The organism is Mucilaginibacter sp. GW821-FHT07H05 (genome assembly GCF_059418485.1).
Map to the genome: position 1 here is coordinate 173,015 of NZ_JBWKPY010000006.1, position 115,343 is coordinate 288,357.

Annotated in this window: 100 protein-coding genes and 1 pseudogene (2 of these 101 running past the window's edge); 47 read left to right on the forward strand and 54 right to left on the reverse strand. The window is 45.1% G+C overall.

All coding sequences use genetic code 11. From position 1 onward, the window contains the following. Nucleotides 1-1,926, reverse strand: partial view of a T9SS type B sorting domain-containing protein gene (locus AC07M6_RS17210; RefSeq protein WP_494891526.1) — the 5' portion only. 1,566 nt of this gene lie to the left of the window's left edge; only the first 1,926 of its 3,492 coding nucleotides appear in the window; its start codon is at nt 1,924-1,926; the stop codon falls past the left edge of the window. A 133-nt stretch (nt 1,927-2,059) separates the two neighbouring features. Between AC07M6_RS17210 and gcvP the strand changes: the two genes are divergently transcribed. From gcvP to AC07M6_RS17235, 5 genes are all read left to right on the forward strand, one after another. Next, nucleotides 2,060-4,969, forward strand: a complete 2,910-nt coding sequence (gene gcvP, locus AC07M6_RS17215) for an aminomethyl-transferring glycine dehydrogenase (RefSeq protein ID WP_494891528.1) — start codon at nt 2,060-2,062, stop codon at nt 4,967-4,969. A gap of 273 nt (nt 4,970-5,242) precedes the next feature. Then, the gene (locus AC07M6_RS17220) at nt 5,243-5,749 is read left to right on the forward strand and encodes a hypothetical protein (RefSeq protein ID WP_494891530.1); all 507 of its coding nucleotides are present in this window, start codon (nt 5,243-5,245) and stop codon (nt 5,747-5,749) included. Nucleotides 5,750-5,997: 248 nt separating this feature from the next. Next, entirely contained in the window at nt 5,998-6,315 is a 318-nt protein-coding gene (locus AC07M6_RS17225) for a hypothetical protein (protein ID WP_494891532.1), read from the forward strand. Nucleotides 6,316-6,388: 73 nt separating this feature from the next. Next, nucleotides 6,389-8,716, forward strand: coding sequence for a TonB-dependent receptor (locus AC07M6_RS17230; protein ID WP_494891533.1), 2,328 nt, complete (start codon nt 6,389-6,391; stop codon nt 8,714-8,716). Nucleotides 8,717-8,835: 119 nt separating this feature from the next. Then, nucleotides 8,836-9,555: a 2-phosphosulfolactate phosphatase gene (locus AC07M6_RS17235; RefSeq protein WP_494891534.1), complete on the forward strand. Its 720-nt coding sequence runs from the start codon at nt 8,836-8,838 to the stop codon at nt 9,553-9,555. A 354-nt stretch (nt 9,556-9,909) separates the two neighbouring features. On the opposite strand, the gene AC07M6_RS17240 is transcribed toward AC07M6_RS17235, so the two are convergent. From AC07M6_RS17240 to hpt, 5 genes are all read right to left on the reverse strand, one after another. Next, nucleotides 9,910-11,706, reverse strand: coding sequence for a tetratricopeptide repeat protein (locus tag AC07M6_RS17240; protein ID WP_494891535.1), 1,797 nt, complete (start codon nt 11,704-11,706; stop codon nt 9,910-9,912). A gap of 128 nt (nt 11,707-11,834) precedes the next feature. Beyond that, nucleotides 11,835-12,446 carry an HAD family hydrolase gene (locus AC07M6_RS17245; protein WP_494891537.1) on the reverse strand — a complete coding sequence of 204 codons (612 nt, stop codon included), beginning with the start codon at nt 12,444-12,446 and terminating at the stop codon, nt 11,835-11,837. 5 nt (nt 12,447-12,451) lie between these two features. Then, nucleotides 12,452-12,814 carry a cupin domain-containing protein gene (locus AC07M6_RS17250; RefSeq protein WP_494891538.1) on the reverse strand — a complete coding sequence of 121 codons (363 nt, stop codon included), beginning with the start codon at nt 12,812-12,814 and terminating at the stop codon, nt 12,452-12,454. 231 nt (nt 12,815-13,045) lie between these two features. Next, nucleotides 13,046-13,804 (reverse strand): slipin family protein, encoded by a 759-nt coding sequence (locus AC07M6_RS17255; RefSeq protein WP_494891539.1) that lies wholly within the window; start codon nt 13,802-13,804, stop codon nt 13,046-13,048. A gap of 361 nt (nt 13,805-14,165) precedes the next feature. Continuing rightward, the gene (hpt, locus tag AC07M6_RS17260; protein ID WP_494891540.1) at nt 14,166-14,702 is read right to left on the reverse strand and encodes a hypoxanthine phosphoribosyltransferase; all 537 of its coding nucleotides are present in this window, start codon (nt 14,700-14,702) and stop codon (nt 14,166-14,168) included. Nucleotides 14,703-14,777: 75 nt separating this feature from the next. Between hpt and AC07M6_RS17265 the strand changes: the two genes are divergently transcribed. Then, nucleotides 14,778-16,007: a M16 family metallopeptidase gene (locus tag AC07M6_RS17265; protein ID WP_494891971.1), complete on the forward strand. Its 1,230-nt coding sequence runs from the start codon at nt 14,778-14,780 to the stop codon at nt 16,005-16,007. Between the two features lie 125 nt (nt 16,008-16,132). Continuing rightward, on the forward strand, nt 16,133-16,705 hold the full coding sequence (gene def, locus AC07M6_RS17270) for a peptide deformylase (RefSeq protein WP_494891542.1): 573 nt from the start codon (nt 16,133-16,135) through the stop codon (nt 16,703-16,705). 111 nt (nt 16,706-16,816) lie between these two features. Here the strand turns inward: def and AC07M6_RS17275 are convergent, their stop codons facing one another. From AC07M6_RS17275 to AC07M6_RS17285, 3 genes are all read right to left on the reverse strand, one after another. Beyond that, nucleotides 16,817-17,455 (reverse strand): peptidase associated/transthyretin-like domain-containing protein, encoded by a 639-nt coding sequence (locus AC07M6_RS17275; protein ID WP_494891544.1) that lies wholly within the window; start codon nt 17,453-17,455, stop codon nt 16,817-16,819. 97 nt (nt 17,456-17,552) lie between these two features. Continuing rightward, on the reverse strand, nt 17,553-17,831 hold the full coding sequence (locus tag AC07M6_RS17280; protein ID WP_494891546.1) for a NifU family protein: 279 nt from the start codon (nt 17,829-17,831) through the stop codon (nt 17,553-17,555). A 181-nt stretch (nt 17,832-18,012) separates the two neighbouring features. Continuing rightward, nucleotides 18,013-19,098, reverse strand: coding sequence for an Mrp/NBP35 family ATP-binding protein (locus AC07M6_RS17285; protein WP_494891548.1), 1,086 nt, complete (start codon nt 19,096-19,098; stop codon nt 18,013-18,015). Between the two features lie 124 nt (nt 19,099-19,222). Here AC07M6_RS17285 and AC07M6_RS17290 point away from each other — a divergent pair, with 124 nt between their 5' ends. Continuing rightward, entirely contained in the window at nt 19,223-21,409 is a 2,187-nt protein-coding gene (locus AC07M6_RS17290; RefSeq protein WP_494891550.1) for a transglycosylase domain-containing protein, read from the forward strand. A gap of 328 nt (nt 21,410-21,737) precedes the next feature. On the opposite strand, the gene AC07M6_RS17295 is transcribed toward AC07M6_RS17290, so the two are convergent. From AC07M6_RS17295 to AC07M6_RS17325, 7 genes are all read right to left on the reverse strand, one after another. Beyond that, complete coding sequence (locus AC07M6_RS17295) at nt 21,738-22,466, reverse strand: acyl-CoA desaturase (RefSeq protein ID WP_494891552.1); 729 nt, start codon at nt 22,464-22,466, stop codon at nt 21,738-21,740. 395 nt (nt 22,467-22,861) lie between these two features. Further along, nucleotides 22,862-23,278 (reverse strand): HIT family protein, encoded by a 417-nt coding sequence (locus tag AC07M6_RS17300; protein WP_494891554.1) that lies wholly within the window; start codon nt 23,276-23,278, stop codon nt 22,862-22,864. Between the two features lie 106 nt (nt 23,279-23,384). Beyond that, the gene (gene greA, locus AC07M6_RS17305; protein ID WP_494891555.1) at nt 23,385-23,858 is read right to left on the reverse strand and encodes a transcription elongation factor GreA; all 474 of its coding nucleotides are present in this window, start codon (nt 23,856-23,858) and stop codon (nt 23,385-23,387) included. A 210-nt stretch (nt 23,859-24,068) separates the two neighbouring features. Further along, nucleotides 24,069-24,665 carry a hypothetical protein gene (locus tag AC07M6_RS17310; protein WP_494891557.1) on the reverse strand — a complete coding sequence of 199 codons (597 nt, stop codon included), beginning with the start codon at nt 24,663-24,665 and terminating at the stop codon, nt 24,069-24,071. A gap of 10 nt (nt 24,666-24,675) precedes the next feature. Next, the gene (locus AC07M6_RS17315; RefSeq protein WP_494891559.1) at nt 24,676-25,602 is read right to left on the reverse strand and encodes a 2-hydroxyacid dehydrogenase; all 927 of its coding nucleotides are present in this window, start codon (nt 25,600-25,602) and stop codon (nt 24,676-24,678) included. A gap of 5 nt (nt 25,603-25,607) precedes the next feature. After that, complete coding sequence (locus AC07M6_RS17320) at nt 25,608-25,901, reverse strand: type II toxin-antitoxin system RelE/ParE family toxin (RefSeq protein ID WP_494891561.1); 294 nt, start codon at nt 25,899-25,901, stop codon at nt 25,608-25,610. Then, nucleotides 25,885-26,124, reverse strand: coding sequence for a hypothetical protein (locus tag AC07M6_RS17325; RefSeq protein WP_494891563.1), 240 nt, complete (start codon nt 26,122-26,124; stop codon nt 25,885-25,887). Before AC07M6_RS17325 ends, AC07M6_RS17320 begins: the two co-directional genes overlap by 17 nt. A 106-nt stretch (nt 26,125-26,230) precedes the next feature. Between AC07M6_RS17325 and AC07M6_RS17330 the strand changes: the two genes are divergently transcribed. After that, complete coding sequence (locus AC07M6_RS17330; protein ID WP_494891565.1) at nt 26,231-26,788, forward strand: hypothetical protein; 558 nt, start codon at nt 26,231-26,233, stop codon at nt 26,786-26,788. Nucleotides 26,789-26,791: 3 nt separating this feature from the next. Here AC07M6_RS17330 and rsmA read toward each other — a convergent pair whose 3' ends face one another. Next, nucleotides 26,792-27,571 carry a 16S rRNA (adenine(1518)-N(6)/adenine(1519)-N(6))-dimethyltransferase RsmA gene (rsmA, locus tag AC07M6_RS17335; RefSeq protein ID WP_494891567.1) on the reverse strand — a complete coding sequence of 260 codons (780 nt, stop codon included), beginning with the start codon at nt 27,569-27,571 and terminating at the stop codon, nt 26,792-26,794. 601 nt (nt 27,572-28,172) lie between these two features. On the opposite strand from rsmA, the gene pdxA reads away from it, so the two are divergent. From pdxA to AC07M6_RS17365, 6 genes are all read left to right on the forward strand, one after another. Further along, nucleotides 28,173-29,225, forward strand: a complete 1,053-nt coding sequence (gene pdxA / locus AC07M6_RS17340) for a 4-hydroxythreonine-4-phosphate dehydrogenase PdxA (protein WP_494891569.1) — start codon at nt 28,173-28,175, stop codon at nt 29,223-29,225. A 295-nt stretch (nt 29,226-29,520) separates the two neighbouring features. Next, on the forward strand, nt 29,521-31,269 hold the full coding sequence (locus AC07M6_RS17345; RefSeq protein ID WP_494891571.1) for a M14 family zinc carboxypeptidase: 1,749 nt from the start codon (nt 29,521-29,523) through the stop codon (nt 31,267-31,269). Between the two features lie 3 nt (nt 31,270-31,272). Continuing rightward, the gene (locus AC07M6_RS17350; RefSeq protein WP_494891573.1) at nt 31,273-31,884 is read left to right on the forward strand and encodes a rhomboid family intramembrane serine protease; all 612 of its coding nucleotides are present in this window, start codon (nt 31,273-31,275) and stop codon (nt 31,882-31,884) included. A 76-nt stretch (nt 31,885-31,960) separates the two neighbouring features. Then, entirely contained in the window at nt 31,961-32,314 is a 354-nt protein-coding gene (locus tag AC07M6_RS17355) for a VOC family protein (protein ID WP_494891574.1), read from the forward strand. A 143-nt stretch (nt 32,315-32,457) separates the two neighbouring features. Then, on the forward strand, nt 32,458-33,966 hold the full coding sequence (locus tag AC07M6_RS17360; RefSeq protein WP_494891575.1) for a DUF2271 domain-containing protein: 1,509 nt from the start codon (nt 32,458-32,460) through the stop codon (nt 33,964-33,966). Continuing rightward, nucleotides 33,966-34,625 (forward strand): PepSY-associated TM helix domain-containing protein, encoded by a 660-nt coding sequence (locus tag AC07M6_RS17365; RefSeq protein ID WP_494891576.1) that lies wholly within the window; start codon nt 33,966-33,968, stop codon nt 34,623-34,625. Before AC07M6_RS17360 ends, AC07M6_RS17365 begins: the two co-directional genes overlap by 1 nt. Before the next feature lie 201 nt (nt 34,626-34,826). Here AC07M6_RS17365 and AC07M6_RS17370 read toward each other — a convergent pair whose 3' ends face one another. The 4 genes from AC07M6_RS17370 to AC07M6_RS17385 all read right to left on the reverse strand — a co-directional run bounded on the left by AC07M6_RS17370 (nt 34,827) and on the right by AC07M6_RS17385 (nt 41,187). Beyond that, nucleotides 34,827-35,498, reverse strand: a complete 672-nt coding sequence (locus AC07M6_RS17370; protein WP_494891578.1) for an NAD-dependent epimerase/dehydratase family protein — start codon at nt 35,496-35,498, stop codon at nt 34,827-34,829. Between the two features lie 124 nt (nt 35,499-35,622). After that, nucleotides 35,623-37,713, reverse strand: a complete 2,091-nt coding sequence (locus AC07M6_RS17375; RefSeq protein WP_494891579.1) for an OmpA family protein — start codon at nt 37,711-37,713, stop codon at nt 35,623-35,625. Nucleotides 37,714-37,726: 13 nt separating this feature from the next. Then, nucleotides 37,727-38,707: a PorP/SprF family type IX secretion system membrane protein gene (locus AC07M6_RS17380; RefSeq protein WP_494891580.1), complete on the reverse strand. Its 981-nt coding sequence runs from the start codon at nt 38,705-38,707 to the stop codon at nt 37,727-37,729. Between the two features lie 5 nt (nt 38,708-38,712). Next, nucleotides 38,713-41,187, reverse strand: a complete 2,475-nt coding sequence (locus AC07M6_RS17385) for a T9SS type B sorting domain-containing protein (protein WP_494891581.1) — start codon at nt 41,185-41,187, stop codon at nt 38,713-38,715. 360 nt (nt 41,188-41,547) lie between these two features. On the opposite strand from AC07M6_RS17385, the gene AC07M6_RS17390 reads away from it, so the two are divergent. From AC07M6_RS17390 to AC07M6_RS17400, 3 genes are read left to right on the forward strand one after another with little or no spacing between them, the layout of a single operon-like run. Then, nucleotides 41,548-42,453 (forward strand): helix-turn-helix domain-containing protein, encoded by a 906-nt coding sequence (locus AC07M6_RS17390; RefSeq protein ID WP_494891582.1) that lies wholly within the window; start codon nt 41,548-41,550, stop codon nt 42,451-42,453. Further along, the gene (locus AC07M6_RS17395) at nt 42,431-42,877 is read left to right on the forward strand and encodes a DUF983 domain-containing protein (RefSeq protein ID WP_494891584.1); all 447 of its coding nucleotides are present in this window, start codon (nt 42,431-42,433) and stop codon (nt 42,875-42,877) included. Before AC07M6_RS17390 ends, AC07M6_RS17395 begins: the two co-directional genes overlap by 23 nt. A 56-nt stretch (nt 42,878-42,933) precedes the next feature. Continuing rightward, nucleotides 42,934-43,305 (forward strand): response regulator, encoded by a 372-nt coding sequence (locus AC07M6_RS17400; protein WP_494891586.1) that lies wholly within the window; start codon nt 42,934-42,936, stop codon nt 43,303-43,305. A gap of 131 nt (nt 43,306-43,436) precedes the next feature. Here the strand turns inward: AC07M6_RS17400 and AC07M6_RS17405 are convergent, their stop codons facing one another. Further along, a complete protein-coding gene (locus tag AC07M6_RS17405) occupies nt 43,437-46,406 on the reverse strand; it encodes an outer membrane beta-barrel protein (RefSeq protein WP_494891588.1) in 2,970 nt (989 codons plus the stop codon). Between the two features lie 385 nt (nt 46,407-46,791). On the opposite strand from AC07M6_RS17405, the gene AC07M6_RS17410 reads away from it, so the two are divergent. After that, on the forward strand, nt 46,792-47,064 hold the full coding sequence (locus tag AC07M6_RS17410; protein ID WP_494891590.1) for a hypothetical protein: 273 nt from the start codon (nt 46,792-46,794) through the stop codon (nt 47,062-47,064). A 36-nt stretch (nt 47,065-47,100) separates the two neighbouring features. On the opposite strand, the gene AC07M6_RS17415 is transcribed toward AC07M6_RS17410, so the two are convergent. Next, the gene (locus tag AC07M6_RS17415) at nt 47,101-48,348 is read right to left on the reverse strand and encodes a retropepsin-like aspartic protease (protein ID WP_494891592.1); all 1,248 of its coding nucleotides are present in this window, start codon (nt 48,346-48,348) and stop codon (nt 47,101-47,103) included. Between the two features lie 145 nt (nt 48,349-48,493). Between AC07M6_RS17415 and AC07M6_RS17420 the strand changes: the two genes are divergently transcribed. The 3 genes from AC07M6_RS17420 to AC07M6_RS17430 all read left to right on the forward strand — a co-directional run bounded on the left by AC07M6_RS17420 (nt 48,494) and on the right by AC07M6_RS17430 (nt 50,849). Beyond that, a complete protein-coding gene (locus AC07M6_RS17420) occupies nt 48,494-49,726 on the forward strand; it encodes a D-alanyl-D-alanine carboxypeptidase/D-alanyl-D-alanine-endopeptidase (protein WP_494891594.1) in 1,233 nt (410 codons plus the stop codon). A 185-nt stretch (nt 49,727-49,911) separates the two neighbouring features. Further along, a complete protein-coding gene (locus AC07M6_RS17425; protein WP_494891596.1) occupies nt 49,912-50,469 on the forward strand; it encodes a pyridoxamine 5'-phosphate oxidase family protein in 558 nt (185 codons plus the stop codon). Between the two features lie 8 nt (nt 50,470-50,477). Further along, complete coding sequence (locus AC07M6_RS17430; protein ID WP_494891598.1) at nt 50,478-50,849, forward strand: TfoX/Sxy family protein; 372 nt, start codon at nt 50,478-50,480, stop codon at nt 50,847-50,849. A gap of 88 nt (nt 50,850-50,937) precedes the next feature. Here AC07M6_RS17430 and AC07M6_RS17435 read toward each other — a convergent pair whose 3' ends face one another. Then, a complete protein-coding gene (locus AC07M6_RS17435; RefSeq protein ID WP_494891600.1) occupies nt 50,938-51,522 on the reverse strand; it encodes a carboxymuconolactone decarboxylase family protein in 585 nt (194 codons plus the stop codon). A 212-nt stretch (nt 51,523-51,734) separates the two neighbouring features. Next, the gene (locus AC07M6_RS17440) at nt 51,735-52,280 is read right to left on the reverse strand and encodes a peroxiredoxin (protein ID WP_494891602.1); all 546 of its coding nucleotides are present in this window, start codon (nt 52,278-52,280) and stop codon (nt 51,735-51,737) included. 256 nt (nt 52,281-52,536) lie between these two features. On the opposite strand from AC07M6_RS17440, the gene AC07M6_RS17445 reads away from it, so the two are divergent. Further along, nucleotides 52,537-53,061, forward strand: a complete 525-nt coding sequence (locus AC07M6_RS17445; protein WP_494891604.1) for an HdeD family acid-resistance protein — start codon at nt 52,537-52,539, stop codon at nt 53,059-53,061. 109 nt (nt 53,062-53,170) lie between these two features. Here the strand turns inward: AC07M6_RS17445 and AC07M6_RS17450 are convergent, their stop codons facing one another. Next, nucleotides 53,171-55,669: a S9 family peptidase gene (locus tag AC07M6_RS17450; protein WP_494891605.1), complete on the reverse strand. Its 2,499-nt coding sequence runs from the start codon at nt 55,667-55,669 to the stop codon at nt 53,171-53,173. A 175-nt stretch (nt 55,670-55,844) separates the two neighbouring features. On the opposite strand from AC07M6_RS17450, the gene AC07M6_RS17455 reads away from it, so the two are divergent. Both AC07M6_RS17455 and AC07M6_RS17460 read left to right on the forward strand, forming a co-directional pair. Then, on the forward strand, nt 55,845-56,129 hold the full coding sequence (locus AC07M6_RS17455; protein ID WP_494891606.1) for a GNAT family N-acetyltransferase: 285 nt from the start codon (nt 55,845-55,847) through the stop codon (nt 56,127-56,129). Next, complete coding sequence (locus AC07M6_RS17460) at nt 56,129-56,377, forward strand: GNAT family N-acetyltransferase (RefSeq protein ID WP_494891607.1); 249 nt, start codon at nt 56,129-56,131, stop codon at nt 56,375-56,377. The genes AC07M6_RS17455 and AC07M6_RS17460 overlap by 1 nt, the downstream gene beginning before the upstream one ends. Before the next feature lie 127 nt (nt 56,378-56,504). Here AC07M6_RS17460 and AC07M6_RS17465 read toward each other — a convergent pair whose 3' ends face one another. Both AC07M6_RS17465 and AC07M6_RS17470 read right to left on the reverse strand, forming a co-directional pair. Beyond that, nucleotides 56,505-57,032, reverse strand: a complete 528-nt coding sequence (locus AC07M6_RS17465; protein WP_494891609.1) for a YfiT family bacillithiol transferase — start codon at nt 57,030-57,032, stop codon at nt 56,505-56,507. 1 nt (nt 57,033) lies between these two features. After that, nucleotides 57,034-58,710 (reverse strand): amidase, encoded by a 1,677-nt coding sequence (locus AC07M6_RS17470; protein WP_494891610.1) that lies wholly within the window; start codon nt 58,708-58,710, stop codon nt 57,034-57,036. 53 nt (nt 58,711-58,763) lie between these two features. On the opposite strand from AC07M6_RS17470, the gene AC07M6_RS17475 reads away from it, so the two are divergent. Further along, entirely contained in the window at nt 58,764-60,602 is a 1,839-nt protein-coding gene (locus AC07M6_RS17475) for an FAD-dependent oxidoreductase (RefSeq protein ID WP_494891611.1), read from the forward strand. Nucleotides 60,603-60,960: 358 nt separating this feature from the next. Here AC07M6_RS17475 and AC07M6_RS17480 read toward each other — a convergent pair whose 3' ends face one another. Together AC07M6_RS17480 and AC07M6_RS17485 are read right to left on the reverse strand one after the other, a co-directional pair. Continuing rightward, nucleotides 60,961-62,667 (reverse strand): sodium:solute symporter family transporter, encoded by a 1,707-nt coding sequence (locus tag AC07M6_RS17480; RefSeq protein ID WP_494891612.1) that lies wholly within the window; start codon nt 62,665-62,667, stop codon nt 60,961-60,963. Between the two features lie 246 nt (nt 62,668-62,913). Then, on the reverse strand, nt 62,914-64,539 hold the full coding sequence (locus tag AC07M6_RS17485; RefSeq protein ID WP_494891614.1) for an NADP-dependent glyceraldehyde-3-phosphate dehydrogenase: 1,626 nt from the start codon (nt 64,537-64,539) through the stop codon (nt 62,914-62,916). Between the two features lie 208 nt (nt 64,540-64,747). Here AC07M6_RS17485 and AC07M6_RS17490 point away from each other — a divergent pair, with 208 nt between their 5' ends. From AC07M6_RS17490 to hemN, 8 genes are all read left to right on the forward strand, one after another. Then, nucleotides 64,748-65,467 carry a DUF6515 family protein gene (locus tag AC07M6_RS17490; RefSeq protein WP_494891617.1) on the forward strand — a complete coding sequence of 240 codons (720 nt, stop codon included), beginning with the start codon at nt 64,748-64,750 and terminating at the stop codon, nt 65,465-65,467. Between the two features lie 304 nt (nt 65,468-65,771). Next, nucleotides 65,772-66,536, forward strand: a complete 765-nt coding sequence (locus AC07M6_RS17495) for an SDR family NAD(P)-dependent oxidoreductase (protein ID WP_494891619.1) — start codon at nt 65,772-65,774, stop codon at nt 66,534-66,536. A gap of 1 nt (nt 66,537) precedes the next feature. Then, a complete protein-coding gene (locus AC07M6_RS17500) occupies nt 66,538-67,830 on the forward strand; it encodes an alpha-L-fucosidase (protein ID WP_494891621.1) in 1,293 nt (430 codons plus the stop codon). Between the two features lie 5 nt (nt 67,831-67,835). Continuing rightward, on the forward strand, nt 67,836-68,693 hold the full coding sequence (locus tag AC07M6_RS17505; protein WP_494891623.1) for a fumarylacetoacetate hydrolase family protein: 858 nt from the start codon (nt 67,836-67,838) through the stop codon (nt 68,691-68,693). Then, on the forward strand, nt 68,680-69,510 hold the full coding sequence (locus AC07M6_RS17510) for an amidohydrolase family protein (RefSeq protein ID WP_494891625.1): 831 nt from the start codon (nt 68,680-68,682) through the stop codon (nt 69,508-69,510). Before AC07M6_RS17505 ends, AC07M6_RS17510 begins: the two co-directional genes overlap by 14 nt. A gap of 2 nt (nt 69,511-69,512) precedes the next feature. Further along, nucleotides 69,513-70,301, forward strand: a complete 789-nt coding sequence (locus tag AC07M6_RS17515) for an L-fucose dehydrogenase (RefSeq protein WP_494891627.1) — start codon at nt 69,513-69,515, stop codon at nt 70,299-70,301. Nucleotides 70,302-70,413: 112 nt separating this feature from the next. Beyond that, nucleotides 70,414-70,842, forward strand: a complete 429-nt coding sequence (locus tag AC07M6_RS17520) for a lactate dehydrogenase (protein WP_494891629.1) — start codon at nt 70,414-70,416, stop codon at nt 70,840-70,842. A gap of 6 nt (nt 70,843-70,848) precedes the next feature. Then, a complete protein-coding gene (gene hemN, locus AC07M6_RS17525; protein WP_494891631.1) occupies nt 70,849-72,210 on the forward strand; it encodes an oxygen-independent coproporphyrinogen III oxidase in 1,362 nt (453 codons plus the stop codon). A 635-nt stretch (nt 72,211-72,845) separates the two neighbouring features. Here the strand turns inward: hemN and AC07M6_RS17530 are convergent. From AC07M6_RS17530 to AC07M6_RS17575, 10 genes and pseudogenes are all read right to left on the reverse strand, one after another. Next, nucleotides 72,846-73,190 carry a hypothetical protein gene (locus AC07M6_RS17530; RefSeq protein WP_494891633.1) on the reverse strand — a complete coding sequence of 115 codons (345 nt, stop codon included), beginning with the start codon at nt 73,188-73,190 and terminating at the stop codon, nt 72,846-72,848. 95 nt (nt 73,191-73,285) lie between these two features. Continuing rightward, nucleotides 73,286-74,020, reverse strand: coding sequence for a YoaK family protein (locus tag AC07M6_RS17535; protein ID WP_494891635.1), 735 nt, complete (start codon nt 74,018-74,020; stop codon nt 73,286-73,288). Between the two features lie 17 nt (nt 74,021-74,037). Continuing rightward, a complete protein-coding gene (locus tag AC07M6_RS17540) occupies nt 74,038-74,727 on the reverse strand; it encodes a sulfite exporter TauE/SafE family protein (protein WP_494891637.1) in 690 nt (229 codons plus the stop codon). Continuing rightward, nucleotides 74,724-75,146, reverse strand: a complete 423-nt coding sequence (locus AC07M6_RS17545; protein ID WP_494891639.1) for a FixH family protein — start codon at nt 75,144-75,146, stop codon at nt 74,724-74,726. Before AC07M6_RS17545 ends, AC07M6_RS17540 begins: the two co-directional genes overlap by 4 nt. Before the next feature lie 4 nt (nt 75,147-75,150). Then, complete coding sequence (gene ccoG / locus AC07M6_RS17550) at nt 75,151-76,524, reverse strand: cytochrome c oxidase accessory protein CcoG (RefSeq protein WP_494891641.1); 1,374 nt, start codon at nt 76,522-76,524, stop codon at nt 75,151-75,153. An 8-nt stretch (nt 76,525-76,532) separates the two neighbouring features. Next, nucleotides 76,533-77,426, reverse strand: coding sequence for a cbb3-type cytochrome c oxidase N-terminal domain-containing protein (locus tag AC07M6_RS17555; protein WP_494891643.1), 894 nt, complete (start codon nt 77,424-77,426; stop codon nt 76,533-76,535). A gap of 2 nt (nt 77,427-77,428) precedes the next feature. Then, nucleotides 77,429-77,620 (reverse strand): hypothetical protein, encoded by a 192-nt coding sequence (locus tag AC07M6_RS17560; RefSeq protein ID WP_494891645.1) that lies wholly within the window; start codon nt 77,618-77,620, stop codon nt 77,429-77,431. 8 nt (nt 77,621-77,628) lie between these two features. Further along, nucleotides 77,629-79,756 (reverse strand): annotated as a pseudogene (ccoN, locus tag AC07M6_RS17565) (cytochrome-c oxidase, cbb3-type subunit I). A gap of 87 nt (nt 79,757-79,843) precedes the next feature. Then, nucleotides 79,844-80,005, reverse strand: coding sequence for a cbb3-type cytochrome oxidase assembly protein CcoS (ccoS, locus tag AC07M6_RS17570; protein ID WP_494891647.1), 162 nt, complete (start codon nt 80,003-80,005; stop codon nt 79,844-79,846). Continuing rightward, nucleotides 80,002-82,422: a heavy metal translocating P-type ATPase gene (locus AC07M6_RS17575; RefSeq protein WP_494891649.1), complete on the reverse strand. Its 2,421-nt coding sequence runs from the start codon at nt 82,420-82,422 to the stop codon at nt 80,002-80,004. Before AC07M6_RS17575 ends, ccoS begins: the two co-directional genes overlap by 4 nt. 110 nt (nt 82,423-82,532) lie before the next feature. On the opposite strand from AC07M6_RS17575, the gene AC07M6_RS17580 reads away from it, so the two are divergent. The 5 genes from AC07M6_RS17580 to AC07M6_RS17600 all read left to right on the forward strand — a co-directional run bounded on the left by AC07M6_RS17580 (nt 82,533) and on the right by AC07M6_RS17600 (nt 91,112). Beyond that, nucleotides 82,533-84,320: a hypothetical protein gene (locus AC07M6_RS17580; protein ID WP_494891650.1), complete on the forward strand. Its 1,788-nt coding sequence runs from the start codon at nt 82,533-82,535 to the stop codon at nt 84,318-84,320. Between the two features lie 639 nt (nt 84,321-84,959). Further along, the gene (locus AC07M6_RS17585; protein ID WP_494891651.1) at nt 84,960-88,079 is read left to right on the forward strand and encodes a SusC/RagA family TonB-linked outer membrane protein; all 3,120 of its coding nucleotides are present in this window, start codon (nt 84,960-84,962) and stop codon (nt 88,077-88,079) included. Between the two features lie 34 nt (nt 88,080-88,113). After that, the gene (locus tag AC07M6_RS17590; RefSeq protein ID WP_494891652.1) at nt 88,114-89,742 is read left to right on the forward strand and encodes a SusD/RagB family nutrient-binding outer membrane lipoprotein; all 1,629 of its coding nucleotides are present in this window, start codon (nt 88,114-88,116) and stop codon (nt 89,740-89,742) included. Between the two features lie 42 nt (nt 89,743-89,784). Further along, the gene (locus tag AC07M6_RS17595) at nt 89,785-90,303 is read left to right on the forward strand and encodes a DUF1735 domain-containing protein (protein ID WP_494891654.1); all 519 of its coding nucleotides are present in this window, start codon (nt 89,785-89,787) and stop codon (nt 90,301-90,303) included. Nucleotides 90,304-90,386: 83 nt separating this feature from the next. Further along, nucleotides 90,387-91,112, forward strand: a complete 726-nt coding sequence (locus AC07M6_RS17600; protein WP_494891655.1) for a hypothetical protein — start codon at nt 90,387-90,389, stop codon at nt 91,110-91,112. Nucleotides 91,113-91,257: 145 nt separating this feature from the next. On the opposite strand, the gene AC07M6_RS17605 is transcribed toward AC07M6_RS17600, so the two are convergent. The 3 genes from AC07M6_RS17605 to AC07M6_RS17615 form a co-directional block, all read right to left on the reverse strand. Then, complete coding sequence (locus tag AC07M6_RS17605; protein WP_494891656.1) at nt 91,258-92,301, reverse strand: adenylate/guanylate cyclase domain-containing protein; 1,044 nt, start codon at nt 92,299-92,301, stop codon at nt 91,258-91,260. Further along, the gene (locus AC07M6_RS17610; protein ID WP_494891657.1) at nt 92,301-92,678 is read right to left on the reverse strand and encodes a response regulator; all 378 of its coding nucleotides are present in this window, start codon (nt 92,676-92,678) and stop codon (nt 92,301-92,303) included. Before AC07M6_RS17610 ends, AC07M6_RS17605 begins: the two co-directional genes overlap by 1 nt. Before the next feature lie 82 nt (nt 92,679-92,760). Then, nucleotides 92,761-94,080 carry a sensor histidine kinase gene (locus AC07M6_RS17615; RefSeq protein ID WP_494891659.1) on the reverse strand — a complete coding sequence of 440 codons (1,320 nt, stop codon included), beginning with the start codon at nt 94,078-94,080 and terminating at the stop codon, nt 92,761-92,763. A gap of 134 nt (nt 94,081-94,214) precedes the next feature. Here AC07M6_RS17615 and AC07M6_RS17620 point away from each other — a divergent pair, with 134 nt between their 5' ends. Then, entirely contained in the window at nt 94,215-95,675 is a 1,461-nt protein-coding gene (locus AC07M6_RS17620; protein ID WP_494891661.1) for a YitT family protein, read from the forward strand. Here AC07M6_RS17620 and AC07M6_RS17625 read toward each other — a convergent pair. Next, entirely contained in the window at nt 95,672-96,886 is a 1,215-nt protein-coding gene (locus AC07M6_RS17625) for a glycosyltransferase (RefSeq protein ID WP_494891663.1), read from the reverse strand. The two genes, AC07M6_RS17620 and AC07M6_RS17625, sit on opposite strands and share 4 nt — an antisense overlap. A gap of 127 nt (nt 96,887-97,013) precedes the next feature. Between AC07M6_RS17625 and AC07M6_RS17630 the strand changes: the two genes are divergently transcribed. Continuing rightward, the gene (locus AC07M6_RS17630) at nt 97,014-97,658 is read left to right on the forward strand and encodes a class I SAM-dependent methyltransferase (protein WP_494891665.1); all 645 of its coding nucleotides are present in this window, start codon (nt 97,014-97,016) and stop codon (nt 97,656-97,658) included. Between the two features lie 79 nt (nt 97,659-97,737). Here AC07M6_RS17630 and AC07M6_RS17635 read toward each other — a convergent pair whose 3' ends face one another. The 4 genes from AC07M6_RS17635 to rsgA form a co-directional block, all read right to left on the reverse strand. Beyond that, the gene (locus tag AC07M6_RS17635; RefSeq protein WP_494891667.1) at nt 97,738-98,646 is read right to left on the reverse strand and encodes a DUF4349 domain-containing protein; all 909 of its coding nucleotides are present in this window, start codon (nt 98,644-98,646) and stop codon (nt 97,738-97,740) included. Nucleotide 98,647: 1 nt separating this feature from the next. Further along, nucleotides 98,648-98,980 (reverse strand): nucleotide pyrophosphohydrolase, encoded by a 333-nt coding sequence (locus AC07M6_RS17640; protein ID WP_494891669.1) that lies wholly within the window; start codon nt 98,978-98,980, stop codon nt 98,648-98,650. 107 nt (nt 98,981-99,087) lie between these two features. After that, nucleotides 99,088-99,546: a D-aminoacyl-tRNA deacylase gene (gene dtd / locus AC07M6_RS17645; RefSeq protein ID WP_494891671.1), complete on the reverse strand. Its 459-nt coding sequence runs from the start codon at nt 99,544-99,546 to the stop codon at nt 99,088-99,090. A 51-nt stretch (nt 99,547-99,597) separates the two neighbouring features. Then, nucleotides 99,598-100,518: a ribosome small subunit-dependent GTPase A gene (gene rsgA / locus AC07M6_RS17650; RefSeq protein ID WP_494891673.1), complete on the reverse strand. Its 921-nt coding sequence runs from the start codon at nt 100,516-100,518 to the stop codon at nt 99,598-99,600. 134 nt (nt 100,519-100,652) lie between these two features. Here rsgA and AC07M6_RS17655 point away from each other — a divergent pair, with 134 nt between their 5' ends. After that, entirely contained in the window at nt 100,653-101,033 is a 381-nt protein-coding gene (locus tag AC07M6_RS17655; protein ID WP_494891675.1) for a hypothetical protein, read from the forward strand. 81 nt (nt 101,034-101,114) lie between these two features. Continuing rightward, complete coding sequence (locus tag AC07M6_RS17660; RefSeq protein ID WP_494891677.1) at nt 101,115-102,239, forward strand: thioredoxin-like domain-containing protein; 1,125 nt, start codon at nt 101,115-101,117, stop codon at nt 102,237-102,239. Between the two features lie 3 nt (nt 102,240-102,242). Here the strand turns inward: AC07M6_RS17660 and AC07M6_RS17665 are convergent, their stop codons facing one another. Continuing rightward, nucleotides 102,243-103,595: an energy transducer TonB gene (locus tag AC07M6_RS17665; protein ID WP_494891679.1), complete on the reverse strand. Its 1,353-nt coding sequence runs from the start codon at nt 103,593-103,595 to the stop codon at nt 102,243-102,245. Continuing rightward, complete coding sequence (locus AC07M6_RS17670; RefSeq protein WP_494891681.1) at nt 103,585-104,157, reverse strand: RNA polymerase sigma factor; 573 nt, start codon at nt 104,155-104,157, stop codon at nt 103,585-103,587. Before AC07M6_RS17670 ends, AC07M6_RS17665 begins: the two co-directional genes overlap by 11 nt. A 256-nt stretch (nt 104,158-104,413) precedes the next feature. On the opposite strand from AC07M6_RS17670, the gene AC07M6_RS17675 reads away from it, so the two are divergent. Then, nucleotides 104,414-106,582, forward strand: coding sequence for a YfbK domain-containing protein (locus AC07M6_RS17675; RefSeq protein WP_494891683.1), 2,169 nt, complete (start codon nt 104,414-104,416; stop codon nt 106,580-106,582). Between the two features lie 381 nt (nt 106,583-106,963). On the opposite strand, the gene AC07M6_RS17680 is transcribed toward AC07M6_RS17675, so the two are convergent. Next, entirely contained in the window at nt 106,964-107,464 is a 501-nt protein-coding gene (locus tag AC07M6_RS17680; RefSeq protein ID WP_494891685.1) for a DinB family protein, read from the reverse strand. A gap of 329 nt (nt 107,465-107,793) precedes the next feature. Then, nucleotides 107,794-108,441: a YceH family protein gene (locus AC07M6_RS17685; RefSeq protein WP_494891687.1), complete on the reverse strand. Its 648-nt coding sequence runs from the start codon at nt 108,439-108,441 to the stop codon at nt 107,794-107,796. Between the two features lie 708 nt (nt 108,442-109,149). Here AC07M6_RS17685 and AC07M6_RS17690 point away from each other — a divergent pair. Further along, nucleotides 109,150-111,699: a glycosyl hydrolase gene (locus AC07M6_RS17690; protein WP_494891689.1), complete on the forward strand. Its 2,550-nt coding sequence runs from the start codon at nt 109,150-109,152 to the stop codon at nt 111,697-111,699. A gap of 457 nt (nt 111,700-112,156) precedes the next feature. Here the strand turns inward: AC07M6_RS17690 and AC07M6_RS17695 are convergent, their stop codons facing one another. After that, entirely contained in the window at nt 112,157-113,797 is a 1,641-nt protein-coding gene (locus tag AC07M6_RS17695) for a M28 family metallopeptidase (RefSeq protein WP_494891691.1), read from the reverse strand. 156 nt (nt 113,798-113,953) lie between these two features. On the opposite strand from AC07M6_RS17695, the gene AC07M6_RS17700 reads away from it, so the two are divergent. Beyond that, a complete protein-coding gene (locus tag AC07M6_RS17700; protein ID WP_494891693.1) occupies nt 113,954-114,643 on the forward strand; it encodes an SIMPL domain-containing protein in 690 nt (229 codons plus the stop codon). Between the two features lie 146 nt (nt 114,644-114,789). Next, nucleotides 114,790-115,206, forward strand: a complete 417-nt coding sequence (locus AC07M6_RS17705) for a hypothetical protein (protein ID WP_494891695.1) — start codon at nt 114,790-114,792, stop codon at nt 115,204-115,206. Nucleotides 115,207-115,232: 26 nt separating this feature from the next. Here the strand turns inward: AC07M6_RS17705 and AC07M6_RS17710 are convergent, their stop codons facing one another. After that, nucleotides 115,233-115,343 carry the 3' portion of an outer membrane beta-barrel protein gene (locus tag AC07M6_RS17710; RefSeq protein ID WP_494891697.1) on the reverse strand. It continues 2,718 nt past the right edge of the window, so only the last 111 of its 2,829 coding nucleotides appear in the window; the start codon falls outside the window, past its right edge; it ends in the stop codon at nt 115,233-115,235.

Genomic DNA, 115,343 nt, shown 5'->3' on the forward strand with positions numbered 1-115,343 from the left:
TTTGTAGGTAATTTCAAGTTTATAGATGCCTGCATCGGCATTGGTGAGGTCAATTGAGGTGCTTTTAATGCTACCGTCTGCACTTTTCCATGCATAGGTATAAGCATTATAATCGCCTCTTGAATTTGCATCGCTTATCACGTCATTATTCTCTAAGTACAACCCGGTAATGCCCCCTTTTGAAGTGCAAGACGGGGGTGTTATATGTTTATTTTGATCATTGATTTTTGGGGTGGCATCAAAAATTTTAAATGTACGATCGGTTGAGCAGGATCCATTAAGCGCTGATAGCGTGTATGTACCGGGTTGTAGATTCTTAATCTCCGATTCAGTGCCAACAATATTTCCGTTTTGATTTTTCCATTGATAGCCACCGGTATTATGAAAAATTGTTCCGGTAATTGAACCCCCGGTTGTACAAGAAGAATGTAGAAGTGTTCCTCCCTGATAATCTGCGGCAGTAGTAAATAATGAGGTAAACCCGTTTAAAGTTGACGAAGCGATCACTCCTTTTTGTATGGCCCCATTGTATTGCCAGTTACCGGCCGCATCGGCATTAACCGTAGCAATATAAGTTAATGGCTGGCAGTATTGGCAGTCGTCATCCCAAAACAATTCTACCTTTGATAACGGCGTGGCAGTTCCGGATACGCTTGTCAGATTAATTTTTTTAATTTCAATCACAGGTAAATTTAATGGAGCTCCCAAATAAGGAATGCCGGGTATCCATGTTCGGGTGTCGTTAGTACAATAAATACTATTTCGTTGGATCAAAATAGATTTGCGGGAGAACAGATTTACAATGGCCCCATAAATGGTATTAGGCTCCCCTGCGTTTTCACCTCCCACAAGTATACGGTCTTCGGAGTTAAAGCCGAGCCACCCGGTAACAGCTTTTTGTTTATTTGGATACGCTTCATTATTTATTTGATTTCCATGAAAAATAATCTCACCTTTTATATCTATTGTAACAACACCGGGGTCTTGTATTTTATTGCCTATAATATTTATGGTATAAGGCATGATATAATTTTGCAAATAAGGGCCGGCACCAACGATATTTATTGTTCTTAAATTATTCGTATTTATTGCTGTTAATGGTGCATATTGTCCGTCAATATCATAGTTAAAGTAATTGTTGGTAATATTAATAACCGCAGCATGGCTATTATTTTGTATGGTGCCTTGGCATTCTATAGATGAGAGCATATTCCCAAAAATATTTCTTTGAGCGTTTGTGCCGCCAATGATTACAGTACCTGCACATCCGCTAAGGTCAATTCCGCCATTTAATACCGGCGGGTTTCCCCTATACGATTTACCATCCGGTTCAAACCCGAAAAAGTTAGAATAAATAGTCAAGTTTTCAACGCTGTTGGCAATTAAGTTGTTATTTTGATAATTGCCGAATGTGGATGAAATGGGATGAGTGTTATTTGCGAATACATTTCCTTTTCCCGGTGCTCCTATTTGTACATTTTTACAAGCATTCACATATATGGCCGATGATCCCTGAAATGGCAAATCGCCAATAAAATCTCTTATGTACAATCCGTACATTTCAAAGCCATTAACACTAAAAAGCATAAATGGAGAATAAACACTACGAGAGTTTGATGGTTGAATGGTGATTCTGGCATCGCTACGGCCTAAGCTACCACCCGGTTGTGTAGTCCCATCAATTATTAAATTTGATGAAACATAAGGCAACTGGCTTTGTAATGTTATCGTCCGCCCCGCCTCGCTCTGGTCGGCAATATTAAAGATAATCCTGTCCTGCGTCGCGCTCCCATTTGCAGCCGCGTCAATCAAAGCCTGCCGCAAAGTCCCCGGCCCGGCATCGGCATTACTGGTTACGGTAAAGTCGGTCGCCAGTGCGTGGTAGCTGATAAATTGAAGTAAAAACAGGAGTAAAATCTTTCTCACAAACGTCTTTCAGGTTTAGCGCCTCCAAAATAGTAATTTCCGCGGTAATTCCTTTGTCACTATTTGTTTACTGATTGTTAGTGATTTGTTAAAATAGTACCTTTGCGCCAACAAACAAGGGGACAATACTTTCATGACACTGAACACCGCTTACCAGGAAAAATTTCAATCGAGACATATCGCGCCAAACGAAGCTGACACGGCACAAATGCTGAAAACTGTTGGCGTAAATTCGCTTGACGAACTGATAGACCAAACTGTACCTGCCGGCATCAGGCTAAAAAAACCGCTTAACCTGCCACCGGCACTTAGCGAGTTTGATTACCTGAACAACCTGAAGCAAACCGCATCAAAAAACAAGGTATTTAAAAGCTATATAGGCCAGGGTTATCATGATGTAATTGTGCCGGGCGTAATCCAGCGCAATATTTTAGAGAACCCCGGATGGTATACCCAGTATACACCATACCAGGCCGAAATTGCACAAGGCCGTTTACAGGCCCTGCTGAATTTCCAAACCATGGTGATAGACCTTACCGGGATGGAAATAGCCAACGCGTCGTTATTAGACGAAGGTACCGCCGCCGCCGAGGCCATGTTTATGCAATACAGCCTGCGCAAAAACCAGCAGGCCAGTGTATTCTTTGTATCCGAAGAAGTATTGCCTCAAACCATCGATATTTTAAAAACCCGGTCCGAGCCTTACGGCATTACCCTGCAAATAGGCGACCACCGCACCGTTGAGCTGAACGAGAATATGTTTGGCGCCATTGTGCAATACCCGGCCGGCAATGGCACGGTTTATAACTATACCGATTTTGCTACCGCCGCCCATGCCAAAGGTATTAAGCTAACCGTAGTTGCCGATATCATGAGCCTGGTACTGCTTACCCCTCCGGGCGAGTGGGGTGCCGATATTGTGGTAGGTACATCGCAGCGCTTTGGCGTACCGATGGGCTTTGGAGGCCCGCACGCGGCATTTTTTGCCACTAAAGATGAATACAAACGCTCCATGCCGGGCCGGATTATTGGTGTAACCATTGATAGCGCGGGTAACTACGCCTTGCGTATGGCCTTGCAAACGCGCGAGCAGCACATCCGCCGCGATAAGGCTACCAGTAATATTTGTACCGCGCAGGCCCTGCTGGCTATTATGGCCGGTATGTATGCCGCTTATCATGGTCCGCAAGGTTTAAAACTGATTGCCGAGCGCATCCACGGGTTGGCTATTTTATTGAGCGAATCATTAGGTCAGCTGGGTTACGAACAGATCAACGATACTTATTTTGATACCGTACGTTTCGATTTGGGTACATTGATAGAGCCTATCCACGCCGAGGCTATTAATAACGAAGTTAACTTCCACTATAAAGGATCGGAAGTAAGCATCGCCATAGATGAAACTACATCGCCCGAGGATATCAAAACCATTGTGAAATTCTTTGCCCGTGTGAAAGGCAAAAGCATTAACGATGTGGATTTTGACGGCTTGCAAGCCAAATTACAAACCGTTATCCCGGCCGGACTGCAACGTACTTCGGCTTATTTGACCCACCCGGTATTTAACAGCCACCACAGCGAGCACGAAATGCTGCGCTATATTAAATCGCTGGAAACTAAGGACCTTTCGCTTTGCCACAGTATGATCGCTTTAGGATCATGTACCATGAAGCTGAACGCCACGACCGAAATGATACCCGTTACCTGGGCCGAGTTTAGCAAAATGCATCCTTTTGCGCCTGCCGACCAAACCGGCGGCTACATGCAATTATTTGACGAACTGAATAACTGGCTGAGCGAAATTACCGGCTTTGCCGCCATGAGCTTACAGCCAAACGCCGGCGCGCAAGGCGAATATGCCGGCCTGATGGTAATCCGCGCTTACCATCATGATAGGGGCGATCATCACCGTAATATCGCGCTGATCCCATCATCTGCACACGGTACCAACCCTGCTTCGGCAGCTATGGCGGGTATGAAGATAGTTGTGGTAAAATGCGATGAGAACGGTAACATCGACGTGGCCGATATGCGCGCCAAAGCCGAGCAATATAAAAACGAATTATCATGCCTGATGGTGACCTATCCGTCAACCCACGGCGTGTTTGAGGAATCGATCATCGAGATTTGCGAGATCATCCACCAAAACGGCGGACAGGTTTATATGGACGGCGCCAACATGAACGCACAGGTTGGTCTGACCAGTCCGGCCAATATTGGCGCCGATGTTTGCCACCTGAACCTGCATAAAACCTTCTGTATCCCGCACGGTGGTGGCGGCCCTGGTATGGGTCCAATTGGTGTGGCTAAGCACCTGGTGCCTTACCTGCCCGGCCACGCGGTAGTTAATATCGATCAGGGCAAATCTATCCCGGCTGTTTCGGCAGCGCCATGGGGCTCGGCTTCGATATTGATCATCTCGCACGCTTATATCGCTATGATGGGCGGCGAAGGCTTAACCGATGCTACCCGTTACGCCATCCTGAATGCCAACTATATTAAAACCCGCCTGCAGCATCATTACCCGGTATTATACACCGGCGCTAACGACCGCTGCGCGCACGAAATGATACTGGATTGCCGCGCCTTTAAAAACTTCGGCATAGAGGTGACGGACATTGCCAAGCGCTTAATGGATTATGGCTTCCATGCCCCAACGGTATCCTTCCCGGTTGCCGGTACTGTGATGGTTGAACCAACCGAATCGGAACCTAAGCACGAATTGGACCGTTTTTGCGATGCCATGATCGCCATCCGTCATGAAATTGACGATGTGGAGAAAGGCCTGTCGGATAAAATCAATAACCCGCTGAAAAACGCCCCGCATACCGTATCGGTAGTAACCGGTAACGATTGGGACCATCCCTACACCCGCCAAAAAGCAGCCTTCCCGCTGCCTTATGTAGCGGCCTACAAATTCTGGCCGTCGGTAGGCAGGGTTAACGATACCTACGGCGATAGGACATTGATCTGCTCGTGCCCGCCATTAAGCGATTACGAGTTTGAAGAAAGTGAAGTGACTACGCCTGAGTTTGGGACGTGATTTTTTGAGGTAAAAGGTTAAAGGCGAAAGCTGAAAGGTTTTTACCATGATATAGAAAGCCGGCTCATTTAAATGAGTCGGCTTTCCTTTTTTCTACATGCTGGCGCGAGTTTAAGGACTGGCTGGTGTGATGGATTAACTCGTGCCTAAGCATCGCGGAAGTTTAAAACTTCCGCGAATTACACTCACAGGTTACGCTGCGCTAAACCTGCGGGAGCATAAGCCTAAGGGCAACATACTTTGTCCTTTTAAGCAAAACTATTATTTTAGTACATGCTTTACCTCAAACCTTTACAATTAATTGCGCTCGGTATCGCGCTGATATGCTGTACCAAAGCCAATGGTCAATCCCGCGATTCGTTACATCGCCCTATCACTCAAAAATATTTATGCCTTATAGTTGGCGTTGCACATAACGAGGGTTGGGGCGGAGAGATAGGAGTATCTAAAATGTCTGTTGGTGCTGTCGGCCCGCATCCGTTTAGTTCAGGCTTGGCCGTTAGCAGCGAGTTTTACTTCGGGCCAAAACCTTTAGTGGTACCAAAGCTATCTGCCTGGTCGGCAGGCGGAATGGGTGGTTTAGCAATGGGTTTAAACCTTGCCGATTACACCGACTTCAGCCAGTCGAGCCTTGTCTTCAGGCCTGAGATTGGTTTTGGAATGGACTTTTTTAAGCTAACTTATGGCTATAATATCAAAATTACCAATACGGCTTTCGACAGGGTAAAACATGATGTGCTCAGTGTGAGCGTTAATTTTAAATTGCACAAGCGCAAGTAAATTACGTCCCCTGCTCCCGCGAGTTTAGCGTAACGTAACTCGTGGTTAAATTCGCTGAAGTCTCAGACTTCAGGTATCCCGGGCACATTTAATCCATCACACATTCCCGGCCCTTAAACTTGCGCCAGTGTTGGGGAGGGGAGTATTACCTATCCATAAGGCAGCCAGATCGCTATTAACGATATTGTTACGAACCGCATACGTTAAATTATTAACTTTGTAAGGCAGGACATTATAGGCTTGTTGGTGTGAAAAAAACTAAAAGAAATATCATTTACTCATGGCTGCTGCTGCTACTTTTTGCGGCGGGGCAGTATATGGTTTTCGCACACACCCATTATAAGCATGGCAGTATTGCTGTAACCGCAAAATGCAGCCTGCCGGTTGTAAAAGAGAAGTGCGATATCTGCGATATCATGCACCATACCCACATGCTGTTAAATCAGCATGTTTATTTTACCCCGGCGGTTGCTGTAAAATGCCATTACCAGTTCAGGCAATCAAATGTCGTACTTATCCAGCTTGTCCTTGCATCGGGCAGGGCGCCTCCTGTGGCTGTTTCATAATACCATACCCTTTTATTTTATTGTTTTTATGCTGCTGCTTTTGCACCGGCTTGTTTTAATTTAACTCATAATTATGAAATTGAAATTATTCGGCTTTGCGCTGATCCAACTGATATATATTACCGCCCATGCCGCCATAGGCATAACGGGCAAGGTGGTTGATGCCACTAATAAAATGACACTCCCGGGCGCAACCATTTCTATCCCCGACCTGAAGATCACTGCCGCTACCGATGCTAACGGTAACTTCGCCTTTAAATCGTTACCGGCTAAAGGCAAGCTGATGATGCAGGTGCAGTATGTAGGTTATAAAACCCTTACCCAGGTGGTTGATATGTCGTCCACAGCGCCCATTGTTTTTGAATTACAGCCTACCAGTATCGAAACCAAAGAAGTGGTAATTACCGGGACGCCCACCAGTGCAAACAATAAGCGCAACAGTACATCGGTATCTACGCTTAACCGCGATGAACTGCTAAGGCCGTCAACCAATTTAATTGACGCGATAGCCAAACAGGTGCCGGGTTTCTCGCAAATCACTACCGGGCCATCTATCTCCAAACCGGTTATTCGCGGCTTAAGTTATAACCGCGTGGTTACACTGGATGACGGTGTGAAACAACAAGGCCAGCAATTTGGCGACGAGCACGGGGTGGAGATAGACCAGTTTAAGATTGACCGTGTAGAAGTACTGAAAGGCGCGGCGTCGCTGATGTATGGATCGGACGCGTTGGGCGGTGTGCTTAACTTGCTGGAACCGCTTACCCCACCGGATGGCGAAGTGCGGGGCGAACTGGTATCCAACTATTCAACCAACAACGGTTTAAGCAGCAACTCGCTGATGCTGACCGGTAACCAGGACGGCTTTGTTTGGCGCGGGCGCGGATCGTACAAAAACGCTTACTCCTTTAATACACCAACCGGCTATTTCCCTAATTCGGGCTTTAACGAAACCGATTTAAACGGTATGCTGGGCGTTAATAAAAGCTGGGGTTACTCGCACTTAAACCTGTCGTACTTTAAAAACAATATTGGCTTTTATGATCCATTGTTTAACTCGGCCGGGCAATACGTGAACGACGATGGAGTAGCTTTTACCGATAAGGATTACCATAGCCGTACGCTGAATTTCCCGCGACAGGATATCCGTCACTATAAAATATCGCTTGATAATAACTTTGTTTTAAACTCGGGCTCGCTAAAAGTAAACCTGGGTTATCAGAAAAACCAGCGCCGCGAACTGGACAGTCCTACTCCGGCACTGTTTTTTGATTTAAACACCTACTCGGGCGATGTAAAGTATTATGTAAATGGCAGCAATGGCTGGGAGCCTGTATTTGGCATCAGCGCCGATGCTGGCCATAGCGTAAACAAAGGGACCGAATTTTTGATCCCCGCTTACGATACTTACGGCGGCGGCGCTTTTGGCTATGTTAAAAAGAACTGGGATAAAAGCACCTTCAACTTCGGGTTGCGGTATGATTATCGGGAGAATAAAGGAAAGGGGTTAACCGAAGGGAGCACCGTAAGGTTTGCGCCTTTTACCAATACTTCATCAAACCTGAGTACAGCCCTAGGCTTTACACATGAGTTTACTGATCAGTTAAGCTTTAAGGCTAATGCCGGTACCGCTTTCAGGGCGCCTAATACGGCCGAATTGGGATCAAACGGTGTGCATGAGGGTACTTTCCGTTACGAAGTAGGCAACCCGGATTTAAAGCCCGAGCGCAGTTATCAGTCGGACGCGGCTTTGCAGTTTGATAACCACACCATATCGGCCAGTTTAGGGATCTATAACAATTACATCCACAACTTTATTTATGCCGCTAATACCAAAGGCGATAATATAACGGTGACAGATGATAATGGCGACCCGCAGGTTTACCCGGTATACCGCTATACCCAGGTGAATGCCAACCTTTATGGTGTAGAAGCCAGTTTAACACTGCACCCTGTTAGTTATATCCATATAGATAATACCTTTGGTTATACCCACGCGCAAAACACTACATTGGATAGGCCGCTATCATTTATCCCGGCAGGCAACATGCACAACACTATCCGGCTGGAGCCAACCATTGGTAAGCTGAAAGAAAGCTATCTCTCTTTTGGACTGGATAATTATTTTGCTCAAAACAGGTTTGACCCTGCCTTTGAAACACCCACCGGCGCTTATACGCTCATTAACGCATCGGTTGGTACCACCGTTGTTGTTGGCAAGCAAAAGATAAAAGTTTATGTATCGGGCAATAACTTAGCCGATAAAAAGTATTACGATGCGCTAAGTCGCCTTAAACCCGGCCGCCTTGATCAAACCGACCCGACACTGGGTGTTTACAACCCTGGCCGTAATATTACTTTTGGCTTAAGCATACCTTTTGTGCTGGCTAAAATGAATTAATATATATTGCTAAGGAACATTTAGACCCGGGGTTTTTCGAAACTTCGGGTCTTTTTTATAAAACAATATTTGGATCTGCTTTATTCCCTTATTTTTGCCGCCGATAACACTTACGCGTTTTGGATAAAAAATTAAAGGTTTGCCTTACCCCGGCTTTGATACATTTATACGATGTGGAAAATTACATAGTAGTAATTGTTGATATTTTCAGGGCCACATCATCTATTTGCTATGGTATTGAAAACGGTGCCGAAGCTATTATCCCGGTAGCGGAAGTAGAGGAGTGCCTGGCTTATAAAGAACATAACCCCGGTTATTTATTAGCCGCCGAGCGTAACGGCGAAGTGGTACAGGGTTTTGATTTTGGCAATTCGCCCTTCTCCTACACAGCCGAAAAGGTATCAGGTAAAACCGTAGTGTTAACCACTACAAACGGCACCCAGGCTTTATATTTATCGCGTAAAGCTAAACAAATTGTTATCGGCTCGTTTTTAAATCTTACAGCTTTATGCAGCTGGTTAAAAACTACTAATCAAAGTATTTTGCTGGTATGTGCCGGCTGGAAATACAACTTCAATTTAGAGGATACCTTATTTGCGGGGGCCGTAATTGAGCAATTAAAAACAGACGGCTATCAGCTGGATGATCCGGCTATCGCCGCTAATGACCTGTACCAGTTAGGCAAGGATGATATTTCGGTTTACCTGAAAAAAACATCGCATAGCGAAAGGCTGAAACAATTGGGTATTGAAGAAGATATTGCGTTTTGTTTAAATACCGATACCACCAAAGCTATCCCGGTATTGCAGGGCAATAAGCTGGTTAAGCTTGTTGTTTAGTTTTAGTTATCAGATTTTATAACCTCTAACTTATTGTCGTTGTTACTTTCGGTTTTGGGTGAACCGTAAACGTAAGTTTTTTTGTTGCAGTATCCACATTTGTACCTCCGTATGGGTAGCCAAAACAAAAAAGTTTTTACCAAAAATGCCCTGGGCGTTCGGTACTCCAGGTTCCCCTTGTCGCATTTGGGGCATTTTCTTTTAGTGACAGACGCTTCCATTTTTTTATCTTTTAGTATATTCCTAATAGTTGTATTATCCAATAGTTTAAATATACTATCAAATGCATGTATTTACCAGGGCCGCCCGTGGACAAATCGGGGACTTATTTTACAAAAAGGTGCTATATGGCAATTATAAACAGGCAATAGCCTGCTCAATGTCGGTTTCAGGCGATAGTTGCATCTTTTTGCGCAACCGCTGTTTTGATTTTTTAATGCCCTCAATGGTAATACCAAGCATATTGGACATTTCGCGGTTGTTAAGCCCCAGCTTTATGAGAGATAACAACCGCATATCGGTATCGGTTAAGTAGGGGAAACTACTGCGTAGCTTGCTGAAAAACCCACCATGCACTTTGGTGAAAAGCTTTTTAAACTCGTTCCAGCTATCATCCGTCATAATGTGGGCCTGCATCAGTTTCTCCAGGTGTTCGGCACCGTTACGATCTGTTGATTGTGCTTTAAAGAGTTCTATTTCGGCTTTAAATTTTTCAATCAAGGCATTGTTTTGCTTTAGGTTTTCGGTGTATAATTGTAATGACTCGGCTGCATTTTTCAATTTCTCATCTACGCGTTTTTTCCGGATCATCAGCATTTCCTGGTCTCTTTTCGCGTCCAGACGGAAACGGTTAAATACCAGGATAAAAATAATAATGAGCAGGAAAAGTATAAAAATAACGGTATTGCGCTTAAACGCTTCCACATCCGCGCGGGTTTTAAGCTGCCCGATCTGGCTACTGTACTTTTCGGCTTCCCATTTTAATTTAACACGTTCAAGCTCGCCTATATTATCTCGTTTAGCTAAACTATCGCGGCTTGCCATGTATTTTGTGTGAAATACAAAGGCATCCTTATAGTTCCCGGTTTTTTCGGCCAATGCGCTGCGCTGTTTGTAAATTTCGGTCATCGCGCTCAAAATGTCCTCTTTTGAACCGGTGATCATCATCTCGGCCGAATCTATACGGGCCGAAGCCTGCGCAAGCTGGTTATAATAAAGATTAATGTGACTAAGCCGCAGCAGCGATTTGGCGGCATTAACAAACTGGGTATATTGTATACAGGCCTGGTAATCAAACAACAGGTTGGGTATAGCTTTGGCGTAATCGCCTTTCATAAAATATACCGAACCAATATTACCGGTACTTATCGCTATCCAGGCTGTATCCTTATGGGCTTTGGCTATGTTTAAGGCTTTGTTAAAATAGTTTATAGCTTGCTGATAGTTGTGGTAATTGCGGTAAATAAGCCCAATGGTGGTGGTTAAGTTTATGCGGATACGTATTTGGTTGATAGGGTATTTTAAGGCCTCCTGCAACAGTGGCTTCGATGCTTCATAATCGCGCAGGGCATAATAAAACTGTGCCTGCTCGGCCAGGTAACGTGAGGCATCGGGCACATGGCCGAAACCTATTTGCCTGAATTTATCCATAGCCTGTAAAAAGTATTGGCAGGCCTGGCTGTTATGATTAAACGTAAAAAAATACAGTCCTTTTTTATGCAGGTATATGGCAGTTTCCAAAGGCATCTCATGCGCTATGGCATAGTCGATAGCTTTTTGATGATACGATATGCTTAATTGGTTATAACCACGGTTTACCGAATAATAATCGGCCCGCATCAGGTAAACACTGCCCTCCAATGCCTGGTCATTTAGTTGCCGGGCCATTAATTGCAGGCTATCCAGCACAGCCATAGTTTCAGGTTCGGCTAAATTGCGATAATGATCTTTATAAAGATTAGTAGCCTTTTCTGCCCTTTGTGTTTCGGGTACAGTACGGAGTGGTTTAAAAATGGAAAATAGCGTTGAGCGATGATCGGGGGTTGAAAAACAAAACGCGTAATTACTTACAAACGCCAAAAAAAACACGCATAGCCATTGCGTAAGCAACCTGCGGAGCTTGTTATCCAAAAAATGATCAATCAGGGGCATATCATATATGGCTATACAAATATGATGAAGTATTATCTTCTTTTATAACCAATTGTAATATTTTTTACTAATAAGAAAGAATAGGAGATAGGGCCCTGTAATATTACTTAAAAATTTGTAATAATAGCTTAAACTTTATCTATTCTTATCCAGGGCATTCCTGCGGCTTTAGCCGATGCAACACCGGGATTGCCATCCTCAAAAACCAGGCATTCGGCAGGTTGTACGCCTAATTTTTGGGCAGCTAACAAAAACGGATCGGGGAAGGGTTTGCCATTGGGGGTATCGCCGGCACAAACCAGCACCTCAACCAGATCGGCTATGCCCAGCACCTGCAGGGTTTTGGTAATGGCCTCGCGGCTGCCGCCGGATACAACGCCTATTTTAACTTTACCGGCATGGGCAATCAGGTGGTCGGTTACGTATTCAATGGGTTTTATGCGCTCAATATACTCGTCGTAAAATAGTTTGTATTTAGCGGCGGCAAATTCGTCGGGGTCAAAATTGCCGTTATACCGTTTATTGATCTCTTTTACCACCTCGGGGATAGGCCAGCCGGCCAGCTCATCAATCATTGCGCCATCAATATGGATACCGCCATTAGCTGCAATGCGCACATAGGTATCGGTATGGGCGGGCATATTATCGGCCAGGGTACCATCGCAATCATACAAAAAGGCTTTATAATCGCCGCGACTTAGTTCCAGTAGTTTTTTAAATTTCGCGTTATCAGCAGCCATTATAATTAAATATGATCGGGTGTAAAATTAATAGTCTTGCTCGGGTCAAATAATACATAAGCCCGTTTCCAGGGCTCATCGCTCAGCATTTGCCATTTGTGGCCGCTGCCTGTGGTATCCAGGGCAATTAAAACCTCGCCGGGATGCAATGTAAATTCCTCGCCGGTAAATGTGGTAAATTTAAGCGTCCCGGTCAGGCAAATTACATATTGGTTTGCAGGGGCGGTATGCCAATCAAAAAAGGTATGCGGTGCTGTTTCCTGAAAACGGATGCTTGCCCCATCGGTAAATACGCCTTCGGTTAAATGCCCGCTTTGCACATGCGAGTGCCCGTCGGCTCCGGTGCTTAACAAATAGGCTTTTATCATTGCCGCAAAAATAGGGAATTGCGGGTAAAAGCAATGTCAATTTCGGATAATGGTATGGTGGTAATTTAACCACAAAGTTCACAAAGATTTTTTCACAAAGGGCACAAAGCTTTTGTATCCAGTATTTATTAAAGAAATCTTTGTGCTCTTTGTGTTAATCAACGCGTGCTATTTCTTAGTGCCCTTTGTGGTTAAATCGCCACCTTACAAATAGGAATTAATAAAAAAGGCTTAATTCTGCTTGGTCATCATTTCGGTAAAGCTGCGGGCAGCGTTCGTAAATTCAGACGGGATCAGCATAATGGTAGTGGTATTGTTATCGATACCAATTTCCGATAGCATCTGCATCCGCCTTAACTCCAGCGCTATCGGGCTGCCTTCCATTTGTTTGGCACCCTGGGTAAGTTTAATGGAAGCTTCCAGCTCGGCTTCGGCTTTAATAATACGTGCGCGCTTTTCGCGGATGGCTTCGGCTTCGCGGGCCATGGCGCGCTGCATGCTTTCGGGGATCTCCACATCCTTCATTTCCACCATCTCAATTTTAATCCCCCACGATTCGGTTGCCGCGTCCACAATTTTTTGCAGGGTGGCGTTAATAGTTTCGCGCTCGCGCAGCACCTCATCCAGCAGGTGCTGACCAATAATATTACGCAATGCCGTAACCGAAAACTGGTAAACCGCCTGGTTATAGTTGGCTACCTTAATAATGGCATCTTCGGGGTTGGTTACCTTAAACCAAAGCACCGCGTTCACCTTAATGGTTACACTGTCTTTAGTAATGGTTTCCTGCTGCTCCAAATCAACGGTGCGCGTACGGATATCCACTTTCATCTGGGTATCGATAAAGGGGATGATAAAATACAGTCCGGGCCCCTTGGTAGCATGGTAGCGCCCTAAACGGAAAACAATGGCACGTTGATACTCCTGGGCAATACGCACGCCCATAGCCAATAAAACGATCGCAATAAATGCAATAACAGATAAGATCATGATTTTTATGTTTTAAGTGATTTTTTTAATCGCCTGCCTGTTGATTCCGGGAGGATTTAGACGTCGGGGAAAGGTTCACCGGTACGCGATTGTTGAGTAAATGTAGATACGGGCAGCATACGGTGCAAATTTATTTTCGTAATCAGCACAGTTGCAGCACAGTTGGAGGGGGGCGTGAAGTGGAGGAGGCTTGCGCTCGTCTGTGACGAGTGCTTCATACTGTATAGCGATTGTATCGCGAAAGGGCGTCACAGACGCCAAGCAAATTTAAGCACTCGTCACAGACGAGCGCAAGTAGTTAAATGTCCACCTTGCAAGTGGGGTGCTGAAACAAGTTCAGCATGACAAGGCAGCATGGGCATTACACCTTCCTGTAAATATCCAGCAGGTTCCGGCCCTGCTCTTTATAATCAAGGCCGTAGCCAACTACAAATTCGTTTTTAATGTGGAAGCCTACATATTCCAGTTCCTCTACCGAAACTTCCATAGCCTCGGGCTTTAACAACAGCGAGCATACGCGGATAGATGCCGGTTTGCGCAGGTATAGCTTTTCAACCAGGTAGTTCAGGGTGTTGCCGGTATCTACAATATCTTCAATAATAATGATGTTGCGGTCTTTGATATCAACCACCAGGTCAATATCCTCACGGATCTTACCGCTGGTAGCGGTACCGCCATAGTAGGAGGCTAACTTAGTAAAGGTAACTTCGCAGGGGATGGTAATTTGTTTAACCAGGTCGGCTATGAACAGGAAACTCCCATTTAATATGCCAATAAATATGGGGTTGCGGCCGGCATAATCTTCATTTAAATGTACGGCTATTTCGGTAATACGCTTTTGGATCGTATTTTGGTCTATCAGCTTTTCAAATTCCAGATCGGCAACCTTCGTTTTCATCCGACTAATTTAAAAATTAATCGCAGAACACGAAAAATATTATCATACAGATAACATTATATTTACAGCCACATGATAGACTACCAGGTATATACCCTGCCCAACGGGATCCGGCTTTTATTTAAGCATTCGGCATCCACCATCACTCACTGCTGTTTTATGGTTAACGCCGGCGCGCGCGATGAGGCCCAGGGCAAAGATGGCCTGGCGCATTTTATTGAGCACCTGTTGTTTAAGGAAACCGAACGCCGTAGTACCACCCAAATACTAAACCGCCTGGAACTGGTGGGCGCCGACCTGAATGCCTATACCACCAAGGAATATACCTGCCTGCACGCTTCGTTACTTAAACAGCACCTGGAACGCGCTATGGACCTGTTTGAAGACCTGATCTTTCACTCCACCTTCCCCGAAGATGAGATGCAGAAGGAGCGCGGGGTGATACTGGATGAAATAGCCAGTTATCTTGACCAGCCCGAGGAAGCGATACAGGATGATTTTGAGGGGCTGCTGTTTAAAGGCCACCCTATTGGCAACAATATTTTAGGCAGCCCCGAATCGGTAAACGCGCTAAATAAAACCGATATTGACGATTTTATCAGCAGCAATTATAATACTGCCCAAATGGTATTCGGCGTGTTTGGCGATTACGATTTTAACAAGCTGATCAAAATGTTCAGCAAGTATTTTGAGCGGATAAAAGTAAACGATAGCCCCAAAAACCGGATAGAACCATTGGCGGTACGGGGCGAAACACTGTTGGTTAAAAAGCCCATTTCGCAAACGCATTGTATGATTGGCAGCCGGGCCTACCCCTCCAATCATAAAAATAAATACGGGTTGTTACTACTGAATAACCTGCTGGGCGGCATGGGCATGAGCAGCCGCTTGAATTTAGAGATACGCGAAAAGCACGGCATAGCTTATACGATAGAATCGGGTTATACCTCTTTTACCGATACCGGCATTTTTAATATTTATTTTGGTACCGATGTTGAGAAGGCCGACAAAGCATTAAGGCTAACCCATAAAGAGTTAAAAAAACTGCGCGATAACCAATTAGGCACCCTGCAACTGCACCAGGCCAAGCAAAAGTTTATCGGTCAGATTGCTTTGGCCGAAGAGAACCGGATGAGCCTGATATTATCGATGGCCAAAAGCCTGATGGATTTTAACCGGATAGATTCGCTGGAAGAAATATTTGCAAGGATAAATGCCGTAACGGCCGAAGAATTGCTGGCTATCAGTAATGAAATATTTGATTTAACCGCGTTGAACACCTTGATTTTTGAGCCGGGGGAATAGTTTCTAATATGATTTCCCGTCACGCCATCACAAAACCAGCCCCGGTTTGTTTGAAATGACATTTGGTGGATTAATCTATCGGGCGTCCAATTTGTTCGGACCACAAAAACCCGTATTTTTGTAAAATGAAATTACCTATCATCGCATACGGCGACCCGGTTTTACGCCGAAAGGCTACTAATATCAGCCCCGAGGAGTACCCGCATATTAAACAGTTTGCCGAGGATATGTTTGAAACCATGTATAATGCGCGTGGTGTTGGCCTGGCTGCACCACAGGTTGGCCATTCTATGCGTTTGTTTGTGGTTGATGCTACCCCATTTGCAGATGATGAGCCCGAACTGGCTAATTTTAAAAAGGTATTTATAAACGCCTGTATTGAAGATGAGACCGGCGAGGAATGGGCCTTTAACGAAGGCTGCCTGAGTATTCCCGATATTCGCGAGGATGTGTACCGCAAACCGGTGGTGCGCCTGTCATACTACGACGAGAACTGGAAGCACCACGAAGAAACCTTTAAAGGTTTGGCCGCTCGCGTGATCCAGCACGAATATGACCACATTGAAGGTAAGCTGTTTACCGATAAGCTAAGCCCGTTGCGCAAGCGTTTGATAGAAAAAAAGCTAAACGAAATATCGCGCGGGATAGTGGATGTGGATTACAAAATGAAATTCCCGGCGGTTAAGAAAGGCAGGTAGTTTGGATGTGCAGATATGCAAATGTGCGTATGTGCAAATGATAAGCAATGAATTGATGCATGGAATTTCATCATCTGCACATTTGCATATCCACGCATCTGCACATTCTCCTCAATTCCCCCCGCTCCGGCTTTTATCGCCGTCGGCTATTTGCTTAATGAGTGTGCCCCAGGCAATAGGGTTAAGCAGCGGGTTAGGCGTTAACGAGTGCTGGTTCAGGATGTTCAGGTGCTCGCCCTGTGCATAGCCCGATTGTATTTCGTGCGCATCGCGCGGAAGGGTACGTGCCAGTTCGGCAATAGAGCCTTTGCTTAAATTTTTACGGGCAATCTCCAAATCGTCATCCGCTACTTTCATAGATATAAAATCCTTACGGAATTCATCTGTTGTAGCCCAGGGGAAAACATGGAAAGTAGGCAGGTTAATAGCCTGAGATTTTAGCGAAACCTTTATGATATAGCTTTTATTGGCATTGGCAGGGATAACAATGGTAACAGGTGCAAAACCTACGCAGGTAAAGCGCAGCGAATCGCTTACGTGCGCTACAAACGAGAAATACCCCTTGTAGTTGGCAATATTAACCTGCTTATTGTAGCTTAAATTGGTAATGGTAACGTAGGGGATCACTACACTGCTGCTATCCGAATTGTGTACCACCCCCGAAAATTGCACCAAAGCTTTCTCCTGCTGCTGGGCAAAAGCGCCCGCCGAGCAAAAAAACAAAATTAATGATGCTAATAAATACCTCATGGTTTGGGTATACCCCTATACTGTTACTGGTTATATAACTGCCTGCAAAGATAAATTATTGCAACAAAGCCAATGCCAATTTAACAATTCTTAACAACTACCTCAAGTTTTCGGGTAAAACGGCGTTAGGGTCGTCAATATCGGTCAGGTTAAGGGCTTCTACTGCTGTAATTTGGGGTACAGCTTTCATAATAGCCTGTTCTATCCCGGCTTTAAGCGTCATGATACTCATCGGGCACGACCCGCATGATCCCAGCAGCTTTAATTTTACCACATTATCCGGAGTGATCTCTTCCACCGACACATTCCCGCCGTCCGCCTCTAAATAGGGACGGATAGAATCCAATGCCAACTCCACCTGTGCTAATAAACTCATTGCTATTAAATTAATATATAAAGGTATTAAAAATATTCATAATTAATATCATCACGTATAACCCCCATGTCATTTCGAACGAACTAGGGCTGACTGTGTAACGGGGTGAGGAGAAATCTTATACGTGTAGACAGTCTGCGCGTATAAGATTTCTCCCTTTGGTCGAAATGACATGTTGGTATTACGCTGCCGGCGCGCTACCCTTCCCATTCGCCTTTGCATTAGCAATGGCCACCTGCTGGGCCACACGTTCGGCAATGGTAATAAAGGCATGGCTCATAATCCCATCCTCTAATACAACCGGCCGGCCGGCATCGCCGCTTTCGCTGATGCTTTTTACCAGCGGTATCTCACCTAAAAACGGCGCCGCAATTTGCTCGGCCAGTTTTTTACCACCATCCTGCCCAAAAATATAATACCGGTTATCGGGCAATTCGGCTGGGGTAAAATAGGCCATATTTTCTATCACACCTAAAATGGGCACATTAATAGCATCCATCATAAACATACCGATTCCTTTTTTTGCATCGGCCAAAGCCACATTTTGCGGGGTGGTTACAATTACCGCGCCCGTCACCGGGAAGGTTTGCGTTACCGTAATGTGGATATCGCCGGTACCCGGCGGCAAATCAACTATCAGGTAATCAAGCTCGCCCCAATCGGCATCGTTAAACAATTGTTTTACCGCGGTTGATACCATTGGCCCGCGCCAGGGCACCGGTTGGTTAGGATCGGTAAAAAAGCCGATGGACAGCAGCTTAATGCCATACTTTTCTATCGGCTCAATCCGGGTTTTGCCATCCACCTGCGCGGCATGGGGGCGTGCGCCCTCTAAGCCAAACATAATGGGTATGGATGGGCCGTAAATGTCGGCATCTATCAGGCCTACTTTGGCGCCGCTTTTAGCCAGGCCTAAAGCCAGGTTAACCGCTACGGTAGATTTACCCACCCCGCCTTTGCCCGATGCTACCGCGATGATGTTTTTCACGCCCGGTACGCCGGTGTTTTTTTGCGTGGTAACACGCGATGTCATATTCACGGTCACTTTAATATCCTTGCTGATAAAATGGCTGATGGCGTTGCGGCAGGCATTTTCTATCATGGCCTTTAAAGGGCATGCGGGTGTGGTCAGTATTACCGAAAAGGCGAGCTGATCGCCATCTATATGGATATCCTGTATCATGTTAAGGGTAACCAGGTCTTTCTTCAAATCCGGTTCCTCTACATGGCCTAAGGCATGTAAAACTTGTTCTTTTGTAAATGTCATGTTTTTAAATCAGTGCAATTTATAAAAACAGGCGGGCATTGCTTTTGTTATCCTGAAAATAATTGCCCGATAAATAGCGTTTTGTATCGGTACATAATTCATTAGTTTTGACAAAATTTACCTGATGCATCGCCTCAACCCTAAATACGTCCGCATTGCCCTCATCACCACCGCCTCATTTGTAGTACTTTTGATTATTGGTGGGTTTATCATTTATGCTAAACGCGAGGTGCTGCTTCAAAACGCCATCAGCAAAGCTAAGGCTAAAGCAAAAAGGGATTATAATTTAGATGTAAAAATAGAAGGCCCGCATTTTACCGGCTTATCTACCATCGCATTCACCTCCATTACCGTAGTACCGCAGGATAGAGACAGCCTGATCAGCATTAACCATTTTGAAGTTGGGGTAAAGCTGTTTCCGCTGATATTTGGCAAGGTAAAGCTGGCCGAAGTAAACATGCAGGAGGGATTGTTGAACCTGACCAACATCAAAGGGGTCAGGAACTTTGATTTCCTGTTTCACAAAAAACGGGATTCAACCGCCACCCGTAAAAAGGTAGACCTATCGGATATTGCCGATAACCTGGTTAACCAGATCCTGTACAAGATTCCCGATAACCTGGATATGAAAAGCTTCCGGATTAACTATACCGACGACTCCAGCCGGGTTACCCTGGCAACATCAGCTATCATCCGCGATGGTAAGCTCACCTCAAATATTAAGGTAAACAACAGCGATACTACCTGGCACCTGGCCGGGACAATGCATCCGTCTGACAAAAATATCGCCATCAGCCTGTTTGCCGACAAGGGGAAAATAGTAGTTCCGTTTATAGAAAAACGCTACCACGCCAGTGTTAGTTTTGATACCGTTACCACCCGCTTAAACAAGGTAGAGAATGGCGGCGGCGAAACCCGCATTTTCAGCTCGCTCTCGGCCCGTAACCTGGTGGTTAATCACAAGGGCCTGTCGGCCAATAATATTGTGGTGCCCCACGGGGCTATTGATGCCAATATATTTGTTGGCCCCAATTATGTTTCGGTAGATAGTTCATCGGTGATCTATCTTAAAAACTTAACGGCCCACCCTTATATCAAATACACGCTTAACCCGGTTAAAATATACGAAGTGAAGGTAAATACCGGCTGGGTGAACGCGCAGGACCTGTTTACTTGTTTCCCCGGCGGTACATTCGAATCGATGGAAGGGATACAGGTGGCCGGCAAACTGAACTACAAGCTTAACTTTTACCTCAATACCGCCAACCCTAAGGACCTGGTCTTTGACTCGCGCCTGGATAAGGACGGATTTAAAATAGTAAAATATGGCAAAACGGACTTCAGCCGGCTGAATAGCCCTTTTGTTTATACGCCTTATGAAAAAGGCAAGCCTATGCCGGCACGCGTAATAGGCCCGGCTAACCCGGATTATACCCCGCTGGAAGAAATTGCCCCCGATTTACGCAATGCCGTAATGACCGCCGAAGACCCCACCTTTTACCGTAACAACGGTTTTGTGGAAGAAGCGTTCCGTAAATCGCTGGTGACGGATTATATGGAGAAGAAGTTTAAACGGGGCGGCAGTACCATATCTATGCAATTGGTTAAAAACGCTTTCCTCAGCCGCGGCAAAACCATATCGCGCAAAATGGAGGAGATCCTGATTGTTTGGATGATTGAAAACAACCGCATTATGACCAAAAACCGGATGCTGGAAGTTTACTTCAACATTATTGAATGGGGCCGTAATATTTATGGTATTAGCGAAGCATCGCATTACTACTTCGGCAAATCGCCATCCGAACTGACACTGGGCGAAAGTATTTACCTGGCCAGTATTGTGCCCAAGCCCAAATCGGGATTGTATGCCTTTTTACCCGATGGCAGCCTGAACCCGCGGCTAAGCTATTACTTTAACATTATTGGCAACCTGATGGAAGGGCATGGTTTAACGGTACACCGCGATAGCAGTAATTATGGATTATACACAGTTAGGTTACGGGAAAGCCTGCGCCGCCAGATCAATCCCGCAGATACGGCAGGATTTACACGGCTGATGAAACCCGGCGAGGACGATGAAAATGATAGCCCGATCACCGTAGTTATTCAACCCAGCACACCTCCCGAGCCCGAGAAGAAACCCAATTTTTTTCAGCGCCTGTTTGGGGGTAAAAAGGATACCGCTAAAAAAGAGGAGCCTAAAATAGATACTGCCGGTAAAACCAAAAAACAGATCCGCCAGGAAAAACGCGAATTAAAGAAACTGCAAAAACAAAGGGAGCAAGAACTGAAGGAGCGGGGCGTGTTGTAGGGATTCTCGGCTTATATGTGGAAACGTAAAGATGCATAATTGACAGGTTCATTGCCGTCCCATTTATGGGACGGATAAACAGGCATTAACTATCGGCTTTAGCCAAACTAAACACTACTGCGTAAAGGATAGAAGTTTGGCTAAAGCCAGAGGCTACCCGATTGGTATCCGTTGGCTGAAGCCAACGGCAATGAATGAGAATGTACAAGGAAATTCATTACGGTTATTTACGGGTTAATTTAAACTCGGAGAGTAACCTACGAAGACCCTGTTAACAAATAAGCCCTTTACGCTAAAAACGTAAAGGGCTTATCTGTTAGCAATATCCTTATACTTTACGTAAACGGATAATGCGCAGCTTATGCATGATTTTAATAATGGGGTACGATGGATCAAACTCGTACCATTTTTGGGCGAAGTTTACATCGTTAGGTTTTTTATGATGATTGTTCTGGAACAGTTCGCCCAGCATCAGGAAATCCAGCGGCAGTGAGTTTTTGCTATGGTCGTCATTATCATGATTGGAATAGCCGTATTTGTGCCCGCACCAGTTAACAATAGCGCCATGCAGCGGCCCCATCATAAAATGGAACGGCAGCAGCAGCCATAGGTACCAATGGGTAGCAAACACCACGTAAAACGCAATATAAAACGCGATGAAGATGATACGGGTGGTCCACAGATCGCCAATGCGGTCAATAAAGCCCCAGGTTGGGTAACGGTCAACAAATTGTGCTTCGGGCTCCAGCTTATAACGGCGGTAATCCAGGTAAATAGTTTTGGTTTTCATCATTAAGCCCAAAACATCCTTAATAAAATGCGGCGAATGCGGGTCTTTTTCGGTATCGCTGTAAGCATGGTGCATGCGGTGCATAATGGCATACGCGCGTGGGTTTAAAAATGATGAGCCCTGGAAAATAAAGGTGCAGAAATAAAACACTTTTTCCCAAAAGCTATTCATTTTAAACATTTTATGTGATGCGTAACGATGAAGGAAAAATGTTTGGAAGAACAGAGAAAGGAACCAGTGGCACAAAAAAAATGCTAAAATTATCATTATATAGTTTTAAATATTAACCAAAATGGGGTATTTAGGCTTGGTTTTGAGGAATTATATTTTTTGCAAAATTACGTTAATAATCTGTTATTTTTTTGACGATTTAATACTTTAAATGCGGCGAACCCTGTAGTCAATGTCATAATTTAAGGATTTTTGAACCTCGGAGAGGTTCAAGCTTTGTAGAAAAAAATAAAACAACGAACAACGCCGGCAGGTGTTGAACCCCCATTTGTTGAATACCTACGGCATTATAAAGGGAAACAGGGTTTTACTACAAAGCTTTTGCTCCTATGGAGCAAGGATTTTCCTTACATATTGACATTGTTATGTGATATAAGGTAAACTAATTTAAAGCGGAAAGGTTTGTCTGCTGTTTGGGGTGGGTGGTTATATTATCCGTTATCTTCCGGGTACTCTTCCCGTAAGCCTTCTTTAATTTTCTGCACGGTAGCCTCAAATTGTTCGGGGGTAAATTGCAGTTTTGGATTGCTGAAGTTAATATCGTTAGCCTGGTTCATGGGGATCAGGTGGATATGCGCGTGGGGGACTTCAAGGCCCATTACTACCACACCTATACGCTGGCATGGTATCGCTTTTTTTAATCCTACAGCTACAATTTTGGCAAAAAGCTGCAGACCGGTATAAGTTTCGTCATCCAGGTCAAACAGGTAATCCACCTCTTTTTTAGGGATCACCAACAGGTGCCCCTCGGTAAGCGGACTAATATCCAGGAAAGCCAAAAAATCGTTGCTTTCGGCTACCTTATAAGCCGGGATCTCCCCGGCTGCTATTTTAGAAAAAATTGTCATTTTTGGTTATTAGAGATTAGTTAATTAGTGATTAGTTAATCAGTAATGGGACGATTTTGTTTTACTAATCTCTAATCACCAATTAACTAATCACTGAAATTTCGCGCTACCGCGAAATTTCCAATATCTCAAACTCCATTTTGCCGGCGGGTACCTGTATCTCGGTTTTATCACCTACCGATTTACCCAGCAATCCCTTGGCTATTGGCGAGGCAACTGATATTTTGCCCGCTTTAAGGTCGGCTTCCGTTTCTGATACCAGCTGGTAACTCATGGTAGCGCCATTTTTTACATTCTTTATTTTAACGATAGAAAGGGCCAGCACTTTGGATGTATCCAGTTTAGATTCATCCAGCAGGCGCGCATTCGATAGTATTTCGCCCAGTTTAGAAATCTTGGCTTCGTGCAGTCCCTGGGCTTCCTTGGCCGCGTCATATTCTGCGTTTTCAGAAAGATCACCCTTATCCCTTGCTTCAGCAATTTGCTTGGAAATAGACGAACGCCCTGTAGTTTTTAAATAATGCAATTCTTCTTTTAACTTCTCTAAACCTTCCTTGGTATAATAGGTTACATCTGCCATAACACGCAATATTATTTAAGTTCTTTTATCCTGTTTAAAGCCAAAAAAAACCGCCCTCCCCATTTTAAGAAGGACGTTAAGGCTTTTATTAAAAACAAACAAGACTACGTTGGCTAACAGGCCCGCATAGTCTTGCTATTGTTGTAAAACGAAGATAAGCGTTTTAAGTTTTAATATCCAAATTTTTTTAATGACAATGATGGTGTTAAATTATTGGGAGTTTGACACACGTTCGCGCGACCGGCCCACAGCCCAGCCTAAGGTAAAGTTAAAAAAGGGCCGCCTGGTATTGATGTTTACCGATGCCGCAGCGCTAAAACCGGTGAGGCCACCGAGGAGGTAATTGTTAAAGTATTTAATCTCGACAGGGATACCCAAACGTGTAGTATAAACCGGGCCGTAATCATAAAAATTAACAGGATTAGCTACCGTAGCATCGCCCCTGAAGGCAAATTTATCAATAGCTATGCCGGCAGAAAGAATGTAATTGCCGAAAGGATTGCGTGACAACTTTCTACCCATCATTAAGGCATGCTCATCTACCACAAACGATGGTACACTATGCCCGATAGCTTCCTTGTTTAAGCTGGTTTTAAGGATATAGATATATTGGTTTACCATAACGTTTATAGCGCCGCCTCTATAAACACCCGGGTAGCCGTAGCCCATATCAACGGATACCCAGCTATAAGCTTTACCCGGTTTATAATAGGCCGTATCGGCAGTTTGCGCCCTGCATAAATAAGTGCAGATGATCAGCAGGAATAAAATAGCGGGTTTACGATAAGTTACATACTGCTGTTTCATATGATGATGATTATTTAAAACTGGCCAGCTTTTGCGCCAGCACCTCGCTCAGTTTACGGTACGAGTCGAACGTCCATCCCGCTACATGCGGTGTTAATAATACCTTGCCGCTTTGTATTAATTCGTTAAACCAGGCCTGTTCGGCAAGGGCCGGAAATTTCTCTACCTCCAGCACATCCAGCCCGGCGCCTAAAATTTTGCCCTGTTTTATTGCGTTAAGCACTGCCTGTGTTTTAACCACTTTGCCACGGGCGGTATTGAGCAAAAATATCGGTTTTTTAAAATGGAACAAATATTCATCATCCACCATTCCATTGGTTTCAGGGGTAAGCGGGATGTGCAGGCTCAGTACGTCGCTATGCTTTACAATCTCTTCCATACTTACCTCGCGGGCATAGCGGTCGCTAAAGCCGCTACGGTATTTATCATAGGCCATCACATTCACCTCAAAGCCGCTTAGTTTGCGGGCAAAGCTTTGGCCCATATGGCCATAGCCGATAATGCCTACGGTTTTGCCTTTCAGCTCGTAGCCCCGGTTGGCCTCGCGTTTCCAGCTTCCGGCGCGGATTTCTGCATCGGCCCGGTTAAAGTTATTCATCAGCGATAGCAGCATCCCGATAGCATGCTCGCCCACCGCGTCTGAATTACCTTCGGGAGCGTTCATCAATTGAATACCCTTGCCGGTGGCATAGCCCTCGTCAATATTATCCATCCCTGCACCGGCCCGGCAAATAAAGCGCAGGTTGGTGGCCGCATCTAAAACGGTTTGATCAACCTGAAATTTGGAACGGATTAGCAAGCCCTCGTAACCGCCAATAATGGCCAGGGCTTCAGCGGGTTTTATATCGGGGCGGTAATCGCAGGTATAGCCTAATGCTTCGGCCTGTTCAATAAATATAAGGTGTATATCGTCGACGATGAGGATGTTGTGTTTCATGAAGTTTAGTAGGGGTTTTTACTCGGATTTTGGCGGTTATCCCAAAATGCTAATAAATAAATGCGGGAATTTTCAATCCGGTAAAATATAGAATTCTGTTTATTGATTACTGCTTTCCGTATGTTTTTGCGCGACGATTGCTTAAACCCATAAGGCTGCTGAATAATCGCGTTTAGTATTTCATCTGTCCTTTTTATTAATGATATTACCTCTTTTTCGCTCCATTTATGATATAAATAATCTAAAGTATCCAAATAGGCTTGCTCTGCTTTGTTAGACCACTCAATCTTTAATGCCATATTTTATCTTAATATCATGCATTACAGATTCATGATCGCGTACCCTTCCTTCTTCAACATCCTTTAATCCTCTATCAATACTTTCTTTTACATGCTCGGGCAAGTCATCATAAAAATCATATTCCTGCCTCGTAAAAACAGACTTAATCTGGCTGATAATTTCTTCGCTGTCAGTGTCCAGCAAAAGTTTCATCAATTTAATTTTTTCGGCTTGTATGTCCATAATCAAATATAGGTATAAAACATTATTTCCGGTTAATATTAGCCAAGCTGTCAGCTTTTAAAACTGGCACGGGAATAGCACTATAGTTATCCTAAGATAGATAAACATGAAAAGCTTAAACATAAATAAACTGCGCTCGGGTTTTAAAGCCCAGGCCGAGCAACTTTCAACCCAGGGCTTTAAACAGATCTTTGATCACATTGATCAGCTGAAGATTAAAAAAGGGGTTGATAAAATGGGGATAGATAAATTTATTGACCAATGCGCTTACCTGGCAGCCGGTTCGGGTGTGATATCGGGCAGTGGCGGGATGCTGACCATGGCCCTGGGTTTGCCTTTGGATATGGCTAACCTGATTACCCAGCAATTCCGTGTTACCATGGCTATTATGTATGCTAACCAGGGCAGTTATAAATTCGGGTACGATGAGTTTATGAGTATGATAGCCACATCGTTAAAAGTTGAGGCGGGTATAGCCCTCACCAAAACCATGATGGAAACCGTTGCCGAAAAACTAATGCTGATGATAGGCACCCGCGCCGCCGAACGTTTGGTGCCGGTGGTTGGCGCCGTAATTGGCGGAACCGCTAATTACCTGTTTATTAAACGGGTTGCGGCAAGGGTGAAAGAAGTGCAGGTGCAGCAACAACTGGTGATCATATAAGCGTTATCTCGCCGCCGAGATCTTGTTGGTCAACGCCACAAAATCATCCACACTTAAGCGCTCGGCGCGCAAATCCAGCATCGGCTCATCGGTCATTTTTTCTTTGTTGATGAGGGACGATACTGCGTTGCGTAAGGTTTTGCGCCGTTGGTTAAAGCCGGCTTTAACTACCTGCCAAAACAGCTTTTCATCGCAGTTTAAAGCGGCGGTTTCATTTCGCGTTAAGCGGATAACGGCCGATAATACCTTTGGCGGCGGGTTAAACACACCCGCCTTAACGGTGAACAGGTATTCAACCTTGTAATAGGCTTGCAAAAAGACACTCAATATGCCGTACTCCTTGCTGCCGGGTTTGGTGGCGCAGCGTTCGGCAACTTCCTTTTGGAACATGCCTACTACTTCCACCACTTTATCGCGGTTATCCAGGATCTTAAAAAGTATCTGCGAGGAGATATTGTAAGGAAAATTACCGATGATCCCGAAAGGTTCGGTTGATACCGTGTCAAAATCCATGGCTAAAAAATCGGCGTTCAGCAGGCGGTCGCCCAAGGCAGGGTATTTCTTTTTCAGGAAGTTGTACGATTCGGTGTCGATATCGATCAGGTAGGTCTCCAGATCCGGTTTTTGCAGTAGGAAATCGGATAGTACACCCATGCCGGGGCCCACTTCCAGCACGCGGGTGTATCTGCCTTCGTAGTTCAAGCTGTCCACTATTTTGGCGGCAATATTTTTGTCGGTTAAAAAATGCTGACCAAGATGTTTTTTAGCGCTAACGAGAGACATGCGGCAAAGTACGGGTTTTTAGGCGAAAGCAGAAAATGGTTAACGCTTAAAGCAGAAAGACCAAAGCCGAAAGCGAGGAATTGTTTTGATTGCTGATGCCGTTAGGCACATTTGGTTGGTAGTAAGATAATGCCCATCACCCAAGCGTTCCGGTAGGAACGCCTCGTGTTCGTCTTTGTGATTTTTTCTAAATAGGAGTTTTAAGAGCATGTGATGTTTAAAATACTATCGTAAAGCCCTTGTTTTTCCACCATAATTAACGCCTATTTTTAGGGTTAACACTCAAAAAAGTTAATTGACTTATTATCAATTTTTTAACTCAAATTTTGGCCAAATTATGTTAAGTTGTGTTAACCCCCTATACAGTGGCATTTTATAGGTTGGAGGGCACAATGTGCATGTACGGAATCTCAGCAGGGACGACTTTGGCTCCGCTACCCATTAAGCTAAAATGATTTCCCCGATGTATAAACCGGAAAGCAGGAAAAACCATCAAAAGTTTTAGCTTTGCATAATAGGCATGTTAATCATTAAATGTGCCATACAAACATGAAGGTTAAAAGCTTTTAGTTTATGCCTTCAGCTTTCAGCTCAAAATAAAATGGATAAAATAAAAATAGGGATCAGTATTGGCGATGTTAACGGCATCGGTCTGGAGATCATTATTAAAACCCTGGCCGACGCGGCTATATTTAATTATTGCACCCCCATTGTTTACGGGCATACCAAGGTGGCATCGTTCCACCGCAAATCGGTAAATGTGCAGGACCTGAACTTTAACGTGATTGCTGAAGCATCACAAGCCCTGCACCGCAAAGCCAACATGATTAATTGCTGGGAAGAGGATGTGAAGATAGAGTTGGGCCAAAGCAACGAGGTGGGCGGTAAATATGCTTTCTTGTCGTTAGAACGCGCCACTAATGATTTGCTGAGCGGACAAATAGACGCGCTGGTTACCGCGCCGATCAATAAAGAGAATATCCAAAGCGAGGAGTTCAAATTCCCCGGCCATACCGAATATTTACAGGAACGCGATAACGCGGCCGAATCGCTGATGTTTTTGGTGAGTGAAACCCTGAAAGTGGGAGTTGTTACGGGCCATATACCGGTTTCGCAAATACCGCAAGCCGTAACTACTGAAAAGATCCTGGCCAAGCTAAAGCTAATGAACGCCAGTCTGAAAACGGATTTCTGGATCCGTAAACCAAAGATCGCGGTGTTGGGCCTAAACCCCCATGCCGGCGATAATGGCTTGATTGGCGATGAAGAGCAAAAAGTAATTACCCCCGCGCTGGAAGAAGCACGTGCTGCCGGTATCCTGGCTATGGGCCCGTATCCGGCCGATGGCTTTTTTGCCAACGCCGCCTACCATAAATTTGACGCCGTGCTGGCCATGTACCATGATCAGGGCCTGATCCCTTTCAAGCAGATCTCGTTCGAATCGGGTGTTAACTATACGGCCGGGTTAAGCTTTGTGCGCACATCGCCCGATCATGGAACGGCTTATGATATTGCCGGGCAAAATATCGCTTCGGAACAGTCCTTCCGCGAGGCTTTGTTTACCGCTATCCACATTGTAAAGCACCGCCGCGAAAATGCCGTGTTGAACGAGAACCCGCTGCAGTTCACTAAACTAAGCAGGGACAGGGACTAATATTGTGATTTCACCGATTGGTGGGATTGATTTCACCGATACAGCAGGTCATTGCGAGGAATCAAACCTAAAGGAGCCTGTCGAAGGGTGTGAGTGGTGGCCTGCCCACCATGGTTCGACAAGCTCACCACGACACCCTACGCCCGATCTGTCATTGCGAGGAGCAGGGGAGGCTTGAGCGGGGCGCGACGTGGCAATCTCGTCGCTTGTAAACGACATTGATAGCTTGATTGAGTATCTATATATAAAATTTACCGGCTGATTATCGACCAATAACATACCTATTCCCGTTAACATGAAAAAACTATTACTTCTGACTTTATTCTTCGGACTATCGACTTTATTTGTCAAAGCCCAGTTAACCCCTTTTGAATTAAGCAAGGATAAAAACTATACGGCTACTTATGCCGAGGTGATCAGCTATTATCAAAAACTGGGTAAGCTGTATCCCCAAATGAAGCTGATCAATTACGGTACAACGGACATTGGTAAGCCTTTGACGTTGGTGGTGTTATCAAAAAGCAAGGTGTTTGACCCGGCGCTGATCAAAAAACAGAATAAAAGGGTATTGCTGATCAATAACGGCATCCACCCCGGCGAACCCGAAGGCATTGATGCCAGTATGATGCTGGTGCGCGACCTGCTGAAAAAGAACCAGTTGCCCAATGATGTGGTTTTGTGCTTTATTGCCGTTTACAATATTGATGGCGCCATGAACCGGGGATTGTCCCGCGTTAGTCAGAATGGTCCGGTGGCTTATGGTTTCCGTGGTAACTCGCGCAATCTGGATCTGAACCGCGATTTTATTAAAGCCGACAGTCGCAACGCCCTGGCTTTTATGAAGATCCTGAACACCTGGAACCCTGAGGTTTTTTTGGATAACCACACCAGCGATGGCGCCGACTATCAGTACGTAATGACCCTGATTGAAACCCAGAAGGACAAGCAAAATCCTATCCTGGCCGATTATACCCACAATACGCTTTCGCCAGAACTGTACAAGCGCATGAAGAAAAGCGGTTTTGAAATGATCCCTTACGTAGAGGGCGGCCGTGGCGGCATGCCCGATTCGGGCATTGTGGGTTTCCTGGAAACACCGCGCTATGCTACCGGTTATACCGCCCAGCACAACATCATCAGTTATATTACCGAAACCCACATGCTGAAACCTTTTGATAAGCGCGTATACAGCACGTACGATTTTATGGTGCACCTGATTGATCTGGTACAGCGCGACCATCAGCTGATAGGCGAATTAAAGCACAAAGCCGATGAGGACGTAAAAAAGCAAACTAAGTTTGAAATGAACTGGATGCTGGACGCGACCAAATACGATACCATTACCTTTAAAGGTTATGCCGGTCTGCGCAAGCCCAGCGAGATCAGTGGCTTAAGCCGCCTGTATTATGACCGCAGCAAGCCATGGACAAAAGTGATTAAAAACTACAATAATTATAAAGCTACCCAAACGGTTGATAAGCCACTGGCTTACGTAATTCCTCAGGCCTGGGGTAAAATTATCGAGTTGTATAAATTAAATAATGTGGTGATGCACCAACTGGCGCATGATACCACATTGAGCCTGCAAATGTATTACCTGGGCGATTTTACTAATGGCCAGCGCCCGTATGAGGGTCATTATGTGCACAGCAATGTGAAGGTAACGCCGGTAGATCAAAATGTTAAATTTTATGCAGGCGACTATGTGGTATACACTAACCAGTCACTTAACCGTTATATTGTGGAAACGCTGGAACCACAGGGTGTAGACTCGTTTTTTGCCTGGAACTTTTTCGATTCGGTATTGGGACAAAAAGAAGGTTACTCGGACTATGTATTTGAAGATACTGCCGCCGACTATTTAAAAAAGAACCCGGACCTGCGCAAAAAACTGGATGAAGAAAAAGCGAAGAACCCGCAACTGGCCAATAGCGCACGGGCGCAGCTAAATTGGGTTTATGTCAACTCGCCTTATTACGAGAAAACTTATAACCGTTACCCGGTAGGCCGCGTACTAACCAATATCAAATTCGACTTTAAATAATATATGAGCGACATTTTTTTTGCCACGCCTGTAGCCTGGGTTATATTCCTGGTCACTATCGGTATTAGTTTGCTGGTTTTTGCCAAAGAGGAATTGTTTGGCCGGCTGATGCTGCACCCTTACAGCGTTTTCCGTGGGGAAAAGACCTATACCATTATTACCAGCGGCTTTATCCATAAAGACTGGACGCATTTGCTCTTCAACATGATGTCCTATTTCTTCTTCGCCTTCAGGCTGGAAGCATACTTGGGGCACTGGCAATTCGGCCTGCTGTATATGGCAAGTTTGGTGCTAAGCGATCTGCCAACCATTATAAAACAAAAAGATGATTACGGCTATCATAGCCTGGGTGCCTCGGGCGCTATCAGCGCGGTCATTTTCAGTTGTATACTGTTCGATCCGCGGAGCAGCATGTACCTCATGTTTCTGCCCATTCCTATCCCGGCCTGGCTGTTTGGGATCCTGTACCTGGCTTATTGCATGTATGCCTCCAAACAATCGCGCGATGCCATTAACCACGATGCCCACTTTTTTGGCGCCATCAGCGGTATTATGATCACTATACTTTTATACCACCAGATCATCCCGCATTTTTTAGGGCAGTTTGGATTGTAGGAAGGATAGTTGGAAATTTAACCACAAAAGACGCGGAGACTTATCGATCTTTTATCTGATATAAAATAAATCGCCTATGAAATTTCTATCGCTCGAACCATTTGTTCCATCCGGAAGTAATTTTGAAGGTTCTAAACAATTTTTCCAGGAGTTGGGCTTCTACATTAATTGGGAAGTTGACGGTTATATCGGTTTCCAGCGTGATGAATGCCGGTTCATTCTACAGCAGTACAATCAAAAGGATTTTGCCGAAAACTTTATGTTGAGTGTTAAGGTGGATAACGTGGAAGAGTTTAGGAACAGCGTACTTGATAAAGGCCTGCCCGAAAAATACGGCATCCGCATTGGCAATATCTCAAAAGAGCCCTATGGCAGGGAAGTGAATGTGATAGATCTTGCCGGGGTTTGCTGGCATTTTGTGGAGCAATAATATCCAGCTTCTTCATGCTTATTTCTTAGCATGTTTAAACTAATCCTGCTTCAGAAAGTCTACAGATTTAAATACTATTTTAGTATTGATAATTTGCTTCGTCTGATTATCTTTGCCATTATTTATAATCAGTCTAATTAAAGATGAAATCACTTATAACATTTTTTTCAGGATGCTTTTTGCTGATGATATGCAGCAACTTCACTGTTCCGTCAACAAAAAACACACGCATGTATGTATCCGATTACGAAAACGTATTGGGCACATCCCTGGAAATAAAGGTATCGGCCGCATCGGCAGATGAAGCTGCCAGCGCAGAAAATGCAGCCATGGCCGAAATTGACCGCCTGAATAAAGTATTAAGCGGTTACGATGCCAATAGCGAGTTCCGTAAATGGATGAGTGGCGCAAAGCAACCCGTAAAAGTATCATCTGAATTATACGAAGTATTAAGTCTGTTTGATAAATGGCACGCGCAAACCAATGGCGCGCTGGATGCGTCGGCCGAAGTGATAGGTAAGGTTTGGAAAGCCGCTGCGCAACGCAATCAGTTACCAGGCCAGGCAGAAATAAACACGGCCTTAGCCCAGGTAAAACAAGCACATTGGTTATTAAACGAAACTAACAAAACCGCAACCCGTTTGGATGATGCATCACTGATGCTGAACACTTTTGTAAAAAGCTATATCATGGATAAAGCTTGTACCGCAGCCATGGCAACCAATGGTGTAAACGGCGTGGTGCTAAACATAGGCGGTGATATTATGGTACGCGGCGAACATACCGAGCAGATCAATATCAGCAATCCTAAAGCCGATGCCGAGAACGATGCGCCGGTTGCTATGCTAAATGTGAGCAACAAAACGGTAGCCACCAGCGGCAACTATCGCCGCGGCGAAATGATCCGGGGTAAATGGTACTCGCACATTGTAGATCCGCGTACAGGTATGCCTGCTGCTAACGTGATCAGCGCCACCGTAGTAGCGCCAAACGCGGTTGATGCCGGTGCTTTGGCCACCTCATTAAATGTACTCAGCATTACCGATGGCAAAAAACTAATGGAAACCATACCCGGTGCAGAATATATGCTGATAACCGCCAATGGCAAACGCGTGGAAAGCCAGGGCTGGAAGGCTTTAGAAATACCCGCTGCCGCACCAATGGCTAAAAGCACCAGCATAGCAAAGGATAAAACCTGGGACCCTAAATATGAACTGGCCATTAACATTGAACTGGCCCAGATAGAAGGTGTGCGTATACACCGCCCGTTTGTAGCTGTTTGGGTGGTTGATGCCGATAAGAAACCCGTACGTAATATTGCCATTTGGTATAACAAACCCCGTTGGCTGCGCGATATGCGTTCGTGGTACGATACTTACTACACTGCCTTTACTGCCGAAAACAGCAGCATCAGTTCAACCAGTAGCGCTACCCGCGCCCCCGGTAAGTATACTTTAAAATGGGACGGCAAGGATGATAAGGGCGAATTGGTAAAGCAAGGCAAGTACACCATTTATATTGAAGCCGCGCGCGAGCATGGCACCTACCAGCTGATCAGCCAGGAAATGGAGTTTAAAAAAGCGCAAACCATTGAATTAACCCCCAATGTGGAGATCGCGTCGGCATCGCTTGATTATCATAAAATAAAATAATGGCCGAGCATAAACCCGCCCAACCGCGAACTTTAATAAGGCACCGAACGGACAAAAAACCCAAGCCCGCCTGGCAAAAAAATACGGCCGGCCTTTCGCGCTGGCTGCATATTTACCTTTCTATGGTGAGTTTTGCGGTGGTGCTGTTCTTTTCGGTTACCGGGCTTACGCTTAACCATACCGAGTGGTTTGGCGATAGTGAGCATCTGACTAAGTTTAAAGGCAAAATGCCGGTGGAATGGGTGAACGCTATCGATACTAACGCCATTAAAAAGCTGGAAATAGTTGAACGCCTGCGCAACAGCCACCATATTAAAGGAGCGGTAAGCGATTTTTTAATTGAGGATAACCAATGCTCGGTTTCTTTTAAAGGCCCGGGTTACAGCGCGGATGCTTTTGTTGACCGCCAAACCGGCGAATACAAATTAACCGAAATACGCCTGGGGCTGGTAGCCATTATGAACGATCTGCACAAAGGCCGGGATAGTGGTAAAGGCTGGGGATGGGTGATCGATATTTCTGCCGTTTTCCTGATCCTGGTATCTTTAACCGGCCTGATCATGCTCTTGTTTATGAAAAAGAAACGCCTGAGCGGTTTATTGATCGGCGTTGCCGGCCTGGTGATCTGTTATTTGTTATATAAAATGCTGGTGCCTTAATTGGCTTGAACTGCCCTGTGTCATTTACATATCCCGATGTGCCGTTAGGCACATTTGGTTGGTAGTATTGCATCATCCCTATTCACGAAGCGTTCCCATAGGAACGCCTCGTGCTCGTGTTTGGATTTGCTACCAACCAAAAGTCCCGCTGGGACTTAGAAAACATCATATCTGTATTTGCGATTGTTGCCCTGGGCCTACTTAGCCGGCCCTGGTTATCGCATGTATATCCTTTACCTCAATAGCCGTTTTAGGATAGCCATGCAGGGTTACATCAATCATAGCATCGCCCAACTGTTTAAGGGTACTGATATTGTTTGGAAACAGCAGCTTAATTACCGGGATCAGCCAGCCTAAATATTTGTACAATTTTGGTGTGTTTTTAGCGTCCTTTCCGGCAATTAAAACGCCGGGGCGGAAGTTATAAACTTGTTTAAATGGCAGCCGGGTTAAATCGTTCTCGGTTTTGCCTTTTACCCGCGCCCATCGGGTTTTGCCCTGCCCGGTACTATCTGTATTTGCGCCTGAAACATAGCAGAAGGTCATGTCCGGGTTTAAACGGCTCAGCGTTTCGGCTACATGCATGGTGAGTATATAGGTGAACTTGTAATACTGATCAGCATCCATGCCAACCGATGAAACGCCGAGGCAAAAAAAGCAGGTATTATATCCTTTCAGTTGATCTTCAATGGCTGACAGGTTAAAAAAATCGCCGTGAATAATCTCCTTTAGTTTGGGATGGCTAACGCCGCAGGGTTTCCGGTTAATCACCAATACCTCGCTTACCTCGTCTCTTGATAATGCCTGCTGCATTACCCCTTCGCCTACCATACCGGTAACGCCGGTTATAATTACTTTTAGTTTTTGAGCCATGCTGATTTTATCTTATAGTTAGCGGCCTGTCATGCTGAGCCCGTCGAAGCATGCGTGCGAGGGCCTACCCACCATGCTTCGACGGGCTCAGCATGACCCCCATTTTGACAATTATAACGCCGTATTACTTAAACGTCCCGCCGATGATCTTAATCTCCGTGCGGCGGTTAAACTGGTGGTCTTCTTCACTGCAATGTACGCCGTTGGCGCATTCATTTAGCAAACGGGTTTCGCCATAACCTTTGGCAATCATCCTGTCGGCGGCTATGCCATGCCGTTTCATATAGGCCACGGCCGATACAGCCCGGGCATCGGATAATAACATATTATAATAATCCGATCCGCGCGAATCGGTATGCGATGATAACTCTATTTTAAGCGTAGGGTTATCCTTCATTAAGGTTACTAAGCGGTCCATCTCTTCTATAGCGTCCTTGCGGATATTAGCGCGGTTCAGATCGTAATAAATATTACGGATAATAAAGGTTTTGCCAATCTCCAGCGGCTCCATATTCATTTGTAAATTAGTGCTGATGCTGGTAACCGGGCTGTTGGTTACGGGGACTTTCTGTGTTACCGGATAAAAGCCCTTTTTACGCGCCTCAATCGTATAATCCTGGCCCGGTGTAACTTTAAAGGAGAATTTTTTATGGGTCAGCGCCAAATCGCCGCCTATGGTCTGGCCATGGGAGTTTTTTAAGATCACCGTTACCGAATCGAGGCTTTGTTTGGTGGTATTATCGTAAACCCCGCCCTCAAGCGTAACTAATGCTGCAGGCGTTACAGGTGCAGGCGGCGGGGCGACTGCGTTGTTAGGGTTAGGGCTTGCTAATGCAGGCCGGTTAACGGGGGGCATCATCACTACGGTGGTGACTGGTCTGTTTTCTGGTTTTTCGGCGATGTCTGTACCGGTATATATAAAGCTATAAATATCGTCGTTGCCCTGGCCGCCCTGCCTGTCGGACGACAGGTAGCCGGTTTTACCATCGGTGGTGATAAAGCAAAAATCGTCGCTGGTTGAATTGAGCGGGAATTTCAGGTTTACAGGCGGGCTCCAGATCGCGCCCGAACCTTTTGCCGAAAAAATATCATAACCACCCATACCGGGCAACCCGCGCGACGCGAAATAGAGCTTGCCATCGCCGCCAATAGTAGGGAATGCTTCATCGGCAGCGGTATTAATGGTTTTGCCGCAGTTAACGGGCATGCCCCATTTGCCATCGGCGGTTTTTTCGCTGTACCAGATATCGGTTTTACCAAAGCCGCCCGGCATATCCGATGTAAAATAGAGCATTTGGCCGTTTTTTGAAAGCGCGGCATGGCCAACCGAATAAGCGCTCACATTATTATAGGGGAAGCGTTTAAAATCGTCCCATTTATCTCTCTTTTTAGTAGCTATCAGCAGTTCCAGTCGACGAATATACAGATGCTGATCAAACGGGGTGCTTACATCGGGCAGGTTGCCCCTGCTTAAGCGGGTGGTGACGGTAATGTAAGCGGTATCACCCGTAGCATTAATGGCCATCGGGCCGGTATGATAATCTTTACTGAGGTTAATCTGGCCGGTATTATCCAGGGCCATCTCATTGGTATTGCCGCTTTTTAAATCGTAAACAAACAGTTTCAGCCACTCGCGCCCGGTACGGTTGTAAATACCCTTATTTGTTTTATAATCACCGGTAGACCTATCGGAAGTAAATACGATACCTGTATTAGTAAGATAACCTGGCCCCCAGTCAGAATACGTGGTGTTCATTTTTTTCTCGTTGGTCACCTTATAATCACCTTCCCGCTTCATCCAGGCAGCAGCCGAATCACAGGCGGCCAGTTTGAAAACCTGCTGTTCTTTCGTCCCGTTAGCGGCAAAATAGTGCTGATACTGTTCTTTGGCCTTATCTATTTTTTTGTTGCGCAGCAGTACCTCGGCATAGTAATAAACATCAATAGGATGGATGCCTTTCAAATTCACCACTCTGGCATACCATTCTTCGGCTTGTTCATAATTGTTCATCAGGCGGTAACAATCGGCCACGCGTTCCATCACCGTTACATCAGCATTAATATCGGCCAGTTTCAGGTAAAGGTCCAGGCTTTTAAAATATTCGGCCCGGTCAAATAAACGGTCGGCCTGGGTACGGCGGCTGGTTAACTCCTGCGCGTGCAGGGGCTTAAACAGTAACGTTACCAATAAAAAACCGAGTATATATCTGATCATGTTCACCATTCTGTTAAAAATATCGCGGACTTAATATCCGTTCTTTCCGCCTGCTAAAACTTATCCCGATGGAAAGCTCGTGTGTGCCGTTCTGGTAGTTAGCCAGTTTGCTCATATTATAATCGTAAGAATAACCCACCCTAAAACGCTCGTTTACATAAAACTGCACAATGCCGGCAATAGCATCGTAATGACTTACATTAGTTTGCAGCGCGCTTTTGTTAAAAGTTTTTACACCGGTACGGTATGATGCACCCAGCCATAAGGTTTTACCCAGCAAAAAGTTAGTGGTTAAATCTATATTGGTAGGGCCTTTAAAATCTTCCTTTACCAGGATGGATGGTTTCCAATCCAGTCCTTCGCTAATGGGCATCATAAAACCGGTTGTGAGGTAAAACGTGCGGGCCTCGCGTATAACGGTAGTATTGTCTTTAAAAGTGGCGTCAGCCAATAAATTTAGTGCCGAAACCCCAAGATAAAACGAAGGTGAGTTATAAAAAACACCGAAGCGAAAATCAGGAGAGATCTTGCTCTCGTTACCCGTCCCGAGGAGCGGATCGCTGCCATCGGTAGCATAAAACTTTGTTTGATCGATACTATACTGAGATGCGCCTACGGCAATGCCAAAGCTCAAACGGCGGGTATCTTCCTCATCTAACTGCAAACGATAGGCATAATTAAAATAAGCCGATGCGGTTGTTTGCGGCCCCAGCTGATCGCCGGTTATGACCAGGCCCATACCAATGTTTTTATAAACATCGTCGGTAAGGCCATCAACAGATACCGCGCCGGTTTTTGGCGCGCCGTTAATGCCGGTCCATTGCAGGCGGCTTACCATATTAAGGGTTACATCCTCCTTATAACCGGCATAGGCGGGGTTAACGGTTAGCCCTGTAAAAGCATACTGGCTAAATTGTATGCCTTGCTGCGCATAGCCTTTTATACCAAAGCTTAGTAATAACAGTAATAAATATTTGCTCGCCCTTGTTCTCATCTACCTCATCTTTTTAAAAACACCCAACCCTTAAAAGTTGTAAAACTGCCCGATATCTCTTTTTTATTTAACACGTAATAGTAAGTCCCTTCTGTTAAGCCCTCGCCGGTCCAGTTGTTCTTGTAGCTGTCCGAACGGAAAACTTCGTTGCCCCAGCGGTTAAAGATCAGCAGTTGGCTGCCCGGGAAAGATGCAATATCCGGAATAACGAAAGCATCATTCTGTCCATCGCCATTGGGTGTAATAATGTTAGGTATATTTAATGTTTTTGGCACCACCGTAATGGTAACCGTATCGGTACACCCGGCAGAGTTGGTACGTAAAAACTGATATTTGCCTATATCTGCAAACCCGCTAACCGTAGTGCTTAAAGTAGTAGGGGTAGCTATAATAACCGCTAATGGCGTATTGCCTAATTGCGACCATACGCCCGGGTTGGTATCGGTCAGGGTTACCACATCGTCCTGGTAAATGCTTTGGTCGGCGCCAGCATCGGGCAGGGGTAGGAAGGTAAATGTATTGGTTTTAATATTATTACAGCCGGTGCCCGACGGTGTCGAATCACATTCGGCATTGGCATCAGTTGGGGGAGCCGAATCGGGGTTGGTGGCATCGGGGTCGGTTACATCTGTAGTGCGCAATATGCTGGCCGTTACGGTTACCGTACCGCCGGGGCTGGCAGCTACCTTGCCAGTAATGGTATAGGTACGGGTAGCGCCGTTGGCCATATCCAGCGTTGCGGTATAGGCCGATGCCGATGTTGTTTCGCCACTGATGGCAGATGTGCCCAACGCTACGCTGGATACGACTACATTAGTTAGGTTAGACGGGAATGCAAAGTTGAACTTAGCCCCGGTAACACCAGTAGGGCCATTATTTTTTACAGTAAATAAATAGCTGACGGGTTGGCCTACGCAACCACCCCCAGCAGCGTTGGAAGTAATATTGGTTACTTCAAGATCTGCTTCCTGCACCTGGAAATTTATATTAGTTATAATTGGCGTAGCTATTGTATAAGCCCAGGTATCCAAACCTTTCTCATCGCCAAACTCAACCGGATTTGCACCGGGTGTTCCCCATTTGTGCCCGTTGATCTGACTGTTTAAGCCGGTAAGATTAGTTACCGGGTTTGATGGCGTACCGGTTAAAGTAACGGGGCTGTCATCCCAGTACACGGTAAAATCGGGAGAGAGGAAACCATTGTTACGGGTTAATTTTATACCATTCACATTACGCTCTACATCAAAAAACGGGAAATGCACTTCGCCGCCATACAGTACCGCGTTTAGGTTTGAGGTATAATTACCTGCCGGCACCTTATTCCCGGCACCATCAAGGCCATCCCATACAACCGTATTTTGCCCCGATACTACAACGCCGGTTATTTTGCGGTCGATACCATCGGTAAATACACCGTTTTTATTAACGTCGATAGCAACAAGGTAATTGCCGTTTTTATTAGCGATAAACCCAAAGGTTGCACCCAATGGCGATGTGCCTGCCTTGTTAGGCGTACCTTCGGCGCCGGTAAAGGTTATATTGGTTAAAGCCGGGTCGGCTATGGAGTTTAATAGCCAGGTTGTACCGCCTGGTGTGTTTGCCGTAGCGGGTAAATCGGCAGCGGGGTTGGTAAAAAATATTTTGTAGGTGATATCAGATTGGGTATCGGCCACCCGCGGATCCTGTATATTGGGGTTAGCTAAGGTGTTAATGCTTTTATAGGATGCCGTGCCATCGGCCTGCCTAAAGCCTTTATTATTTACAAAGAAGGAAAAACCGTTACCTGCCTGTCCGTTATTATCCAGGCTATACAGGTAACCATCCTTGGTCAGGATCCGGAATATACCGTAAAAGCCCACATCAAATGAACCCAGGATCCCCGAAAAAATATTAGTGTAAACGCGCCCCGCTAAAAAAGCGTTATTGGCAACATTACGTACCGATACATCAAAAGCGGTAATATATTGCCCGGTGGGCTGTGTCCAGTTAGCGTTGGCGGGTATGGCAACCGGGTTTTCGCTGCCTAACTGACCATTATTTGGCGATATAAAATCTACTTCCCAAACACCTTCTTCGGTTGCGGTTACCAGGTGTGTATAAGGGGTATAGCCGCTTGCGGCTGGCAGTGGGCCGGCAACTTCCTGCGTACGGTTGGCAATTAAACCTATAGTTGATGAATTGCCGCTGGTAAATGTAGCCCCGTTTGGCGCCCGCAGGTTGATGGTGCCGGCCCCGATACCCTGCGCGCTGGAACCAACGTTAAGCGTCTCACCCGCTTTTACATAAACCTTCATGGTTCCGTTTGTAGGGAACGAAAACGAGGCACTTACCGTAGTACCCGAAACCAGAAATGCCCTGCTTCCGCCATTGGCATTCAGTTCCTTACTTCCCTCGGCAAAAGCGGCTTGTATGGAGAGTAGTAAAATGGGTAAAAAAAGGCATATACGGTTTGTAAAACGATTTTTAGTCAGACAATTCACAAGAATAGGTTTACAATTAAAAGTGAAGTTATAAAATTTAACGATGGTATACTATAAGAACAATTTTTAATTGTAAACCTAAGTAATACCTCATTTATCTACTATGTTTTTACGTACAAAACGAATATTTTGTTCGCCCAATGAAACATTTTATTTTTTAAGTTAACCGACGGCTGTTTATCATTACATACCTCTATATAAGTCATTGCAATTGATGAGTGGGCGATATAACAAGGTGTTGTACTAATATACCATTTGTTAAGCTTGAAAGCCCTTATTTTATGAATAAAATAAGTAAAAAACACCACAAAGTGCACGAAAAACACCATAAACCTATTACCTAAGGCCGTACATTTGTGTATGGTAAAAAATGAGTTTCCGGTTTATGATATCTGTACCCTTTCGGGGTATACGCAGGAAGATATCCAGATTAGCCGGTTTGCGCCTTATTTGCAGGTACATAAAAACCTGCATTTGGCCCATAAGCATAATTTTTATCACATGGTATTATTTACACAGGGCGGTGGTAACCACACGATAGATTTTGAACAGTTCCCCGTCAGGCCATGGCAAATTTATTTTATGATACCGGGCCAGGTGCATAGCTGGGCATTTAAAGGGCCTGTAGATGGTTATGTGATCAATTTTTCGGTACCGTTTTTTAACTCATTTTTGTTAACCCCCGGTTATCTTGATCAGTTTGCTTTTTTTAGCGGAAACGCCGCCGATTCGGTAATTGATATACCGGCCAGCCAGCAACCGGGCATTAGGCATATGGTGGAGCAGATCATCGGCGAAAGCCAGCATAATTATAACCTGGTAGCGGATATGGTGCGGGCGCTGATGCTGCAATTATTTATTACAATTGCCAGGCTTGGCACCCAAAACCAGCACCATCAAAATACAGCTTACAGCTATGCCCTGATAAAACAGTTTAAAAAACTGGTAGATGAGCATTATACCCGGCTTAAATTACCCCGGGATTATGCCGGGCTGCTGCACATTACCCCAAACCACCTGAACGCGATATGTGGTGATATTTTAAACGTTTCGGCCGGCGAACTGATACGCAACCGTATTGTGCTGGAAGCCAAGCGCCTGCTCATCAACTTTAACCTTAACATAACCGAAATAGCTTACCGGCTTAACTTTACCGATAATTCCTACTTCACCAAATTCTTTAAAAAACAAACCGGGTTAACCCCCGAAGATTTTAGAAAAAAAATATTAACACCAACAGGTTATGAAAACACTAAGTTTAGATAAAACAACAGAACCAGGCGCGTTTAAAGCCGCCTTGCACGCCAAATGCCCAAAATGCCGCCAGGGTAATATGTTTGCCAATAACATGTACGGTTTTGGCGGCCAGCAAATGCATAAAACCTGCCCCGAATGTGGTTTTACATTTGAAATTGAGCCAGGTTACTTTTATGTGGCCATGTTGCTGAGCTATGCCATGAATGTGGCCCAACTGGTCACTTTTGCAGTAGCAACTTATATATTAACTGGAAGCGAGCAGCCGTGGCTTTATGTAGGGATATTGCTGGGCATGGCCTTTATCCTGTCGCCCTTCAACTTCAGGTATAGCCGGGTAATTTTGCTATATTGGTTAACGCCGGGGTTAAACTACGATCCAAACCGGTTAAAAAGCCATCAAAAAAATATTATTACTGATATGGCAAAACATTAGTGGAGATAGTTTGTAGTATATCTTTATATTTGAGAAACTACTACTACCTTTTATAAATGAGCTCAGCTGAAAAAAAGATCATCATTTTTGATGATGATGAGGATATATTATCCATCTGTTCCTATATACTGGTACAGCAGGGTTGGGAGGTCATAACATATACCGATTGTAATGATATTGCGGAAAGGGTATCTGATGCAAATCCGTCAGTTATATTAATGGATAACTGGATACCAGATGCGGGGGGTATTATAGCTACGCAAACGCTTAAAAACATCGAAAAACTTAAACATATCCCGGTTATTTATTTTTCGGCCAACAGCGATATCCAATTGCTGGCCAACCATGCGGGGGCCGAAACCTACCTGGCCAAACCATTTGATTTGGATGAACTGGAAAAAGTGATCAACAAGGTATTAGTAAAGTAAGCCCGCCGCCCCAAAAAGGAGAGTGAATGTGCCCATGCATACATCTGCCTGGCCATAGTATAAAACAAAGAAAGCCCCGGTCATTTGACTGGGGCTTTCTTTGTTTTATGTGTACCGATGTGGCTATAGTATTACATGCCGCCCGGGCCGCCAAAGCCTGGACCGCCCATGCCGCCATTACCACGTCCGCCGCCTTCGCCACGGCCACCACGGTCGCCCGGCATCCTGTCGCCACGGCCCTCCTGGGTTGGCGCTTTGCCTGCAAATTTTTGCAGGCGGATGTTTAGTGTTAGCAAGAAATAACGGCCAAGTTTGTTAGTATTTGTTTCGGTTGATGAAGTACCCGATGTAACTAACGAATAACCTGTTTGTTGGTTAAATAAATCGTTACCGGCTAAACGGATGGTTGCCATATTGTTTTTCAGGAACCTGCGCTCAACATATACATTCAGGATATTAGGATTGGTAACACCAATGGTATAACCATAGTTTACGGTCTTAGTGTAATCATAGCTTAATGTCCAGTTTTTCCAAAAGTAGTTTTTACCACTAATACCAATATTCCATGCTCTTACATCGGCGCTGGCGCTGGTTAAGCTGTTTTGTATAGAATTGTTGGTTTTATTAATGGCGTATGAGGTTAAAAATTGCGCATCAATTACATCAGTAATATCGGTCCTAAAGCGGAAATTTGGTGTCAGATTAGTGGTTTTGGCTACGTTCCTGTCTGTTACAGATGCATATGTAGTTGGAGCAATAGTAGTAATATAACCAATGTTGTTGGTATAATTTACCTGGCCCCCTACCGATGCGGTGAACTTACGGTTATCCCATGGTTTTGAGTAAGTGAAAAAACCGCCCGTTGTAAAATACCCGTTTGCATTTAAGTATTGCGATAATGTAGTACCCTGCAGTTTAGTGTCGGGCGTGTAAACAGCCGGGTAGATGACCGAGTTGGTTACAATTTTATGATCGGTTTGCGTAAAGTTAAAGTTTAAAAACAATACATCCCCGGTAGCAAAACTAAACTGATTATAGCGTATTTGTGTGCTATTGGTAAACTCGGGCTTTAAGTTAGGATTACCCTGTACCGGGTATAATGCATTTGAAAAATCGGTAACCGGCTGTAATTGGCTAAAACTGGGCTGATTGCTGCTACCGCTATAGTTAGCACTGAATGACTGGCTGCGCGAAAAATTATAGATATATCTGGCAGTAGGTACAAAATTAACAGTACTGATATGGGTTGAAGCGCCCGTGCTTGGCGAAAACCCGTCTAAAACGGCGGGCTGTATACCCAAACCTAAGGTGTAGTTATATTTTTGCTCAACAAAACGATAATTTAAACCAACGCGGTTGGTCATAAAGTTATAGTTATATGAATTGCTGAGTAAAGCATACTTGTTGTAAGTAGGAGGGCTAACAGGTACGCCGCCCGAATAAAGTAAAGTATCAGTTTCTTTATCGCTGGTTGTATGCGAATAGTTAAAGTTATAATTCAATTCCAGGTAACCATGTTTTGAAATAGGCTCAAGGTATGATAAATTAGTATTTACACTATTAACCCTGCTGCCGGTATTGATCAGCTGGTTTAAAGGCGCTGTAGGCGTGCCTGCTAAGTATTTATATATAGGGTTCTGGTCCTGGTCGCTGTGTGTTGAACTGCCGGTAATAAACGCGCTAAAGTTACGTCCGTGCCCGTTAAAGCGGTGATTGTATAAAATATTAACACCATAGTTTGGCGATGTTGAATTGCTAATAGCTGTTGATGTATATTTTTTATTATTGGCCGGCGAGTTTGCATAGATTTGTTCTTGCGAGTCACTATAGTTTGTTTTAACTCCCGAATACGAATAAGTTGGTGTAAACTTTAGGTAGTTGACCGTATCGGGCTTATACTCCATGTTCCAGGTAAAGCGATGGTTGGTGTTAACATCCTTCTCGTTACTTGATGAGTTATTGATGCGCGAGTTTGTTGTACCAATAGGCGTTTGTTTTGATGTGCTAAATGTATTTGTAGTATTATCAGCAAAGCTATAACTACCATATACAGACAGTTTTGCCCCCCACTGATCGCGATAGTTTAAACCGGCTGTATGCACATCGGTTATGCCGTTTGGTACATTAGTACTGCCGGCGCCACGGGCAGCATTGCCACGGCCACCACCGCCGCCGCCGCCAAAGCCGCCGTTACCGCCACCACCTCCTCCGCCACCACCACCGGTGCCGCCGAACGAGAACGTGTTTGCGTTAACGTTGTTAAAGTTACCCAACAGGTATAGCTGCTGATCGCCTTTAAACTTAAACGAGTTGATAAGGCCTACATAGCGTGTATCATTTGTTTGTGGTTTAGGCAAGGCATCCTTACCACCGCCACCGGTTAAATTGGCCGAGTAGCCATAATTTTTATCCTTGCGGATAGTAATGTTCATGATCTGGTTCGGGTCGCCGGTTTTAACGCCGGTTAAGTTGGCCTGATCGCCGTAATCATCAATCATTTGTATATTCTCTACCACATCTGCAGGCAGGTTTTTGGTAATACTTTGCACATCGCCTCCAAAAACATCTTTACCATTGATCCGTATTTTGGTAACCTGTTTCCCTTTGGTAGATATATTTCCATCTTTATCCACATCCACACCCGGTAATTTTTTCACCAGGTCTTCAACCGGCGCGTTATCGCGTACTTTATAAGCAGCCGCGCTGTATTGCGTAGTATCTTCTTTTAAAGTAACCGGTGTTATACCTACAATAGTTACGCCACCAAGCATTTTAGAGCTGGTTTTTAGTATGATTGTACCTACATCAAGCGGTTTACCATCATTGGCAAATGTAAAATGCTTAATTATCCCCTCGTACCCAATAGATGTAATGGTAAGGGTTATTTTACCGGCTTTAATATTGGCAAACGCAAATTTGCCGTCGACCCCGGTGATACGCATGGTGCTGTCGCCCACATCGGTTTTTATTTTAACGCTGGCGCCAATAACAGTTTGTTTAGTGGTATCGATAATGGTACCGCTAATACTGTGTGTGCTTTGCGCCTGTGCTAAACCGCCAAGCATTAAAAAGAAAGAAAGAAGTAAAAGTATACGTTTCATAAAAAAATAAATTGCCCGATGGCCGTGTATTATATAGTAATACAGCATCAGACTGCAAAAGTTCAATTTCTTTACATCAAATATTTAATATTCATAGCATTGTTACATATTATCACTTAAAAAGCGTAAAATACCCATTTTGTAATGAAAATAATATACAAATGCACGGCCGATATTTAGCGTGTAGTTAATTTATCCGGATAGATCGCGTTAGGCCAAAACAGGGCAATCCTGAAAGTTAGCAACCTGAGCGAGGGGAGTTATCCACATTTTTTATTGACGATTGTTTATAAGTTAGGCGCTATGAAATGGCCGTAATCTAAACAATGTTTTAAAATTTTCGTTGAAATTATAAACATTAACCAATTTATAAAACACATAAACCATGGGCAACATTCGTGCATCGCTACATTCAAAGATCCATAATTGGATCGATCGCATAGGCTTCAGGCTGAACGCCTCGCAGGTTGACCGTAAAAGCAAGATAACAACCAATCATTATTTTTTTGAAACCTTTAATTTTTTTGAACGGGAACAAAAGGACCATCCGGAAAAATCACAGTTCCTGTGCTTTGACACCTATGGCGAAAAAATGAAGGTGAGATCTCTGCTCGATCTGCAAACCGCTTTCTTTGATAATATCAGTCAGTTGAAATAGGGAGCGTTACTTTTTCAGAATGGTTTTTTGGGAAAACTATATGCGCTTTTTTAGTGTAAGTATAACTTTTGAATATTCCTTACCGCGAAAAACCTCCAGCAATAAATTGCGCCCATCACGCGAGCGGAACAGGCCGTCTATTTGCTCAATGGTTAGCTTATCAATGTTTTTAAAGTTGATAGAAACGATCTCGTCATCCTTTTGCAACCCCACATTATCCGCTGCCGAACCGGGCTCGATGCGCCCAACAATTAAGTGGCCATAATCCTGTCCGTCAAAATAATATTCCATTCCGGTCATGTCATGCTCAAAAGGGTCGCCATAACCCATACCTTTCTTTAGATACATAGCGCCATTGGCATAATCTATGATCACGGTAAAGCGTTTTAATACCCCTACGCCTATACTGCCGTCGCGCTGCACTACGGGCATCTCTTTTTTAAGATATTCCAGATCGGGGAAGGCCGTAATTACATCTTTTAATTTATACTTCCCCAGGTCAATTTCGCTTACCCGGCTAATATATCCTTTAATTGGCCCGGTAAGCCCCATGCCCAGGTTGGCAGCTATAAAATTTTGCGGCAGGCCCTGATCTTTCAGCATATTCTCTAACGATATGGGGTGGCCTGCGCCCAAATCTACCAGTAATTTACTTTTATGTATTTTACCATCGGCCATTTTAATGCTGGTTTCCAGGTAGGGTTTGTGGTCTTCCAAAATAAGCGGTATTTTAATGCCCTTGCGCAACAAGCGCACGTACTGCGGTTTGGAAACGGTTAAGGTGCTATCGTAAAAATTAAACCTAACTGCCAGGTTGCTAAAAAACTCGTAACCCAGCAAGCCGTGAATGGGCATGCCTGCATAGTTTGAAAGGCCGAAATGATCTTCCTTTAGTATAGCAGCCGATACACCTGTACTTACGATATTTGGTAATTCGACTTTTAAATTGGGAGTGATATAAGCCTCGTAGTTTTCGCCATTTACGCCGTAGATCTTTATCGTACGTTTCGATTCGAGGTTAATCGCGTTAACCATAGTTGGGTCGGTGATCAGCATCAGGCCCACGCCGGTATCTAAAATAAAATTAAAAGGGCCTTTATCGTTAATGTTAAGTGACACAATAACCATATTACGCACCGTGCGAAACGGCAAACTAACGCGCTTTTTGTTACCCAGCAAATCAAACGACTGTGATTTAAGCCCCAAAGGAAAAGCCAAAAGAGTAATAAAAAGCAGCCTGAGGAAGCCGTAGCGGATATTCCGGGTAATTATATTAATTTGCAAAGCAGTTTATAATTGTTAATTAAATTTAGGTATAATAAAAACAATAAAATTCAAAAACAGTATGCGAATATCACCTTTTTGCTTTTTAATGGCCGCGGCTATGTTTCTCGTTTCCTGCAAGTCGCAGCTGGTCAGAAAAAGCAGCGTGCAAAAACTTTTTAAACAGTCGGCCATTGTGAACGACCATTTCACCGGTTTTGCACTATACGACCTGGATAAGCAGCAAATGATATACGAGCTTAATGATGATAAGTACTATAACCCCGCATCAAACACTAAGCTGTTTACCTTTTATACCAGCCTGCGCATGCTGGGCGATTCGATCCCCGCCCTGCAATATGTAACCCGGGGCGATTCGCTGATATTTTGGGCCACCGGCGATCCGTCATTCCTGCACAGCGACCTGAAAGCTACCCGCGGACTTGATTTTTTAAAGGCCAGCAATAAGCATCTTTATTTTTCGTCGGGGCGGTATACCGGCAACTTTTTTCAACCGGGCTGGCCATGGAACGATTATAACGATTACTACCAGGCCGAAATTAACGAGCTGCCGCTGGAAGATAACGTAGCCTTGCTATATGCCGGTACCGATGGTAAGCTTAAAATTAAACCGGCCTACCTCTCAGCCTATTTAACGCGCGACAGTACTTATCGCCCGCGCGCATTTAATGTACAGCGTAATTATACTGATAATCATTTTGTATACCCGGCTATGGCCATCCCTAAAAATTTTAAGCAGGAAGTCCCATGGAAAACATCGCCGGCGCTAACCCTGGCCATGTTACAGGATACCCTGAAAAAGTTTGTGGACGAGGTGCACCAGCCATTGCCGCCCGACGCCAAAACTATTTACAACGCTAATGCCGATTCGGTTTACCGGCGCATGTTGCAGCCCAGCGATAACTTTATTGCCGAGCAATTGCTGCTGGTATGCTCGTCGGTTAAGTTTGGCGTGCTCAATAAAGATTCGGTTATCAACTATGCCACAAAAAACTACCTGAACGATTTGCCCGATGCGCCAATATGGGCTGATGGTTCGGGTTTATCGCGCTTTAACCTGTTTACTCCACGCAGCATTATAAAACTGTTATGCAAAATACAGGAGGCAGTTAAAGACGAAAAATTATTACACAGCATGATGCCGGCCGGCGGCGTAAACGGGACACTTAAAAATGCTTATAAAACCGATAATGGCGTACCCTTTGTATGGGCCAAAACCGGGACGCTATCTAACAACCACAACCAAAGCGGCTACCTGATAACCCGCAAAGGGCACCGCCTGGCTTATAGTTTTATGAACAATAATTTTACCCGCCCCACCGGCGAGATCCGGAATGAAATGGTGCGAATAATGACCTATATCCATAATAATTTTTAGGGTGCACGAATACCTCAAAGTCATGCCGAACTTGTTTCGGCAACCCATCTGACGGGTGATAAATAGGTGTGGCAAACCTTGCGCATGGGGTGCTGAAACAAGTTCAGCATGACCTGGCGTTTTTTAGGAAGGCAATTCATAAATTTGGATAACATTCAATAATTCAGTCACTCAATAATTAAACCATGGGTAAGTTTTTTAATGAGATAAGCCCCGCGCATCAAGAGTTTATAGCCAGGCAAAAAATGTTTTTTGTAGCCACCGCGCCGCTTAGTGCTAATGGGCATATTAATGTATCGCCGAAAGGCATGGATAGTTTTAAGGTGCTATCGCCAACAAAAGCTATTTATTTGGATATAGTTGGCAGTGGTAACGAAACATCGGCACACGTGCTGGAGAACGGCCGTATCACCCTGATGTTTTGCGCTTTTGATGGCCCACCAAATATTTTACGACTTTATGGGCAGGGCTATACCGTACTGCCCGGACATGAGGAGTGGGACGAACTATCGGCACATTTTGTTTTACCGCTGGCAACGCGCCAAATTATAGTAACCAATGTGCAGCAGGTACAAACATCGTGCGGGTTTAGCGTACCTTATTATGAATATGCCGGCGAGCGGGACCATGCCGAAAAATGGGCGCTTAACAAAGGAGCGCAAGGTTTGGAAATGTATAAGCAGGAAAAGAACCTGGTAAGTTTAGATGGACTGCCCACAGCGCTGGCTGTGGCTAATGATTGATATGAAGTATGGCTTACGACGAAAAAATAGCCGGACAGGTAAGAGCACTCATCTTTAACAGAACAGATAACGTGGAAGAGAAAACCATGTTTGGCGGCCGGTGCTTTATGGTAAATGATAAAATTTGCATCGGTGTAAAAAAGGATACCTTGCTGGTACGTATCGATCCGGAGGTGTATGATGTTGAAATAGAAAACGATGGCCGCAGCCCGATGGTGCATGCAGGCAAAGCCATTAAACCTTATTTGTTTGTTAATTTTGATGAGTTACGATCGTCTCGCGATTTGGCTTACTGGGTAAACCTCGCGCTTGATTATAACCCCAGGGCGCCTTTATCCCAGGCTAAGCAAAAAGCCGGGAAAAAAGCTGGATCATCCTAAACAAAGCAACACCCACCGGCCAGATAAAAAGAAGGCTTGCCATGTGTTTACAGGCAAGCCTTCGGCATAAATACTGTTGAGGGCTGTATTAAAATACGATCTTCCCCATTGCGGTAACCAGGGATGCAATACGCACGGCATCAAAAATGCGCTCCTCGGTAGTAGCCAGTTTAATCAGGGAATCCTCGTGCGCGTTAACGCACATTTCGCAGCCGTTAACGGCAGATATAGCCAGGCTCATCAGTTCAAAAAACTCCTTGCCTGTTACCGGTTTCATCATCAACTGCATACGGATACGCGCAGGTATCTGTGTATATTTTTCTTTTTGTGTAAAATGCCTGAAACGGTAAAATACATTGTTGGCAGCTAATAATGATGCACAGCCTGCGGCCTCGGCCACATCGGCCGCGGTAGCGCCCTGCTCTGCGGCGTAACGGGTAAAATATTGCGTTAATACGGTGTTGTTATTATTAACGGCTACGCTTAAGCCCAGTAATGCGCACTCTTTAGTGCTTAAATGTTCGGATGTAAGCGTGCTGGTAAAGTTCAGTTTCAGGTCGCGTAAATAGCGCGATTCGCCTTTTTCCAGCAGGGTAAGGCTTTCGGTACGATAGGCGGTATCCACGCCAATAGCGGTCAGTATTTCGTTAATGATCTCGGTACTTTCGTTCATAATGTTTGTAGAAGAATTTAACCACAAAGGCCACAAAGAAGGGATGCACAAAGTACACAAAGCTAAAGCTCAATATATTTTTGTGTTGCCTTTTGTTTAAGAGTGGTTATAAAAAATGGTTGTTAATTAATAACAAAGGCCACATAGAAAATACTTTGTGGCCTTTGTGTAAATCTTAGTGCACTTTGTGGTTAAATAACCACAGCGTTTAATTAAACGGTTAAAGTTTCCTGGCCTTTTTCCCAGTTGCAAGGGCAAAGTTCGTCGGTTTGTAAACCATCCAGTACACGTAAAACTTCTTTAACGTTACGGCCAACGCTCAGGTCGTTAACGCTTACCCAGCGGATGACACCCTGAGGGTCGATAATAAAAGTAGCACGGTAAGCGATCTTCTCGGTTGGTTCTAAAATACCCAGGTCTTCAGCCAATGATTTTGAAGTATCGGCCAGCATCGGGAACTTAAGATCGCGCAAATCGTCATGATCTCTTCTCCATGCAGCATGTACAAATTCCGAATCGGTAGAAGCGCCGATTAAACGGGCATCACGATCGCGAAACTCGGTATAGTTTTTATTGAACTCGGCAATCTCTGTAGGGCATACAAAAGTGAAATCTTTTGGCCACCAAAACATTACGGTCCAAACGTTATCCTCATTCACTAAAAAATCAGAAGTGATGGTTTCAAACTCTTTGCCTTTTTCAATGCTTACTACAGCTGTTTTAGAAAATGAAGGGAATTTTTGTCCTATCGTTAGCATAATGGTATATTTTATTAAGTTTTGTTACTTTATTTATTACAAAAGTACGGTTTTTGACCCTGTTTCTCCCATCGAATGTATTGATAGATTATAGATAAATACTATAATTAATATTTAAAATATAAAGGTTTCCTATTTCGATAATTGGAATTAAGCAACCTGTTAAGCCTATTGTTTTGCGGTTTTTGCAAAATTGCGATGATTCCTTTCAAAACTATTTCCCGCTTCGGTAGTTCCAAAATAAAACGGAAACGTTATGGAAATTACAGTCGATCGCAGTATGCGCCTCTGGTGGGTGTTTATTTTACGCGGATTATTGTTTGCCGGGGTAGGTGTTTATATGCTTGCTTCACCAGTTAGCGGCTACCTGGCCCTTGGTTTTATGTTTGGTTTAATTATCCTGCTAACAGGTATTGCCGAATTGCTGAGGGCTTACCAGGACCGTGGTTCGGGCAACCGGGGCTGGCATTTGTTTATTGGGTTGATAGATCTGCTGCTGGGTATTGTCCTGCTGGGCCATTTGGCTGCCAGTATGGCTATCCTGCGCATTGTTATTGGCTTTTACTTCCTGTTTAAAGGAATCACACTGCTTACTTTTCGCAAACATGGTAACCCGGCAGTGCTAATAATCGGAGGACTGGCGCTGGCACTTTTTGTAGGGATGATATGGTTCAATGCCGCCTTTGGTACCATGACCATTATCATCTGGACAGCACTGGCCTTTTTGACAACCGGCGTACTGAATATTATGCTGGGCTTAAGGATGCGGCCAAGGGGATAAAAAACAAGCAATTGTCATTGCGAGCGATAGCGCGGCAATCTCATAGGACAAGCAAGCTGGATCTGCCTATGAGATTGCCACGTCGCTGCGCTCCTCGCAATGACAAAAACTAATTATTCAAACTCTCTTTAAACAATTTATAGATCCGCTTATACTCATCGGTCCAGCTGCTGGGTTCAACAAAGCCGTGGTCTTCTACCGGGTACGATGCCAGCTCCCAGTTATCCTTATGCAACTCTATTAAACGCTGGCTTAGCCGAACAATATCCTGGTAGTTTACATTCTGATCAACCATGCCATGGCACATCAGCAACCTGCCTTTCAGGCCAGCCGCGAAGTTGATAGGCGAACTTAGTTTATATGCGTTCTCGTCATTAAAAGGCTCATTCAAAATATTAGCGGTATAACCGTGATTGTAGTGCGCCCAATCGGTTACCGAGCGTAAGCCTGCACCGGCGGCAAATACATCAGGCGCGGTAAACAGGGCCATCAGCGTCATAAAACCGCCGTACGACCCGCCGTACATGCCTACATTTTTCGGGTTAACGCCGTACTTCTCGGTCAGTAACTTTACGGCGTCAATATGGTCGGTTAAATCCTTGCCGCCCATGTGGCGATAAATGCCGGTACGGATATCGCGACCGTAACCAGCGCTGCCGGTATAGTCAATTTCAAGCACGGTATAACCGTTATCGGCCAGCATATTGTTAAACATATACTCGCGGAAATAGGAGGTGCTCCATTTGTACATCACATCCTGTAAGTAACCGGCACCATGCACAAATACCACCGCCGGATGCGATGGCAGCGGGTTGGCCGGCGTATAAACGCGGGCATAAATATCGGCCCCGCCACGGTTTTTAAAGCTGAAGATCTCGGGCGCGCGCCACGGGTACGATTTAAACTCCCCGGTTTGCGAGTTGGTTACCTGTACCGGTTTTGCGCCGGGCTTGTTGGCCTGAATATATAACTCGTAAGGTTTATTGGTATACGAATAGCGGATAGCCAGCCACTTTTCATCAGGCGACATCTCTACTTCGTTACCACCCTTCATGCTGGTTAGCTTAACGGGCGTACCGCCGGTTACCGGCATCCGGTAAAAATCGCTTACGCCGGGATGATCCATATTGGCCGAGAAATAAAAGCTTTTTTTATCGTTAGATAATTGCAGGCCGGATACCTCCCATTTGCCGCTGGTTAACTGGCTTTTTGTACCGGTTGATAGATCGATTACATAAATATGCGAGTAGCCCGTAGCCTCGCTTTGGAAATAAAAATGAGTATTATCCAGCCAACCGGTGCCGCCGCCAAAGCTGCTGATACCCGGGCCGCCTATCCATGCCTCGTCCCGCTGGCGGTCCAGCAAACTTAGTTTGCCGGTTTCCGGGTCCAGTTTCATGATCCAACGGTCTTTGTTATCCTGCGAGGTAACCACTACTACGGCGTATTTGCCGTCGCTGCTCCATGATGGGCCTTGTATGCTTACCTTACGGTCTTCGTTAGCCTTTTTGCGGGCTTCCAATTGCTGCGGATAATCCTTTACATAATCGGGCAGGTCTTTAATCCCCGGTATTTCAGCAATCGAGATCTTATACATGGTATCGCGCTGCGCATCGTATACAAATGATTCGGATGTGGATTGCGGCGCGCCCACCTTCGTACGGTTAATAATATCTTCGGTATAACCGCTGGTAGTTACATAATTGGGGACGATGCCAACTTTGCCCGGCTCGGCCGGCTGTTTGATTAAACGGTAGCTTACATAACGCGCATCCGGACTAACAGTAATACCGGTCAAGGTTTTATCCTCAACCAATAGTTCGGTCATGCGTTTACCCTGTTGCTGGCCAAAACCGCCGCCAAATCCACCGCGACGGCCGCCGCCCCCTCCGGCTCCACCCTGACGATCGGCGCTGGCGCGTTCTTTTAATACATCAAACAGGTTCATCTGTTCGTTACGCAGCCAGCGGTCCTGCTCGCTGCCGCTTTGCTGGGCCGCGCCACCGCGGCCGCCTGCTCCTTGTCCGCCGCCTTGTGCACCACCCCTGCGGCCTGCACCACCGGTTAATGTTGGCGATAATGGCAATACAGCGCCTGATGTACCACGCACAAAATTGCTCAACTGCACGGTAAGGCCGCCGTTTAAGGTTACAGCGTAATAGTTATCACCTTTTAAATAAAGTACTTTGCTTTCATCGGCGCTGAATGATGCATTGCTTTCACGATCGACCGTGGCGGTTAGTTGTGTTTCCTTTTTTGTTTTGGCATCCAGTATGTAAATGTCGCCGGTTTTTTCTATTAATCTTAGCGTATGTTTTTTGTTCCATTCGCCTATTGTTGGGGTCATGGTGCGGCGCTCTTCCGGGCTTACCAGTTTGGGTTTAATATCTTCCGGCGTGATCACGTATTGGGCGTCGCGGCCTTTATTTTCGGGGTTCCAGGTAAAGTATATTTTTTTGCTGTCTTCGCTCCAGCTTACATTGGTGGGTTGGGTGCCCATCCATTTGGGGTCGCGCATAATGTTCTCAACGGTCAGTTTTTCCAGCTTTTGGGCCGATGCCGCATACCAGCAACCGCTAATAAATAATAGGGTAAAGATTTTTTTCATGAAAAGGGATTAATCAGATGCAATTTAGCATTTTGCCACATATTAAATTTTAAGGAACTTTATTGTTACAAAATGGAAGCGGGTGATTTCGAAAGCCGGAATGCCAATTGCGAAATGACAAGAATAAACTAAAATGGAACTGGTTGATTTCGGAGGTCGAAATGCCAATTGCGAAATGAAAATGATAAACAAAATGGAACTAAAAGGCAATGGCTTCATACTCCGCGGTTGGTATCCAAGTGATGCGGCATCATTACAGCGGAATGCGGACAATAAAAACATATCCGATTTTTTATTAGACAGATTTCCGTCGCCCTACACTATAGAAGCCGCCGAAGCCTGGATTAATCACTGGCAAAACCAGGATCCGGTTATCAACTTCGCGATAGCTATAGGCGATGAAGTGGTAGGGGCATTGGCTTTGAATTCCGTCAGGATGTATACCGTAAAACCCCGCTAATGGGTTATTGGCTGGCCGAACATTATTGGGGTAAAGGTATGATGCCGCAGGCCGTAAAATTAGTAACCGATTACGCCTTTGCTCATTTAGATGTGATGTGTATCGTGGCTTTTGTACTCAGCAAAAACCCGGCAAGCATGCGGGTGATGGAAAAAACGGGGTTTACTAAACAGGGTATTATTCAAAAATCGGTTATTAAAAATGGGGAAGTGCTGGATGAGCATATTTATGGTCTGAACCGGGATTAAGTTTTGTCATTGCGAGCGATAGCGCGGCAATCTCGTCGTATGCAGAGCAAACTACGGGATTGCCACGTCGCCCTCTCTCGCATTCCCACGCTGCTCCTCGCAATGACAACAAGGGCGATAATCATGGTCAAAACTTCTTCACGGTCTCCGTTATATGCGCCAAATGATGCTCCCCATGCCAGGCATACATGCCGATGATCTTTTTCAAAGGCGATGTTTCCCCAGATGCAGGATGGGTAAAGGTGCGGTTCAAATCATCTTCATTAAAGCTTTCAAATAAAGCTACCATATGCTGATGGATCCCGTCCAGCATTTTCAGGGACGATTCTATCGGCAGTTTATAATCGGCCAGCAGGGCAAAGCCGGCTTCGTCATAGGGTTTAATGGTGGGGTTATTCTCGGTCATAGCCCATTTAAAGCGCATTAAGCTATTCATGTGGCTGTCGGCGATGTGGTGCACCACTTGCCTGATGGTCCAGCCGCCGGTGCGGTAGGGTGTGTTCAGTTGCACTTCGGTAAGGCCCATCGTAGCCTGGCGTACTTTGCCGGGGATGGCCGCAATGCTGGCTATCCAGTTGGTAATAGTTCCGGCAGGGTAGGATAAGGGCGCTTCAAATTTCCCTATCGGGTAGCGCATTTGTTCGTCTGTTAACATGTTAAAAGTTTAGTGCAGGGTGTTTGGTATGGAAATCGGTGGCGTTTTGGTAAATGCCTGCTGCCTGCAGCAATTTGCCCTCGCCAAAAAGCTGGCCCATAAAGGTAATACTTAGCGGGCGGCCGCGCTGGTTAAAGCCGTTGGGCAAAACTACGCAGGGATTGCCGGTCAGGTTGGTGAGGTTCAGGTTCAGGTTACCGAATGATGGGGTGATATACAGATCCAGGCCTTTCAGCTTTTCGTACCATTGCTGTATAGCCAAAGTACGCACGCGGTTGGCCTGCACATATTCAACAGCAGGGATAAAGTGCGACGAGCGGAAAGTATTTGGCCAGGCATTTCTGCCCTGCAATATCATCCCGTCCATTTTATGCTCCAGTACTAAATCCTGAAAGGCGGCTGCACCTTCAGCATCTAAAATGATGGTCATCGAACTGATGGGTAGTTTAGGATACTCTATCGGGATCAGTTCCGCACCCAACTCCCGCAATTTGGCTAAAGTAAGCGAATCGCTCGCCTGGTTTTGCGATTTGCGTTCAAAGTCTGTTTTGGTATAACCAATTTTATAGCCTTTCAAACTTTTGCCTGTGCCGTTGTAATTAAAAGTAGCCGCAATAGTACTTAAATCGTTAGGGTCGGTACCTTGTATGGCGTTAAACACAATGGCGGCATCTTCCACACTGCGGGCGATGGGGCCCAGTTTATCCATGCTCCAGCTTAAAGCCATTGCGCCGTATTTGCTTACGCGGCCAAATGATGGGCGCAAACCCGTATCGCCGCATTCGCTGGATGGTGATACGATAGACCCTAAAGTTTCAGACCCGATGGCAAAAGGCAAGCAGCCCGCGCTCACGGCCGATGCCGGCCCGGCTGACGATCCACTGGAGCCACGGGTAATATCCCAGGGGTTTTTTGTTTTCCCGCCAAACCACACATCCCCCTGGGCCAGTTCGCCTAAGGTTAGTTTGGCACACATTACAGCCCCGGCGGCTTCCAGCTTAGTAATTACGGTGGCATCTACATCCAGTTTCTGATCTTTATAGGGTACCGAACCAAAAGTGGTTTTATAATCCTTTTGCGCCAGCAGATCTTTCACACCATAAGGGATACCATGCAACACGCCTTTGTAGTGCCCGCTTTGTATTTCCTGGTCGGCTTTGGCGGCTTGCTTTAAAGCGTATTCATCGGTAAGTGTCACCATAAACAGCAGTTTGCTGTTGTATTTTTTCAGGCGGTCGATAAAGAACTGTGTTAGTTCAACCGAAGTGATCTGCTTGGTCCGGATCAGTTCGGCCAGTTGGCGGATGGTATAAAACGCCAGTTCGTTTTTATCGGCCGGCAACTTCAATTTGGCAGCTTTAGCCAATACAAATCCGTTCGTTTTATCCGGCGAAACAAAACCTATCGGTACGGGGTTAAAGTTAAGTGCGGGCACAACGCTATTGGGCATTTTTACCTGGCGCAGCCTTTCATAATTGATGTTCCATTGGTTCAGGTTGTTCAGCATCGAATCAGACTGGGCCGGGCTAAAATCGATATTGAATATTTTAGAAGCTTCCTGCACCATGGATACGGTAATAGGCATCCGTTCCAGCGATTTGGTAACAAATGCTCCTAAAACAAAGCTTAACCCACTTATTGCAAAAATTGTAACGTACTTTAGGGTATTATTTTTCATGCTGCATAATGCTTTGCCCTAATTTAGCGTTTTGTATTTGTTTATTTAAAATCATGCTAAAAAAGTTACTGATACTATTATTACTGGCCCCTTTTTCGGCCGCTTTTGCCGAAACAATTAAAACCGATGTATTGGTAGTTGGCGGTAGCGCAAGCGGAGTAGCGGCGGCTATCCAGAGCGCGCGCAGCGGCACTAATGGTAAAATAAAAACACTGTTAATTGAAAGCGGCCCCTGGTTGGGCGGCGAAATGACCGCAGGCGGCATGTGCATACTGGACGCTAACCGTAGCCTTTCGGCAGGTATATGGGGCGAGTTTAGGAAGCGTGTCCGCGATTTTTATAAGCGCACGCCCGGTTATGATACCAGCGCTACCGCCCCGCTGCGGTTTGAGCCATATACCGGCGCGGCCATCCTGAAAAAGTTATGTGATACCGTAAAAAACCTAACCGTACGCTTTAACACGCAGTTTACGGATATTAAAAAAGACGGCAACGGCTGGGAAGTAAGCGTTGTACTGAATGGCAAACCGGTAACCATTAAAGCAAAAGCGGTGGTTGATGCTACCCAATTATCGGAAGTAGCCGCGAAGGCCGGTGTGCAATTTAAAACCGGGTTTGATAGTAAACAGGAAACCGGCGAAGCCCTTGCACCTGATAAACCTTTGCCTATTATTGAAGACATTACCTGGGTAGCCGTGGTAAAAGAGTTTGAAAAGAACACCATTTACCTGATGGCGAAGCCCGAGGGGTACGACCCGGCACGGTACGTAAACCTGAAAGGCAAGGACATTAAAAAAATGCTGGAGGCTGGCCGTTTGCCTAACGATAAATACATGATAAAATGGACGGAGAACGCCTATGGCGTAACCGTTGATCAGTTAAGCCCGGAGAAACGCGATGCTTATTATAAATCGGTAAGGCTGCATACCCTCGGGTTGGTTTATTACCTGCAAACCGAACTAGGCTTTAGAAACATTGGTATAGATGATCATGAGTTTGGCTCGCCTGATCATTTACCTTATATCCCTTACATGCGCGAATACCGCCGGGCTAAAGGACAAACCCGCATGACCCTGAACGAGATCTACACCCCCTACGCCAATACCTTATACCGCACCTCCATTGCTTTTGGCGATGCCGGTTTTGGCCAGCATTATGCCGACCCGGACGCGCCCAAAACTAACTATCCGCCCTTGCCGGCTTATACTATTCCGCTTGGAACGGTGTTGCCAGGCAATACCGTTAACCTGATTGTGACCGAAAAGGGGATGAGCACAACTCACCTGGTTAACGCCAGTACCTTTTACCCATCGGTACAAATGGCCATAGGTCAGGGCGCCGGCGCTACAGCAGCGTACTGCGCATTTTTTTGGGATTATGAAAGGAGTACTAAAAATGTAGAGGTGCGCGTAGTACAAACCGAGATACTGGATTATAAAGGCATGCTGTATCCTTATGCGGATATCCCCACTACCGATAAATACTTCCGTTCGATACAACAGGTTACGGCAACGGGGCTGTTAAGACAGATCCACCAGTCTAACGGTAAGGGCGTGCAAGTACTGTTTAAACCCGATAGTACGGTAGCTACCGCTGATATTAAACCTGTTTTATTAGAGATATTTACCCGTGCCTTTATCTGGTTCACCAAAAACAAACCGGGCGAAGTTTTCACCGTTGGAGACCTGTTATCCTATATCAGCGATTATACGCTTACCGAGCCTAAAATCCTGCAACTTAACCTTAAAAAGCAATGGCAGGAAACCTATAAATTTAAACAGCCTTTCGATTCGCAGCGCCCCGTAACCCGTTACGAGTTTGCAGTGCTGGTAAATAAATACCTGAACCCCTATTCTACTAAAGTGGATATTACGGGCAGGGTGGTGAATTAAGCTCCAGCCTATAAAGAGTAATAGCCCAGGAATAGGCATTTCGGATATGAATTTATAAGGGTAGTCCCCGCTGGGGACAATTTCATTCTTTTTTCATCGTGCTACAAACAGGTAGTCCCTCTGGGACACAGAAGTTGTAGCGGATTGGATAAGTCAGGTACTATGTCCCAGAGGGACTACCTGTTTGTAGAAAACCCAATAGAAACTATAATGCCCCGGCCAGGGGCTACCCTAAATGTGATGGGCTATTACCCTATAAAGGGGGGGATAAAGCAAAGGAAATATTTATCCATAGTATTATCCAACAAAAAAGGAGCATCCATTAGGGTGCTCCTTTTTTGTTTATTGTAATATACGATTACCAGAACCTGATATAAAGGGCTGCAAGTAATAATAAGGTCACTACAATCAGTGCCAATGTGCGTGGGTCAACCTTAAACATACCCTTGTCTAACACAAATGATTTCGGATTGATCTTCGGTCCGGCAAGGCTCACCAGTATAATAGCAATCATGGTGAACAGGAACGATAAGCCCATACAGATCAGGAACGGAATTTCGTATATACCATCTTTGTTAAGGAAGGCCGTATACAGGAACGTTTCATTGCCAAATAGTTTTGGTGCAAAATTGTTAAACAACACCGACATGGCAAAGCCTGTCAAAATACCTACGATAGCACCTGCGCCTGTAGTACGTTTCCAGAAGAAACCAAGAATGAATATGGCAAATATACCCGGACTGATAAAGCCGGTATATTTTTGGATAAAGGTGAAACCACCCTCGCCGCCAATGCCCAAAGTATCGCTCCAGGTTAGGCCAATGGAAATAACCAAACATAAAGCGATGATCCATTTACCCATATTCACCATGCCTGCTTCGTCGGCATCCTTTTTAATGTATTTTTTGTAGATATCCATGGTGAAAATGGTGGATATACTGTTAGCCTTACCCGCCAAAGAAGCTACTATAGCAGCCGTTAACGCGGCAACAGAAAGGCCTTTTAAACCATTAGGTAAAAATCCAAGTACAGCCGAATAAGAGTTATCGGCATTTAAATGGCCACCTGCAGTCATTTCATTTTGCAAACCGCCGTTTTTATAGATTACATAAGCGGCAATACCCGGCAGGATCACAATAACCGGCATAGCCAGTTTCATTAAACCTGCAAATAAAATACCGGTACGGGCAGTTTTAATATCCGAACCTAAAGCCCTTTGGGTGATGTATTGGTTACAGCCCCAATAGTTAAGGTTAACTATCCACTGGCCGGCAAAATACATGGCAATGCCCGGTAACAATAAATACTTGTTTACATACTCCTGCGAGTCGCCAGGTTTAGGTTTAGCCAGTATCATGTGGAAGTGATCGGGAGAATCTTTGAGCATGGCTTTAAAACCGGCAATAGCATCTTTGCCTAAGCCAAAATGCTCGCTTACCAGCGTTAAGGCAATATAAGTGGTAGCCAGGCCGCCTATTACCAATACTAATACCTGTATAACGTCGGTATAGCCAATTACCTTCATGCCACCCAATGCGATAGCTAATGCAAAAACAGCTAACGCGATAATAATAATGTGCAACATGTTTACACCGCCGCCAAGCAAGCTGCTGATAGCTACGGCACCGAGATATAAAATAGAAGTTAAGTTAACGAAAACATAAAGAAACAACCAGAAAATGGCCATAATTAAACTCACCGTTTTGTTATACCGCGTTTCTAAAAACTGCGGCATGGTGAAGATCTTGTTTTTGAGATATACCGGTATAAACCACACGGCCACAACAATAAGCGCTATAGCGGCTATCCACTCATAGGCTGCTACGGCCACACCTACGGTAAAGCCTTGCCCGCTGGCACCAATAAATTGCTCGGCAGATATGTTAGATGCGATCAGCGAGGCGCCAATAGCCCACCAGGTAAGCGAACCTTCGGCCAGGAAAAAATCATGACTGCCGGATACGGCCTTTTTGTTCCTTTTGCGGTACACCATGTAGCCATACGTCGATACGATCACAAAATAGATCAGGAATATGACGTAATCAATAGTTGTAAATTTATTCATAATGACATTTAAGATTTATATAATTGGTTTATTTGATTGCAAAGGGTTTATTAGTGTACGAATGACAATTATAATGGATTATTTGTGGTTTATCAAATTTTGAGATGCTAAATGTAAACTATATTTTAAATATTACAAATAAGCCGTTTAAATAAATTGCAATCGATTGTTTTTTTGTAATAAAACATACGGATAGGTCATAAAAAAAGCGGCACATGGCCGCTTTTTAGAAAAATAACAGGGAGTTTATAGGATAAACTTGGTACTCAAAAAGTTCGAATCGCTATCGTTTACGATCTCATTGATCAGGTGTTTGTTAGCCTCGTTCATTTTGGTAGCCACTAATGACCGGATAGAGAACGCGCGCAAGGCATCGTTAACTGATAAGGTACCCTCGGCACTGTCCTTGCGGCCGGTGAAAGGGAACACATCCGGGCCACGCTGGCATTGGGCGTTAATGTTTACACGGCTCACCAGGTTCACAAACGGATCTATCAGCGCGGCCAGTTCTTTCGGGTCGTTACTGAAAAGACTTACCTGCATACCATGCGGCGAATCGATCTGGTATTTGATCGGCTCTTCTATCGATTCAAAAGGGATCACCGGGATCACCGGGCCAAACTGCTCTTCGCGGTAAAGCTTCATTTTCTCGTTAACCGGGTAAACCACGGCCGGGAAAAAGAACGATCCGGCAGTTGCGCCACCGTTTTCGTTAATCACTTTGGCGCCATGGGCTATGGCATCATCAATACACTCTTTTAAATAGGCCGGTTTGCCGGGTTCGGTAACCGGGGTAAGGTTTACACCTTTGGTCCACGGCAGGCCGGGTTGCAATTTAGATACTGCTTCGCTTAACAGGGTGTTAAACTCGTCGGCTACTTCCTTATGTACAAATATTAATTTAATAGCGGTACAACGCTGTCCGTTGAACGATAATGCGCCTAAAATACACTCGCTTACAGCCAGCTTTAAATCGGCGTTTTTAGTTACGATGGCTGCGTTCTTAGCATCCAAACTTAAAACAGCACGCAGGCGGTTCAGTTTAGGGTGGGCTTTCTTTAAGTCGTTAGCCACCTTGCTCGATCCGATAAAGGCCAGCACATTAATTTTACCGGTTTGCATTAAGCCCGGGGTTACGCTTGCACCACGGCCGTAAACCGTATTCACTACCCCCTTAGGGAACGATTCCTGGAAGGCTTTCAGTAATGGATAGTGTAAAAGCGTACCATGCTTAGGTGGTTTAAAAAGCAGGGTGTTACCCATAATAATAGCGGGTATCAGCGTAGTAAAGGTTTCGTTTAACGGATAGTTGAACGGGCCCATACAAAGCACCACACCCAGCGGCGAGCGGCGGATCTGCGCCACAACACCCTCGGCTATTTCAAACCGTGATGATTGGCGATCGATATCCTTCAGCGCATCTATAGTAGCGGTAATATATTCAACGGTACGGTCAAATTCCTTGGTCGAATCGGCCAGGGATTTACCGATTTCCCACATGATCAGTTTGATCACCAGGTCGCGCTGCTCCAGCATCTTGTAAACAAAATGGTCCATGCATTTAATGCGGTCGCCCACACTCATGGTAGGCCATTCGCCGCGGCCGTTATCATAAGCGGCTATAGCGGCATCAAGCGCTTCGTTAGCCTCTTTTTCGGTACCGATAGGATAAGTGCCTATCAGTTTACGTTTTAAACCATCGGGGGTGGGCACCATAATGGGCGAATAAACTTCGCTAACCGGGCCGTCCCATTTTTTCATTTCGCCATTGCTTAAGTATTCGCGCTGATGGACTTCCTCTATCCGGTACTGTTCCGGTATTTGGCCCTCATCCAAAAACAACGCGCTGAGCTGGTCTTGAAAACTCGTCATTGAAAAATATTGTTTAGTTTGAAAAAAATGCCTTAGTGTATCAAGGCTGTGACCAAAGAAAGCGATTTTAAAGCAAATAAACTATAACCCGGCCAACATTATCCGAAAATTAATGAAGTTTTAATGAAGACTTTAAACCCGGTAAGTTTTTTTGAGTCAATTACACAATTTTATTATGGAAATTCGTTTTACAATAAAATTTAAGATCATGAAAAGGGCATTTACAAGCATTTCCGGCTTATTGCTTGCCGGGTGTTTAATTTTAGTTTTAGCAGATACGGCCAGCGCGCAACGCGGCCGCGGCGGCTTTGGTGGCAGGGGTAGTGTGCATGTGGGTATTGGCAGGCCGGGGTTCGGCTTTGGTTTTGGCGGCCCGCGTTTAAGTTTTGGGCTGGGCTATTATCGCCCATACTATGCTTACCCGCGTATAGGTTTCTTTATTAATGCCTTACCTTACGGATACTATCCGTTCTGGTACGGGGCCGACCAGTATTTTTATTACGGAGGTACGTTTTACCGCCCATTAAACAATGGGTATGAGATAGCTGCCCCGCCAATAGGCGCCGCTGTACCGCAAATACCATCAAACGCGCATCCTATTCTGATAGACGGGCAGCAGTATTACGAGATGAACGGTGTTTACTATAAAGAAGGTGTGGATGAGAAAGGCAAAAAAGTATTCATCGTATCGGGTAAGGACGGTGTTTTAAATACAGATAATGCCGCGCAACCGGCCGACCAGCATATCCCGCAGGTGGGCGACGTTGTTAGCCAGCTGCCTGATGGTTGCCGCAAGATCACACTGAACAGCAAAACCTATTATGTATCTGCTGATGATATTTACTACGAGGAAGTAACCGACACCAATAAAAACGTTACCTACCGCATTGCCAGCGTGCCCGAAAACGAAGCGCCGGTTAAACCATAATATCCAGAAATCAACATATATAATGGAAAGGGGTGTACAGATGTGCATCCCTTTTTTATGGCACCCCTCCCAACCCTCCCCGAGAGGGGAGGGCTTTTGATTTTTGTTTTAGAACCCTCTCCTTTGGAGAGGGCAGGGTGAGGTGTTAAACCCTATATTCCTCCCAACAAAATAACTCTCCGGTATTTCGACAAAATAATTGAATACTTTGACAATCGGGCGGGCTTATTATCGGCTAATCTTTTACTTAATTTGAAATTGTATAACAGCCAATATTATCAGCTACCTTTATTATTAAAAAAACATGTTTGATCTGAGCGGAAGAACTGCCGTAGTTACCGGCGGTGGCAGTGGCATTGGCCGTGCCGCGGCTATATTATTTGCTAAGCAAGGCGCTATCAGCCATATTCTTGATTTAAATGAGATACAGGCCACCGAAGTTGTTGAAGAAATAAAACAAGCCGGGGGCCAGGCTGTGGCACATGTTTGCGATGTAAGTAACCGTGCACAGGTAGAAAAAGTATTAACAGCCATTGGCACTATCAACATCCTGGTAAATAATGCCGGGATAGCCCATGTAGGTAAAGCTGATAATACCAGTGAAGAGGATTTTGACCGGGTGTTCCGCATTAACGTAAAAGGCGTTTATAACTGCCTGCATACCGCTTTGCCCATGATGGTGAAAAACGGCGGCGGCGTGGTACTTAACCTGTCGTCCATCGGCGCGGTGGTAGGTATAGCCGACAGGTTTGCTTACTCTATGAGCAAGGGCGCTGTACAGGCCATGACCTTATCCGTAGCGCGCGATTATATCCATGATAACATCCGTTGTAATTGCATTTGCCCCGCCCGTGTGCATACCCCTTTTGTTGATGGCTTTATTGCCAAAAACTACCCGGGGCAGGAGAAGGAAGTGTTTGAGAAATTATCCAAATCGCAGCCGATTGGCCGGATGGGTAACACCGAAGAGATTGCTACCCTTATCTTATATTTATGTTCGGATGAGGCCTCATTTATTACCGGCTGCGATTACCATATCGACGGCGGATTTATTAAATTGAATAATTAAGATGCTGAAAAAACTCTTTCTGATAGCCGCGCTGGTTGGCGCCGTGAGAGCAAATGCTCAAAACTATGTGCCAACGGCGGATAACCTGGCCCAGCGCGAGAAATTTCAGGACATGAAATTCGGGCTGTTTATCCATTGGGGCATCTACAGTGAACTGGGTGCCGGAGAGTGGGTGATGAACCAAAAGAGCATTCCCTATGATAGCTATAAACGCCTGGCCGACTTTTTTAACCCACAGGCTTTTAACGCGCACGATTGGGTTCAGTTTGCCAAGCGCGCGGGTATGAAATACATTACGGTTACCTCGCGGCATCATGATGGATTTAGCATGTTTGGCACCAAGGCATCGCCTTATAATATTGTTGATGCAACCCCTTATCATAAAGACCCGATGATGGAACTGGCGCAGGAATGTGTAAAGGAAGGGATTGAGCTGCATTTTTATTATTCGCTGCTGGATTGGGGCCGTAAAGATTACGCCTATGGCAGCCCGATAGTTAACGGCAAACCAAGCAAAGGCGATTGGGATAGTTATATAAACTTTATGAAAACGCAGCTTACCGAGCTGATTACCCGGTACCCCGGCGTAAAAGGTATTTGGTTTGACGGCCACTGGGAGCGCACCAAGGCCGACTGGCACTATAACGAAATATATGGGTTGATCCATAAATTAAACCCCGCTATTATGGTAGGCAATAACCATCATCTGGAACCTATGGATGGCGAAGACTTCCAGATGTTTGAAAAAGATTTACCGGGTGGTAATACAGCGGGTTTTAGTGGACAATCAAAAATAGGTGCACTACCGTTAGAAACCTGCGAAACCATTAATAACAGCTGGGGATTTAACATTACCGACAGAAGCTTTAAATCATCCAAACAAATTATCCATTACCTGGTGAATGCGGCCGGGCGCAACGCCAATTTTTTATTGAATATAGGCCCTATGCCTAACGGAAAGATCCAGCCGGAATTTACCGATACCCTGGCTATTGTGGGTGCTTGGGTAAACAAAAACGCTGAAAGCATTTACGGTACCAGGGGCAGCAATATCCCCCCGCAGCCATGGGGTGTGGTAACGCAAAAAAACAAAACCATGTATGTGCATGTAGTAAACAAACCCGGCCAGCCATACCTGTTTATTCCGCAATTAACAGGCAAGGTTACTAAAGCTAACTTATTGGCCGATGGCAGTGTTGTGAAGTTTAAGCAACAGCCCGAAGGTGTATTTATATACCTGGATAATATAGCAACCGACCCTAACGATACCATTATTAAACTAACAACTAATTAATACGCATGAAATTAATACGATACGGACAAGCAGGCCAGGAAAAAACAGGGGTGATCATAGACGATGTGAAGTATGATACGTCGGCCTTTGGCGGCGATTATAATGAGCAGTTTTTTGAGGATAACGGCCTGGCGCGCCTGGAAGAGTTTGTAAAAGCCAACCAGGGGAAGCTGATCCGCGTTAGTGATAACGAGCGTTTGGGAAGCCCCATCGCCCGACCGTCTAAAATTGTTTGTATCGGCCTTAACTATGCCGACCATGCGCATGAAACCAACGCCCCCCTGCCGCCCGAGCCGGTTATCTTTATGAAAAGCACTACATCGCTTACAGGGCCTAACGATAACATCGTGATCCCCAAAAACTCGGTTAAAACGGATTGGGAAGTGGAGCTGGCTTTTGTAATTGGTAAAAAAGCAAGTTACGTGGATGAAGCCGACGCCGCTGATTATATAGCCGGCTATGTTTTGCATAATGATGTATCCGAACGCGAATTTCAGTTAGAGCGTAATGGTACCTGGGACAAAGGCAAAGGTTGCGATACCTTTGCGCCGATGGGGCCGTTTTTGGCAACGCCGGATGAAATTGCCGACGTAGATAACCTGAAACTATGGTTAACCGTTAACGGGCAGCCCATGCAAAACGGAACTACCGCAAATTTTATATTTAAGATACCATACCTTATACACTACGTAAGTCAGTTTATGACCCTGCTGCCGGGCGATGTTATTTCTACCGGTACCCCAGCGGGCGTTGGCCTGGGCTTTAAACCGCCTGTTTATTTAAAAGCAGGCGATGTGGTTGAATTAGGTATCGACGGATTAGGCACATCAAAACAATTATTAGTACCGTATGCTAAAAATTGATGCGCATCAGCACTTCTGGGTTTTCGACCCGGTGAGAGACAGTTGGATCAATGAGGAGATGCGTTCGATTCAGCGTGATTTCTTGCCGGGCGACCTGGAATTTGTGCTTAAACAAAATGGCATAAATGGCTGCATAGCCGTCCAGGCCGATCAAAGCGAAGAACAGAACGCTTTTTTACTGCAGCTGACCGAGGGTAATGATTTTATAAAAGGCATTGTTGGCTGGGTTGACCTGCGTGCCGGCAATGTAGAAGAACGCCTGGAGTTTTACAGTCACACTAAGCTAATGAAGGGTTTCCGGCATGTATTGCAGGGCGAACCTAACCGGGCGCTGATGTTGGAGCCCGATTTTAAACGTGGTATTGGCCTGCTGCACAAATACGGGTTTACTTATGATATCCTGATCTTTCCGGATCAGCTGAAATATGCGGATAAACTGGCAAAGGAATTTCCCCAGCAAAAATTTGTGCTCGACCATATCGCCAAGCCGGATATTAAAGGCGGGAAAATAGATAGCTGGGCGGCTGAAATAGAACTGCTGGCTACTAATAAAAACGTATGCTGCAAGGTATCGGGCATGGTTACCGAGGCCGACTGGCATAACTGGGACAACGATACTTTTACCAGATACCTGGATGTAGTATTTAATGCCTTTGGTACAGGCCGCGTCATGTTCGGTTCGGATTGGCCGGTTTGCCTGGTAGCTGCAGATTATACCGCTATGAAAGCCATAGTAGAAACGTACACGCAGCAATTTAGGGCTGATGAGCAAGAAATGATATTCGGCGGAAACGCAACTAACTTTTATAACCTATAATTATGGACCTGCTGTTAAAAAATAAAGTGATTGTGGTTACCGGCGGCGCTAAGGGTATTGGCGAAGGCATTTGCAGGGCATTAGCCACAGAGGGCGCCATCCCGGTAGTGGTAGGCCGCAATAAAGAAGATAATTTACTGTTGGTGAACAGTATAAAGGCAGCAGGTGGCCAGGCCTTCCAGGTTGTAGCCGAGCTATCAAAACCCGAAGCCTGTAAACAGGCTATAGATGCCGTTTTGGCCGAATTTGGCCGTATAGAAGGCATAGTAAATAACGCCGGTGTAAACGATGGGGTTGGACTGGAAGACGGCGATTATGAGCGATTTATTGCTTCGCTGCATAAAAACCTGGTACATTATTACCTGATTGTGCATTACGCGCTGCCGGCTTTAAAAATATCAAAAGGGGCTATCCTGAATATTTCATCCAAAACTGCCGAGACCGGGCAGGGGCATACATCGGGCTATGCGGCATCAAACGGCGGCCGTAACGCCCTTACCCGCGAATGGGCTGTAGAATTGCTGAAATATGATATCCGTGTAAACGCCATTGTGGTATCAGAATGCTGGACGCCGCAATATGCCACCTGGATAAAAACCCTCCCAAACCCCGAGGAAAAACTAAAAGAGATCACATCACGCATCCCGCTTGAACAACGGATGACCACAGCCGAAGAGATAGCCAATACCACGGCCTTCCTGCTCTCGCAACGATCAAGCCATACTACGGGGCAGATTCTATATGTAGATGGCGGCTACGTGCACCTGGACAGGGCCCTGGCCAATGCCTAACTTTACAGACCGGCAAAAATGAAAAACTGACGAAAATCATTTTTCCTGTTGACTACGCTCATACCCTAACTCATCCGCGTAAGGTAATTTTGGAGCTAAGAAAAACTTGCGGATGAAAGTAGTTGCATATAGTATAAAGCCTTCAGAGAAGGAATACCTGGCGAAGGCCAATCAAAAAAAACACGATATTACCCTGATATCGAATCCGCTGAGTGTGGAAACCGCCGCTTTTGCCGCAGGTAAGGATGCCGTTATTATTAGCCAGCAGGATGACGTATCGGCCCCGGTTATTGAAAAACTGGCCGGGCTTAATATCCGGTTTATTGTTACGCGGTCAAAAGAGTCGGGGCACTTTGATAAAGAGGCTGCCGCTAAATATCATATCAAACTGGCCAATGTACTGTCGGACGAGCCACAGGAGATAGCCGATCAAACCATCAGCAACTTAGATAAGTACCAGCTAAACAAATGTGTTGGCGATTCCTGTGCCTGCGCTAATAACTGCCGTACCATCCCCGCCCCCGAAAACTTAACGAAGTGATTGTATATGAGCCAGCAACTGCAAGGTAAATACAATGTGGCCGCACCGCGCTATACCAGCTACCCAACTGTGCCTTATTGGGATACAGCGGCATTTAACCTTAACGCATGGAAACACAGTATAAAATGGGCGTTTGCCGAATGCAATGAGGCCGGAGGGATAAGTCTGTACATCCATTTACCCTTTTGCGAAAACCTGTGTACTTATTGCGGCTGCAATACCCGCATTACCAAAAATCATAAAGTTGAAGAACCCTATATAGCCGCCGTATTAAAAGAGTGGCAAATGTATCAGCAAATAATGGGCGCTAAACCCATTATCAGGGAAATACACTTAGGCGGGGGCACACCTACCTTTTTTAGCGCTAAAAACCTGGAAGAACTAATTACGGGTTTATTAAAAGATAGTACCGTTCATCCGCATGCCGAATTTAGTTTTGAGGCCCACCCCGCTAATACCACAACCGAGCATTTACAAACGTTATATCATCTGGGTTTCAGGAGGCTAAGTTTGGGTATACAGGACTTTGACCCCCAAGTTCAGCAGATCATTAACCGCTCGCAAAGCTTTGAACAGGTTTTGGAGGTTACAGAGCAGGCGCGCCGGATAGGCTATACCTCAGTCAATTACGACCTGATCTATGGTTTACCGCTGCAAACCATAGCGGGCCTGGCCAATACATTAAGCCTGGTTAAACAGTTAATGCCCGACAGGATAGCATTTTACAGCTATGCGCACGTACCATGGCTTAAACCCGGGCAGCGCAGTTTTACCGAAAAGGATTTGCCCGATGCCCATACCAAAAAAAAACTACAGGAAATAGGCAATGGCTTATTAAGAAGTTATGGTTACGAAGAAATAGGGATGGACCATTTTGCCTTGCCCGGCGATGATTTGCTGCAGGCTAAAAATTCGGAAACCCTGCATCGTAATTTTATGGGTTATACTACTTATAGCACCCAATTGCTGATAGGGCTTGGGGTATCGTCCATTAGCGATGCCTGCTATGCTTACGCGCAGAATACTAAAACTTTAGAGGATTATTTAAAGCGCGTAAACGAAAATGAGCTGCCTGTTTTTAAAGGCCACATCATGACAGGGGAAGACCTGATCATCCGCAAGCATATTTTAAATATCATGTGTAAAGGGCATACCAGCTGGAACCACCATACCGAACCCTGCCCCGCTATATTTGATGGCATCGACCGCCTGCAGCCTTTAGCCGACGACGGCTTAATTGAACTAAACTCATGGGGCGTGACGGTAACCCCCGAAGGCAAACCCTTTTTGCGCAATATCTGTATGGCGCTGGATGCCCGCCTGTATGCTGATAAGCCCACAACCCAATTGTTCAGCATGGCGATATAAGTTAAGAATCACCGAATGTTATTCTGAGTTATCAAATCCCGTGGATGCTAAAGATGCTCATAACGTTAGAAAGATTTGTCATTGCGAGCGATAGCGCGGCAACCTCATAGGACAGGTTCTGCACTTTGTGAGCGTTGTCCGGCTCAATCGCCACCGGGCAGATTGTTACTTTTTCTTGATAAAAAGTAACCAAAAATCAAGACAGCAAAAATGCTTCCTTTGCCGCACGTGGCCTTTACGCTGCAAAACGGGCAGAACCACGGCTACGCTTATTTGCCCCGCTATCGCACCCGCTTGTCCCCGCTTCTGCAAAACGCTGATGCCCTCCTGCCGCCGCAGGCCAGCATGTTCTGCCCGCTTTCACCCGGAAGCTCTTTTGCTGTCGGGAACCCATGAAAAAACACGTCATACGCAGGCCTGCCCACCATGGTTCGACAAGCTCACCATGACACCTCCTGCGCTAAATCTGTCATGGGTAACGAACAGCGGTGGTTAAGGGAACTGATTGAGGAGAGATCTTCTGCTCTGTCAGTTTATGTATGCTCTTTAACTTTGTTTAGATATAAAAAAACCGTTAGCGCGTTTGCAACTAACAGTTTCCATTAAGTTTATAATTTGGGGAAAGGGTATTAATACTAAAAAGCGTATATCAGCATCATACATAAATGTATAATTACACTTAATGCAAACAGGGATAATATGGTACGTATGCCCGAGCCGCCCATCCCGGCTATTACATTAGTGAAAAATAAAGAGAGGGTAATAACTAACAGGTATATAGGGGCGCCAAAATAAAAGGTTAACACTGCCGGCAGGGGAAGGAAAAACACGCCCTGGAAAATTAACGATACCAGGAACCACAAGAGTTTATTTTTAGATTGACTATCGGCGAAAGCCAGCCATTTTTTCCAGATATTAAAATTTGTTTTGCGGGTTTGTGTGTTGCCCCAGTGCGCGGCGGCGTTAATTGTTGTTGCCATGATCTTTTTGTTTTTTTATTGAAACAAAGATGGCCCGTATGGCCCTTTTATACCATGATTGTTGACAAACTGAAACATGATACCGGTCACATATTTTACTTACCGGCCATCCTGTGCCGGTGCCGGTAATAGCGCTTAATATAGATTCGGAGAACATCATACCCTAAGGTGTAAAACAGGATAATTACGGGTATAAGAAAAGCATGAAAACCAATATAGCGAAACAAGTATGCACCAGCTAAGGCGCCCAGCATAAAAAAAACAATAATGGCCGTGCGCAGCTTTATTTTGGCTATCAGGGCACGCTTATCTTCCTGCTTTTTTTGCAGGTATTGGGCCAGTTCAATCCCCAGATCGGTAAAGGTGCCTGTAAGATGTGTGGTACGCACTACCGAGCCGGACACCATGGATACCAGCGAGTTTTGTAAGCCCATGGCAAAAAGCAGGCTTCCGGCAAATAGTTCTTTGGCAATCAGGCTATGATCGTACCGGGAACCCGACAGGGCAACGCTTATCAGGATTACTATTTCAATTAATATAGGGATCACGTACGAGTATTGCTGGTTACGCCCAATGCGTGAAACAATAAGCCCCGAAATAAATGCCCCGGCAAGGAAAAGGAACATCCATAGGGCAACAACCCGTGCTGTTTGCCAATCCTGCAGGGCTATGCGCTCGGCAAACAAAGCCGCGTGCCCGGTAACATTAGTGGTTAATACCGAGAAACCTAAAAACCCGGCGGCGTTTACAAAGCCGGCAGTAATGCCCAGTAACGATGCTAATTTAACATTATGCCCGTAGGTTCTTTTGGTGCCTAAATGTCTTAACATGCTATTAAGGTATTAAATTAATGACAAGTACCTGTTGCTGATTGAGGCTTAGCCGGACTAAGATATGGAATATTTAAGTTGAGCCCCCTTAATACAAACCACAAGCCCAGGCAAACAATTAAGTAAGGCATGGTTTTATTAACCTGCCTGCGCACCGCCGGCCCAATAAATCCCGAACTGACGGTAGCTATCAGCATTAAAGGAAAAGTACCCATGCCAAACCAAAACATGTATTGCGCCGCAGTAATAGGACCATTGGTATTAATAGCGCCTACTAAAGCCAGGTAAACAAATCCGCAGGGCAAAAATCCGTTCAGCAGGCCAATAACCAGGTGCCCGGCATGGTGTTTTAAGGCATAGCTTAACAGGCGGTTAACGGGTAGTAATAGCGGGGATAATGCCTTGCCCCGGTTAAGGCGTAGCTTAAAAATGCGTGAAAACCCGGCCATGATGATTAATAAACCGCTTACCAGGCTTATCCCCTGTTGCAAGCCCGACACCCACAACTGGCGGCCGGCAAAGCCTATCAGCCAACCTAAAAAGGTATAGGATATTACACGGCCAAAATTATATAACAGCTTATCGCCAACAATTAACCACCACTTATTTTGTACAACAGGTACGGCAAAGGCCAGTGGCCCGCACATAGCTATGCAATGGACACTGCCAAACAGGCCAATAAAAAAAGCGATGTTATTAGTGCTCATTGTATATAGATCTCCTGATGATACAGGTAGGCTTTATGATTGCTTTCCCATTCCAGCACCAATTGCCATTGGCCGGTCCGGATAGCGGCAAGAGATATGGTTGCCGTGTCGCTTGCCCCGCTGTTGAATTGGAACTCTTTATCCAACGCCTGGTTTGATGGCCGGATAAAATTAATTTTCCCGGTTACGGGGGCAGTAAACTTCAACAGCAGGGTTTGACCGTTTCGGGTAATAAGGGGTTGGGCATGGTCTATACCTACCTGCCGTTCGCGGTCATAGTCACGGTCAAAACGTAATCCTTTCTCGTAATATTGATGATCGTATTCATCTGCCGGTATCCTGAACATATAAATGCACATGCTGATAATAAACAACATAAAAACAAGCATACCCGCAATTATTCCTTTTCCCCAGTTCATTGTTTTAATCGTTAATTGGTCCTACAAAAGTGGTGCTGACCGTTTGTTTTAGCCGTTTGCCGGCCATCAGCTGCAAGCGAATCTCTGTTTTAGGCGTATGGATATGCGATGCCGGCACCATCACAAAAAACATGGCTTTGGTCATTCCGCCTTTGCTTATTTTAGCGGGCGCCTGTATATATTTAATTTTTACGGCCGGATCATCAGACAGGATGGTGATTTTCTGATCTTCATTTGTTTTATTGATGACTTCGGCATTATATATATTGCTGATATAACCGCCCGGCTGCTCCTGGTAAAGCATGCCAGCGCCGCGCATCACAGTCATATCCATATCGCTGCGACTAAAAATAAAGTAGCATAACACGCTGATCATGACGGTAATGACGGCGGCGTAAGCCTTCATTCTTAAAGTGAACGAAGGTTTTTCCTTCACCCTGATCATGTTTTCCGAATAATACCCGATCAGGTTTTTAGGCCGGTTGATCTTCTCCATCACCTCATCGCACACATCTATGCAGGCGGTGCAGTTTACACATTCAATTTGGGTGCCGTTGCGGATATCTATACCCGTAGGGCAAACCGATACGCACAGGCCGCAATCCACACAATCGCCCTTCAGGTTAAACGGGTCGGCAATTTTTTGCAGTTTCCCCCGCGGTTCACCCCGTACATCGTTATAGGCAACTACCAGTGTATGCTCATCTATCAAAACGCTTTGCAGGCGGCCATACGGGCAAATAACCGTACAAACCAGTTCCCTCACCTGGCTATAGATCAGGTAAAAAACAATAGTAAATACCCAGATGCTGGCAAAACCTATCCAATGTTTGGTAATGGGTTCGGTTATTATTTTAAATAGATTTTCGCTGCCGATAACGTAGGCCAAAAAGGTATTGGCTATTAAAAAGGATACTATGATGAACAGCTTATGCTTGACAACCTTTTTTAAGATCTTGCCCCTGGTCCATGGCCCGGCATCCAGCTTTTTGCGTTTGTTGGCATCGCCCTCTATCCATTCTTCTATCCTGCGGAAAACCATTTCCATAAAAATGGTTTGCGGACAGATCCAGCCGCAAAACATGCGGCCAAAGGCAATGGTGAATAATACAACACAAACCAAAAACACCAGGGAAGCCAGCATGAATAGGAAGATATCCTGTGGCCAAAATACTTGTCCCAGTATCACAAAGTGCCGCTCCATTACATTCAGCAGCAGCAATGGCTGGCCGCCTATCTTGATGAACGGCCCGGCGAAAAAGAATGCCAGGTATACATAACTAAGGACCGACCGCCACTTATAGTAAATACCTTTACGTAAAAGCGGATACATCCATTTTCTTTCCCCTGTTTCCTTCGCCGCCAGTAATCCGCTCATCTGTAAATTTAATTTGAGGCCAGTTTTTTATTATCTTCTGCTTCTTTCACACCCTGAGGCGCTTTGGCATTTGCCGGGTTGGTGCCGTGTAATGATTTAACGTAGTTGGATACATCGGCAATTTGCTTGGGTGAGAGCTGCTTTTCCCATGTAGGCATACCTTTGGCAGCTACACCATATTTAATGGTTTTAAACAGATCGTTTATTTTGTTGCCGTGCAGCCAGTAATCATCAGTTAAATTAGGGCCTACATTTCCCTGGGCGTGGTCGCCATGGCAGGGCGCGCAAGTTTGGGTGTAAATAGCTTTGCCCGCGGCTAATACCCCAGGGTCGGCAACCAGTTTTACTGTGTTTTCGTCTACCCGGTTAGCTGCTTTGCTCAGGTATTCTTTTTTAGCGATATCAGCCTGTACAACTTCGGCCCGGTATTCATCATTCTGTAGCTGGCCTATATCAAACACATGATAAATGAGCATGTAGCAAATGCCAAAAACAATTGTGCCATAAAAAAGCCACATAAACCAGGCCGGGGTTGGGTTATCCAGTTCCTGGATGCCATCGTAATCATGGGCTATCAGGATATCCTTTTCTTCCGACATTGGTTTAAGCGAAAGCAGCTTGATCCAGACATCCTCTTTCTTTACTTTTTTAGCCTTTTTAACCGGCTGCATTTCGGCTATGATCTGTTCATTGGTATAGCCCTGCAGTTTCAGGATAACCTTTGTCATCACTTTAAACGTACGCAGCAATACCAGCAGCACCATCAGGAATAAAAGCATCATACCTAAAATGGCCCCGTAGCCTATGTAGTTCTGTGTTTCAGCGCTCATCAGGCTATCGTTTGCAGCCAATACCGGCTGTGTTGCGATTAAAAGAGCAGGTATTATTATTAACTTCTTCATTTTTACACGCGATTTAATGGTTGAAGATCGTCATCACTATCCCGCAGGGGCAGGCCGCTCATGTGGGCAATGTGGGGTTTTCGCATCCGGAAAAGCAGCAGGCTTACTACAATAAAAAATAAAAGAAATATGCCTAATGAACAAAGCAGGTAAACCTGGTGACCTGATATATTTTCTGTGAATTGTTTAAACATAATGGTAATTATTTGCTGGCAGTTTTATTGGCTTTAATATCGGTTCCCAGGCGTTGCAGGTAGGCGATAATGGCTACTATCTCTTTATCTTTTTTAACTTTAATATGATCTATATAAAGGTTGTCCGCTATCTCCTTAGCCTGTTTGTCCAGGTCGGTGTTAGCTATCTGATCATACCCTTTGGCGTAAGGCACACCTAACGTACGCATAGCCCTTATTTTGGCCGCTGTGGTACTGGTATCCAGTTTTTGGGTCAGCAGCCAATCGTACACAGGCATAATACTGCCCGGCGACATTAGCCGCGGATCCATCAGGTGATTATAGTGCCAGGCATTGCCATATTTGCCGCCCTCGCGCGCCAGATCGGGCCCGGTGCGTTTAGATCCCCACAGGAATGGGTGATCGTACACAAACTCGCCGGCTTTACTGTACTCGCCATAACGCTCTGTTTCCGAACGGAAAGGCCGTACGGTTTGTGAGTGGCAATTAGAGCAGCCTTCGCGGATATAAATATCCCGCCCCTGCAGCTCTAACGGCGTGTATGGCTTCACGCTGGCTATGGTTGGTATGTTTGCTGAGATAGTTAAGGTAGGTACCAATTCAATAAAGCTGCCTATCAGGATAACTACCAGCGCCAAAACCATCAGTTGGATAGGCCTGCGCTCCAGCGTACGGTGCCAGGTTGCTTCCTTAACCACTAAATAGGCCGGTTCTAATGGCATGGCTTGTGCCGCTTCGTTGGCAACCAGGCTGCCCTGGCGCATGGTACGGAAAAGGTTATAGGCCATAGCGATTACCCCCAGTAAGTAGATGCTACCACCTACCGAGCGCATAACGTGCATAGGGATAATACGCAGGGTGGTTTCTAAAAAGTTAGGATATTTCAGCATACCTTCTGCTGTAAATTCTTTCAGCATCAGGCTTTGTGTAAAGCCCGCCCAATACATAGGCACCGCGTAAAATAAAATACCCAGGGTACCCGCCCAAAAGTGGAACGAAGCCAGTTTTTTAGAATATAGTTCGGTTTTATAAATGCGCGGGATAAGCCAGTATAAAATAGCGAAGGTTAAAAACCCGTTCCAGCCTAAAGCGCCTACGTGTACGTGGGCCACAATCCAATCGCTAAAGTGGGCAATAGCGTTAATTTGTTTTAACGATAGCATTGGCCCTTCAAAGGTGGCCATACCATAAGCGGTAAGGCCTACTACCATAAATTTCAGGATCACATCATCGCGCACTTTATCCCAGGCGCCACGCAGGGTTAAACAGGCCGTTGATCATACCGCCCCAGCTTGGCGCGATCAGCATGATAGAAAAAGCAACACCTAACGATTGCGCCCAACCGGGCAGCGTAGTATACAGTAAGTGATGGGGGCCGGCCCAGATATAAATAAATATCAGCGCCCAAAAGTGCAGGATACTTAACTTGTACGAATAGATTGGCCGGTTAGCCATTTTAGGCAGGAAGTAATACATCATACCCAGGTATGGCGTGGTCAGGAAAAACGCTACGGCATTATGCCCGTACCACCATTGCACCAGGGCATCCTGCACGCCCGCGTAAACCATATAGCTTTTAAAGGCAGATACCGGCAGCTGTATCGAGTTAACAATGTGCAGCACCGCTATGGTTACAAACGTGGCTATATAAAACCAAATGGCCACATACAGATGCCGTTCGCGGCGTTTAAATATGGTGCCGAACATATTGATACCAAATACCACCCAAATAATGGTTATGGCAATATCTATGGGCCATTCCAGTTCGGCATATTCATGCGAGGAGGTTAAACCTAACGGCAAAGTAATTACAGCCGAAAGGATGATCAGCTGCCATCCCCAAAAATGGACCTTACTTAGCGCATCGCTAAACATACGGGCTTTAAGCAGCCGTTGCAGGGAATAATAAACGCCCATAAAAATGGCGTTACCCACAAATGCAAAAATTACCGCGTTGGTATGCAGTGGACGGATCCGGCCAAAAGTGGTGTATTGGTTGTGCATATTTGCACCGGGATGATATAACTGAATGGCTGCAATTAAGCCTACAGTCATGCCAATAATGCCCCAAATTACGGTAGCGATACCGAAGTTGCGGACGATCTTGTTGTCATAGTAAAATTTTTCGGGCTGCATAAAATTGTTATTGCTTTTGTGGTGGTAAAAATATCGCGGTAAACCGGGCTACAGAATGATGAGCATTGGGGTAAAAGGTGATGGGTATCACTTTTTGTCTTCTTTGTCAACCTCATCATCCAGCAGGATGCGGATGGACGGGGTATACAGATCGTCATTTTGCCCGCTGCGCTGCGCCCAGAAAAAGGCGCCCAGGAAAATAAGCGCCATTAATACGCTGCACCCTATCAGGAAATAAATAATACTCATAACAACCTCCTTTTTTTAGCCATGAAGTGGGTAGCCAGGCTGGTGAAAGATATAATTGTAGCGGTGCTGAGGGGCATTAATATAGCTGCTGTAAGCGGCGAGAGCATGCCGCTTACGGCATAGCTTAAACCAATGAGGTTATACGTGAGCGATATCAGGAACGAGATATGGATAATGGTTACCGCATCTTTTGAAAACTGTAAAAATTGCGGCAATTTGTAAAACGACCGGCCATCCAGTATGGCATCGCTGCCGGGGGTAAAGTTGTTCACATTATCGGTAACGGCTATGCCCAGGTCGCTTTGTTTTAGCGCGCCCGAATCATTCAGTCCGTCGCCCAGCATCATTACTTTTTTACCATGTTGTTGCTGCGATTTTATAAAATCCAGTTTTTGCTGCGGCGATTGGTTAAAATACATTTGTGAGCTGCTTTTAAAAAAACGCATCAAACTGTACTGATCGTGGTCCTGATCTCCGGAGAGTAAAAACATCTGGTAATCGTTGGCCATTTCAGGGATCTGCTGCATGCCCTCGCGGTATTGATGATCAAAAGCAAAGTACCCGAGGTAATCATCGTTAATGCTTAAATGCACTTTGGTGATATTGCTTTTTTCATAAAATTCTTCAAATAATAACAGGCCGCTGCCTATGCGTAAGTGCTGCCCGCCTATGGTTGCCATGATACCTTTGCCTGCTATTTCGGTATAGCTGGCTACCGGCAACCGTTTGATATTGCCTAAATGCGCGCAGATCATCCGCGACAAAGGATGCGCTGAATTAATACAGGCGCTGTAGATCAATTGCTTTTGCAGGTCGGTTAATTGGCCCTCCAGGGTTACCTGTTTACTATCGTTCATGGTAATGGTGCCTGTTTTATCCATTACAATTATGTTTATGCGGGCCAATTGCTCTACCACGGCCGTGTTCTTTAAATAAAAGAAATTGCGGTCGAACACACTCAGCGCGGCCGACATGGTGAACGGTGTACTTAAAGCCAGGGCGCAAGGGCAGGCCACGATCAGCACAGCGGTGAATGCGGCCAGTCCGCGCTGAAAATCAGACGGTGCCCAAAATACTAAAGAGCCGAAGGCAATGGTTAACAGAACAATTGTAAAGTATTTGCTTACCCGCTCGTTAAAGGTCCGCATCCTGTTGTCTTGTTTGCGGGTGAAGGCCTCATTATTCCATAATTGGGTTAAATAGCTTTGGGATACCGGCTTTACCACCTCCAGTTCAATAGCTTCGCCGGTTTGGCGGCCGCCGGCATAAACAATTTCACCTAATATTTTATGGACGGGGACAGCCTCGCCGGTTACAAAGCTGAAATCAATCAAGGCTTCGCCTTTAAGCAGTATGGCATCGGCCGGGATAATTTCATTATTGCGTACTACCATGCGGTGCCCGGTATGCAATGCTGATAATGGGATTGGTTTTTCTGTTTCATCAACCATCACATGTACCGCTACGGGGAAAAACGACCGGTAATCGCGCTCGAATGAGATATGGTGATAGGTTTTCTGCTGAACAAACTTGCCGATGAGCAGGAAGAATACCAGGCCGCAAAGCGTATCGGCAAAGCCGGCCCCGGTATGGGTAAACACTTCGGCCACGGTACGGATAAATAACACGGCTATACCCAGCGCCAGCGGGAAATCGATATTTAAAACCTTGTTACGCAGGTTTTGCCAGGCCGATACAAAATAGCCCCAGCCGCTGTAAAATACTACAGGTATAGCAAACAGCACATTCAGCCAGCCAAAAAAGTGTTTAAATGATTGCTCAAATGCCGATAAGCCAAAATATTCGGGGAAGCTAAGCAGCATTACGTTGCCAAAACAAAAGCCGGCCACCGCTATTTTTTGCACCAGGTTATCCCTTTTAACCGAGTTTTGTTTTTTTATTACATCCTGTAAACGTATCAATGGCTCGTAACCAATATCAAACAGCAATTCAACCAGGGCTTGTAAACTTAGTTTTTTATGATTGAAGCGGATATTCAGCTGTTTTTTTAAAAAATCAACCCGGCAATAATGTACTGCCGAATTAATTTTGTTCAGCTGCTCCAGCAGCCAAAGGCACGAGCTGCAGTGGATATGCGGGATATAAAAGGTAACCATGCTGATCTGATCATCTGTATAATCAATCAGTTCGCTAATAATGGTTGGGTCGCTTAAATAATCAAAGCGTTTGGATATCCGCGCCCTTGTAGCGCCGGGATGGTCATTATAATTATAATAATTGCATAGCTGGTTTTCGGCTAAAACCTGGTAAACACTTTTACAGCCATGGCAGCAAAATTGCTTGTCATCTATTACATAGGCCGGCGTTAAGCAATCATCGCCGCAATGGTAGCAGGTGGTTTTTTCAAGTAATGTGCGCTCCGTCATGTTTTTGGGGATCGATTTATTCAGTCTCAAAATTGCCGGATTATAAATGCCTAAAGAATGATGAATGATTGTTGGAAATGTGACCAGCATCAGTTTTTGAACCGGGGCGTCTATCTATTTTTGGCGAAATATATGACTGCATGAGCCACACATTTCATATCCCGGTATTAGGATTAGGTTACTCTATAGATACACCTTTAAAAGTTGCCCGTTATGGCATAGCGTCAACCATGTCTATTGTAGACGATGACCTGGTAGAACGCATGCGCGAATATCATACGCTGCAAACCGGCGAGCCTTATAGCCCCATTAATAAAACAGCGCCCGATGGCCGGGCAAACCGTATTACCGCTTACCTTAACCTTGTGCATAAGCTGGTGGGCCGGCAATTTGACGAATTAAGAAAGCAGCCCTTTGAACCAGGTGCCGATATTTGCCGCTATTTTGAACTGCTGCCCGAGCATTCGCAACTAAGGCAAGGGTACGACCTGATGATGGAGTACCCCGATGGCGAGCGGAAAACTATTTTTCAGAATTTACTGCGCCAGATGATGACACCGGGGGCTATGGACGTAAATATTATGGCCAAGGTGGATAAGATGAACTTTAGCGCCGATGGCCAGTACCTGGGTGATGAAAACACGGATGCTTTGTGTGCCCTGCGCGGGTTTGTGAAAAGCGATCTGCAGTCTTCGGTCGTACTGTCGGCCGGCATGAACCCGCGGTTATATAGCTATCTGGAAACGTTTGACGCTTTTTTGCCCGATGAACAAGGCAGCTTTCAAAAGAAGATCATTTTAAAGGTGAGCGATTTCCGTTCGGCATTTATACAGGCTAAGTTTTTGGCAAAAAAGGGTTTATGGGTATCGGAGTTCAGGGTAGAATCGGGTTTGAACTGCGGCGGGCACGCCTTTGCTACCGAAGGCTACTTGCTTGGCCCGATACTGGAAGAGTTTAAGCAAAAGCGGCAGGAAATGCGGGTGGAATTGTCTGAACTTTACCAATCGGCATTGATGGGTAAGGGACTAAGCCTTATGGATGCGCCTGTACAGCGCCTGAGTGTGCAGGGGGGCATAGGTACTGCTGACGAAAACAACTTTCTGTTAGCGCATTATGAGCTGGATGCCACCGGCTGGGGAAGCCCGTTTTTGCTGGTACCCGAAGCAACTAATGTTGATGATGCGACTTTAATGAAATTAACCGGCGCCGTTGAAACCGATTTTTATCTCAGCGGAGCGTCGCCGCTTGGTATTCTATTTAATAATTTTAAAGGCAGCACCATTGAGGAGCAGCGCATGGAACGGTTGGAAAAAGGCCGGCCGGGAAGCCCCTGTACCAAAAAATATTTATGCACTAATACCGAGTTTACCGAGCAGCCTATCTGCACGGCATCCAGCAAGTACCAGATCCTTAAAATAGCACAATTGCAGGACCAGGCTTTATCACCGGCCGAGTATGACCGGCAATATCAAACCATCACCGAAAAAGTATGCCTGTGCGAAGGTTTGTGTTCTTCCGCGTACCTTAAATACCAGATTAGCAAGCCAAAAGAAAATAAAGCGGTTGCCATATGCCCCGGCCCTAACCTGGCCTATTTTAGCCGGATCTATTCGCTGGAAGAAATGGTTAAACACATTTATGGTAAAACAGATCTGCTGGAACAGATCAGCCGGCCGCATGTATTCATTAAAGAGCTTAATCTTTATATTGATTACCTGCATGCCGAACTGCAAAACCAGATTAAAGAGTTTAACGGAAAAAAAACAAAACAACTGGAACGTTTTAAGGCGCAGCTGCAATCGGGCATCAGCTATTATAAAAACCTGCTGAATGAATTACCCGGACTGGCATCTGGCCGTATCCAATCGTTTTATAACGAGTTGGCATTATCAGAAACCAAGTTAGAAACGATGCTTATTGGGGGATAAACGATTATATCCTGTGTTATCATTTCGGCCCGGCCGATAATCTAATCTTCGATTTTACTTTGATGCCATAATTTGGCATTAGCCAATTTGCTTTTAACAAAAACAAGCGTATTTCCTCATCTGTGAGATAACTTGCTAATGCGTTTAAACAGGGTGCCTCACTTACCAGGCCTGTTCCAAAATTTCCCATCTAAATTTATATTTTTCATTAATTGTAATTTTTAATTATGCATATATGCATAATTTATCAATAATTATTGCACATAATTATCATAATTATAATTTATAATTAAGCCAATAAGCCTATATAATTGCAATTAATGATATAAATAAATTTAATTATGGTAAAATAAAGGAATTTTATGTGTTTTTATTTATAAATAACTAAAAAATTAACAATTTTAGATATAAATGTCTATAATTATTAATTTTATGATAACAAAACCATCATAAAATGACTAAAATAAAAAAATGACCAAATTCTGTATTGAAGTATATCAGATATACATTCAAAAAATTCTTTAAGGAAACCCCACCTCGTTTTAGGTTATTCTGATAAAATCTAAAGCAATTCAATCTGTTTGTGGCGTTTCCTTCCGCGTCTAAATTTTCTATTGCCTTAACTATTATTAACAAAAAATGAAGAAACTTTTACATTTAGCTTTTTGCTTTGTGCTATTTACGCTTCAGGTGCACGCACAATCCCGTGTTATAACGGGCACCATTACGGATAAGGAAGACGGACTACCCTTACCCGGAGTAACAGTAACCCTTAAAGGCCTTTCAACCGGTACCGTAACCGGTGCTGACGGTAATTTTTCTATCAAAGCGCCTGCCGGAAACGTTACGCTTATGATTTCTTATATCGGTTACCTTCGTAAGGAGGTTGCAGTAAATGCCGGAATGACCGGAAAGGTCAGTATCTCGTTAGAAAAAGATGCCAGAGCATTAGGTGAGGTTGTGGTTACAGGTGCCTTAGGTTTGCAAAAACAATCGCGCGAGTCTGGCTATTCCCAGGCAAGTATAAAATCAGCCGATTTAACGCAGGCGCATCCTACAAACCTGCAAAACGGTTTAGTAGGTAAAGTATCGGGCCTGAACGTTACAACAGTTAATAACGGAGTGAATGCCGATACCCGTATCGTTTTAAGGGGCATCCGTTCTTTAACAGGGAACAACCAGGTGTTGCTTGTGGTTGATAACGTACAGGTTGATTTAAACTATATTAACTCTATCAACCCAAATGATGTAGAAAGTGTAGATATACTAAAGGGCGCTAACGCCTCTGCACTTTATGGCCCCGATGGGGTAAATGGCGTATTATTGGTAACCACTAAAAAAGGTGTTCAGAACAGAGCGCCCGAAATTAACATCGGTACCACCCAGTTACGCGAGTCGGTTTCGTATATGCCGGCATTCCAGCATTTATTTGGCAGCGGTTCGGCCTATAACCAGTTTGGTGACGGTGTATTTGATCCGATTGAAAATCAAAACTGGGGTATTGCCCTTGATGGTGTAACCCGTGGTGTTGGCCGTCCGGATGAAAATGGCGTTATGCAGCAAGTTAGCTTCATCGACAGGTCTGACGAGAAACGAAAATTTTTCACCAATGGCAATAACTCACAAATCGACTTCTCTATCCGGTCGGGCGATACCAATTCCAGTTATTTTGCTTCATTCCAGAATTTAAATACAACCGCGGTTATGCCGGGTGACAAAAGTTACCGCCGCACTTTCAGGTTAAACTCCGACAAAACCTTATCTAAACAGGTTAAGGTTTCTACCTCTATAAACTATACTGGCAGCGGCAGCGATGTTACTACATCAAGTTCAAACGTTTACAACGATGTAGTTAACACCCCTGCCGAAATCCCGCTTACATCTTATAAAAATTTTTTAACCGATGAGTTCTCTGATCATAACCATTATTTTAATGATTATTATCCTAACCCTTACGAGGAGATTGCACGCAACCGTACAAAATCTAAAAGGGATCAGTTAATTGGTACCGTCAATTTAAGTTATAAGCCGTTAAGCTGGTTGCAGCTATTAGACCGCCCAAGCTATACCTTTAGCAATAGCACCAGTAAATCTACTGTCGGCGCTATCTTTTATTCTCCGCTTGGTAAATTAATTTACCAGGGCGGTACAGATAAGCAAGCCAGTGTTACAGATGCTACCTCTTACGCATCGCGTTTCTCAAATGAGTTTATCATCACTGCCGATAAAAAATGGGGAGATTATGGTATTAAATTTATAGGGGATAACCAGATCCTTGAAAACTATAATAAAAACACCAGCGAAACCGGCGGCGCATTAGGCGTACCTACCTTGTTTAACAACTCGGTTTATACCGGCATCCCATCTGTTAGCGAGGGTAACTACCGTACACGCAGGTTCTCAATTGCAGGCGATTTGCAGTTTAGCTATAAAAACTTTGCTTTTATTGAATTTACCGGCCGTAACGACTGGGATTCGCGTTTAGGGCCTGATAACAATTCGTTTTTCTATCCTGGCGTAAGCGGGTCATTTGTTGCAAGCGACGCTATCCCGGCTATTAAAAACGTGAAGCAAATTGATATGCTGAAATTAAGATTAAGCTGGAACAGGACGGCTAACGTAAACACCGGTAGCGCTAACCTTGGCGCCTACAGGCTGGCATCAACTTACAGCAACTCTGGCAATTTTCCATATGGCTCGTACGCCTCTTACTCGGCCGATGGTACCTTATATGATCCAAACCTGAAACCAGAGACGGTAGAATCATACGAGGCCGGCCTGGAACTGGGCTTGTTTGATAACAGGGTGTTTATTGATGGGTCTTATTACTTCCAGAAAAACAACCAGCAGGTAATCAATATTTCTGTATCACAAGGTACAGGTTACGGTACAGTGGCATTAAACGCGGCCAATTTTGAAAACAGGGGTATTGACCTCGATTTGAAATTAGTTGTTGTTAAATCAAGAGAAGTTACCTGGAATGTAAATACCACCTATTCTTTTAATGATAGTAAGGTAATATCGCTTTACCAGGGTGTGTCTCAATTACCGGTTGCCAATTCGGCATACGTAATTGTTGGTTATCCGGCTTATACGCATCGTTTAACAAACTGGAACCTTGATCCGCAAGGCCGGGTAATAGTTGATCCGGTTACCGGCTTACCTTCGCCAGGCGCTTCTACAAGCATATTCGGGCGCATCAATCCTAAAAATATCTTTGGCTTTAATACCGATGTAAGCTACAAGCACTTTAACCTGCGCGCAGTAGCCGAGTACAGGGGGGGTAACTTTATTTACAATAACATAGGTTCATCAATTGGCTTTACCGGCACCGATGCACTTTCGGCCTTAAACGGTCGTCAGCGTTTTGTATTCCCTAACTCATCCTATACTTTAGATGGCGGGGCTACCTACATTGCCAATACCAATATTGTTGTAAATAACGCTCATTACGATTTCCTGCAGGCGGGTATATGGCGTAACACTACCACCAACTATTACACCAGCGCTGCTTTCTGGAAGCTGCGCGAAGTTTCTTTAACTTATGATGTACCTAAAAAATTATTAGGGCGTACCAAAGTTATCAAAAAGGCTGTTTTGGGTTTAGTGGGCCGTAATTTACTGATGTGGCGCCCGGCAACCAACCAATGGACCGACCCCGAGTTTTCAAACACCACCGATAACGGTTTGGGTACCACAACAATCGGTCAAACTCCGCCAACCAGGATATATGGCTTCAATGTAAACCTCACTTTCTAAAAAAAACAGTTAGATAAATTTTAGAATGACTAAGATGAAAAAAACAACGAAAAAAATATTATTAGCCGGGTTATTGACTGCTATAGTTGCAGGCGGATGTAAAAAATCCTGGCTGGACATTAATACTAACCCTAACGCGCCGGTTGACGCTTCTATAGATCCTTCAACACTGGAGGGCGGGGCTGTGCTAAATACTGCTACCAACGTGGTAACAGGGTACCAGTTTTTGTCGCACTGGTTAGGGTTTTTAAATACATCATCAGGTGTATCGCCGAATGCCGAAGAGCAATCATACAATATATCAACCGGTTTTAGCAACGCTTTCGGTACCATTTTGGATAATAACTTTGATTATAACATTATGCAGCAAAAGGCCGATGCAACAGGCATGACCTTTTATAGTGGTATAGCCAAGATCATGAAATCGTTAAACTATGCCCGAATGGTTGATTTGTATAACAACGTACCGTATACAGCAACATTTGGCGCACCAGCTAATCTTACACCGAAGTATGATGACGCTAAAACGATTTACGAAGACCTGATCAAACAAATTGACGCGGGTATAACTCAAATTAAAGCGGCTGACCTTGCCGCAAATCCGCGTTTAGCCATTGTTGATAAGATGTTTGGTGCCAGCAAAACCAAATGGGTGCAATTTGCCAACACTTTAAAATTGAGGATATTAATGCATCAGGCGGGCCGCGCCGATCGGGCAAGTTACATCACTACAGAAATAGCTAAAATTGTGGCCGAAGGAAGCGGTTTTATCGGCACGGGGGGTAGTGCTACGGTTAACCCCGGTTATAGCCAGGCGCAGGCAAATCCCTATTATGCTACTTATGATTTTAATTCAACCGGTGGTGAGGCTTCGCAGGAAAGGGCAAATACTATTATGGTTAACGTGTTGAAAAACAATGCCGATCCGCGTTTAGCCGGGGTTTATCAGGCCGATGCATCTGCCGTGCCGGCCGGTTCGGCCGAGCCTACGCCAACATTGGCCAACCCTCCGGGGATAACCGGTGTTTACAGGGGCGGTGTTTACGGTCAGTCTATTGATAACGCTACCTATAAATACCAAACCAGGGCTTACCTTGCAAAAGTTGGCGGCGCTGTTACTGCAAGCGCGGCTACTGGCAGTGCTGTTGGTTTAGTTAGGGGCTGGGACGCCCCCATCTGGATCATGACTTCTGTTGAAAGCTTATTCCTGCAGGCCGAAGCGATACAACGTGGTTTCCTTACTACAAGCGTTACTGCAGACGTAGCATTACAAAATGCGATTAAAGAATCATTTATTTTTCTGAATATCGGAGGGTCAGCTGCCGCTGCTACTACATCTTTCACTACCTGGTATGCATCGCAGGCAACAAATGCCAATGTATCCTATGCTGCAGCAGGAGACAAACTGCAAGTGATCGCTTATCAAAAATATGTTGCGATGACGGGCGTAGATGAATTAGAAGTATGGAACGATTACAGGAAGTTTGGCGCAGCCTATTATCCATTTATAACCCTGTCATTATATCCTTCGCGCAGTTCAAATATATTGCCTGTCAGGTTGCTGTATCCTACAAACGAATTGCTGTATAACTCTGATAACGTACCCGCTGTTGGACGCAAATCCGGAGACCAGTTTACGGCTAAAATTTGGTGGATGCCCTGATAATTAATGATTTGATTAATGAATTTTTATTTAAATATTGATATGAAAAGATTTTTTAAACAATTTGGATTACTGGCATCTGCAGCCCTGATGTTTTCATCGTGCCTTAAAGATACGCCGGTGAACGATTATAACCAGATAGCCCCGGTAGTAATTATACCTAACGCAAACTGGCCCAAAAATACGGCAACCGCGGCTACTTCTATAACCAAATCTACAACGCCGACAACCATTGTTAGTGTATACGCAAGGTATTCGTACGAGGGTTATGCCCCATCTGATATTACCGTAACTTTTGCCAAAGATGAAGCAGATATAGCGGCTTATAACACCAAATTTGGAACAAGCTACATCGCTGTTCCGGATGCAGCCATTACCGTTTCCAGCTTAAAGGTTACGATTAAGGCCGGTGAGCGCGACGCTATTATGCCAGTTACAGTTAATACAAGTACATTAACAGTAGGCCAAACTTACATTTTGCCATACAAAATTACCGATGCAAGCGGGCAAAACTTAGGGGCTAACTACGTCACTTATCTTTATACCATGTCTATTAAATAGTTATCAGCTTTTTGCACAGGATAAGTACGCCACTTGCGTACTTATCCTGCTTGTTAAAACAGATCTTTTTTAAGCAACCTATTATGAAAAGAATAATTTATACCCTTGCACTGGTTTTAATTACCAAAACCATATTTGCCCAGGTAACCGGCAGCAGCAGTACCAGCGAAGCCTACCGTAATTTTATGGTACAGTCATCAAGTGCTATAAAGATTAAAGACCTGGTAACATTTGATCTGGTAGGCGGCAGCGACCGTTTTTTTTCAAACGAATGGTTAACCGGCGGGGGGACTAATTATTATAATGTTACCACCAGCGCTAACTATTGGTTTAATTATGATTTCTTAAAAAAAGAACTTTATGTAAAGTGGAAAGACACCGCCATAATAGTTGACAATAACTATTTAAAATCTTTTTATATCTACCATAAAAACGAAAAACACACCTTTTGCAGATACCCGGCGCTTGGTACAACAGAACTGGCGGAACTATTAAGTGCAGATACCGCGCAGGCCAAATTAAAGTTTGTTAAGCTGCGCAATACTAAGCTTCAAAGAAATGACAAATCAAGCGCGGGATCAAATTACCTGGGCGATTTTGCCGATAAATATGTAAACGAATACACTTATTACCTTGTTTTCGCCGATGATACTGCTGTAAAAGTGAAGCTAAACAGCAAATCGTTTTTAGAAAGCCTAAAACCGGTATACACCGCCAAGGCTCAGGAATTATTAAAAAGCGTAAAAAAAATAAACGAAAGCAGCTTAAAACAGGTTGTCGATATCCTTAATAAAGGATCTGCTATATAACATAACTAACTGTACGTCTATATCAGCATCTGCCACATCCCGTTCTTTATATTAGTTAATAGTTAGAAGCCGTCTCATCAATAACTGAGGCGGTTTTTTATAAATATGAGGGGTTAATTAAGGTAAGATAGTACCGGGCCGATCTTTATTCGATAACGTTGTATATGGTTACCGGTTTGGCTTTATTTTTAAGGCTAACCTCGCCTATCTTTTCGCATTTGAAAGACTCTTTTGCCTGGTGATATATTTCTTCGGTGATAATGATCTGCCCGGCCTTCGCGGTGCCTTGCAGGCGCTGCGCCAGGTTTACCACATCGCCAATAACGGTATAATCCAGGCGTTTTAACGATGCCGAGCCAATATTGCCCGATACCATTTCGCCCGAGTTGACGCCTATGGCAATTTCGGGCTGATAGGTTTTATCGCCCATGCTGATGGAGGCTATGCCGGTCATTTGCTCCCTTACGGCCAGCGCTGTATCAATAGCCCTGTCCAGGTGGTACCCACCCCTGAAAACGGCCATAACTGCATCGCCCATAAACTTATCTACGTGGCCGCCCTGGGCAATAATCTCCTTTACAATTTTATCAAACAAACCGTTAAGCAGGTTTACCACTTCGTTTGCAGGCACCTGCTCGGTAATCGATGTAAAGCCGCATACGTCAACAAACATCACGGTAGCCTCCAGCACCTCGTTCTTTAACAAGCTGCCTTCAAACTCCTTATGGGTCATAAAGTTTAGCACGTTCTCATCCACGTACATTTTCAGGATGTTGTTTTCTTTAATGGCCCTGATGGTATCCTGTAATTGCTTAACATAGGTGATGGTTTTTTCCATCGTAAGGTCAAGGTCGTCAAAATCAACCGGTTTTACCACAAAATCAAAAGCGCCCCGGTTCATGGCGGTGCGTATATTCTGCATATCGCCATAGGCCGATACTACTATCGCCTTTATCATGGGGTTAGCTTCGGGCAGGCGGCTTAGTAGTGTAAGCCCATCCATTACCGGCATATTAATATCACTCAGGATGATATCCAGGTCGGCATGTTCTTTTACTTTTTGCAATGCCTCCTCGCCATTTTGCGCGAAGATAAATTCGTATATATTTTCCCTGATCTTACGCCTGAACTTTTGCTTTACCAGCAGTTCCAAATCAGCTTCATCATCCACTACCAGTATCTTGGCCATTATATCTTAAAGTTTTTAAGTTTTTCTTTTAATAAATTAAAATCAAGCGGCTTTGTTAAAAAATCATCGGCACCGTTTTCCATAGCCTGCTTATGGTTCTCTTCGTCACCATAAGCGGTTATCATCATTACCACAGGTGGCGGGGTATCATAGTCGTGCCTTATTTTCGATAGCAGATCGATACCGCTCATGCCCGGCATATTAATATCCGATAATATCAATACTACTTCCGAATGCTTTTCTTTCAGATAGTCCAGCGCTTCTTCGCCCGATAAGGCAAACTCAAATTCCATCTCGTGCTCGCGGATCTCTTTGCGGAAACGTTGCAAAAATAATGGCTGTACATCAGCCTCATCATCAACAACCAGTATTTTCATAGATTTTTATAAATATATAACGCCTGCAACCGCAGGAAATGTACCGGGCAAAATTAACAAAAGGCCGCGGCTCAATATATAGCTACTTAACAACCTGTTTTAAGGGCAGGTAAATGGTAAATTCGGTATACTCGCCCTCCTTGCTATCCAGGTCTATTTTGCCCCCGTGCGCTTTCACTACAATATCATAGCTTAATGATAAGCCCAGTCCTGTACCCTCGCCGGTTGGCTTGGTTGTAAAAAAGGGCTGCATTATTTTTTCCTTTATGGCATCGGGTATACCTGTACCATTATCTTTTACCTTGATGATGATCCCCCCGTTTACCGCGCTTGTACCCACTTCAACTGCTGGCTTATAATCAGCACCCGCTGTTTTTCGCTTTTGATGGACGGCGTAGAAAGCGTTGGTGAACAGGTTTAGCAATACCCGTCCCACATCCTGCGGTACAATAGTGAGCATGGGCAGGTTATCGGCATAATGGGTTACCAGGTCGGCATTAAACGTTTTATCCTTTGCCCGTAAGCCATGATAGGCCAGCCGGAAATACTCGTCGGCCAGGGTATTGATATTGGTAGGCTCTTTGGTATCGCTGCTGGCCCGGCTATGCTGCAGCATACCTTTAACAATGCCATCAGCCCGTTTGCCGTGATGGATGATCTTCTCCAGGTTTTGCTTAATATCGCCGGCTATGGCCATGGCTTCTTCCTTATCGCCTTTGTTCAATTCTTCCCCCATCTCATCTATCAGTTCCATACTCACCTCCGAGAAATTATTGACGAAGTTTAGCGGGTTTTGGATCTCGTGCGCTATGCCCGCCGTTAGCTCGCCCAACGAGGCCAGTTTTTCCTGCTGTATGAGTTGCGCCTGTGTGGCTTGCAGCAGCTTTAGGGTTTCCTGCAATTCGTTTTTTTGGTTGGTGAGTTCGGCAGTGCGTTCGGCTACTAACCTGTCCAGTTCGTTGTTACGCAGGGTGGCCATTTTTAATTCTTCCTGCTGCTTTTTGGATGTTGACCAACGGATAAAAATCCAGGCAAAAGCAATAAATACGCTATATACAAAATAGCTTTGCTCCTCTTCATAAAAATCGAAAGCGATAAGCCGCGTAAGGCTGCTGATTAATCCCACAGCCACCAACGGATAATGTGCGACTATAAAAAAGTTGAACGGCTCGAAATCAGGTTGTTTTTGCAGGTACACCAGCGCACCTAAAAGTATCAGGCTGCCAACAATTACTTTACCGGCCTCGCTGGGAATACTTGATGCCGCGAAAAAAAGAAGTAAGGAGCCCCAGCCGCCATAATTCAACACATTTCTCCATTTAGGATATATGGGCGAAAATTTCAGCACCTTACGGAGGCGCATAGATAAAAGAAAAGTAGCCAGGAAATAGAAAAAATGCATGCTTTATAATGCTTGGGTTGAGTAAAGATAATTATTTAAACCTAATTGGGCATATGTGCATGGATTTTGAATACGCAAGCTATCAACAACGAATAAAACATTTTAATATATTTAAGCCGTAAAAACATACCAACATGCTGTTTGAACAGGCCGGCGAATTTATTTTAAACAGGTTGCAGCAGGAGTTGCCGGCGCATTTTACCTATCACCACACCGATCATATCCTGGATGTTTACCGTGCCGCTGAACGGATTGGCCGGCAGGAAGGTATAACCGGTACGCAAATGAAATGGCTGCTAACGGCAGCCTGGTATCACGATACGGGCTTTTTAGTGGGCCCTGATGGGCATGAAGAAGAATCGTGCCGGATAGCGAGGGAAACGTTGCCGCGATTTGAATATAGCGATGATGATATAGAGGTGATTTGCGGACTGATCAGGGCTACACGGATGCCGCAATCGCCGCGTAACCACCTGGAACAGATATTATGCGATGCCGACCTGGACTACCTGGGACGGGATGATTTTTTCCCCATCAGCGATAAGCTTTACAAAGAACTGGCTTTGGCCGGTAAAATTGGCCATAAACAGGAGTGGGATATCGCCCAGGTAAAATTTATGGAAAACCATCATTATTTTACCCAAACAGCAATTAACACACGGCAAGCGCAAAAAGAGATTAACTTAGCAAAAATTAAACTACAACTACATAATCATACAAAAACTTTGAAAAGGCCACACTTACCTCATTGGTTAATTGATACCGTTTATATTATTACAGGTATTATGTTTTGCGGTTTTGCCCTGCAAAGCTTTTTGATACCCAATCAGTTTTTTGATGGCGGCGTAACCGGCATCTCGCTTTTATTGCACGAGCTTTACCATTTTAACATTGCCTATGTAATTGTGCTGTGCAACCTCCCTTTTATTATTATGGGCGCGTTCCAGATCAATAAAAGCTTTGCTATAAAAACTATTGTAGCCATAATAGGGCTTGGTTTGTGCTTGTCGTTTATCCATTACCCGCAAATCACATCCGACAAGTTACTGGTCTCTATTTTCGGCGGCGCTTTTATGGGGATAGGTATCGGTATGGCTATCCGGGGTGGCTGCGCGCTGGATGGTATTGAGGTGCTGGCGCTTTATACCGGCCGCCGGATCAGCTTCACCATCAGCGAAATTATTTTAGGGATAAACATTATTATTTTTCTTATCGCCGCACTTGAATTAGGTTTGCCTACCGCTTTATATTCTATACTGACCTATTATACGGCATCGCGCACTATTAACTTTGTGATTGAAGGGTTGGAGGAGTATACCAGCGTAACCATTATTTCGGGCGAGAGCCAGCAGATTAAAGAGCAATTAGTGATGACGCTTGGCCGGGGAATTACCGTTTATAAAGGCGAGCGCGGCTTTTTAAAAGATAGCTTTGATATCAGCCAGCCGGTTGATATTGTTTTTACCATAGTAACCCGTTTGGAAGTGCGGCGTTTACGTAACCTGGTGCACGATATTGATCCTAAAGCCTTTATTTTTACCAGTACCATTAAAGAAGCGGCCGGCGGCGTACTTAAACGCAAGCCGCGCCATTAAATAAATTTACCGGTACCGGCTTTGGCCTGCTCAATTTTTTCAATGGCGACTGATAGCTCGCCTGCCCTTACTGTCCAGGTATTTTGTTTGGCTATTTCCAGCCGGCCGTTCCGTTTTTCAGGATTGTCTGTAGCCAGTTCGGTTTGCAGATCGTTCAGGAAGGTTGCTTTATCCCCCGTTATTTTAATAATGCCCTCAAAATCGTCCAGGTTACTGAAATCGGTACTGATCACCGGCAGACCGGCGGCCAGGTATTCGTTAATTTTCATAGGATAAATGCCCTTGGTAAAATCGCTTTTAACAAAGGGGATAATACCGGCCGAAAATGTTTTGAGATATCCGGGCAATTCATCGGGCGTTTTAGCGCCCGTAAATACCACGTTGGGGTGTCTTTTTAAGGACTCCTGTCCGGCCAGTTCAGTAGTGATGCGGCCTACAAAAACAAATCGCGTATCGGGCATGTGCTCAATTAGGTGTAACAGCAGGTCATAATCCAGCCGTTCGTCAATACTGCCAATATATCCCACCACTTTTTCGGCCGCAACATCAGTATGAAAGCCCTTGCTGAATAGGTCGATATTTACGGCGTTCTTTACCACATAGCAGGCCTTGCTCGCGTCTTTTTTAGCCTGGTACAAGCCTTTGGAAGTAACAATTACACCATCGGCCATTTTTAAAAAGCGGTCTTCCAGGGCAACGCCGTGTTTTTGGAGCCATGGACTGGCGCCACGCATTTCATCATAACAATGATAGATCAGCGTTTTCTCGTTAAAGCGCCGGCCGGTAACTACCCCCATGCCCGGGTTAAAGGCTACAAAATTGATCAGGTCGGCAGTCATACCCAGTTTTTTCAGCGCTTTGGCAGCCGTTATCCTAAGCAGCCAGCCATTAAACTTTAAAAGGGTTTGGTACAGGGCGCCCTCGGGCAAAAAATTAATAGTGATCACTGGCGGCGGCGTAAACAGGTGTACGGTACCGCCGTTAGACAAAGTGATTTTATTGACGCGGCTTTTTAAACCCAGGGAACGGCCTAATTCCACATCTTTACGGCCGCGCAAACCATCAAAAATATCTTTAATAGTATAGGGGCTATTTACAAACAGCAGGTTATTGCCGGTAGCCAGTTCCTTCATTAACTCCACAGTAGCCTTTATGTAGTTGCCACCCCATTCGGTACTGCTAAGGCATATGATATTTCTGTTGGTCATCATGATGGTCTGTATTGTAAAAATCAGGATTATATTTGTTAAATGTGTTGTTTTTACAACAATTTTGATCAAGGACACGTACAAACTTGAAGGGGGTTGCTTTATTGAATAAACTTTTCGTTAAATTAAGATGGAAGAGAAGAAATTGTACGTGCATTACGGTTGCGGACAATGCGCACCCGAAGAATGGAGGAACTTTGATGTTTCGCCAACCCTACGCATCCAAAAAACACCAGTATTAGGCTGGCTAATGAAAAACGCCCTTGGGCAGGTATTTGATAAAAATGTGAACTATGGCGATGTGACCGTGGGTTTGCCAGGCATAGCCGATAATAGCGCCGATGGCGTTTACTGCTCGCACGTGCTGGAGCACATGTCATTAGCTGATTTTAGGAAAGCGATTGCCAATAGCTACAAAATGCTGAAACCAGGCGGCCGTTTCCGACTTATTATGCCCGATTTGAAGGTGCTGGTTGATGATTATATAGCAGATAAGGAAAAAGGCGATGCCGAAGCATCTATAAGGTTTATCAAACGGACATTGATGGCCATGGAAGAGCGCCCTAAAAACCTGAAAGCGGTATCAAAACTGGCTTATGGTTATCTGAACCACCTGTGGCTTTGGGATAAGGAAGCTACCATTAACGAGTTGCAAAAGGTTGGCTTTAAAACCATCCGCGAAATTGAATTTAACGACTCGGAAGACCCGATGTTTAAACTGGTTGAAAACAAAAAACGCTTTGACCTGTGCGTAAAACTGGAAGCGGTTAAATAATTGATCTTACCCTGTCCTTTCCAAAAAACAGAGGGGTTATATCAAAAGCGCGCCCGATTTATCAGGCGCACTTTTTACTTTATGCCTGTACAGCTTTCCTGCGTTTGCGCCATTTTTTAAAGAGTACAATCAGCAAGCCAATAACTATTAATACAGGCCATAAGGATATCAATCCAAAAAACCAGCCGGTTAATGTATCCCAGCCCTCGCTTAGCGCTCGTTTAAATTTGTACCAGGCACCGTACCCTTTATCAACGGGTGCGATATGCCTGGTATAAAAAGTAATATCCAGCGAACTGTAAGCCACTTGTTTACTCAAATAATTCAGTTGCCCCTGTTCCGATTCTATTTCGCTGCGGATCTCGCTCAGTTTATTTTCTACCTGTAAAATATCGCCCATGCGGTTAGCCTGTTTCAGCAGCGACAAGTATCGGGCCTCCAGCAGTTTTTTGTTTTGCAGGCGGGTACTCATATCAATAAACAGGGTAGTTACATCGCGCGAACTGATGTTCTTGCTATCGATCTGTGTAGCGGCTGATGCTACATCACTTAAAAACGTGTCGAAATATTTAGCCGGGATACGGGTTTTTAGTACATACTCTTTGCGGTTCTCTTCACTGTTGTTCGATTCATTTTCTTCGGACAGGTAGCCGCCCGCTTTTTTTAGGGAAGCGATAATGATTTTACGTGTTTGGGCGATATTACCGGTCTCAAAACTAATATCACCGTGTTTAATGATCTTTTTGGCGGTATCCTTTACTATGCCCGGGTTTGCTGATCCTGAATATCCGGCATTCGATTTAGGTCCCGGATCGACTATTTTTAATGCTACATCCCTCGAGGGTTCTTTTTCCATTATTTCCTCATCGGGTTTAACCACGGGAGGCGGGAACCGCATTTGTGAAACCATAACTTTATCGGCATCGGCACCATGTTTACACGATTGCAGACCGGATAACACCAGGAAGATCAATAACAACTTTTTCATATCACTTAGGTTTTAGTTTCTCGTTGTCGCGGTGGCGGTCGGCATCGCGGATGCTTTTCTTTTCCAGGTTTTTCTCCAGCGCTTCGGTGAGGTTAATGCCGGTTTGGTTGGCCAGGCATATCAGCACAAAAAGCACGTCGGCCATTTCGTCGGCCAGGTTAACCTCGGTATCCGATTTTTTGAAGGATTGCTCGCCGTACTGACGGGCCATAATGCGGGCTACCTCGCCAACTTCTTCCATTAGGATGGCGGTATTGGTCAACTCGTTAAAATAGCGGATTCCGGTAGTTTTGATCCAGTTATCTACTAATTGCTGGGCTTGGTTAATGGTCATATTGGTAAATTACAGCGTGAAAGAAATGATGTAATTTATATAACTAACTATTTAGTTATATAAATTATTGTGGTTAATATAAAATAATTTTGGTGGAGTAGGGCGTATTAGTGATTGTCCTTATCGCGGGTATCCATTACAATAGTAACCGGCCCGTCATTCACCAGGGCAATCTGCATATCTGCACCGAATATCCCGGTAGCTATTTTTTTGCCGGTCAGGCCGGATAATGTTTCAATCATTTGCCCGTACATCGGTATAGCTTTATCAGGCTTAGCCGCACGGATAAACGATGGCCGGTTCCCCTTTTTGGTTTGGGCAAACAGGGTAAACTGCGAGATCAGCAGGATATCGCCATTAACATCTGCAAGGGCTTTATTCATTAATCCATTCTCATCGCCAAAAACACGCATGCCTACAATCTTTTGGGCCAGCCACTGCAGGTCATCATTGGTATCGGCATCCTCAATGCCTAATAGTACTAAAAAGCCATTGCCAATTTGCCCGGTGATGTTGCCATTAACCGTGCATGATGCCTGGGAAACACGTTGTATTACTGCGCGCATAAAGCGAATATAAAAAATAAAGTAAACTCCCCCTTTAGGGGGCCGGGGGGCTTAGGCCCTGGTATCATTACCATGGTAAATGCTCAGGTAACTCTCGTAACGTGATAATGCTATTTCATATGCTTCCACCGCCGCTACAATGGCGCAGCCGGGCTCGTTAATATGGCGGCAGTTGTTAAAACGGCACTGGTTCATCCGGTCGCGCATTTCGGGGAAAAAGTGGCTCAGCTCACCCTGCTCAATATCTATCACACCCAACTCGCGGATGCCAGGCGTATCCACAATAAAACCGCCGCCGGGTAGTTGGTGCATCTCGGCAAAGGTGGTGGTGTGCATCCCTTTATCGCTCCAGTCGGATACTTCTCCGGTGCGGATAGCCAGTTCGGGCAGCAGGGCATTGATCAGACTGGATTTACCAACGCCCGAGTGCCCCGAAAACAAAGTGGTTTTATTGTTAATCAACTGCTGTATCACATCAATATTAGTCCCTGCCAAAGCCGATACCTCATAACAGGGATAACCGATGTTTTCGTAAATACTTTTATGGTCGGCCAGTATTTCCAAACCCTCATCGCTAAACAAATCCAGTTTATTATAGATCAGCATGGCGGGGATATCGTAGGCTTCGGCAGTTACCAAAAAGCGGTCGATAAAACCCAGCGAGGTACGCGGCGAGGCCAGTGTAACCACCAGGTAGGCCTGATCCAGGTTGGCGGCGATGATCTGCGCCTGTTTAGACAGATTGATGGATTTGCGGATGATATAATTTTTGCGGGGGTGCAGGTGGTTAATAACGGCGTTATCGCTGCCGGGCTCAAACTCAAAATCAACATGGTCGCCCACGGCAAGGGGGTTGGTTGTAGTTAAGCCTTTAATGCGGAACTTGCCTTTAATACGTGCTTCAACCCTGCGGCCATCAGGTGTTTGTACCTGGTACCAGCTTCCGGTTGATTTAATGATGAGTCCCTGCATAAGGCGGTAAAATTACGCATTTGAGCTAATATAGGCTTATACAAATTGACGCGGCGAAATGGAGCACCGCTAATCTTAAACGCTGGCTAACCTTTTACCTTTCCGCTTTCGCCTCCTATCGCTATATTTACTCTATGAAAAAGCTATTATTCCTTTGCCTGCCCTTGGCGCTGATTTATGCCTGCAGCGATCCGGTACATAAAACCGAATTAGTATATGATAAATCGACCGAAGGGCTGCACATTGTAAGCGCTAAGGACACTTTTAATAAGTTTAAAGGGCAATATTATGTATCGGCCACCATAAAAAATGATACAAAGGAAGTGATCTCCACCTTTTTGGTTACAGCCAAATATGTAGATGGCGCGGATGATATTATAGCCGAAACCAATGCCGGCGCAGGTAAGGCCATAGCGCCCGGAAGTACACTGGTAATTGAAAACACTTATGCTTTTTCATCAAACAAGGACATACCCTATAAAGTAAAACTATCGGTAAAAGATATGTTTAAGTAGGGGATAAAGGCCTTAAGCCCTGCAACATTTGGTTTTAACCGGCGTCATTTGGTGTAAGCTATTATTACCGATACCATACACATGAAAAAAGCATTACTGTTTCTTTTAATCACCGGCCTGGTACAGGCCGCAGTGGCGCAACAATACCTTATCAGGGCAGAAGTTACCGGTTTCCCGGATAACACTAAATTTTATCTGAAGGATCTGGATGTAGATTCGGATATCGATAGCGCTGTGCTGAAAAACAACCGGTTTGAGATGAGGGGGAAAATATCCGATGCCCCTAAATCTTTATGGATCTATGCCACCGCTAACAAAAATTCCTATTATACCACTTTGCTCATCGGGAACGATAATTTAACCATTAAAGGCGATGCAAAGGATTTTCCGTTCGATCTGTCTATCACCGGGTCAAAAATTCAGGATGTGCATAATTTGCAGGTTAATTTAACCAAGGCAAACTATAAAAAACGCAACCAGTTACTGCAGGATTACTTTACCCTTAAAGGTGATAGCGCCGAAATAAAAGGGAAGCAAATATGGAAGGTTATTGGCAAGCTTGACAACGCCGATGACGCGGTAAGGAAAGCGTTTATCATTTCCCACTTAAATACTTACGAGGGCTTGCACGAATTGTTCTACCTAAAAAACAAATTCCCTAAGGATAGCCTTCAGCAACTTTACACCTCGCTAACCCCCGAATTTAAGCGCAGCCAGTTTGCACAGCGCATAGCTACCTATTTAAAAGTGGGCAATATTTTAAAAAAGGGCGATAACAGTGTTGATTTTGAGGCGCTTGATAAAAACGGCCAAAAACACCGCCTAACCGATTTTAAAGGCAAGTACGTTTTGCTCGATTTTTCTACCACGTATTGCGGCCCCTGTATCCAGTCGTTAACCGATCTGCATTTAATGGCCAAACAATATAAGGATGAGCTGGCGATAGTCACCTTTTCGGGCGATGGGGGCAAAGATACCTGGCTTAAAGGATTAAACCGCGACCAGCCCGCATGGCTAAGTTTGTGGGATGGCAAAGGCCCCTATGGCGAAACTATTTTAAAATACGGCGTAACCGGTTATCCCACCTTTGTGTTGATAGGTCCCGAAGGGAAGATCATTTCCAAATGGTCGGGCTATGGTAAAAACAAGGATGGGAAAGGCAGCTTAGAAACAGCAGTAGCTAAATTAATGCCTGCCGGTAAATAGCTCTTACTCTTTTGTAAAAGCTATTTTAAGCTTAACCGTCTTCGGTTTCCCGCTGATATCGGGTATCCAGGCCGGTCCGTTTTTAACCAGCTCAATGGCTCTATTATTCAGGGTTTCGTTTACGCCTTTGGTGATATGAACATCGCTTAAGGCACCTTTTGCACCAACCGTGAAGGCGAGGCGGACGGTGCCCGTATTGGCGTCGGTAGTGATGGCCGCGCGTTTTAAATATTGATTATAGTTATCCCAGCCTGTTTGCGGGTGCGCCTCTTTAATCACATCGGCGGCTTTGCTTTTCCCGTAACCAACGGTCACCACTTCGGCTAATGCCCTATTATCGGGGTTAAGGGCTATTTTAAGACTGTCATACGCATTGACTTTAACACGTTTGGTTTGATACCCTATAGACCGGACATCCAGCATGGCCTGGCCATCTGCCGTTATCGAGAACCGGCCCTGCGCGTCGGTCTGCGTTGCTTTTTGAGTGCCGTTTACAATCACATTCGCGCCCGGTAAAGGCAGGCCCAGATCGCTTAATACGGTGCCGCTTATTTTTTTCGGCGTAGTTACCTCCGCCCCGGTTACCTTACCCTGCAAGGTTTGTGTACTAAGTCCGTATGTGTTGCCTTTTGCTTCATTTTTTGCAAGCACGTCCCGTCCCGGGATAGTTATTTCTTTTAAGTAGGTGCTGTCTTTGGCCCTTTTCTTAAGTTCAGACGCGGCAAATAAGGTTGTATCAACCTTTTTATCTTTCATAAGGGCATTCAACTCACCATCTTGCTTTACCGCAGCTTTCCTTGTAAAGCTTTCGTCTATAACAGGTTTATTGGCCGCATTGTCGCCATGGTCTTCAGCAGTTACTGTTGCATCCCCCTGTGTTATAGGGAGGGCGGCTTTAAACTCTGGCCGGCGCTTTGTTATAACTTGCGGCGAAGGCACCGCGGCTATCATGTTCTCTTTAGTAGCGGGTTTTAATAAAGTATCGGGAACCTTAACAGTATGATCTGTTGCAGATGCAGTGGTATTAGCGGCCATCTGCTCATTTTCCGGCGCCTGCCTGTCCGGCCATAACAGATATCCCAGCGAAAACATAATTAAAACAGAAGCCGCCGCCGCATAATATTTCCAGGGGATAATTTTACGGGTTTTACTTTGGCTGATGCGCTGTTGCAGGCGGGTGTCCAGATCATTCAGCGGATCTTGCTGTGCGCCGGGGGCTTCTTCATACCCGGCTATGGCATCCATCAAAAAGGGATCGTCCAGTGCCTCGCGCTCCAGTTGGTGCATGGTACGGGCATCAAGCTCCCCGTTAAGGTACTTCCTGATTTGCGATATGTCTGTTTTTTTAGCGCCCACTGTTCTTTTCCAAACAAATTTTCAAATTCCGCTTGCCGTTTTGGATATAGCTTTTTACCTCGTTTAAAGTATAGCCGGTTTGGTCGGCAATTTCCTTATAGCATTGTTCTTTGTAATAAAACAAATTTACGCTTTGTTTTTGCGCTGCAGGCAATTTTTCCATGCAGCGCTCCAGCGCGTTCATTGTTTCTTCTTTATGCTCATCATCAGGATGCAAAACCAATGTATTTTCCATAACATCGTCCATACTAATTACATCCAGTTTTTTTGCCGCCCGTAATTGCATCAGGCAATGGTTTCGGGTAAGCACATACAGCCAGCCCCTAAACTGCTTTACCTCGTGCCTGGCGGCCTTATCAACCAGTTCCTCAAATATCTGCATTACGGCATCTTTACTCTGCTCTTCGTCCTTTAAGTATTTAAGGCAAACACCATAAACCAGGCCCATATACGGTTTATACAGCTTACCAAGCACGGCAATATCGCCGCTTTTGCGGTAAAGTTCCAGCAGCTTTAAATCCTCTGCTTCGTTGTACTTAACTGTAGGCCCGAATACGCTCATTTTATCGGCATCAAATTAAATTTTTTTAATGGTTTATGGAAATAGGTAAACGCCCGCATCCGGAATAAAAGGAGGAAGATAGCGGCACTGACAATCACAATGTCGATTATTTTACAGGTAAGCATCTGATTTTAAAGCCGGTTCATCTCTATTTCAATTTTTGGATGGGTTAGCCGGCTACTTTTAAGTTGTGCACAAAAAAACAGTTCAATTATTAAACCCCGGTAATGGTATTACCGATTAACACTTAAACACTATGAAAAAAGCAATTATTCTACTCATGTGTATGCTGACAGCCGGCCGGTTGTTGGCCCAAAACGCACCCGGCGTGGCCAATACGGCTACCAACCCAATAGCAAGGACCGTTACCGGGATAGTAAAAGACACTACCGGAACAACCATACCTGGCGTCACTGTAAAACTACAGTCGGGTAAAGAAAGCCTGACTGTGGCAACCAATGCAACCGGCGAGTTTACGTTCAGCCACGTAAAAAGCGCCACGTTTGTGCTCACTTTTACCAGTATCGGTTACCAGTCGCTGGTGAAAAAATTTGCCAATAATAATTCACTTAAAAAGATCTCGCTGGGCACCATCGTACTTAAACCGGAGCAGATTTTTTTGCGGGAAGTAGCCATCAACGGCGCTCCTGCGGTGAACTATAAAACCGACAAGACAGCATACAAGGCCAGCGATTACAAAGTACGCCAAAGTGCAACCACCAATGATTTGCTTAGAAAAATGCAAGGCATACAGGTAAACGCCAACGGTAGCATCACCCACCAGGGCCAGCAGGTAACTAAAGTGCACGTTAATGGCAAAGATTACGCCGGCGGCGATGCAAAACAAGGTATCCGAAACCTGCCAGCGGATATCATTGAAAAGTTGCAGGTAATAGATGACTATGGCAATCAGACCGCAATGACAGGTGTAAAAAGCGGCGATCCTAATAAAATACTTAACATGGCTACTACTCCCGATATAAGGGATGAATCATACGCCACATTGATCGAAAACAAGTATCAAAACCCTAAGGATAATCCACTATCTACCTTTTCGGTTGATGTGGATAATGCATCGTACAGTAACATCCGCCGCTTTATTAATGGGGGGCATTTGCCCCCGGCCGATGCCATTCGTATCGAGGAAATGATCAATTATTTTAAATATCAATTACCTGAACCAAAGGACGACGGGCCGGTGGCAATTGTCACCGAGCTTGCCGCCGCTCCATGGAATACCAATCACCGCTTACTGCGTATTGGTTTAAAGGCGCGTACTATCCCAACCGATAAACTGCCGGCATCAAACCTGGTTTTTTTGATAGATGTTTCCGGATCGATGAATGAGGAAAATAAACTCCCTTTGGTAAAAACATCCATGAAAATGCTGGTTGAGCAATTGCGTCCGCAGGATAAGGTTGCCATAGTGGTGTATGCGGGTAACGCCGGTTTGGTATTGCCTGCCACCGCCGGTGATCAAAAAGAGAAAATAAATAATGCGATAGATAATTTAAGCGCGGGCGGATCAACCGCCGGTGGCGCGGGTATTATGCTGGCTTATAAAGTAGCCCGCGAGAATTTTAAGAAAGGCGGGAATAACCGTATTGTTTTAGCTACCGACGGCGATTTTAACGTAGGCGCCAGCAGCGACGAAAGTATGGAGCAACTGATCACCAAAGAGCGGGAGAGTGGCGTTGACCTGTCCATTATGGGTTTTGGTATGGGTAATTATAAAGACAGTAAAATGGAAACGCTGGCCGATAAGGGCAACGGCAACTATGCTTATATCGACAACATTACCGAAGCCCATAAAGCATTGGTGAGCGAGTTTGGCGGCACCATGTTTACCGTGGCTAAGGATGTAAAGCTGCAAATTGAATTTAACCCGGCCAAAGTACAGGCTTATCGCCTGCTGGGTTACGAGAACCGGATATTGGCTAAAGAAGATTTTAATAATGATAAAAAAGATGCCGGCGATATGGGATCGGGACATACGGTGACTGCTTTTTACGAGATTATCCCCGCCGGGATAAAGGATGATTACGCGGGCAGTGTGGATCCGCTGAAATACCAGAAGGTGGATAAAGCCCCGGCCGGATCTTTATCCGATGAGATGCTGACGGTAAAGTTCCGCTACAAAGAACCGCAGGGTTCGGTAAGCAAAATGAGCGAGTTTGTGGTGAAGGACACCCCACGGGATTTCGATAAACTATCTGCCGATTACCGTTTTGCCGCCGCTGTTGCCGAAATAGGTATGCTGCTGCGCCAATCAGACTATAAAGGTAAAGCTACCTATCAGCAGGCCATTGCGATAGCCAAAGCAGCCAAAGGTAACGATGAGGAAGGCTACCGGTCGGAATTTGTGCGCCTGGCCGAAAGTGCAAGTTTAATGGTTAAAGGGGAGGCGCTGGCTGCAGGGAAGTAGAGGCCCGGTGGAACTTAAAAGGTGTGGATGACGTTAAAACCACGATGTCATTTCGATAGAGCAAGGGCTGGGATTGCGGGGAGGGCGAAAGAGAAATCTTATACGCGCGATAAGTAAATCGTATAAGATTTCTCCTCACCCCAACCCATTACCTCCGCAGGTTCGTTCGAAATGACATGGGGGTTAAAATAGATACGTCATGGATAGGTACGAAGGGTGCGTGCGCAGGCCCACCCACCATGCTTCGACAAGCTCAGCATGAGACACCACATGCACTAAATCTGTCATTGCGAGGTATCCCGATAACTATCGGGACGAACTATACAGAGCCGCTCTGCTGGTGTGCGATTGCTTCGTACCTCGCAATGACATTATGATAGATCAAAAACACTCCCCAATCTTCCTCAACTGATGCGCATGCCTTTGTGTATGCACCGAAATAAAGTTCAGCAGCTCCAGCCGGCTTACCGGCCCTGAACCCGGGAACTCAAAATCCTTGACGATCAGCGTCAGATCCTTGTCCTTAGCCGTATTGATAATGGCTTTCAATTCATCGTCTATGGAGCTGATCAACGCGTCCATGTCCTTGGGCTCGTCAGACGGTAAAATAAAACTTGGCGATTTCATTTTAGTGCTAAAATCAAGGAACATTTGCCGCAGGCTGGCTACATGCAATGCCGGATCGCGGTTGGGGATAATCCCTTCGGTGCTTAAAAGATAGGGTACCCCTTTAACTGATTTATATACATGTTCGGCTACCTGTCCGGCGGTCCAGCTGCCCTCAAATGGTACGGTGTTAAATTGTTCGGGGGTAAACAAATGCAGGCTGGCTATAAAGCCTTCCCGGGTTGTGCTTAATTCTGCTAAAATGTCTGCTGCCATGGTAATTGGTTTTACTAATGTAAAGTTAAGGGCAATATCAGCAACACAACCGTGCGAAAACGACAATAAAAGGGCCGATTGCGACAATAGTATATATAAGATAAAAAGATTATTTCTACGGCCGGTGATGGCTATGTTATTATTTCTACAAAGCTTTAACCCCTTGCGGGGTTCTAAAATCTTTAAATAATTAGGTTGTTTTCAGGGTTAACACTTTTTAGCTCCGAATATGGTATAAGCTATTGATGGTCAATTATTTAACTTAAAAATTCCTTTGAATTATGTTAAGTTGTGTTAACCCCTATCAAAAATGAAACTTCGGTTAACAACTACGTCAACTCCTTCATCAATTGGTCAAAGGCGGCTTTCAATTCGGCATAATCCTGTTCCAGTTTAGCAACGCGGGCTTCCAGTCCGCTGGCCGAATGTACAATGGGCATGTCCGGTTCATCATCGCTGATCTCCGGGATCCCTGCCAGCAGGTGGGCGTAACGCACTTCCTTTTGCCCGGGGCGGCGGGGTAATTGCATTAAATACGGCGGTTCATCGGCGGCAAGCTTCTCCAGCATCTGCTGCACTTCGTCTATCGATTCAAACTCATACATCCTGCCCGAATTGGTATTGATCTCGCCCGGGGTTTGCGGGCCACGCAATATCAGCAGGCAAATAATGCAAACCTCGGCAGGCAGCACCGGGTACACAATGGCAAAGTTATGCTTATACTTCACGGCACGGCTTGATCCACCGGTAGCGGTAGAGATCAACCCCCGTTTTTTCAACGAATCGAGCGCCAGGGCAACTGTTCCTTCGTCATATTGCACCACGGGTTTACGCGATGTTTTTTGGTTGCAGGCGGCGGTCAATCCGTTAAGTGACATGGGGTAATATTCGGGCGTAGTGCGGGCCTTTTCCATTAACGATCCAAGCACACGCAATTCGGTGGCATCAAGTACAGGCAGTTTCTTCGGTGAATCCATTAGCTAAAATATAAAATGGTTTGGTGCGGGCAATATAGTTTTTTTGTTTGGGTGTGGGCAATACATCCTGTTTGAATTCAGAGCGTAAGGATAACATAAGAAGCAAGCATTATCTTTTTGAAGACCGGGAAAATATCCAAATTAAAAGTTGCCCCAATATTAAAGCGCCGGCCATAATAAAGCATCCGTAACCACCATAACTTATCCCTGACGAGCCACCGTATTTGCCATACAAAACACCGCCGGTGGTTGTGTCAGTATATAGATCATATATTCCCAGTCCAATCAAAAACAACACGGTAAAACGATATATAAATACAAACTGTCTATAGGTACGTCCCTTATAATCCTTTTGCATGCGTATACTATTAGGTATCTAAATTACTAATTTGTTGGGATTCCGCTGTAAAGTAAAGTATGAGGCACCATGTTGCCTGAACCTGCGAACAGTACAATTATTGGAAAAGCAATTTCAGTGCTGCTATCAGCGTTTGTTCCTGCTATCCGTTCCAAAGCCTCGCCATCTCTGCCCTGCCCCTCCCGCGCTACGGGTTTTCCACTGCTATCAGGTTTAGGCTGAACGGTTGTGCAAGACTTACGAAGTTTTTAAAACTTCGTAAGTCTGAATCTGCTATATTGCCAATCAGGATGCGGCAGGTGGGTTGTATGCGCAATTTTCCCTAATATTGATTTGCCAATTTACCTGATATGTTTATTCCGAATCGTACCCGAATTTTTTTGCTGGCCATTGTCTGCCTTTTGATAGCTAATACCATCACTGTTTCCGCGCAGGTAAACACTGCCAAACCCTGGACCTACTGGTGGTGGATGGGCGGCGCCGTTAACGAAAAAGACATTCAGCATAGCCTGCGCGAATTTAAGCGGATAGGTATCGGTGGGGTACACATCATCCCCATTTATGGGGTTAAAGGCTACGAGGCCGAGTTTAAACCCTTTTTAAGTGATAAATGGATGAAAGAATTGGCCTATACCTTAAGCGAGGCCAAAAAGCTGGGCATTGGTGTAGATCTGTCTACCGGCAGCGGCTGGCCTTTTGGAGGGCCAAATGTAAGCGAAGCCCAAAGCGCCAAAAAGTGGGTGTTGAAAGATGGGGCCTTTACATCGGCCAGTACGCAGCAAAAGGTAAAGCGCGCGGGGCCGGGCGGCACAGGCTATGTAGCCGACCCGTTTGATAAAAACCTGATGCAGCAATACCTGGTACGGTTCGACAGCGCTTTCGCTAAACAAAACGTAGCGGGATTGCGATCGATGTATTCCGACTCGTACGAAGTATTTGGCGCTAACTGGACTAACAACTTTTTGCAGGAGTTTAAAAAACGCCGGGGATACGATTTCCAGGAGGTCAGCAAAATATTTTTAGATACCACCAACAACCAGCAAACCTGCCTGGTTAAAATAGACTATCAGCAAACCCTGTCGGAGTTGTTGTACGAGAGTTACCAAAGCTGGGCGGTATGGTCCAAACAACACCATTTTATCACACGATACCAGGCCCATGGCTCGCCGGGGAATTTGTTAGACTTATATGGCCTGGCTACCATCCCCGAAACGGAATCATTCGGCAGCAGCAATTTCACGATACCATTATTACGTGTTGAACCCGGTTACGAACCCAAAACCTTTGGCCGGCCTAACCCGCTGACCATGAAATTCGCCTCGTCGGAAGCAGGAGTGAGCGGCAAGCAACTGATCAGTTCGGAAACCTGTACCTGGCTGGCCAATCACTTTAAGGTATCCTTATCGCAAGCCAAACCACAAATCGACGAGTTGTTTACAGCCGGGATAAACCACGTGTTTTTCCATGGCACTACCTACTCGCCCCAGGCCGAAAAATATCCGGGATGGCTATTTTATGCATCAACCAACTGGGGGCCAAGCTCGCATTTTTATAACGAGTTGCCTTTGCTTACCCAATACATTTATCACTGCCAACGCATTTTGCAAAACAGCAAGCCCGATAATGATGTGCTCATTTATTTCCCTGTACAGGATATCTGGGCTGATAGAAACAGCGGCGGCTACGGCATCCACCAGTTAGACGTGCACCATTCGGAAGCCTGGTTTGGGGCTTTGCCTTTTGGTAAACTGAGCAAGGAACTTTTGCAGAAAGGTTTCTCGTTCGATTATATATCCGACAGGCAACTGGATGAAGTAAAAGTGAGCCAGGGTAAAATTCAAACTGCCGGGGCAAACTATAAAGTGATCGTTGTGCCTCATACCACCTATTTACCGAAGGCAACACTGGAGCGTCTAATGGCTTTGGGCAAGCAGGGCGCTACTATTATATTCGATCAATCGCTGCCGCAATTCCCAATGGGTTATGCTAACTTCAAGGAAAACAGCGCGGCCTTTGGAAAGGATAAGGCAGTTATAGCAGCTGACAAAACCCATTTTCCGGTAACCAATGATATCGTAGCCGAACTAAAGCATCATGGTGTATCGCAGGAAACGATTGCCAACGAAGGCCTGACATTTATCCGCAAAAAACAGGCGGGCAAAGTGGTGTACTTTATCGCTAATGTGAGTGATAAATTCACAGGCGGGTGGGTAAATTTCGCTACTGCCGGCAACATGGTAGGTTATGATGCATTGAACAACAAGAAATTTGGCATGGCTACACGCAAAAGCAATGGCAAAACGCAGTATTATTTATCGCTGCTGCCGGGGCAATCCTGCTTTGTAATGCAAGGGGCGGGTACAGTACCGGTTGAAAGCTTGCCAAAGGCCTACAATGCTTACCCCGTGAACACTACCTGGCAACTGCAATTTTTAGGCGGACGCCCCGGTTATCACAAAACTTTTAAGCTGGATACCCTGCAATCGTGGACTGCATTGAGCGATACTGCCGCTTTTTATACCGGTACTGCGAAGTATACCGGCACGGTTAACGTCCCGGCCGGTGTATCTGGCAAAAAAGATCTGATGATTGATCTGGGAACGGTAAATGAATCGGCTGTGGTTAAAATTAACGGTAAAACCATAGGCACCGCCTGGTCTATTCCGTTCCGGTTGAAGATCCCTGCTGGTGTATTGCTTGCCGGTAAAAACACGCTGGAGATCACCGTCACCAACCTCTCATCCAATTACATGAAGGTGTACGATAAGCAGCACCCCGAATGGAAGAAGTTCTATGACGCCAATATTGTGGATATCACCTATACGCCTTTCGATACCTCCAAATGGCCGGTTATGCCATCGGGGTTGAGTACTAATAATGTGAGGATATTGTATAGGTAGCCCGAAAATAACGCTAAGTTTTTGTCATTGCTGTAATGGTAGCACGGCAATCCTATAGGCAGAGCCGCATTCCAGTTCCCTCCTCAGGGAGGGGTGCGGTAGTCTGTGCGCTGGTAGGGAGGGGTTTCTCTACATTCAACGTCAGTCCGCTCAATTGCCGCGGAGGGCTGTTACTTTTTTCTTGATAAAAAAGTAACCAAAAAATCAAGACAGCAAAAATGCTTCCTTTGCCGCACGTGGCCTTTGCCCTGCAAAACGGACAGAACCACGGCTACGCTTATTTGCCCCGCTGTCGCACCCGCTTGTCCCCGCTTCTGCAAAACGCTGATGCCCTCCTGCCGCACAGGCCACCATTGTTCTGCCCGCTTTCACCCGGAAGCTTCTTTGCTGTCGGGAAATAAAAAACAAACCCGGCATAGGTAACTACCCGCCGGGTTGATATGTTAAGGAGAAACTATTACTTACCCATCGATTTATCCCTTATCGCCTTAAACTCCGATCCTGCCTTCCAGCCCGGCCAGGTATTTTCATTAGCCAGTTTGGTACCTAAACGATATAACAGGTCCGCGGTTTGTACCATGCCGGTCACATCCATATCGGGCGAGTAATTATCTGATGGCTGGTGATAATGATTAGCGGTGTAATCCTCTTCCTGTTTCAGGCCCCATTCTTTACCATGCGCTTTGCTGTCGGTACCACCATTAATATCCAATGCCGGTACGCCAACTTTAGCAAAGTTAAAATGATCAGACCGGTAATAGCTGCCGGCGCCGGGTTTTGGGTCGCCCACTAAAACGCGGCCATCCGCTTTTGCCAGTTCTTCCAGCTGGTCTTCCAGTTCGTTTTGTCCTTTGCCTGTTACGGCTATATCCTTTGTTTCGCCGTAAGGGTGCAGTGCATCCATATTTAAATTGGCAACTGTTTTGTTTACCGGGAAAATAGGGTGCGTTGCATAATACTCAGATCCCAGTAAGCCCTGCTCTTCGGCCGTAACCGAAAGGAATACGATAGAACGCTTCGGTTTCTCTTTCGCTGCCGCAAATGCTTTTGCAATGGCCAGCAAAGCGGCGCTGCCACTGCCGTTATCAACCGCGCCGTTATAAATACTATCCTTGCTGGCATCGGGTTTGCCTATGCCTAAATGGTCCCAATGGGCCGAGTAGATCACATATTCGCCGGGGGCGCTGCTTCCTTTTAGCATGGCCACTACATTATGAGATGTGGAATATTTCAATTTGGTTTGCACCGAAAGCGTAATGTTAGCATTTAACGGTACCGCCTTAAAGTCTTTTTTGCGGGCCAATGCGCGGAAATCGCCGGTAATACCTGCCGGGGCAAATAGCTTTGCGGCGGCTTCCTCGGTTATCCAGCCTTCTACCTTGCAGCGGTTCATGTGCTTATTGGCTTGTGTTAACTCTAATTTAGCGCCGGTATTGCTGGTATTTACCACCTGCCATGGGTAACTGGCCGGCTCGGTTTGATGAACGATCAGGATCCCCGCTGCACCTTGCCGCGCAGCTTCCTCATACTTGTAGGTCCAGCGGCCGTAATAGGTCATGGTATCGCCATGGAACAGCGTGGGGTCGCCCGATTTAAAGCCCGGGTCGTTCACCAGTACCACTACTGTTTTACCTTTTACATCCAGCCCGGCATAATCGTTCCATTTGTATTCGGGCGCTACCACACCGTAACCAACAAACACCAGGGGCGAGTTTTTCAATTGCACGGTATCTGTTTCGCGGCGGGTTAAGGCCACAAAATCTGCTGATGGGTTTAATGTAAGATTCGTTTTCCCGGCTATCGTCATAACTGATGGCGTACTGGTGATCTCTACCATCGGTACATCCTGGAAATAGCTGCCGTTATTACCGGGTTCCAGCCCGTATTTCTTAAATTGATCGGACAGGTATTTGATAGTTTTGGTTTCGCCCTCGGTAAATGGCTTGCGGCCCATCATTGAGTCGTTCGCTAAAACAGCCAGGTTACTTTTAATATCATCCCCGCTAATTGTAGCGGCCGCATTTTTTTCAGGCTGACTGCATCCTGCTGCTAAAGCAAGCGCGCCTAAAAGGAAAAGGTAATTGTAGTTGAGTTTCATCGTAGTGTGGGCTTTGCTCAAATGTAAAAACAAATCGCCTGTTTTTCAATTGTATGACTGTATATGGTAGTTTATGTACGATATGAGTGTAACAAGTTAATTACATTTGTGGAAATATAGGCTATCCGTCATCCACTAAATAAAAACAAAAATAACATGAAAAAGATTAGCATCATTATAGTACTACTATTGATAACAGTAACCGGATTTGCGCAAAATGTTGACCTGCGCCGCAAAATTGAAGTAAACGGAACAGCCGAAAAAGAGGTGACGCCCGACATTATTAATGTAACCATTTCCCTTAAGGAATATATTGATGGTAAGAACAAGATCACCATTAGTCAACTGGAAAGTCAGCTGGAAAAAGCGGTGAACGAGGCCGGTATAGCCAAAGCCGATTTTACCATTAACAGCTTGTCATCGTATAACTACACCTATCAAAAAAAGAAAAACCCCGACTTTTTGGTGAGCAAACAATATGGCATCAGGTTTCATGATTTTAATCGTTTTGATCAGATAATGAGCAAGTTAGATGCCAAAGGCGTGCAATCAACCAACATCGACAGCTACGATTATTCGAAAATAGCCGAAGTAAAACGCGAACTTAAAATACAGGCTTTACTGGCTGCAAGAGATAAAGCCAGTTATTTATTAACCAGCCTTAACGAAAAACTGGGAAGTGTAATAAACATTACCGAAAACGAGGAAAGTAACTATCCTGTATACAAAACAGCCATGTACGCTAACCGGGTTTTAGCAGCTGACGCGGCGCCCGAATCGGATATTGATGCAAAAAAGATTAAGCTTAGTTTCCAGGTGCATGCCGTATTTGAGATAGGTAAATAAAATGGTTAACATGCCTGCAGCCCTATGCTTTTTACAGCCTGCAGGCATGTTAATTTAATGTATCGGGAAGATTAGTTTTTAAGTTCCTGTAAATAAGCGCTTGACAAACTGCTTTTTACAGATTATATTTAGATACTAAACTTTTGATGATGATCCGTTTTAAACAAAGCAAGTTGCTTGTGGTCTCGCCGGCCACGTCGTTAGTACCCGTTCCGACCAATAAACACGTGATACATATTGAAAATACAAATCGTATTTTCCCGGTCATTAATGAATTCCAACCTCATGGTATCGTACTTGATTATGATTACCTGGGCAGCCATACCGAGAAGGTACTGAGGCGTTTAAGCAGCAACCCCTTTTACCGCAACATCAAAGTTTTTTGTTACAAATCAACATCGCATACCAAGGTTGACGACCTGTTAAAAACGCTGGGCGTAAAATATTTTGTATATGCTGATAGTAAAAAACAACAGCCGAAGCAAACCAACCCCACTGTTAACGCTTTAAGCGAAATGCTGGAGGCCAGTATGATAGGCACACTGGCCGACGCAAGCTATTAATCCGTTTATTTATTCCGCAAAAACAGTTATCTCATAATAATCACCCCGCTTTTATTTTCGGGGGCGCCGCCTACTTTGGTTATTTTGTAAATCAGCTTCAGATAAAAATACCGGCCAATGGTATTAGTTTGGTTATT

Excerpts from the sequence above, each read along its gene's own strand:
- AC07M6_RS17360 (WP_494891575.1), top strand. The coding sequence starts at position 32,458 with ATGAAATCACTTATAACATTTTTTTCAGGATGCTTTTTGCTGATGATA.
- AC07M6_RS17320 (WP_494891561.1), bottom strand. The coding sequence starts at position 25,901 with ATGGCATTAAAGATTGAGTGGTCTAACAAAGCAGAGCAAGCCTATTTG.
- AC07M6_RS17245 (WP_494891537.1), bottom strand. The coding sequence starts at position 12,446 with ATGGCTGCTGATAACGCGAAATTTAAAAAACTACTGGAACTAAGTCGC.
- AC07M6_RS17440 (WP_494891602.1), bottom strand. The coding sequence starts at position 52,280 with ATGCTAACGATAGGACAAAAATTCCCTTCATTTTCTAAAACAGCTGTA.
- AC07M6_RS17625 (WP_494891663.1), bottom strand. The coding sequence starts at position 96,886 with ATGATGACCAACAGAAATATCATATGCCTTAGCAGTACCGAATGGGGT.
- AC07M6_RS17255 (WP_494891539.1), bottom strand. The coding sequence starts at position 13,804 with ATGATCTTATCTGTTATTGCATTTATTGCGATCGTTTTATTGGCTATG.
- AC07M6_RS17280 (WP_494891546.1), bottom strand. The coding sequence starts at position 17,831 with ATGAGTTTATTAGCACAGGTGGAGTTGGCATTGGATTCTATCCGTCCC.
- AC07M6_RS17600 (WP_494891655.1), top strand. The coding sequence starts at position 90,387 with ATGAAAAGAATAATTTATACCCTTGCACTGGTTTTAATTACCAAAACC.
- hemN (WP_494891631.1), top strand. The coding sequence starts at position 70,849 with ATGAGCCAGCAACTGCAAGGTAAATACAATGTGGCCGCACCGCGCTAT.
- AC07M6_RS17275 (WP_494891544.1), bottom strand. The coding sequence starts at position 17,455 with ATGAGGTATTTATTAGCATCATTAATTTTGTTTTTTTGCTCGGCGGGC.
- AC07M6_RS17560 (WP_494891645.1), bottom strand. The coding sequence starts at position 77,620 with ATGTTTAAACAATTCACAGAAAATATATCAGGTCACCAGGTTTACCTG.
- AC07M6_RS17555 (WP_494891643.1), bottom strand. The coding sequence starts at position 77,426 with ATGAAGAAGTTAATAATAATACCTGCTCTTTTAATCGCAACACAGCCG.
- AC07M6_RS17515 (WP_494891627.1), top strand. The coding sequence starts at position 69,513 with ATGGACCTGCTGTTAAAAAATAAAGTGATTGTGGTTACCGGCGGCGCT.
- AC07M6_RS17685 (WP_494891687.1), bottom strand. The coding sequence starts at position 108,441 with ATGGATTCACCGAAGAAACTGCCTGTACTTGATGCCACCGAATTGCGT.
- rsmA (WP_494891567.1), bottom strand. The coding sequence starts at position 27,571 with ATGTCTCTCGTTAGCGCTAAAAAACATCTTGGTCAGCATTTTTTAACC.
- AC07M6_RS17670 (WP_494891681.1), bottom strand. The coding sequence starts at position 104,157 with ATGAGCGTATTCGGGCCTACAGTTAAGTACAACGAAGCAGAGGATTTA.
- AC07M6_RS17375 (WP_494891579.1), bottom strand. The coding sequence starts at position 37,713 with ATGATCAGATATATACTCGGTTTTTTATTGGTAACGTTACTGTTTAAG.
- AC07M6_RS17505 (WP_494891623.1), top strand. The coding sequence starts at position 67,836 with ATGAAATTAATACGATACGGACAAGCAGGCCAGGAAAAAACAGGGGTG.
- pdxA (WP_494891569.1), top strand. The coding sequence starts at position 28,173 with ATGGATAAAATAAAAATAGGGATCAGTATTGGCGATGTTAACGGCATC.
- AC07M6_RS17635 (WP_494891667.1), bottom strand. The coding sequence starts at position 98,646 with ATGAAAAAGTTGTTATTGATCTTCCTGGTGTTATCCGGTCTGCAATCG.
- AC07M6_RS17250 (WP_494891538.1), bottom strand. The coding sequence starts at position 12,814 with ATGATAAAAGCCTATTTGTTAAGCACCGGAGCCGACGGGCACTCGCAT.
- AC07M6_RS17540 (WP_494891637.1), bottom strand. The coding sequence starts at position 74,727 with ATGAGCACTAATAACATCGCTTTTTTTATTGGCCTGTTTGGCAGTGTC.
- AC07M6_RS17700 (WP_494891693.1), top strand. The coding sequence starts at position 113,954 with ATGAAAAAGATTAGCATCATTATAGTACTACTATTGATAACAGTAACC.
- AC07M6_RS17615 (WP_494891659.1), bottom strand. The coding sequence starts at position 94,080 with ATGCATTTTTTCTATTTCCTGGCTACTTTTCTTTTATCTATGCGCCTC.
- AC07M6_RS17345 (WP_494891571.1), top strand. The coding sequence starts at position 29,521 with ATGAAAAAACTATTACTTCTGACTTTATTCTTCGGACTATCGACTTTA.
- dtd (WP_494891671.1), bottom strand. The coding sequence starts at position 99,546 with ATGCGCGCAGTAATACAACGTGTTTCCCAGGCATCATGCACGGTTAAT.
- AC07M6_RS17605 (WP_494891656.1), bottom strand. The coding sequence starts at position 92,301 with ATGGCCAAGATACTGGTAGTGGATGATGAAGCTGATTTGGAACTGCTG.
- AC07M6_RS17510 (WP_494891625.1), top strand. The coding sequence starts at position 68,680 with ATGCTAAAAATTGATGCGCATCAGCACTTCTGGGTTTTCGACCCGGTG.
- AC07M6_RS17325 (WP_494891563.1), bottom strand. The coding sequence starts at position 26,124 with ATGGACATACAAGCCGAAAAAATTAAATTGATGAAACTTTTGCTGGAC.
- AC07M6_RS17610 (WP_494891657.1), bottom strand. The coding sequence starts at position 92,678 with ATGAAAATACTGGTTGTTGATGATGAGGCTGATGTACAGCCATTATTT.
- def (WP_494891542.1), top strand. The coding sequence starts at position 16,133 with ATGAAATTACCTATCATCGCATACGGCGACCCGGTTTTACGCCGAAAG.
- AC07M6_RS17585 (WP_494891651.1), top strand. The coding sequence starts at position 84,960 with ATGAAGAAACTTTTACATTTAGCTTTTTGCTTTGTGCTATTTACGCTT.
- AC07M6_RS17350 (WP_494891573.1), top strand. The coding sequence starts at position 31,273 with ATGAGCGACATTTTTTTTGCCACGCCTGTAGCCTGGGTTATATTCCTG.
- AC07M6_RS17310 (WP_494891557.1), bottom strand. The coding sequence starts at position 24,665 with ATGAAACAGCAGTATGTAACTTATCGTAAACCCGCTATTTTATTCCTG.
- AC07M6_RS17480 (WP_494891612.1), bottom strand. The coding sequence starts at position 62,667 with ATGAATAAATTTACAACTATTGATTACGTCATATTCCTGATCTATTTT.
- ccoS (WP_494891647.1), bottom strand. The coding sequence starts at position 80,005 with ATGAGTATTATTTATTTCCTGATAGGGTGCAGCGTATTAATGGCGCTT.
- AC07M6_RS17445 (WP_494891604.1), top strand. The coding sequence starts at position 52,537 with ATGGAAATTACAGTCGATCGCAGTATGCGCCTCTGGTGGGTGTTTATT.
- AC07M6_RS17695 (WP_494891691.1), bottom strand. The coding sequence starts at position 113,797 with ATGAAACTCAACTACAATTACCTTTTCCTTTTAGGCGCGCTTGCTTTA.
- AC07M6_RS17330 (WP_494891565.1), top strand. The coding sequence starts at position 26,231 with ATGAAAAGCTTAAACATAAATAAACTGCGCTCGGGTTTTAAAGCCCAG.
- AC07M6_RS17460 (WP_494891607.1), top strand. The coding sequence starts at position 56,129 with ATGGGTTATTGGCTGGCCGAACATTATTGGGGTAAAGGTATGATGCCG.
- AC07M6_RS17530 (WP_494891633.1), bottom strand. The coding sequence starts at position 73,190 with ATGGCAACAACAATTAACGCCGCCGCGCACTGGGGCAACACACAAACC.
- AC07M6_RS17370 (WP_494891578.1), bottom strand. The coding sequence starts at position 35,498 with ATGGCTCAAAAACTAAAAGTAATTATAACCGGCGTTACCGGTATGGTA.
- gcvP (WP_494891528.1), top strand. The coding sequence starts at position 2,060 with ATGACACTGAACACCGCTTACCAGGAAAAATTTCAATCGAGACATATC.
- AC07M6_RS17290 (WP_494891550.1), top strand. The coding sequence starts at position 19,223 with ATGCATCGCCTCAACCCTAAATACGTCCGCATTGCCCTCATCACCACC.
- AC07M6_RS17425 (WP_494891596.1), top strand. The coding sequence starts at position 49,912 with ATGGGTAAGTTTTTTAATGAGATAAGCCCCGCGCATCAAGAGTTTATA.
- AC07M6_RS17295 (WP_494891552.1), bottom strand. The coding sequence starts at position 22,466 with ATGATAATTTTAGCATTTTTTTTGTGCCACTGGTTCCTTTCTCTGTTC.
- AC07M6_RS17660 (WP_494891677.1), top strand. The coding sequence starts at position 101,115 with ATGAAAAAAGCATTACTGTTTCTTTTAATCACCGGCCTGGTACAGGCC.
- greA (WP_494891555.1), bottom strand. The coding sequence starts at position 23,858 with ATGGCAGATGTAACCTATTATACCAAGGAAGGTTTAGAGAAGTTAAAA.
- AC07M6_RS17620 (WP_494891661.1), top strand. The coding sequence starts at position 94,215 with ATGCTGTTTGAACAGGCCGGCGAATTTATTTTAAACAGGTTGCAGCAG.
- AC07M6_RS17455 (WP_494891606.1), top strand. The coding sequence starts at position 55,845 with ATGAAAATGATAAACAAAATGGAACTAAAAGGCAATGGCTTCATACTC.
- AC07M6_RS17395 (WP_494891584.1), top strand. The coding sequence starts at position 42,431 with ATGAAAACACTAAGTTTAGATAAAACAACAGAACCAGGCGCGTTTAAA.
- AC07M6_RS17580 (WP_494891650.1), top strand. The coding sequence starts at position 82,533 with ATGAGCCACACATTTCATATCCCGGTATTAGGATTAGGTTACTCTATA.
- AC07M6_RS17315 (WP_494891559.1), bottom strand. The coding sequence starts at position 25,602 with ATGAAACACAACATCCTCATCGTCGACGATATACACCTTATATTTATT.
- AC07M6_RS17495 (WP_494891619.1), top strand. The coding sequence starts at position 65,772 with ATGTTTGATCTGAGCGGAAGAACTGCCGTAGTTACCGGCGGTGGCAGT.
- AC07M6_RS17520 (WP_494891629.1), top strand. The coding sequence starts at position 70,414 with ATGAAAGTAGTTGCATATAGTATAAAGCCTTCAGAGAAGGAATACCTG.
- AC07M6_RS17400 (WP_494891586.1), top strand. The coding sequence starts at position 42,934 with ATGAGCTCAGCTGAAAAAAAGATCATCATTTTTGATGATGATGAGGAT.
- AC07M6_RS17475 (WP_494891611.1), top strand. The coding sequence starts at position 58,764 with ATGCTAAAAAAGTTACTGATACTATTATTACTGGCCCCTTTTTCGGCC.
- hpt (WP_494891540.1), bottom strand. The coding sequence starts at position 14,702 with ATGAAAACGAAGGTTGCCGATCTGGAATTTGAAAAGCTGATAGACCAA.
- AC07M6_RS17300 (WP_494891554.1), bottom strand. The coding sequence starts at position 23,278 with ATGACAATTTTTTCTAAAATAGCAGCCGGGGAGATCCCGGCTTATAAG.
- AC07M6_RS17675 (WP_494891683.1), top strand. The coding sequence starts at position 104,414 with ATGAAAAAAGCAATTATTCTACTCATGTGTATGCTGACAGCCGGCCGG.
- AC07M6_RS17405 (WP_494891588.1), bottom strand. The coding sequence starts at position 46,406 with ATGAAACGTATACTTTTACTTCTTTCTTTCTTTTTAATGCTTGGCGGT.
- AC07M6_RS17380 (WP_494891580.1), bottom strand. The coding sequence starts at position 38,707 with ATGAGAACAAGGGCGAGCAAATATTTATTACTGTTATTACTAAGCTTT.
- AC07M6_RS17410 (WP_494891590.1), top strand. The coding sequence starts at position 46,792 with ATGGGCAACATTCGTGCATCGCTACATTCAAAGATCCATAATTGGATC.
- AC07M6_RS17240 (WP_494891535.1), bottom strand. The coding sequence starts at position 11,706 with ATGCCCCTGATTGATCATTTTTTGGATAACAAGCTCCGCAGGTTGCTT.
- AC07M6_RS17430 (WP_494891598.1), top strand. The coding sequence starts at position 50,478 with ATGGCTTACGACGAAAAAATAGCCGGACAGGTAAGAGCACTCATCTTT.
- AC07M6_RS17230 (WP_494891533.1), top strand. The coding sequence starts at position 6,389 with ATGAAATTGAAATTATTCGGCTTTGCGCTGATCCAACTGATATATATT.
- AC07M6_RS17450 (WP_494891605.1), bottom strand. The coding sequence starts at position 55,669 with ATGAAAAAAATCTTTACCCTATTATTTATTAGCGGTTGCTGGTATGCG.
- AC07M6_RS17705 (WP_494891695.1), top strand. The coding sequence starts at position 114,790 with ATGATGATCCGTTTTAAACAAAGCAAGTTGCTTGTGGTCTCGCCGGCC.
- AC07M6_RS17465 (WP_494891609.1), bottom strand. The coding sequence starts at position 57,032 with ATGTTAACAGACGAACAAATGCGCTACCCGATAGGGAAATTTGAAGCG.
- AC07M6_RS17690 (WP_494891689.1), top strand. The coding sequence starts at position 109,150 with ATGTTTATTCCGAATCGTACCCGAATTTTTTTGCTGGCCATTGTCTGC.
- AC07M6_RS17390 (WP_494891582.1), top strand. The coding sequence starts at position 41,548 with ATGGTAAAAAATGAGTTTCCGGTTTATGATATCTGTACCCTTTCGGGG.
- AC07M6_RS17640 (WP_494891669.1), bottom strand. The coding sequence starts at position 98,980 with ATGACCATTAACCAAGCCCAGCAATTAGTAGATAACTGGATCAAAACT.
- AC07M6_RS17220 (WP_494891530.1), top strand. The coding sequence starts at position 5,243 with ATGCTTTACCTCAAACCTTTACAATTAATTGCGCTCGGTATCGCGCTG.
- AC07M6_RS17500 (WP_494891621.1), top strand. The coding sequence starts at position 66,538 with ATGCTGAAAAAACTCTTTCTGATAGCCGCGCTGGTTGGCGCCGTGAGA.
- AC07M6_RS17355 (WP_494891574.1), top strand. The coding sequence starts at position 31,961 with ATGAAATTTCTATCGCTCGAACCATTTGTTCCATCCGGAAGTAATTTT.
- ccoG (WP_494891641.1), bottom strand. The coding sequence starts at position 76,524 with ATGAGCGGATTACTGGCGGCGAAGGAAACAGGGGAAAGAAAATGGATG.
- AC07M6_RS17590 (WP_494891652.1), top strand. The coding sequence starts at position 88,114 with ATGAAAAAAACAACGAAAAAAATATTATTAGCCGGGTTATTGACTGCT.
- AC07M6_RS17545 (WP_494891639.1), bottom strand. The coding sequence starts at position 75,146 with ATGAACTGGGGAAAAGGAATAATTGCGGGTATGCTTGTTTTTATGTTG.
- AC07M6_RS17680 (WP_494891685.1), bottom strand. The coding sequence starts at position 107,464 with ATGGCAGCAGACATTTTAGCAGAATTAAGCACAACCCGGGAAGGCTTT.
- AC07M6_RS17490 (WP_494891617.1), top strand. The coding sequence starts at position 64,748 with ATGAAAAGGGCATTTACAAGCATTTCCGGCTTATTGCTTGCCGGGTGT.
- AC07M6_RS17365 (WP_494891576.1), top strand. The coding sequence starts at position 33,966 with ATGGCCGAGCATAAACCCGCCCAACCGCGAACTTTAATAAGGCACCGA.
- AC07M6_RS17655 (WP_494891675.1), top strand. The coding sequence starts at position 100,653 with ATGAAAAAGCTATTATTCCTTTGCCTGCCCTTGGCGCTGATTTATGCC.
- AC07M6_RS17535 (WP_494891635.1), bottom strand. The coding sequence starts at position 74,020 with ATGTTAAGACATTTAGGCACCAAAAGAACCTACGGGCATAATGTTAAA.
- AC07M6_RS17630 (WP_494891665.1), top strand. The coding sequence starts at position 97,014 with ATGGAAGAGAAGAAATTGTACGTGCATTACGGTTGCGGACAATGCGCA.
- AC07M6_RS17485 (WP_494891614.1), bottom strand. The coding sequence starts at position 64,539 with ATGACGAGTTTTCAAGACCAGCTCAGCGCGTTGTTTTTGGATGAGGGC.
- AC07M6_RS17595 (WP_494891654.1), top strand. The coding sequence starts at position 89,785 with ATGAAAAGATTTTTTAAACAATTTGGATTACTGGCATCTGCAGCCCTG.
- AC07M6_RS17285 (WP_494891548.1), bottom strand. The coding sequence starts at position 19,098 with ATGACATTTACAAAAGAACAAGTTTTACATGCCTTAGGCCATGTAGAG.
- rsgA (WP_494891673.1), bottom strand. The coding sequence starts at position 100,518 with ATGCAGGGACTCATCATTAAATCAACCGGAAGCTGGTACCAGGTACAA.
- AC07M6_RS17435 (WP_494891600.1), bottom strand. The coding sequence starts at position 51,522 with ATGAACGAAAGTACCGAGATCATTAACGAAATACTGACCGCTATTGGC.
- AC07M6_RS17470 (WP_494891610.1), bottom strand. The coding sequence starts at position 58,710 with ATGAAAAATAATACCCTAAAGTACGTTACAATTTTTGCAATAAGTGGG.